The following is a 114383-nucleotide window of genomic DNA, read 5'->3' as shown; positions in this document are numbered from 1 at the left end:
CGTGTTCCGGGTCGACCAGCAGCAGGGCTACGCCGCCCATGGAGCCTCCGGAATGCCAGACAAGATGTTCATGTACGACACGGGTATAGTCCGCGAGCCCGGAACGGATAAGGCGGGCGTGCATGTTGCTGGCCGTCATCCAGCCGATACCGAAGCCTGCAGGGCTGCCAGCTTTAGTGAACTGTTCGGTGAACAGGAGGTCGAGTGTCTCTTTCTTGAGAAAGCCTGGCTCCGTATGGGCGAGACCAAAACGTACAATATCTGATGCGGTGGCGATAAACCCGCCGCCGGCCCATTTGTAGCTGTTATCGACAAAGGGGGCTATTACCGGCTTGTCGTCTTCATTGACATGAAATGCTGAGAGGGCAGGAAACTCGTGCGTGGCGTCTTCCGCCGCAGTGTCACGCATCTCAAGCGGTGTGAATACGCGCTCCTGCATCATGGGCAAAAATTCCTCGCCCGACGCACCTTCAAGTGCCGCGCTCAATAGGTTCCATGCGTGGCTTGAATAAGAAACCTTTGTGCCGGGCTCGAAGACGAGAGGATCGTGCACGAACATCTGAATGCCTTCATTCACGCTTTCAAAGTGATGCGTGTTGAGGAATTCGTCCCCCTTGTAGTGCCGAATGCCTGCCATATGGGCACCTATCTGTCGCAGGCTGACGGGCCATTCCTTGCCCTCAAAGTCAGGGACATAGTTGCTTACTTGTGCATCGAGGTCGAGCTTGCCATCTTCATACAGTTTGCCGAGAAGAGCCGCGGTAAACACCTTGGAAATGCTGCCAACGCGCATCTGGGTTTCGGGTGTAACCGCTGTCCCTGTCTCCGCGTTTGCGGTCCCAAAGCCAGCCGCGTAAGCGATCCGGTTGTCTGCGCCAACAGCAATCGTAATGCCAGTTACTTTGGGGGAGGCCAGCTCCTTCTCGATCGCTGCTGGTACAAGTGTGTCTAGTGTCGACCCCAAGTCAGCGCTTGCGCTAGTCCCAGAAAAACTGACGATTGCACACAGTGCGACGAATGACAGGCGCATATTCCCTCCCCGAAAAGGCGTTCTGTTGGTCGGCACTATATCTGCCAACGCTCTATTTTGCCATAGATCAACGCAATTTTGCGCTTCTGCTGTCATTCTTGTGGCTGTCCAAAAACATGCAGGGAAGGCGCGCCCACATCCTTCGTCATTGCACGGTAATGACGCAAAAGGCAGGGTTTCAGCTTAAGGTCAGCAATGTGTAGTTGGGCAGCATTCAGGGTTTGTAGGGGGCCATGCCTTGATTGGCGAGGGCATCCGCGCGTTCGTTGCCGGGGTCGCCTGCATGGCCCTTGACCCATATCCATTCCACATCATGCTTGCGGACAGCCGCTTCAAGCGCTTGCCAGAGGTCCGAGTTCTTGACCGGCTTCTTGTTCGCTGTGCGCCAGCCGTTTTTCTTCCAACCGTGCACCCATTTCATGATGCCGTCGCGCACGTATGTGCTGTCGGTGTGCAGTTTGACGGTGCATGGTCGGGTAAGCGCGCCGAGCGCTTCAATGGCTGCGGTCAGTTCCATGCGGTTGTTGGTGGTGTTCATTTCACCGCCGGTCAGCTCTTTTTCATGCTCACCATAGAGGAGCAGGGCGCCCCAGCCACCGGGACCCGGATTGCCGGAGCAAGCGCCATCCGTATATATTTCTACCACCCGCTTAGACGACATAGTCAGCCGCGTCCCGCACTTGCTGGTGGAACTTGAGCTTACGCACATATTCAAGGGGATTGTGCGGCTTCACCACGGCGTCCTCGACCGGATTTAGCCAATCATAGAGGCGCGTTAGCAGGAAGCGTAGTGCCGCGCCGCGGCACAGCATTGGCAAAGCAGCAACCTCCGCACCGGTCAACCGCCGGTGTGTATCATAAAGCTCGGTCAGCCTCTTTGCGCGCACCGCATCAAAACGTTGCTCCCCGTCAAAGCACCATGCATTGATGCAGATCGCGATGTCATAGGCGAAATAGTCGGTGCAACCAAAATAGAAGTCGATCACGCCGGTGATCTTGTCGCCTGAGAAAAGAACATTGTCCGGAAACAGGTCAGCGTGAATTGTGCCCCTCGGGAGGCCTGACGGCCACTTGGCGTCGAGATATGCCAACTCGTCAGCAATAAGTGCTGCAAGCCCTGGCATAACCTCGTCGGCGCGGTCTCGGGTTGCTTCGGCGAGCTTGTGCCAGCCGTCGATGGATAGGTTGTTTTCGCGAACCTCGCCAAAACCCTCTGCAGCCTTGTGCATGCGCGCGAGCATTGCGCCAAGTTCCGCACACTGGTCTGCGCTCGGATATTTGACGCTAACACCTGTCAGGAAACTGATAAGGCATGCCGGGCGTCCGGACAGTGTGCGCAGCGCGTCACCGTCATTTGCCCGAATGGGCAAAGGCGAGGGGATGCCGTTACCGGCCAGATGTTCCATCATGTTGAGGAAGTAGGGCAGGTCCTTCGGGTCGGCCCGCTTCTCATATAGCGTCAGAATGAAGCGCGCTTTAGTGGTCTCGAGCAGATAATTCGAGTTCTCCACCCCCTCCGCGATACCCTTGAAGCTAGTGGCGGTGCCTACATCATACCCGGATAGAAAGTCTGCGAGCGTGCGGTCATCGACGTGCGTATAAACCGCCATCAGGCAACGTCCTTGAGGATTGGTGGAACCTTGAAGGTCACATCCTCTTCTGCAGTGGTGACGAGTTCTACCTTCGCGTCATAATGTTCCTTGAGCGCGGTGATGACCTCCTCTACGAGGATTTCCGGAGCGCTTGCGCCAGCAGAAATACCGACAGCTGTGGCACCTTTAAGCCAGTCCCAGTCGAGATCAGCAGCGCGCAGCACAAGGCGCGCCGAACAGCCCGCCTTTTCAGCGACTTCCACAAGGCGGCGACTGTTGGAGGAATTGGGCGAGCCAATCACAATCACACGGTCTGCCTGTGCGGCCACCTCTTTCACGGCAACCTGCCGGTTGGTAGTGGCGTAACAGATGTCTTCTTTCTTGGGCTTCGTAAGGCCAGGGAAGCGGCGCTCGAGCGCCGCGACAATCTCAATAGTGTCATCCACGGAAAGCGTGGTCTGGGTCACGAACGACAGTTCGGCAGGGTCGGCGGGGTTTACCTTTTCCACGTCTTCCACGGTCTCGATAAGGGTCATGGAGCCTTCGGGCACTTGTCCCATGGTGCCAACGACTTCCGGGTGGCCTGCGTGGCCGATCATCAGGATATGGCGGCCATGGCTCTGGTGGCGCTCCACCTCGCGGTGCACCTTGCTCACCAAGGGGCAGGTCGCATCCACATAGATCATCTTGCGCTTTTCAGCTTCCGCCGGCACCGACTTGGGTACACCGTGGGCGGAGAAGACTACCGGCACATCGTCCGGTACCTCGTCAAGTTCGTCCACAAACACCGCGCCTTGGGCCTCAAGCCCCTCGACGACATAACGGTTGTGCACAATCTCGTGCCGCACATAAACCGGTGCGCCGAATTTCTTGATCGCGAGCTCGACGATCTTGATTGCGCGGTCAACGCCAGCGCAGAAGCCGCGCGGGTTGGCAAGCAGGATACGGAGTGGAGCTGATTTCGCCGATGCCATTTGCATCTTCTCCTTGGGGGAACATTTCCCTCATTAGCTAACCGCCAAGCATGGCTGGGTCAAGCGTGCGTATGGGTTTGCGAGCCCTATTTTCGCCACCCTTCCACCATAGCGTAACAGTCATGGGTAAACGTGGGCGCAGGGTCATATCAATCAAGATGAATATGGCGACCAGATGTCCGCTTGCGCTTGAGCTATCTTCTTTTTATGATCGCCGCCAAATTCGGCACGGTGATATAGCAGGAAAGCTTCAAGTCGCTGGCGCTCAAGTGATTTATTGAAAGGGTTTTTGATGTCGGTTCGTTTTGCGCTTTTGGCGGCACTCACCTTGATGCTGGCTGCCTGTAACAGGAGCCCGCTTGAAGTTGTTGTGTCGCGCTGTCCGGCAGTTGCAGTGGTGGGGGACATGAATACCCTTACACAGTTCAAGGGCGAGGGACGCACCACGGAAGACGTGATGTACACTGCCTCAATCATGGATGTGACAACCGACTGCACCGAGGGTGAAGCCGTTGATTCCAAGGTGACCTTCTTTGTTGGTGCGACAGCGGGTCCGGCATTCTCCGCTCGTGAAATCACGCTGCCTTACTTTGTGGCGGTCCTGAAAGACAACAGCCAGATCGTTTCCAAAGAAGTGTTCGATGTGAAACTGACGTTCGACAGCAAAGGTTTTGCGCGCTCGAAAGAGGTCATTTCCCAGCATATTCCGACGATTGCGCAGGCGCGTCGCTATAACTACGAGGTTCTGCTTGGCTTCCAGATGGATGCGCAGGACGTCGTGTTCAATATGGAACGCTAGGGTCAGTAAGCCCTGGCGGTTTCGGCGGGGCCAAAACGGCTCCGCTTGAAAGGCTGAGGGATGCGCGACTACAAATTCACTAATTATTGGTTCGAAGAGGGTGCCCGCGGCGTCTGGGATAAGCTGATCCCAAAGGTGATGCCGCGTACCATTCTTGAGGTCGGCTCTTTTGAGGGTGCAAGCGCCTGTTATCTCATTGACAAATTGACGGGCAGTCACGACCTGGAGCTGTTTTGTGTTGATACATGGGACGGCGGGATTGAACATCAGCTCGCAGATTTTGACATGGCCAGCGTGGAAGCGCGCTTCCGCCACAATGTGGGGGAGGCGGCGAAACATGCAGAACACAAAGTTAGAATCGATATCCGCAAGGGCCAGTCAGACATTCAGCTGGCTCGCCTGTTGAGTGAAGGAAAAGCCGGATACTTTGATTTTGTTTATATCGACGGCTCGCATCAGGCACCCGACGTTCTTTGTGATGCCGTGCTTGGGTTCAAGCTTCTGAAAAAAGGTGGTGTCATGGTGTTTGACGACTATACATGGTCGGAACATGCCCCTGCCGATACGGACATCCTTCGGTGCCCCAAAATTGCCGTTGATGCCTTCGTGAATATACATTTCAAGAAGCTGCAACTGCTGAAAGCGCCCTTGTTCCAGCTTTATGTCAAAAAGCTCGCTGACTAGCGTCTCCCGCTCCTTTCGCGATTGACTCACCCGCCCATCTCCGGCATATGATCGCGACACATCAGGTCACGCAACAGCCCTTCGTGGATTGCTGCATCGCCTGTGCGGGAGAGATCGGTGAGGGCATCAGCCCATATCCGGCGCCGAAGGAGCAACCGCCCCGGAAACTCTCAGGCAAAAGGACCGCACGGCAAAGTGACCCTCTGGAAAGCAGCAAAGCCTAACGGCATTGCTCACCGACGGGGTAAGCCAGGCCGCTTCCAAATGGCCGGGTCAAATCTCTCAGGTTCCGTGACAGAGGGGGCTTGACGCCAGTCTTTACTGGCAGATTGCGTATGCGGAGGCCGCCCTGATGACTGACGACACACTTCTCAAGACCCCCCTTTATGACCTGCATGTGGAACGCGGCGGCAAGATGGTGCCTTTCGCGGGTTATGCCATGCCGGTTCAGTATCCGCTCGGCATCATGAAAGAGCATGAACATTGCCGCTCCAAGGCCGGTCTTTTTGATGTGTCGCACATGGGCCAGTGTTTTATCCATTCCAAGGACGGCTCGGACGCCGCAGCGGCGCTTGAGAAGCTGATGCCGGGTGCGCTGCAGGTGCTGCAGCCGGGCAAGATGCGTTACACGCTGCTCCTCAATGACGACGGCGGGATCGAGGATGACCTGATGGTCACCCGCACCCACGATGCCGACGGCAAGCTCTATGTTGTCGTCAACGCTGCCTGCAAGGACAAGGATTATGGCATCCTTGAAGAAAAGCTTGGTCACCTGATCACCGTTGAACCGCTTGAAGACCGCGCGCTCATCGCGCTGCAGGGCCCGAAGGCGGTTGATGTGCTCGCGGAGCTTGCGCCTGAAGTGGCTGACCTCGGTTTCATGGAAGCAACCGCCGTCACGCTTGAAGGCGTGGTGTGCTGGGTTTCCCGCTCGGGCTACACCGGCGAGGACGGCTATGAGATTTCAATCCCGGAAGGTGAAGTGAAAGCCCTGGCCGAGCGCCTGCTGCGCTCTGACGATGTGGAGCTCATCGGCCTTGGCGCGCGGGACAGCCTGCGCCTTGAGGCGGGCCTCTGCCTCTCCGGCCATGATTTTGACGCGACCGTCAGCCCGGTTGAGGCAGCGGTGACCTTCGCGCTTGGCAAGAAACGCCGCGAGGACGGCGACTTTGCCGGTGCGGCGCGCATCCTGAAAGAACTCAGCGAAGGCCCTGCGAAAGTACGCGTGGGCCTAAAGCCTGCGGGCCGTGCCCCGGCGCGTGAAGGTACGCCGATTGCGGACGCCGACGGCAATGAAGTTGGTATCGTGACCTCTGGCGGTTTTGGCCCTACTGTGGGCGGCCCGGTTGCGATGGGTTTTGTGCCAGCGGCGATGGCCGCCGAAGGCACCGAGGTGCAGTTGATGATTCGCGGTAAGGCCCACCCTGCCGTGGTCGCAAAAACACCCTTTATCGAGCAGCGCTACGTGCGCAAGAAAGCATCTTAAGCCTGGATTTTGGAGGATAGGCCCATGATTAAGTTCACCGAAGAACATGAGTGGCTGGAAGTTGAAGGCGACATTGCCACGGTTGGTATCACCGACTATGCGCAAAAAGCCCTCGGCGATGTTGTGTTTGTGGAGTTGCCGGAAGTTGGCGCGACCTACGACAAGGGCGACGAGGTTGCCGTTGTTGAATCCGTGAAAGCCGCAAGCGAGGTTTATGCACCGCTCGCCGGCGAGATCGTTGAAGTCAACGAGGCGCTCGAAGGCGAGCCGGGCCTCGTGAACTCCGCAGCGCTTGATGCTGGTTGGTTCTTCAAGCTGAAACTCGCGAATGTTGATGACCTCGACGAGCTGATGGACGAGACAGCCTACAACGAATTCGTCGAAGGCCTCGACTAATATCTGGCGCTGGCCGGGACCATCCCGCGCCAGCGTTTTTTCTGTGCGGCCCAACCCACGCAACCGGGGCCGCGTGACTTTTAGGAGTTGTGCGCATGCGCTACCTGCCGCTGACGCCCGATGACCGGCAAGCGATGCTGGCGAAAATCGGCGTTCGTCATATCGACGATCTTTTCAAGGACGTGCCAAACGCCGTTCTCAATCCGGAAATTGACCTGCCGCGCCACAAGGCGGAAATGGAAGTCGAGCGCCACCTGTCGCGCATGGCTGCCAAAAACACCGCGGCTGGCAGCGTGCCGTTCTTCGTTGGTGCTGGCGCCTACAAGCACCATGTGCCCGCGACGGTTGATCACCTGATCCAGCGCGGCGAATTCCTGACGGCCTACACGCCGTACCAGCCGGAAATCGCGCAGGGTACACTCCAGTATATCTTCGAGTTCCAGACCCAGGTTGCCCAGCTGACCGGCATGGATGTGGCGAACGCCTCCATGTATGACGGCTCTACCGCATGTGCCGAGGCTGTGTTGATGGCCCGCCGCGTGACGCGCCGGAACAAAGCCATCCTCGCCGGTAGCCTGCACGCGCATTACCGCGCGGTGGTGGAAACCACGACACAATACACCGAAGACGTGATTGTGGCGCAGACGCCAAACCCCGCTGACCCGGAAGCCGAGCTCAAGGCCGTGATCGATGCGATCGACGACGAGACAAGCTGCGTTGTGGTGCAGAACCCGGGTGTGTTCGGCCATGTGCTGGACCTGCGCCCGGTTGCCGAAGCCGCGCACGCCAAAAAAGCGCTGCTGATCGTGGTCGTCACGGAAGTGATGAGCCTCGGCCTGATCCAGAGCCCTGGTGAAATGGGCGCCGACATCGTGGTTGGCGAAGGCCAATCCATCGGTAACGGCCTTAACTTCGGTGGCCCGTACGTTGGCCTCTTTGCCACCAACCAGAAATATGTACGCCAGATGCCGGGCCGTCTGTGCGGTGAAACGGTTGATGCAGACGGTAAGCGCGGCTTCGTGCTGACGCTCTCGACGCGCGAGCAGCATATCCGCCGCGAAAAAGCGACGTCGAACATCTGTACAAACGCGGGCCTCTGTGCGCTTGCTTTCACCATCCACATGACGCTTCTTGGCGAAAAAGGCCTGCGCGGTGTGGCACGTGTGAACCACAAAAACGCCATCGCGCTCAAGGCTGCCATGGGCAGCGTTGCGGGTGGTGAAGTGCTCACGAACGCCTTCTTTAACGAGATTGCGGTGAAGCTGCCTAAGGCGGCGGGTGCGGTTGTTGACCAACTGGCTGAGCGCGGTGTACTTGCCGGTGTGCCGGCATCGCGCCTCTATCCGGGTGCGGGGCTTGATGACGTGCTCATCATGGCCGCGACCGAAACGGTAACCGCAGACGATATTGACGTGCTCAAAGGCGCGCTTGAGGAGGTGCTCTAATGGCGATGAATTCTCAGGGCCGTCCGACGGCGGCAACCGGTGGCGGCGACGCTACGAAATTTGAAAGCTTCTCCGGCCACGTGGGCCTGCGCCTTGCCGAACCGCTCATTTTCGAGCTGGGCACCAGCGAGACCACCGGCGTGGACTTTGAAGACACCAGTGATCTCGAGCTCTCCTGCGGTGGGCTTGAGCGCACGAGCGAGATCGGTTGTCCCGGTCTTGCGGAACCGGACACGGCGCGTCACTACACGCGCCTGAGCCGCCGCAACTACGGCATCGACATGGGTGTGTTTCCGCTGGGGTCCTGCACCATGAAGCACAACCCTCGCCTCAATGAGAAAATGGCACGCCTGCCGGGCTTTGGTGACATTCACCCGCTTGCGCCGAAGTCGACCGTTCAGGGCGCGTACCAGCTTATGGACGAGCTGAGCCACTGGCTGATGACGCTTACCGGCATGCCCGCTGTTGCCCTCAGCCCCAAGGCTGGCGCGCACGGTGAGCTTTGCGGTGTGATGGCCATCCGCGCGGCACTTGAAGCGCGTGGTGACGCGCGTGAAGTGATCCTGTGCCCGGAATCGGCGCACGGTACCAACCCGGCAACCGCGGCTTTCTGTGGTTACAAGGTGAAGTCGATCCCGGCGAAGGACAACGGCCGTGTCGATATCGGAGCGCTCAAGGCGGCGCTTGATAACACTGTGGCGGCGGTGATGATCACCAACCCGAACACCTGTGGCCTGTTTGAGAACGAAGTGCGCGAAATCGCGGACGAAATCCACAAGGCCGGTGCCTTCTTCTACTGCGACGGCGCGAACTTCAACGCCATCGTCGGCAAGGCGCGCCCGGGTGACCTTGGCGTCGACGCCATGCACATCAACCTGCACAAAACCTTCTCCACCCCGCACGGCGGCGGTGGCCCGGGTTCCGGTCCGGTTGTTTTCTCCGACGCACTCAAGGACTTTGTACCGGTGCCTTATGTTGTCAAAACCGAAGGCGGTTATGACATCGTTGAGGACCAGGCGGGCAAATCCTTCGGTCGCCTCACCGCCTTCCAGGGCCAGATGGGCATGTATGTACGCGCGCTTTCCTACATGCTGAGCCACGGCTCGGACGGCCTCAAGCAGGCGTCGGAAGACGCAGTGCTGAACGCCAACTATGTGCTCGCGAGCCTGAAGGACGTGATGAGCCCGTCCTATGACGGCCCCTGCATGCACGAAGCGCTGTTTGATGATGAGTTCCTCAAGGGCACAGGCGTGACCACGCTCGATTTCGCGAAAGCAATGATCGACGAGGGCTACCACCCGATGACCATGTACTTCCCGCTCGTTGTACACGGGGCGATGCTCATCGAGCCGACGGAAAGCGAAAGCAAGACCAACATGGACCAGTTCATCCGTTCCATGCGCGGCCTCGCGGAAGCGGCCAAGGCAGGGCAGGTGGAGCGCTTCTCGGGCGCGCCATACCATGCACCCTGGAGCCGCCTTGACGAGACGCAGGCAGCCCGCAACCCGGTGCTACGGTTTGCTGCAGAATAAAACGATATCAAATCGTTAGCTAAAGTTCAGGAACCACTCGCATACATTGCGGGTGGTTTCTTTTCTTGGAACGTTAACCAATTTGATGATAGCTTAGCGCCGAAGTGAGGGAGGAGCATTGGTGAGCAAGCGTATTCTTGTCGTGGACGATTCCGCAACGATGCGGGACCTCTTGATCCGCTATATGCAGGTGGACGACAATCTGGTTGCTGGCGCCGACAGCGGCGCTCAGGCGCTCGACCTCATGAAAACCGAACGTTATGACGTGATTGTCACCGACATTGCTATGCCGGAAATGGATGGTTTTGGCCTTATTCGTGCGATCTCCGAGCTCGATTGGGACCCTTCTGTGATCCTGCTCACCGGCCACGATCCGCGCACGCTGCAGTCTGCCAAGGAACTTGCGCTGGCCTATAGCATCAACCTTCTGGGTGCGCTTACCAAGCCGGTGAACAAGGATATGCTGCTATCGATGCTGAGCGACGTGGCGGATACCCGCACTAAGGGCCGCACGGGCACTGAGACGGTTTTGTCCGAGAGCGAATTCATGCGCGGCCTGATGACAGACGGCCTATCGCCCGTTTTCCAGCCCAAGATAGACCTTAAAACCGGTGAACTGGCGGGTGCAGAAGTCTTCGCGCGCTGGCGTGCGCCGACGGGCGGCTACCTGGGTGCGGGCGCCGTGATAAAGGTGGCGCAGGAAAAGGGCCATATGGATGTGCTCACTTACCGCATGCTTGAACTCGCCTTGCAGCAGCAGGGCAAGTGGCGTCGGCAGGGGCTTGATGTAGCGCTGTCGATCAATGTGGCGGCGGACAATCTGCGCAAATCCGATTTTGCCGATGTGGTCACCGGACTTGCCGAGCAGTTTGGTGTCGAGCCGAAGATGGTGCGACTTGAAGTGACGGAAGCCGATTTGGACGTAGACGTACGCGTGCCGCTTGAAGTGCTGTCGCGCCTCGCCTTGCGCCGTTTTGGCCTCTCGCTCGACGATTTTGGTACCGGCTTCGCTTCCCTGATGCGACTACAGAAAATCCCCTTTGACGAGATCGTGGTCGACCGCATGTTTATCAGCCGGGCAGGGGAGGACGATACAGCGCGCATTATCCTCGAATCTGCCATTGATCTGGCCCACAAGCTCAAGCTGAAATGCACCTGTGAAGGTGTGGAGGACGAAGAGCAGCTCCGCATTGTGCGCAGCCTTGGCGCGGATATCGCGCAAGGCTACCTGCTCGGAAAGCCGATGACAGCAAACGAATTCCTGATCTGGTATGAGGATTTCCGTGACGGTGTAATTACCATCCCTGGGCTGAAAGACTAGGCGACCGCGCCAACCCCACCAAAGAAAAGCCGCACAGCGTCTTCTCTGAAGGCGCGCATCTGCTCGTCGCCGAAGGGGCTGTCGGTCAGAATATCGCTAAGCGGCGCAACCACAAAGGGGTAGACGATCATCCCCATCATGAGGACGGTGTGCCGCAGGTCATCCGCATCATTCCTCATGCGACCAGCAGCTTTTTCGCCCGCGAAAATGTTAAGCCACTTGGCCATGATGCGTGGTGCATAGTTGCCTGAGAAATAGTCGCGCAAAAAGCCGCCTTCCATCACGACTTCCCTGATCATCAAGTGAGGCATCCACCTATGCTTTATGAGGTGTTCATGGAAGGTGTGAACCCATTCCTCAAGCGTTGAAGGGTCGTCAAGACGGTCCAACAGGGGCGTGAACGCGCTATCAAACACCGCTTTAATAAGCCCGTCTTTGCCGCCAAAATAATAGTGCACCATTGCGGGTGTCACGCCTGCCGCTTTCGCAAGGTCAGGGATGCGGGTCGCCCCGTAGCCTTGCGCAGAAAAGATTGGTCCCGCTGCCTCGATCAGCCGTTCCCGGCGGTCTTCTGCATCATCTTTGGGGCGGCCTGCGCCGCGGCGTTTTGTTTTGTCATTTTCCATGTTTCTTAAATTAATTGACTAATTAATTAATTTCAAGCATATAATGCAACACCCGAGTCCCGCAGCGAGGAAATCGGCAAAAAGTCAGACGTGCCCTGAATGCACGCATCAAACATGAAGGTGCCGCCGGCTGTTGGAGCCCGTTGGCACCATGAATTCTACCTTGAAAGGCCGATGATGAAGTTCGTTCGTTTCCTAATTGTGCTTGTTGTTGCTGGCGTCGTTGGCGCGGCAGCTTGGTACATGAGCCAGATAAAAACCAGTGAGGCGATCTATCCCGGCTATGTCGAGGGTGAGTATATCGATTTTTCTGTACCCGCGGGCGGTACCCTTGAGACGCTTGATGTGTCGCGAGGCGACAGGGTGGCCGCCGGAACGCGGCTTTTTGCCCTGAATACAGAAGCTGCTGAAGCTGATGTCGCACAGGCGGAAGCTAATGTGCACCGGGCGGAAGCGGAACTCGCGGACCTGAGGCGTGGTGAGCGTGCTGAAGAGCTCGAGGTAAGGCTGGCTGAGATCAAGGAGGCCCAAGCCGCGCTTCTCAACGCGGAGCAGGAGCTTGCGCGGCAACAGGAACTGGTTGGCAGCACCGCTTTTGTTCAGGCGAAACTTGATGCCGCGCAAGCGGCAAGGGATCAGGCAAAGGCGCGGCTCACAGCGCTCAAGCAGGCGTTTGACGTGGCTAACCTGCCTGCACGCCAGGACCGGCTGGAAGCAGCTGCGCAAGCGGTGAAAGAGGGCGAAGCCGCTCTTGCAAAGGCGGCTCGTCGCCTCACGGAACTCAAGCCCACTGCGCCCGTTGAGGCAGTAGTGGAAGACACATTCTTCCTGCCCGGCGCCTGGGTGCCTGCCGGGCGGCCAGTGCTGTCGCTACTGCCTGACGATAAACGCAAGCTCCGCTTCTTTGTGCCTGAGGCCGATGTTGCCAAAATGCAAGTGGGGAAAAGTGTGCGCTTTATGTGCGATGGATGTGCGGCGAACCTCTCCGCGCGTATCACCTATGTTGCCCCAAAAGCGGAATACACGCCGCCTGTGATCTATTCCGCCGCCAGTCGCGAGAAACTGGTGTTCATGATTGAGGCGCTGCCTGAAGGCGGCACCATCCTCCCGGTTGGGCTGCCGATCGAGGTGGAGCGCGAGGAATGAGTGCGAATGGTGGCTTGGCTATCGATGTCTCTGGCCTCGTGAAAAGTTTCAACGGCCGCCGGGTGGTGGACGATTTCTCGCTCCGTATCCCGGAAGGCAAGATTTTTGGTTTTCTTGGCCCCAACGGTAGCGGCAAGACCACGACCCTGCGTATGCTATGTGGGCTTTTGACGCCAGACGAGGGGCAGGGCACCTGCCTTGGGCTTGACCTGCGTTCGGAAGCGCCGCTCATCAAGCGTCAAACCGGCTATATGACGCAGAAGTTCAGCCTTTATGAAGACCTGACGATCAAGGAAAACCTTGAGTTTGTCGCCCGGCTTTACGAAATGGATAACCGGAAGGCGCGGGTTGAAGATTCGCTCAAGGGTCTAGGGCTATATGAGCGCCGAGACCAGCAGACAGGCACACTTTCAGGTGGCTGGAAACAGCGCCTCGCGCTCGCGGCCTGTATCCTGCATGAGCCGCGTCTGTTGCTGCTGGATGAGCCGACTGCGGGCGTGGACCCCAAGGCGCGGCGGGAGTTCTGGGACGAGATCCATACCCTCGCCGGGCGCGGCATCACGGTACTTGTGTCCACCCACTATATGGACGAGGCAGAGCGCTGCCATGAGATCGTCTATATCGCTTACGGCAAGCTCTTGGCCTCCGGCACGGCGGATGAGATCATTGCGGACACAGAACTTTACACATGGCGTGCTTACGGGCACGAGGCTGACAGGTTGGCTTCCAAGTTGCGCGGAACGGAAGGCGTCGCGTCGGCGGTTGCCTTTGGCTCCAAGCTGCATGTCAGCGGTGTCGACGCAGATGCCCTCGCGCGCGCAATCGCACCCTACCGTGACGGGCATGACATCACATGGGAAGAAACCACGCCCACGCTTGAAGACGTGTTCATTCATCTCACCTCCGGCTCGAAGGACAATTTTGCATGAGACGGCTCCTTTCCTTCACCCGCCTTGGTGCGATGCTGATGAAAGAGTTCAACCATATGCGGCGGGACCGAACGACCCTTGGCATGATGATTGGTGTGCCGCTCATCCAGCTTATCCTTTTTGGTTTCGCCATCAACACTGACCCCAAAGCGCTACCGACAGCCATCTACGCGGCGGAGAACACTGTCTACACCCGCGACTTTACCGCCGCCCTTGTGAACACGGGTTATTTCAAAATTGTATCGAACGCGGACGGCAAGGATGTGGACCGCATGCTCACGCGTGGGCAGGTTCAGTTTGCGGTGACGATCCCGCCCAATTTCTCCCGCGACCTGCTGCTTGGCAAAACGCCGCAAATTCTGGTGGAGGCTGATGCGACTGACCCTGTCGCAACCGGCAGCGCCATCAGCGCGTTACAGCAAATCAGGTCGACTGCGCTTCAGCGCGACCTGAGAGGTATTAGCACAGGCCCGAGTGAACCCGAGCCAGGGTTCGAGGTGATTGTTCACCGGCGCTATAATCCGGAGAATATCACCCAGTACAACATCGTGCCTGGCCTGATGGGTGTGGTCCTGACCATGACGCTTGTGATGATCACCGGCCTTGCTGTCACGCGGGAGCGGGAGCGCGGCACAATGGAGAACCTGCTTTCCATGCCCGTGCGCCCGGCTGAGGTGATGCTGGGCAAAATCACGCCCTATGTGATTGTTGGTTATGTGCAGGCGCTCATCATCTTGATCGCTGCGGCGTTTCTCTTTGGTGTGCCGGTTGAAGGCAGTGTGCTGCTCCTCTCTGGGGCCGCAATCCTGTTCATGATTGCCAATCTGGCGGTGGGTTTCACCTTTTCCACCATTGCGCAGAACCAGTTGCAAGCCGTGCAGATGACATTCTTCTTTTTCCTGCCATCGCTGCTGCTTTCGGGGTTCATGTTCCCGTTCCGCGGCATGCCGGAGTGGGCGCAGTTTCTTGGCGAGGCCTTGCCGCTGACGCACTTCCTGCGCATCGCGCGTGGTATTCTGCTGAAAGGCAGTGGTTTCATGGACATTGCGGCGGACCTTCTGGGCATTCTGGCTTTTGTGATTGTCGCGTCCGCGGTGGCGCTAACACGGTATCGTCAGACGCTCGATTAGATATTGCATATGCAATATTATTCATGTAGGAATCGCAGCATAACAATGCCTTAGGGAGTGGTGTATGCAGCCCCATGATAATGTTCCTCTGCCGGATTATATTGAGTATGACGAGGGTGAGATGCGCGCTCGTGCCGCAGAATTCCTGGCTGATATTCGCCGCCGCCACACAGTGCGCGATTTTTCCGATCGTCCGGTGCCGCAGGAAATAATCGAGGATTGCATCAGGGCTGCAGCCACGGCACCGAGTGGGGCCAATCACCAACCGTGGCATTTTGCGCTGATCAAGGACCCGGATATCAAAGCCAAGGTCCGCCTGCGCGCGGAAGCAGAAGAACGCGGCTTTTATGACGAGCGCAAGGCGGGTGAGGAATGGCTTGATGCGCTCGCGCCCCTCGGTACCGACGCCAGCAAACCGTATCTTGAGAGCGCGCCCTGGCTCATCGCCATATTCGCGCAGCGCCGCGGCGGTGTGGAAGTGGGGATGGAGCGCAAAAATTATTATGTGGCAGAATCAGTGGGCATCGCCACCGGCTTCCTGATCGCAGCCCTTCACAACGCAGGGCTCGCCACACTTACACACACGCCAAAGCCGATGAACTTCCTCAATGAGATATGTGGCAGGCCGGAGCATGAGCGTGCGTTTATTCTGCTCGTGGCGGGTTACCCGACTGAGGGCGCAACTGTGCCCAAACACGCGCTGATCAAGAAACAGTTTGAGGATATCGTGACGATCCTTTGATCGTCACACCACTGATAGGTCTAGCGTGCGCCCTTTCGGTACCAGCGGATCAGTTCCTTCTGGTCAGCGGGCAATTCGACCCCACTCTCCATCTGATCGAGCGCATATTGCGCCATGAGCTGCTCGGCCTTGCTTTCGATCCGCGCAAGCATATCGCATAGTTGGGCCTTCTCATCACCGGTCAGCACTTCGTCCAAGAGCTGTGCGCGGCGGTCCATCACATCGATGATGTTGCGGTACACCGCTTCGCCTTTTTCCGTCAGCACGAGGTTCTTTGCGCGTTTGCTGGTAGGCACCGGTTCAAAATCGATAAGCCCCGCTTTTCGCAGCGCCTTGACTGCCCGGCTGACTGTGTAACTGTCCATCCGGCTCTGGTAAGCGATATCAGCGGATTTGATCGGCATATAGGAGCCGATGTTGATGAGCACGCGCATCTCGCGCACATCAAGGTCAATGTCCTGGCGCACGCTCAGGTCACGGTTAAGGGCAAGGAGGTTGCTTGCCGTCGCAATCCGGAAAGGTACATGTGCCATCAGGTCCAGCGGGTCGTTGATACGATCCGTCAGCTTGAAGTAGCGTTTGCGGGCGGGCGGCAAATCATATTTGTTCATGGCGCATTTGTATCAGTGCTTTGGGCTTTTGCAAACAAATGTTTATTCTTGCAAAGCGTCTATCTCCCTGAAACCATTGGTGTAATTCGCGTAAAAGTGGGGGAAATCCGCCATTCAATATCCATATTGTTCTTGTTTTGTTCTTGTGATAAAATCAGAGCATGGAAACAGGAAAACGACATATCGGCCTTGGCCAACCTTCTACCTCGCCGTGGCTTGTGCGCGGTCGTGGAGCTGTCTCGAATAACAGTGGCCGCTTTGAAAAGCTGACGCGTGAACGTGCCGATGATGGCTGGCTGTCCGATATTCCCGATGCGTCACTCAAGACCGAGGTGCAGGAAGAGCAGGCCAAGCATATCCTGACGCGCAACAAGTCACCCGATATCCCATTTGACCGTTCGATCAATCCTTACCGCGGCTGTGAGCATGGCTGTGTCTACTGTTTTGCACGCCCAACACATGCGTACATGGGGCTTTCGCCTGGTATCGATTTCGAGACCAAGCTTTTTGCCAAGCCCAATGCGGCGGAACTGCTGAAAGCGGAGCTGTCGAAGAAGGGCTACGAGCCCAAACCCATCGCTATGGGCACCAATACCGACCCGTATCAGCCGATCGAGAAGGATCGTCGTATCACGCGGGAAATCCTGAAGGTTCTCTATGAACACCGGCACCCAGTGACCATTCTCACAAAATCGCGCCTCGTGGTACGGGATATGGATATCCTTGTGCCAATGGCGGAGATGGGCCTCGTGCGTGTATCCCTCTCTGTCACCACGCTTGACCGGAAGCTTGCGCGGGCGCTTGAGCCGCGGGCGAGTACGCCGACGCGCAGGCTTGATGCCATCAAGCTGCTGGCGGACGCTGGTGTCCCCACAGGTATGATGTTCGCGCCGGTGATTCCTGCGCTCAATGACCATGAGATGGAGACCCTGCTCTCAGCAGGTGCCCATGCAGGCGCTAAATATGCCAACTATATCCTCCTGCGCCTGCCGCTTGAGCTTGGTGGCCTGTTTGAGGAATGGCTGGGTGAACATTACCCCGACCGCAAGGTGAGGGTGTTGCACAGGCTGATGGAAATGCGCGGTGGCCGGGTGAACGACCCACGTTTCAAACACCGCATGAAAGGCAAGGGGCTCGAGGCTGACCTGATGGACCAGCGCTTCCGCAATATCAGCCGCCGTCTTGGTCTCAATCTGTTCAAACAGGACCTTGATACCACCAAGTTCCGCCGTCCGGTGCTGGCGGGCGGCCAGTTCAACCTTTTCGATCACACTTCAGCCCACTGAAAAAGGCCGGTGCATGCAAGCATGCCCGGCCTTCTTTTTTGGTTCTGCTGGGTGCCGCGGCGTTAGCCGTTTTCATCCATGCTGAACAGTTCCGCGTTGCCGCCAACCGCTGCCGTATTGATGGTGAGCGTATGCTCAGCCGCAAAACGGAACAGATAGTTGGGGCCACCTGCTTTCGGACCGGTGCCCGACAGGCCTTCACCGCCGAACGGCTGCACGCCTACAACCGCACCAATCATGTTGCGGTTGATATAGGTGTTGCCTATGCGGGTTTTCTCAAACAGTTCCTGCCAGCGGCTTTCAAGGCGCGAATGCACGCCGAAGGTAAGGCCGTAGCCCGTGGCGCGGATTTCCTTAAGAACTTCATCGATCTTACCCGACTTGAAGCGGATGACGTGCAGGATGGGGCCGAATTGTTCGTCCTCAAGCTGGCCAAGGTTATCCAATTCAAAAATGCGTGGTGCGAGGAAAGTGCCGTCTTCGGTGCCTTCGCCCAGTTCGGCGGTGGCAACAAGTTTGGCTTCTTTTTCCATGCGCTCGCAGTGTGCGGCAAGTTTGTCGCGCGCTTCGGCATCGATAATCGGGCCGATATCGGTGGTCAGCAGTGACGGGTCACCGATGACACGTTCCTTCAGCGCCCCTTTGAGCATGTTGATGACCTTGTCGGCCACACTGTCCTGCACAAAAAGCACACGCAGCGCGCTACAGCGCTGGCCTGCTGAACCGAAGGCAGACATGATCACATCATCCGCCACCTGTTCCGGCAGCGCGGTGCTGTCTACGATCATGGCGTTCTGGCCGCCGGTTTCGGCGATCAGCGGTACAATTGCACCGTCGCGTGCTGCGAGCGTGCGGTTGATGATCTTGGCGGTGGCGGTGGAGCCAGTGAAAGCCACGCCTGCAATGCGCTCGTCTTCAACAAGGGGCGCTGCCACGCGGGAGCCTTCGCCAAGGATCAGGTGCAGTACGTCCACTGGCACGCCTGCTTCATGGAACAGCTTCACCGTGTGATAGGCCACGAGCGGCGTCTGTTCCGCCGGTTTGGCGATGACTGCGTTACCGGCCGCGAGCGCCGCAGCAACTTGGCCCGCAAAGATGGCGAGCGGGAAGTTCCACGGTGCAATGCACAGGAACGTGCCGCGACCACCAAGGAACAGGCGGTTGCGCTCCCCGGTCGGGCCAGGCAGCACGGTCGGGTTCTCGAAATGCTGTTCAGCGCGGGCGGCATAGTAGCGGCAGAAGTCTACAGCTTCGCGGATCTCCGCGATGATGTCGCTCATGGTTTTACCAGCTTCACGCACCAGAAGATCAACGAACAAGTCCCGATTGTCCTCGAGCTTGTCACCGATGGCGCGCAGGATTTCACCGCGCTTTGCACCGCCGATGCGGTTCCATTCACCTTGCGCTGCTTCGGCTTTGGTGATGGCCGCTTCAATGTCTTCCGTGCGAGCTTCCTTGACGGTGCCAACAACTTCCTTGGTGTTCGCCGGGTTGGTCACACTGCGTTCCGTGTCGCCAACATCCTTGCCACCAATGATGCACGCACCTTTATAAGTTATGCCTTTGTTGCGGGCGAGGGCGTCCATCAGTGGGCCGGACTGCGCACGGTCATAAAGGTTGCAGCCTTTGGAGTTTTTACGCTCGTCACCAAAAATGTCTTCCGGTTTTGCAATCAGCGTATGGCGAAGCGCCGGTGCCATCTTGATCGATGGGATTGGGTCACCCGCCACTTCTTCAACTGGAACATCCGCGTCCATGAAGCGGTTCACGAAGCTGGAGTTCGCACCGTTCTCCAGCAGGCGGCGCACAAGATACGGCAGCAGGTCTTCATGCAGCCCCACAGGCGCATAAGTACGCGTGCGGATAGGCTTGCCCTGAACGCGGCCAGCAGCCTTGTAGAGGAGCGAGCCCATGCCGTGCAGTTTCTGGAACTCAAAGCGCTTGCCGCCTGTCATATTGATGATGGCTGCGATGGTGTGCGCGTTGTGTGTGGCAAACTGCGGGTAGATGGCGTCCTGCGCTTCCAGCATGCGGGCAGCGGTGTAGAGATAGCTGATGTCCGTCGCCTGCTTGCGCGTGTAAACGGGGTAATCCTCGAGGCCCTGTTCTTGCGCCTTCTTGATTTCCGTGTCCCAGTAAGCGCCTTTGACGAGGCGAACGGCAAACTTGCGACCATTTTCGCGCGCGAGGTGAACGAGCCAGTCAATCACATATGGCGCACGTTTCTGGTACGCCTGAACGGCAAGACCGAGGCCTTCCCAATCAGCGAGGTCAGGGTCCTGTGCCAGCGCTTCAATGATGCGGAGGGAAATTTCAAGCCGGTCAGCTTCTTCAGCGTCGATGGTCATCTGGATATCGTAGGACTTGGCTTGCGCCGCGAGTTCTTTCACCCGCGGCAGCATCTCTTCCATCACGCGCTTCTCGTTGATCTCGTCATAGCGCGGGTGCAGGGCCGAAAGCTTGATCGATACGCTGGAACGGTCATGTGGGTCGTCGCCATCTTCTTTGGTAGCATTGCCCACAGCGTCGATCGCGTGTTTATAAAGCTCGAAATAGCGGTCGGCGGTTTCCATGGTGCGAGCACCTTCGCCGAGCATATCGAAGCTCATCATCTTGCTTTCCGCCGGCTGTTTGGACTGGCGGGTCAGACCTTCCTTGATAGTGCGGCCAAAGACAAACTGTTTGCCCATGATCTTCATGGCTTGCATGACCGCTTTGCGGATCACCGGCTCACCCGTGCGGGCGACAAGCGAACTCATCCATTTGCCGGGGTTTTTGGTGATTGCGCGGTCAAGGCGCACAACTTCACCTGTCAGCATCAGGGCCCAGGTGGAGGCGTTCACGAACAGGCTGTCAGAGTGTCCCTTGTGCGAAGCCCAGTCACCGGATTTGATCTTCTCGGCAATGAGCTTGTCTTGCGTCTCGGCGTCAGGGATGCGCAGCAGCGCTTCCGCGAGACACATGAGGGCAACACCTTCCTGATTTGAAAGGCCGAATTCCGCGAGGAAGGCATCAAGGCTGCCTTGCTCTTCTTTCATTGCGCGGGACTGCGCAACAATGGCTGCGGCACGCACCACGATCTCGTCGCGGTCTTCCGTATTCAGGGGGAAATTGTCAATAAGCGAACGGACTGTTGTCTCTTCGTCCGCCAGATAGGCATTTCGGATTGCAGCAAACGCCGTTGCACGGGTATGTGCCGGCGTCGGGCTGATGCGAAGCTTGGCCATATATAATTCCTTCTACCACACTTCGATTGTCATGATCGTCAATCCACGCTTGGATCTTTGTCCCCCTTAGCGACAAAAAAAAGCGCGGAGAAGAAGAATTTATATTGCGCTGCAACATGTGGCGAAAGCCGCGGTTTTCCTGCGCGCATCGCCCTTGCCCGCGGGTGTGGCCTCAGCGGACAAGAACTCGAGTCCTTGTACCATATAAAATGGGGCCGTTCGCTGACGGCCCCATGACGATTTAGTGTAGTCTGTGGAGATGTGTACACTCACGCCAGTTGCGTGAGCATCTCCTTCTTGTAGGGCAGGATGGCATCATGCTGTTCAGCGCGTACCTTTTTCACCCAGTCAGGGTTTGCAATCAGGGCACGGCCAACGGCTACGAGGTCAAATTCGTCATTTGCCATACGCTCCAGCAGCCCCTCAAGACTGGCAGGTTCTGCCTCAGCGAAGCCAGCGGTGCCTTCCTCAGTGAAGGCGGCATCGAGACCGACACTGCCAACCGTGATGGTGGGCTTACCGGTCAACTTCTTGGTCCAGCCCGCGAGGTTGAGAGTGCTGCCTTCAAATTCGCTTTCCCAGAAGCGGCGGGTTGAGCAGTGGAAAATGTCCACACCTGCGTCCGTCAGCGGCGCGAGGAAGGCTTCAAGTTCAGCCGGGTTGGCGGCGAGTTTGGCGTTATAGTCCTGCATCTTCCACTGCGACCAGCGCAGAATAACAGGGAAGTCGCTACCGACACGGGCACGGATCGCTTTCACAATCTCGGTCGCGAAGCGGGTACGCTCAACTGCGTTCCCGCCCCATTTGTCAGTGCGTTCATTGAGGTCACCCCAGAAGAACTGGTCGATCAGGTAGCCGTGAGCACCGTGGATTTCCACGCCGTCCATGCCGATACGCTTGGCGTCTTCCGCCGCTTGCGCAAAAGCGTCAATCACATCGGCCACATCCTGTTCGCTCATCTCGTGGCATTTTTTCTTGCCCTTGGCGACAAGGCCGGATGGGCCGTAGCCCGGCACTTCGGGGTCGGGTTCAATGCCTGGGCGACGCACTGCGCCCACATGCCAAAGCTGAGGCATGATCTTGCCGCCTTCACCGTGCACGGCATCGACCACTTTTTTCCAGCCCGCGAGGGCTTCTTCGCCATAGAAGAAGGGTACGTTTGCATAGCCGCTGGCGGCCGGATGCCCCACGCAGGTGCCTTCAGTGACAATAAGGCCTACTTCGCCTGCGGCGCGTTTGCGGTAATATTCGATATTCAGGTCGTTGGGAACATTGCCGGGGGAGAATGTGCGGGTCATGGGTGCCATAACCACACGGTTCTCTAAGTGCAGTCCCTTAAGGTCAAAGGGTTTGAAAAGCGGTGCAGCGTCTGCTGTCATCAGTACTTCCTTCGCTTTGCCGCGCGCGTGCGGCGGTGATGTCTGGCTGCGGATTTAGGTAGGGCCCAATCATCCGCTTTCAAGAATGACGCGTAGGAAGAACGAGTTCACACTTGTGTCATGCTCTTTTCACAGGCACGGCTAAGGCGTTATAACTTGGGCAAGAAACGATATTCCGGAGGAGAGTTGGGTATGCGGTTCAGATCACTTTTGCTGGCAGCGGCGGTTATGTTCGCGGGCACCAGCGTTCAGGCGGATGATGAAAAATCACTGCACGACTTCACTGTAACATCGATTGAGTTCAAGGACATGCCGCTTGCTGAATACAAGGGCAAGGCAGTTCTGATGGTCAACACGGCATCCTACTGTGGCTACACCCCGCAGTATGAAGGTTTGCAGGCGCTCTGGAACGAATACAAGGACAAGGGCCTCGTGGTCCTTGGAGTGCCCGCCAATGATTTTGGCGATCAGGAACCGGGGTCCGAGAAGAACATCAAGAACTTCTGCAAGGTGAACTTCCAGGTCGATTTCCCGATGACCAAGAAGATGGTTGTCAAGGGTGGGCCGGACAATGCGCCGGTTTATGAGTGGCTTGCCAGTGAGCTCGGTGAAGAGAGCCGCCCCAAGTGGAACTTCCACAAATACTTGATCGACCGTGAAGGCCACCCGGTTGCCTATTTCTCAAGCAAGGTAACCCCGCAGTCTGACGAGATGAAGGCCGCGGTTGAGAAAGTGCTGAACGCTTCCGGGCGGTAACAGATTTTAGATTATCAAGGGGTGGTTTCCTGTGGGCTGCCCCTTGTTAATGATATGTTCGCCTTCGCCGGCAAACATGAGTTGCTGAACATCTGTCATCGCAGCTTCCAGCTGTTCAATAAATGTTTCCGGTGCCCCAAAAATCACAAGGCCTGACCCCTGCATGCGTTCCCCGGCGACAGCGGCGGGTGCCATGAGCTTGCTTTCAAATGCCTTCGCGCCGCCGAGACTGAGAAGCGAGCGCACCATCTGCTTGTGGCGTTCATCCTTGAGAATGGGATACCAGATCATATAGATCGCCGATGACCAGTTGGACTGCGCTTTCATCACTGTCCGTGCCACGTCCCGGTACTCGGTCTTGATCTCGTAGGATGGATCAATGAGCACAAGGCCACGCAGGTGATGGGGGCGATTGAGATAGGCGATTGTCTCAAGCCCATCGCGGCGGCTGATATCGACACTTTGGTATTGGCCGAGGTTATCGAGCAGATGGCGATGTTCACCGGGATGCAGTTCGGTAAGGAACATGCGGTCACCGTGACGCATGAAGGTCTGCGCGATGGCGGGCGAGCCCGGGTAGCTTGTTTCGCCGTGCGTGGCCCGGAAATCATTGATGAGTTTCAGGTAACGCGCGGCAGCACTGTCTTTTTTGCTGGCAAGGTCAATCGCGGTGATACCGGTCTGGTGCTCTTTGGTTTTTTCAGCCTCTGTGCTCGCGAGATCGTAGATCCCGCGTCCGGCATGGCTGTCATAGAAGCTGAAGGACGATGTGCCTGCGCTCAAATGCTCAAGCGCGAGCATGAGGGCGAGGTGCTTGTGCACATCCGCGAAATTGCCCGCGTGGTAGATATGTTGGTAACTCAGCATTTGGCTTCCTTTATTCTGCCAGCAGTTCGGCAGCGATTTCCTTGAACGGGCGACTGTCGTCCGCAAGCATGGCAGCAGGCACTTTTATACGCGCTGCAATCAGTTTTTTAGCGTTCATGAATTCGGCGATACGGCCCACGCAGTCCGCCGCGATGATCGCACCGTCCTTCATATAGAAAAACGCGACCGAGCGGTCGAGTGGGTCACCACGCACTACCAGTGTATCATAGCCGGTGGATAGCCCCGCGATTTGGAGTTTCAGGCCGTATTGGTCTGACCAGAACCATGGCAGGCTGTCGTAATGCGCATCCTCGCCCATCATATGTTCGACTGCGACTTTGGCTTGGTCGACAGCATTTTGCACGGATTCGAGGCGCATCTCGCGGCCATAAAACGTATGTTTGAACCAGCTGACATCGCCCACGGCATAGATATCAGGGGCTGTCGTCTGGCAGTGCTCGTTCACAGATATGCCCGCTTCTGTTGCACCCAGTCCCGCTGCGATGGCAAGCTCGGCGTTTGGTATAAGGCCAATGCCAGCAACAATCATATCGGCTTCGAAACGTTTACCGCTGGCGGTGATGACAGCGCTTGCGCGGTCAGTGCCTTCGATTTCAGCGACCATTTCGCCGGTGAGAATATTGACACCTTCTTCGCTGTGCAGATGGGTGTAAAACTCGGACACTTCAGGTGCGACCACACGGGCAAGAATACGGTCAGCCGCCTCAATTACGGTCACATGTTTACCTGCCTTGCGCGCAACGGCCGCGACCTCAAGGCCGATGTAACCACCGCCCACAATCAGCACATGACGCGCAGATGTGAATTCACCGCGCATGGCGTCTGTATCGGTCATGGTGCGCACATAATGGATGCCGGCGAGGTTCGCGCCTTTGCAGTCAAGCCGTCGGGCGCGGCCACCAAGGGCTAGAATGAGCTTGTCATAGCCGATGACCTCACCGTCGGCCAGGGTGACGGTCTTGCCGTCACGATCGATTGCCGTGGCGCGCACGCCAAGCTTCAGGTTGATACCGGCAGCTTCATACGCTTGCTCGCGCAGGATCGGCAGCCGTTCGGCGGTAATCTCGCCGGACAGATACATCTTCGAGAGCGGCGGGCGCTGGTAGGGTACGACCGGCTCATCACTGATGAGCGTCACCTCACCCTCGAATTTCTTCATCCTGAGTGAAGTGGCGATTTGTGCGGCAGCGTGGCCGCCGCCAATAATGACAAGCCGGGTCATACGTTTTTACCTATGTGTTCAAAAACCTTTGAGTGGCAGGTGTTCCGGCCGCCTCAACCAGTTATCTGCCGGATAATGGGCCGCGCCGTCAATCACATGCAGCGTGTAGGCATGCCGGGACTTGTCCGACCGGTTGGCGGAAGACATGTGCGGGAACAGCCCGCCGAACACCAGAACGGTACCCTTGGGCGCCGGTAGTGGCACCTTTTTGTCTTCATCAAACGGGGTGTCATCAAGCGTTTCGGTGTAGGTGCTATCACCGCCCGGCGTACGGCGGAAGGCCGCGCGCACGCCGCCCGTCTTGTGGCCGCCGGGAATGCCGTACAGGCAGCCGTTCTCCGTTGTCGCATCCTCAAGGGCAACCCAGATACCTAGGCAGGTTTCAGGTTCGGTACGCAGGTAGGTTGCGTCCTGGTGGCAGACCACCTCGCCACCAATATGCGGTTGCTTAAAGATATACATGGACTGAAGTGGCAGCGGCTGCTTGTGACCAAGCCCTTCACAAATGGTGCGGAAAGCCTCCTGTCGCGCGAAGGCAGAGAAGGTCTCGTCGGTGTCATGCATGGCATGACCAACCTTGTTGAGCGCAAGTTCCTTGGGTTTGGTGATATTGCCGTCAGCGTCAAAAGCTTCTTCCTCAAGGAAGAAACGTGTCTCATGGCCGGACTGAAGGAAATACTGGTCCTGTGCGTGGGCCTCAGAGGTGCTTGAGAAAACGGACCTGTGGGCGCTGACATCAAAGTCCGTGACCATGTCTGCCATGTGCTTCCTGAGGCTGTCGCATGCGGCTTCGCTTACGAGGCCGTCGAGGACCAATACACCGTCTCTCTCAAAGGCTTCCCGCATCTCGGGGGTAATGCCTTTAAAGCTGCTCGCATCAAAACGAGGGATCATCTCCTGCTCCTGGATGGTTCCCAGCCCGCCGATTGGACACGTCGTCCCACGGAGGTTGATTTAGGCCGGGTTCCTGATTGCGATAAAATGCACAGGTCTTGCGCACCGTCAAGCCTTGCAGGGTGCGTGTGTGTGGGCTAGGTGAGAGAGGAGAGTTCTTTCCCTGGGGGATGTCCATGACCATCTTTGAAATCGCTATGTTGGCGGGTGTTGCACTGCTTGTTTTGCTTGTGCTCTTTCTGTTCACGCGCCTGTCGGCACTGAAAAACGAGCTTTCAAGCGGCGAGATGGATGGGCAGTTGATCCGAATCGATGGCCGCCTTGGCGATATGGCCGCCAGCGCTGAGCGGCGTGAGCAGGCGTCGCGGACCGAACTGATGGGTCAGCTCCGTGAAAACCGGGAAGAGATGGGAAAGGCGATTGCTGCGCTTTCTGAGACCGTGCGCAAACTGGGCGCGGATCAGGGCGCACAGCAGCAGCAGTTCCGCGACAAGCTTGACGAAAAGATGAAAGAGCTGCGCGTCGAGAATAGCCAGAAGCTTGATGAGATGCGCCGCACCGTGGACGAGAAGCTGCAAACGACGCTCGAAAAGCGCCTGAGCGAGAGCTTCAAGACAGTGTCCGAACGGCTGGAGCAGGTGCACAAGGGGCTTGGTGAGATGCAGACCCTTGCATCCGGAGTAGGTGACCTCAAACGCGTGCTCACCAACGTGAAGTCGCGTGGAACATTTGGCGAAGTCCAGCTAGGTCTGCTGATTGAAGATATTCTGACCCCCAACCAGTTTGTTGCAAACTATGACTGCGGGAAGAACAGTGGCCATGTGGAGTTTGGCATCCGTATGCCCGGCACATCAGAAGAAATATACTTGCCGGTGGACGCCAAGTTCCCAACCGAAGACTACGAGCGTCTGCTGACCGCTGTAGAGGCAGGTGACAGCGACGGCATTGCGTCTGCGCAGAAACTGCTGGTTAGCAGGGTTAGGGGCTTCGCAAAGGATGTGGCGACGAAATACATCAATCCACCCCACACAACGCCGTCAGCAATACTGTTTTTGCCGACAGAAGGCCTATATGCCGAAATGCTACGGGTGCCAGGCTTTGTTGAGAGCATCCAGCGTGAACTCGCGGTGACCATTACGGGGCCAACCAATTTTCAGGTACTTCTGACTACGTTCCGCATGGGCTTCCAGCAGATGGCCATGCAAGAGCATGCCGCCGAAGTTTGGCGAGTACTCGGTGCGGTCAAGCGCGAGTTTGAGAAATACGGTGAGCAAATCAGTGCAATGGGCAAGAATGTCAATGCCATGGAAAAGCATATCGAGAAGCTTGAAACCCGTAAGAATGTGATGCTGCGTGCGCTTAAGAACGTGCAGGCGGTGGAAGACGGAACAGCCGCAGAGCTGCTGGAAGATGACAGCGGTTACGAACAGAAATAGCGCTCGCCTTACATAGTTGACCAAGGTCAAAGCGGTATCGCCTGTACCTGTGCATGTTGCTTACATAAGAAACTGCGAAAGGAACGGGCGATGAGCCATACCCCCCATGAACTCAAGGAAGACTTCCCCGAGTTTGCTGAAGCCATCCACAATCTCAAGGAAAGTGACGCACACTTTCGCCGCTTGTTCGACGAATATCACAGCGTGAACCGAGCTGTGCATCGGCTCGAGATTGGTGAAGATCATGCGTCTCAGTTTGATGAGGAAGCACTCCGCAAGGAACGCATCAAGCTCAAGGATGAAATTTATGCGCTGCTGAAAGCGGCCTGAGGGGGCTAGTTCAGGCGCGCGGGAAAGGGCGGTGCGGGTGGCGCCGCCCTTTCTTTTTATGATTTTTTCTCAAGAAGTTAGTGCACCTGAATTCTAAAATTTTAAGTAATGGGGCCCTGATGGTCGGTCATGACTTGATGCCATTGACCATTGTCAAGATATCGGCTGCCTCACCTCTGTAGATTGCCTGCCGTTGGGTAGTCGAGAGGTAGTAAAATGCGTTACATTCCGTTCAAGATCCTGGAAGAAATTCCAGGTAAAGAACCAAGGTTCTGGTCCCTTATCTGTTCCGACCAGCATTTCTACAGGGTCACACGGGCCTATAACACACTGAACCAGCTTATTTGCAGCATCGAGGCAGAAGGTGGCCGGGATGGCACCTTTGACCTGAATGGGCTCAGGAAAGAGCGGGTACGGCTCAAGGACGAAATATTCTACATGCTCACCCACTGAAGCCGCGTATCGCACCGCGCTCCGGCATTGTGGCACAACCGTGTCACAAATTGCGGTGAACGGTGCGATAAATGAGGTGAGGCCCATTGAAAAGAAAAAGCCTAAACACTAAATTAAGCATGTAGCCGGGAGCAAAGACTCCACTCAATAAGACGGCGACAAACGACAGTAACAACAAAGTGCCGCGCAGCAAAAACAAGCGGTACGCATAGCTGAAGCAGAAAACTGCATTTACAGCGAGGAGATAGACATGTTTACCGAATTCATGCGCGATGCGGGCTCCCGTTCCGTCGCCACCCATATCCCAGCCTCAAGTCCGCGGGCAGATACCCGCACCTGGCGTCGCAAGCGGCGTTCAGTAAGGCTGGCACGCGTTCCGTTCGCAGCCTAAGCGGAAGAGCTTTGAACCCGCTGTTGTATTTAGCTTAAGTCTCTGTGCATCGACGCGTTAGAGCAGCAGCAGGTTCCGGTCGGGCAGGGGTGCGGACGATACCCCCTGACCCTAGCCCCAAGCGCCCATCCCGGCCCGGCCAACCTTATCTGTTTTGAGTACCCACACGTTTTGAGTTGAGAGCGTGCGCGAGCCGCTCTGCTATTCTTTCCTAAACCTACCCAAGCACTGATAGGCGTTCCTCTGTTCCCTGGGGAGCGCCTTCTTTTTTTATTTTATGGTTAACGGAAATTAATGATTTGCCTGCCAGTCATCGATGGCGAGGATGATGATGCGGGAAATATCGCCGCGCACGCCTTCAAAGGGATAGAGGTGACCGTCAAAGCGATACAGCCTGCCATTCTCAAGCTCATATTCATCCGAGGTGCGATTGACGATGCGGTCGTCCGTAGCTTGGTTGAAGTTGTGGACATAGGCCTCGTATTTGCCGCCGGTATCCAGTTCATCAAGGCACAAGCCCGTGATGTCGCGGCCATAAGCCGCAACGACTGACGTACCAGCAAGACGGTAGCGGAACCGCCGCGGATGGTTTTCCACCTGCACCAGCGACATATAGGGTAATGCTTCGTCTGGAACGTCATTGATATTGAAGTCGAGGAAGCGCGGCACTTCACGATCGCCCTTCAGGCGACGCCAATACCGGTCAAAAGCTTTGGCAATCGGGTGCATATCCAATATGGTCCGCATTGTTGGGGCTTGGGTGACAGAATGCCTAATGGGCGCATGAATGGTCAAGGCTGACATCCTCGTAATCCGTACCCCCAGACAACTCATACGTACGGTGCAGCGACATGGATTTATTTGAACATAATGGCATCGATATGACCAGCGGCCCGGACTGGCGGTTTGAGGCTGCACTCGCGCGTGAAGGCTTCGATGTTGTGTGCGGGGTGGATGAAGTGGGGCGCGGCCCGCTTGCAGGACCTGTAGTCGCTGCGGCCGTCATTCTTGACCAGGCGCGCGTACCTGAAGGGCTCAATGACAGCAAGAAGCTGAGCGAGAAGAAGCGCGAAGGCCTTTATGATGCGATCCATGAAATGGCCGTCGCGGTATCAATTGCTGAAGCCAGTGTCGCGGAAATTGACGAGATCAACATCCTGGAAGCTTCCATGCTGGCGATGCGTCGCGCGGTGAGTGGGCTTGCCCATGTGCCGCAGGCGGCATTGGTGGACGGCAACCGTGCGCCCGGCCTCAAGATGCCGACGCGGACGATCATCAAGGGGGACGGGCGGTCACTTTCCATCGCAGCGGCGAGTATTGTCGCGAAAGTTTTTCGCGACCGCATGATGAAAAAACTCGGCGAAGATCACCCTGAATACGGCTGGGCATCAAACGCAGGATATGGTGTTGCGAAACATTTGGCTGCACTACGGCTTGTGGGTGTGACGCCTCATCACCGAAAATCTTTTGCGCCGATTCGGCAGATTCTGAATGAAGAATAGCTTATAACTAACTGATTCATATTAAAGAATCGCTTGACGCCGAATCGAGTCGGAATCATAATCTCCTCAACAACTCGCCGGAATTTGAGCAAAAATGCCGCCCATAGGGCAATTCCGGTCGGTGGCTCCAGGGACGGGGCCCGCAGCTTGGGACGGAGAAAATAGATGGCTGAAGCAAAGAGCGCGACCCGCACGGGTGGCGGGCTTAAAACGCTGCCTTTGAACAAGATTGTTCAGGGCGATTGTATCGATGTAATGAATGCGCTGCCCGAAAAGTCGGTCGACGTTATTTTTGCAGACCCACCCTATAACATGCAGCTCAAGGAAACGCTGTCGCGCCCCGATAACTCGAAGGTCGACGGTGTGCATGACGCTTGGGACAAGTTCGCAAGCTTCAATGCCTATGACGAATTTACCTACCGCTGGCTGGCGGCCGCGCGCCGTATCCTCAAGGACAACGGCACCATTTGGGTCATTGGCTCCTACCACAACATTTTCCGCGTTGGCACCGCGCTTCAGAACCTTGAGTACTGGGTGCTCAATGATGTGATCTGGCGCAAGTCGAACCCGATGCCGAATTTCCGCGGTACGCGTTTCACAAACGCGCATGAGACGCTCATCTGGGCTGCGAAGTCTGCGGACAAGGGCGGCTACACGTTCAACTATGACGCCATGAAAGCCATGAACGACGACACGCAGATGCGGTCCGACTGGACCCTGCCGATCTGTTCTGGCGGCGAGCGCCTCAAAAACGGTGACAAAAAAGCTCACGCGACGCAGAAGCCGGAATCGCTTCTTTACCGTGTGCTGATGTCCTCCACCAAACCGGGTGACGTGGTGCTTGATCCATTCTTTGGTACAGGCACTACCGGCGCTGTCGCCAAAATGCTGGGCCGCAACTATATCGGTATCGAGCGTGAGACCGACTATATCAAGGTTGCGCGTGACCGTATTGCAGGCGTTGAGCAACTGGACGATGAAGCGCTTGGCTATACTGAGAGCAAACGCAGCCAGCCGCGTATTCCATTTGGTTCCATTGTTGAGCGGGGTCTCATCAAGCCGGGCACCACGCTTTTTGACAGCAACCGCCGCTATGCCGCGCGTGTACGCACCGACGGCACCTTGATTGCCGATGCCGAGAAGGGCTCCATCCACAAGGTGGGTGCAAGCGTTCAGGGCGCGCCGGCGTGCAATGGCTGGACCTTCTGGCACGTTGAGAAAAAAGGCGAGCTGATGCCGATTGATGTGTTCCGCCAGCAGGTTCGTGCAGAACTTAATTAGAAAACGGATTGGTGCCGGGCGCAGCACCTGCTTTGGCGGGTGCCAAGCGGGCGGGGTTTGAAGCATGAAAATTTACCTTCATATCGGGACCCACAAAACCGGCACCACCTCTATTCAGCACTTTGCCGAGGACAATATTGATCTGCTCGCTGAGCACGGCATCTACTGGCCCAGAACCCGTGAGTTGAAGAATACGAGCCGCCAGCATTCACTGCTGTGGCGGATGCTGCAGGCAGGCGAGGAAGCGAAGGTCGCAGACTTCGTGGCACGTGCCATCGCTCGCGCACAGAAAGAGGGTGCGCATAGCATCCTCTTCTCTGGTGAAGGCTTTTGCCACGCCTCTGAGGCAGAATCGGCTTCATTTATGAAGTTGCTGGATGGCCATGACGTGGAGGTTATTGTCTACTTCCGCAACGTATTCGACTACGCCCGCAGTGCTTTCACTCAGAACCTCAAATATGCAAGCCGCAGGCCGCGACCTGAAATTCTCCATCGGGCCATCCAACGAAGCCTTGACTACACGGCAATCATTGAACTTTGGCAAAAGGTGGTGCCGGGCGGCGCCGTTGAGGTCCGCAGCTATGATGAGGAAAAGAAGGAGCTGGTGCCTGCCTTTTTTGATCGTCTCGGGGTGCCTGCAGCACTTGTCGCCTCAAAATTAAAACCGTCCGCGAACCAGAGCATTGATCCGACCATCCATATGCTGCTTGCAAGTGTCGGTTCCGACGATACGGGCGGCGACTTTGGCCGGAGCCGGGACGCTTATTTCCAAAGTTTCAAGGGGCCGGGCATTCAATCCCCCATGGTGTGGGACATTGTCGCTAGCCTCTGTGTGGGGGCTGATGCCAAGATGGCACATCCTCTATTGGCCCCGTTTCGTGAATGGTTGCTCAAGGCACCAGACAAGCCAAATCGTCCAAGCACTGCAGAGCAGGCCGCCTATTTCGCGTCCCTTGCAAAATTTTCCCGGCGTATGGTACGGCGTAAACGCTTTGAGGCCAGCGCCCTTTTTCCGCTTTGGCTCCGCCTGAAGGGTAAGCGGCGGCCTACATGATGTTACCTCCGGCCGTGTGGATGCCCGTCCGCGCGGCTGATCCAGGCGCTCTCCCTGCCCGGGGAGGGCGCCTTTTCTTTGCGCCCAAGGCTTTCGTCCTATAAGGAGGATGAAATTTAAAAGGATTGGCTCGCGATATTGGGGCAAAAATGAAAATCTACCTTCACATCGGTACACATAAAACCGGTACGACCGCTATTCAGTCGTTAATTTTCCGCAATAGCGATTTCCTTGCGGAACACGGTATTTTTGTTCCCAAAGTTGACCGGGAGGCCTACAGGCGTGGTCTTGCAGATGTTGCAGTTTTGCTCAGACAGGGCCAGTTTGAGGAAGTGCGGGATTTCATTCACGCGTGTGTTCGAGAAGCAGAAGCGTCTGGTGCGCGCGTATTGTTAATCTCCAGTGAGGAATTTTCTACCGCGGCACCGCAACACATTGAGGCCCTCGCACAAATCCTGAAACCCTTTGATGTCGAGGTTATTCTCTATCTCAGGAATGTTTATGAGTATGCACTTAGCCTATGCGGGGAGCAGATCAAAAGACCAGGCTCAGTCCGGCGGTATGAAGCCCTCGCGTATGAGGTGACGAGCCGCCTGAACTACACTGAGCTTCTCTCCAGATGGGAAGCCAGTTTCGGGACGGAAAAGCTTGATGTCCGGTGTTATGACGACGTACGGACATCGCTGCTTGAAACTTTTTACGGCCACCTTGGTGTGCCCGCGGATGCTCTTGATGCACTTATCGAGCGTCGGTCCTTCGAGAAGAACAAAAGTATCGATATGGCAACGCAGTTGATGTTGTCTGTCGTAAACATCAACTCTGACATGGGCAAGCTCGTTCGTTCAAACGAGGTCTATGACGCGGCGTTTTCAGATTTTCACTATGTGCCGCCTATGCTCGCCAATATCGCCCGAATGTTTTGCCGGGCAGAGTTCATGGATTTCAGTCATCCTCGGCTCGCGCCCTTCGTTGATACCCTGACCAGGCCAATCCCTGAGATGGAAGAGACCGAGGAAGAGAAAATCGAGTATCTGGAACGTCTAGGATTGTTCGCACTCAAGCTCGCGGCAGAGCGGCGAGGGCAGCGCAGGTGGCGCCAAAAAATTCGTGATTTCATTCGAGTGGGTAAAGCTGCCTCTCAAGACACGCCTGTCCGCGGCAGAAAGAAGAAGCCGAAGAAGCAAAGATAGTGCGGTGTCGTTGAAGCGAAAGGCCTGGGGTCTCGTCCGTGACGAGGGGAGCCTGACTGGCAACAGGCCTACAATTTTGCATTCACAATCTTTTCTAATCCATATTGATTTTGCGCCCGATATCCCGACATGATTTCCATCACCGGATATTTGTGTGGCCCTTCGGTCGCCCCGGTCTGGCGGCGGCCTCAAGGCCATACGCCTATTGTTTGTTCGGAGACAAGAATGAGCAAAGAACGCAGTGCGAAAAAAGAAGTGAAGAAAAAACCGCTTCTCGACAAGAAAGCAAAAAAGGCAGCAAAGGCCGGCAAAAAATCGCCGAGCTATCTGGAAGCCTGATCGCTCTTCTGTGACGCAAGAAAATGGGCCGCCAACGCGGCCCATTTTTCTTTCCAGCCCCATAATCATTGCCAATACACGTAAAAGGCGTATCTTTTAACCTAAAGGCTGGGCTTTTGGGGGGAATATGCTCGACTTTCTCAATATGTACGACAACGCCTTTTTACGCAGGAGGGATGGGCATCTGCTGTTTCTCCGTTCGTGGCGGCGGGGCTATCAGGTGAGTGAGGCGGAGCGACAGAAACTCACAAAGTGTCTGGGTCCACTTACCGCCTTTGCATTCTTTGGTGTCGTCGCACATATGCCACTTTGTGTGGCATTTGGTGACCGGTTGCATCTGCCAGATCTGTTGGTACCTTTTGTCATTATCATCCCTTGGCTCTGTCTTGTCTCAGGGGTGTCAATTTTAGTGCTGCGCTCTGTTCTGCGCGGCAGGCCGGTCGTGGCAACGGGCATGACATTTCAGGAATACTGGAACCGGGCGTGGCAGCTAATGTCGCTTGGGCCGTTCCTCCTGATGCTTGTGGGTGGCATGCTGGTGCAGATGCTGGTGCTTGGCGTGCTGGAGGGCAGCACGGTCGCGAGTTTCATCTCCCTTGCCGCCTTCCTTGGTGTGTTGATCCCGGAGCATCTGCGCTGCAGCGCACGCATGCGCAATTGGCCACAGGTCGACTGACCGCTACAACTTCGGCACAATCATCAGCATTTTGCGGAATACCGTTGGCAGGCCAACCTCATCAAGGGCGTCAATCGGATGCCAGAAGCCATTTTCGACATTGTGGCGCGCGCTGGCTTTCGCGGCCACCAGTCGCGTTTCCAGGTGGAAGTGGGTGAAGGTATGTTTCGCCACCCCTTCAACCGGCTTCCAATAGTCATTGGTAGGTACGTGCGTTAACCACTCGTCTTTACCGGGGAATTTGGTGCGTTCTGTCCACGGTGTGGAGAATAGGCCGGGCATACCACCCAATAAGCCTTTTGGCTCACGCCGTTCCAGAAGCACATGGCCGTCGTGCACTAACCAGAAGGAGACCGCCCGCCGGGTCGGCTTTACTTTCTTGGGTGCTTTGACGGGGTATGTCTCCATATCCCCTTCGGCTTTTGCAGCACAGTCGCGGTTCAAAGGGCACAGCAGGCATTTGGGCTTCTTCGGTGTGCATACGCCGGAGCCAAGGTCCATCATGGCTTGGGCGAAATCACCCGCGCGCTCCGTCGGGGTGATGTCTGCAGTGTGGGCCTTGATGGCTTTTTTCGCGCCGGGCAGCGGTTCCGCAATGCGGAAAAGTCGGCTGACCACCCGCTCCACATTGCCGTCAACAACAGCCGCGCTTTCACCAAACGCAATCGCCGCGATGGCTGCCGCCGTATAGTCGCCGATGCCGGGAAGTTTGCGCAGTTCTACCTCCGTTTCCGGGAACCGGCCACCGTGCGTCTGCGCAACAACTGTCGCACATTTGTGCAAATTGCGCGCACGGGCGTAGTAGCCAAGGCCCGCCCATTCCACAAGCACATCCTCAAGTGGGCTCGCCGCTAGCGTCTCCACCGTGGGCCAGCGTTCGAGGAATTTGGCGAAATAGCCTTTAACGGTCGTAACAGTGGTTTGCTGCAGCATGATCTCAGACAGCCAGACGTGATAGGGCTCGGCCCGCTCGCCAGGCGCAGCGCGCCATGGCAGTGTGCGTCGGTTTGCGTCATACCAGTCGAGAAGTTTGTCGGCGATACTCATGATCACAAGGCGCTGAAGTCCACGGTTTCTCCTTGCCCGCTAACCGGGCATCAGGTAGCACAGGACCATAGCGCCGCGCTTGCAGCTTGCAAGTAAAATGGCAGCAGGTTTGAGGGGAATGTAATCGTGGCAGCCGCGAAAGCGAAAGGCAGTAAGAAGGACGACGGGCAGAAAGCGTCCGACCGTCTTCGGCGCACGTCTTCCGCATCAAGTGTTGCACGCTCTTTCCTCTCTGGTGCTATTCGCAAAAAAGGTTTCGCCCAGGTTGAGGTGATCACGCGCTGGCCACATATCGTGGGTCCTGATCTTGCCGACAGCACCGTGCCAATTGACCTTCGTTTTCCGCGGGGGGAGCGTATGGGGGCCACGCTTGTTGTGCGCTGTGAGGGCGCGTTTGCACCGCTTCTTACCCACAAGGCAACGCGGGTGATCGAGATGGTCAACAGCTTCTTCGGATATGCGGCTGTGGCCAAGCTTGAGGTGAGGCAGGGGCCATTGCCGCGCAAGCGCGACCGTCGGCCGATCGCCAAAGCGCCGCTGAGTGCAGATGCCAAACGCAATTTGACCACACTTGTGGGTGATGGGGAGTTGAGCCCGCTTCGCGAAGCGGTTAAAAGCCTAGGGGAATATGTCCTCTCGGGCGCGAAAAAAGACAAATAACGATTGGGAAGATTCGTGACATATAAAGCAGTGATCACCGCCGTCCTTCTGGCCTTTGCGCCTGCCGTCTTTGCGCAGGATCATGATCATGACCACAAGCCGGGGGAGACCCACGAAGCTGTCGAGGATGATGGCATCGGCGTCCGCGGTGAGCTCGTTTATGGCGAGAAAACTGCAAAAGTTGAAGTGATGGAATACGGGTCATTTACCTGCCCGCACTGTGCTCGCTTCACCTCCGAAATTTTCCCCAAGCTCAAAGCTGACTTTATCGACACCGGCAAAGTGCGCTTCATTTTCCGGAACTTCGTGCGCGACCGCTATGACATGGCGGTTGCTGCCATCAGCCGCTGCACGGCAGGGCCGGCTGAGACCAAAGAGCTGACGGAAGTTTTCTTCCAGCGCCAGAATGATTGGGTTCGTGCGAATAACCCTTATGAGGTTATGGCAGAAATCGCGGTCGAACACGGCCTGAGCAAGGACAAGCTTGGCGACTGTATTTCCTCGCGCAGCTTGCAGGAGCATTTGGTCGAGATGCGCAATTTCGGCATTGAAAGCTACCAGATTGATGAGGTGCCGACGCTTTTTGTGAACGGCGCCAAGATCAAAGGCTACTCCTATGAGGCCCTGAAGGAAGCGATTGAAGCTGCTAAGTAAAGTGGCCTTTGGTAGCCATCGGCTGGCGGCCAAAAAAGACTCGTCATCACAAGATTTGCAATGTAAACACAATATATAGTGGGTGGAGATATTATGAGCTACAACAGAAGCGCATTTGTTCGCTATGCTTTCGGTGCCTCGATGGCGCTTATGCTGGCTGCATGCGGGGACAGCAGCGAAACCGGTACGACGGGCGGCGCCAAATTTGACATGCCGGCGACCGAGCTTACCGCTGAGCAGGCCGCGGCCGAAGGCACATGGGGCGACATTGTATACGGTGACCCGAACGCGCCGGTTACCGTGGTAGAATATGCGTCGCTCACCTGTCCGCACTGTGCGACTTTTTCGAAAGAGCATTTCCCGGAATTCAAGAAGAAATACATTGATACCGGCAAAGTGAAGCTCCTCTACCGGAACTTCATCATGAACCGGGTTGACCTTATGGCGTCTGCTGTTGCGCGCTGCGGCGACATGGAAGTGACGCAGAAGCTGATGAGCGTATTCTTCGCACGCCAGTATGACTGGGCGCGGTCCGAGAACCCAGTTGATGAACTGGCATCGCTTGCGCGCCGGGTTGGTATCAGCCGTACCGAGTTTGACAAGTGCGTGAACAACAAGGAAATGCACAAGCATCTAATGGCGCTCACCAAAACTGCGGTGGACGACTATCAGGTGAATTCCACGCCGAGCTTCTTCGTGAACGGCGAACGTATGGACTTCACCAACTTTGACGATCTTGATGAAAAGCTGACAAAAGCCATCGGCGCGAACTAAGGCGCGTCGCAGACGTAGCGGGAGGGGTGCCCGCTACGGCTTTTGTGTTTAGGGGGAGCATCAGCCGCCATGCGGTTTTCGCGTCTGCGACTTTCGGGCTTTAAGTCCTTCGTTGACCCGACCGAGCTTCATATCGAGCCCGGGCTGACAGGCGTTGTCGGCCCGAACGGCTGCGGTAAATCCAACCTTCTTGAAGCCATCCGCTGGGTGATGGGTGAAAACCGTGCCAAGTCGCTACGCGGCTCCGGCATGGATGATGTGATTTTCGCGGGCACTGACAAACGTGCGCCCCGTAACATGGCCGAAGTCACCCTCGTGATCGATAACCATGACCGCACCGCCCCTCCTGAATATAACGAAGAAGACACCATTGAGGTCACACGCCGGATCGAGCGGGAGAGCGGCTCCGCTTACCGCATCAACGGTAAGGATGTGCGGCAAAAGGATGTGCAGCTTCTATTCGCTGACGCCGCCACAGGCGCACATTCGCCTGCGCTTGTAAGCCAGGGCCGCATTGGTGCGCTGATTAACGCGAAGCCGCAGGACCGCCGTGCGATCCTTGAGGAAGCCGCCGGCATTTCCGGCCTTCATACCCGCCGCAAGGAGGCAGAGAGCCGCCTGCGGGGTGCCGAGGGCAATCTCACGCGACTTCAGGATGTTATTCAGGGCATGGAAAGCCAGGTACAGAACCTGAAGCGCCAAGCCAAACAGGCTGTACGCTATCGCAGTATTTCTGGCGATATCCGGCAAGCTGAAGCCAGCCTCCTGTACATCAAATGGAAGGTCGCGTCCGAGGACGTTATCAATCTTGAACGTACCCTGCGTGAGGCGGAACGCGCGGCAGGTGAAGTGACGGAGATTGTTGCGCGCCTTTCCAAGGAGCAGGCGGAATTTGCAGCTGCGCTGCCGCCACTGCGTGAAGCAGACGCAGAGGCGGCCGCAAAACTCCAGCGCCTGACAATCGAACGCGAGAACCTCGAGAAAGAAGCCGAGCGCCGCAAGGAAGCCGCGAGCAACCTGCGTGCAAGCCTTGAGCAAATCGCCGCGGACCGAGCGCGGGAGCAGGATATCTCCGGCGACGCAACAGCGGCTGTCGAGCGACTGCGGGCCGAGCGGGAGCGGCTGGAGAAAGCCCGCGACAGCGAAAAGGCCAATGAGGTCAAGGCGCGGGAAGCGCTCGATTCGGCGGCAAAAGCCGCGAATGCGGGCGAATCGGAATTTGACACCTTGTCAGAGCAGGCAGCCCAGGCGCGCGCGCGCCGCTCGAGCCTTGAAAGCGATAAGCTCGCCATTGCCCGCCGGACCGATCAACTGATTGCAGAACAGGAACGCCTGAAGGGCGAAATGGCAGCGATCACGGCGGAAGACGAAGTGCTTTCCGCACTCAAATCCGCGGAGGAAGCCGTTGCCAAAGGTGAAGAACGGCTGACGCACGCCACAGACGCGCTTGCGAGTGCAGAGGCTGCGACCCAGCAGGCCCGCGCGAGCCGCAGCGATGCCGACGCCGTGAAGTCGGAGCATGAGGGCAGGGTGAAAACCCTTACGGGCGAGGTATCCAGCCTGCGCCGCATGTTTGAAAATGACGGCGAGGGCGACGAAAGTCCTGTGTCAATGGACGTTCGGGCGGAACCGGGGTTCGAGATTGCCGTTGGCGCGGCGCTTGGTGATGACGCTGAGGCCGGCATAGCGGTCGGTGCGTCGCGCTTTTGGACAGCACGGAACGCCTTGGAGGCACCCGCATGGCCTGACGGCGTTACATCGCTTGCGCCGCATGTGCAGGAGGCGCCGGAGGTGCTCGCGCGGCGCATTGCTTACACCGGTTTACTGCAAGACGGTGCGGATGGTGACCGCGCCGCCGCAGGCCTCAAACCCGGCCAGACCTTGGTGTCGAAAGATGGCGCACTGTGGCGCTGGGATGGTTTTTGCCAGCGCGCAGGCGCGCCCAGCGAAGCCGCTATCCGGCTGGAACGTCGCAACCGCCTGACAGCGCTTGAGGCGCAATTGGCCGACGCGGAGAAGAAGGCCGAGACAGCTGCGGTTGCGGCAATTGCAGCATCGGACGCACATCAAAAGGCACGCGATGCGGAAGCTGCGCAGCGGCAAGTGCGCAGCGATGCTGAAAAAGCACTTGGCGACGCGCGGCGTGCCCATGTGGCGGCGGAGCAGGAGGCCAGCAGGCGTGCAAGCAAGGTTTCCATGCTCAAGGACACATTGGCGCGTCTCGCGGAAGAAGAGAAAGAAAGTCTCGCCCGGCAGGCCGCCATTGATGCCAAAGTGGCGGAACTGCCGCAAAACGCCAAGCTTGAGGAAGAACTGCAGGCCATGCGCGCCCGCGTGGAAGCGCTGCGTTCCGACCTCAGTCACGCGCGCGCAGCCTACGACAGCCTGCGGCGCGAAGCGGATGTTAGGAACGACCGTCTGAGCGCGATCAGGACCGAATCGGGCGCGTGGGAGCTCAGGGTCAAAAGCGCGGCCAAGCAGATTGCAGCACTTGATGAACGGCAGGCTGAGACTGAAAAGCAGCTCGCCGCCGCTGAAGCCAGCCCGGAAGATATTGAGAACCGTAGGCAGGCGCTTTTGAGTGCGCTTGAGATTGCGGACAATGAACGCAAGGACACAAGTGATAAGCTGCGTGCCGCTGAGGCTGCCTTGGCGGAGCGCGATAAGGCGTTGAAGGAAACCAGCGAAGGGCAGGCAAGCGCGCGTGAACGGCAAATCCGCGCCGAAGCCGCTGTTGAAAACGCAGTCAACCGCCGCAAGGATATCGCGAGCCAGATCGGCGAACGCTTTGAGTGCGCGCCCACCCATCTCCTTGAAAAGGTAGGGCTTGAGGCAAGCGACAGCCTACCGGACGCCAGCGTGCTTGAGCATAACCTTGAGAAGCTGAAGCGTGAACGCGACCGCCTTGGTGCAGTTAATTTGCGCGCCGATGAAGAACTGACGGAAATTGACGAACAGCTGACGCACCTTACAGGGGAGCGCGCGGATCTTGAAAATGCCATCGCACGGTTGCGCACTGCCATTGGCAACCTTAACCGCGAGGGACGCACGCGGCTGCTAGCGGCTTTCGATGTGGTGAACAATCACTTCGGTGAACTGTTCAAAAGCCTGTTCGGCGGCGGCGAAGCGCACCTTGAGTTGACCGAATCCGATGACCCGCTTGAGGCCGGCCTTGAGATTTTTGCGAGCCCACCGGGCAAGCGGCTGCAGGCTCTGTCGCTCCTGTCAGGTGGGGAGCAGGCGCTGACAGCACTTTCCCTTATTTTTGCGGTGTTTATCACTAACCCGGCCCCCATCTGCGTGCTTGATGAGGTGGACGCACCGCTGGATGATGCGAACGTGGAGCGCTTCTGCAATCTCCTTGACGAGATGACCGACCGCACCGCAACCCGCTTCCTGATCGTGACGCACAACGCAGTGTCGATGGCGCGCATGAAACGGCTGTTTGGTGTGACAATGGCGGAGAGGGGTATTTCCACCCTCGTATCTGTCGACCTAGAGCGTGCTTCGGAAATGCGCGAAGCAGGTTAAGTCGATATTTTTACAAAAATGCAATAAATTCAATGGCTTAACTTATTTCTATTGGTTCTTGACACAGGGTAGGGCGTTCACTATGTTGCAGGCGCCTTTTATGGCACTTCCCCCAAGGGGGAGGTGACCCGGCAGAAACGTAGGTCAAACGCGGTTTCAACAAGGGTTCAGACGCAATGGGGACTGACAATAAAGACCCGGAGCAAAGTTCCTTTGAAGCGCGCTTGAGCCGCGCTCGTCAGAAGGCTCAGGGCTGGGACAGGGACGTAGAACCTTCCCCGCTTGGTAGAGCGCTCACGATGGGTGTTCACATGGTTGTCGGCGTAGTCGTAGGACTGATCCTCGGCGTCAACCTTGATGAATGGCTCGGCACGTCGCCGTTTCTCCTGATTTTGTTTCTGCTTCTGGGATTTGGGGCAGGGCTGCGGAATGTGATCCGCGATGCCATGCGCCTCCAGCGGGAAGCCAACCCTGAGATGGGTGCGGAAGCGCCGAAGAAGGCAGACGAGGCTGATAAAGCCGATAAAGATTGACCAGCGATCCGCATAACGTGGGTTGCCCCAAATAAAGAGATGGTAGCCGTGGCAGGACCTCTTGAGCAGTTTAAAATCACCCCGATCGCCGAAATGGAAGTTGCCGGGGTTGATGCTTCCTTCACCAATAGCTCCCTTTGGATGGTAATTGTGGTGACCGCGCTCACCGTATTCCTCCTTGGTGGCATGCGCCGCAATGCGCTGGTTCCGGGACGCTGGCAGGCCATGGTTGAGATGGCGTACGAATTTGTCGCCAACATGGTGAAAGAGAACGTGGGCCGCGAAGGCAAACAGTTCTTCCCTTTCATCTTCACGCTTTTCATGTTTGTGCTCGGTGGCAACCTTGCTGGTATGCTGCCCTATAGCTTCACCTTCACCAGCCATATCATCGTGACCCTGGCGCTTGCGCTTGTTGTGTTCGTTGGTGTGACGCTTCTCGGTATCGCGAAGCACGGTGTAGGCTTCCTGAAGCTTTTTGTGCCGTCGGGTGTTCCCGCGCCGCTTTACCTGCTGATTGTACCGGTTGAAGTACTTTCCTACTTCACCCGCCCGATCAGCCTGTCGGTGCGTCTGTTCGCCAACATGATGGCAGGCCACATCATGCTGAAAGTGTTCGCCGGTTTTGTCGTCAGCCTTGGTGCTGCCGGTATCCTCGGCGCTGGTGCGGCTGTACTGCCGTTCGCTTTCAACATCTTCCTTGTAGGTCTCGAACTTCTTGTTGCGTTCCTGCAAGCATATGTATTCGCCATCCTTTCCTGTATCTACCTGCATGATGCGCTGCATCCGGCACACTAAGAGACACAGGAAATTCAGAGTTAAACCAGAGATAATCCAAATCTTCTCATAAACGAAGGAAACGAGAAAAATGGACGTTGAAGCTGCAAAAATGATTGGTGCTGGTATCGCAACCCTCGCGCTTGCCGGTGTTGGTATTGGTCTTGGTAACATCTTCGGTAGCTTCCTGTCGGGCGCTCTTCGCAACCCGTCTGCAGCTCCGAAAGTGTTCGGCAACCTGCTGCTCGGCTTCGCACTGACCGAAGCACTCGGCATTTTCGCCCTGCTGATCGCTATCCTGCTTCTCTTCGTCGTTTAATCACGACGTTCTGAGATACAGCCCCGGAAGACTGTTTCCGGGGCAACAGTGAAATGACCACGGGACCCTCAGGGGGTATTCTCGTGGTCCTTCTTAAGCGATAGAGACAAAGCATGGCAGAAACGCACACCGAAGTGGCAGATCACGGGCAAGGTGGCCTTCCACAGTTCGACGCCACGACATTTGAGAGCCAGATCGTCTGGCTGTTCCTGACCTTTATCGTTCTTTTCATCGTTGTGTCGCGCATGGCCCTGCCGCGTGTGACCAAGGTTCTGGAAGAGCGTGAAGAACGCATCGCAACCGACCTCGACACTGCCGAACGCCTCCGCAAGGAAGCTGAGGAAGTCAAGGAAGCTTACGAAGTGTCTGTTGCCGAAGCGCGCAAGAAGGCTCAGGAAACCATCGCTGCTGCGAAGGAAACCATTCAGGCCGATATCGCCAAAGCACAAGCAGAGCTTGACGCGACGCTTGGTGCCAAGGCTGATGAAGCTGAGGCCCGCATCGAGAAAGCACGCGCTGAAGCGCTGGCCGGTATCGGTGAAGTGGCAGGTGAAGTTGCGGCACAGATGGTTGAGAAACTTGGCGGTGTCGATGTCGACGTGGCTGACGCAACCAAGGCTGCCAAAGCAGCCCTCGGCACTGTGAAGGGAGCTTAATCATGGCATCTGGCGTACCCTTTTACATGGACCCGACCTTCTGGGTAGCAGGTTCATTCGCCGTGTTTGTTGGTGGTGTTGTCTGGAAGAAGGCGCACAAGAATATCGCTGCGATGCTCGACGAGCGTTCGGCTGCGATCCGTGCCCAGCTTGACGAAGCGCAAGTGCTGCGTGAGGAGTCCGAGAAGCTCCTGCACGAGTATCAGCGCAAACGCCGCGACGCAGAAAAAGAAGCCGCCGACATGGTGGCTCAAGCGAAAGAAGACGCAAAGATCATGGCGAAAGAAGCGAAAGCTGACATCGAAGCCATGGTTGCCCGTCGCACTCGCGCGGCTGAAGCGAAAATCGCTCAGGCTGAGGCCCATGCGGTAAAAGAAGTTAAAGCAGTTGCGGTCAACGCGGCTGTTGAGGCGGCATCTGCCATCCTTGCTGACAAGCTTAAAGGCAAGGAAGGCGGCGCACTTGTTGACCGCTCGATCACCGAGATGGACAGCAAGCTGCACTAGTTGCTGCTGACGGATTTCAAAGTTCCGAGTATTTAAAGTTCAGAGTTCCAAAACGCTCCGCCTCGTGCGGGGCGTTTTTTTATTGGCCGCGTGCGCTCAGATCGGCTACCCATCAGGCAGATAAGAAGGCGCAAGGCAATGAACAGAGAAGAAGCAGGTAAGTTGATGACATGGGGCACACGCGCATCGGTCGCGGTTGCCTTCACCCTTGTCTGTACCAAGGCTGTGGCCTGGTGGCTCTCAGGCTCTGTTGCCATGCTGGGCTCCATGGCGGATAGTACGCTCGACTTCATGGCGTCGCTGGTGACCCTGTTTGCTGTGCGCCTTGCACTTGTGCCGCCAGATGACGATCACCGTTTCGGTCACGGTAAGGCGGAAGCGCTCGCCGGGCTGTTTCAGGCAGCGATCATGACAGGCTCGGCTGTGTTCCTGACGCTCGAGTCCGTCACAAGGCTATGGGAGCCTGAACTGCCGACAAGCGGCGGGCTGGTGATTGCGGTATCCGCACTTGCTATTGTGCTGTCACTCGTGCTTGTCGCATTCCAGTCCTACGTAATACGGCGCACACGGTCGATTGCGGTGTCGGGTGACCAGCTTCACTACAAGGGTGACCTGCTGCTGAACGCATCGGTCATCGCGTCGGCGATTATCTCCGGCACCGGCTTCCTTTACGCAGATGGCATCTTCGGTCTTCTGATCGCGGGTTATATTTTTGTCGGGGCCCTGGGCATTGTACGGCCTGCGATTGATATGCTCATGGACCGTGAGTTTGATGAGGATGAGCGGGAGCAGATTTTCAATCTGGTGATGGAAAACCGTGACGTGCTCGGCATGCATGGCCTCAAGACCCGCACATCGGGCCGTGACCGCTTCATCCAGATGCATATCGAGGTGCCGGGCAGCATGAGCATTGATGCCGCCCATATGATTGCGGATGAAGTTGAAGCCACACTTGGCGAGCATTTCCCCGACACTGAAATCATTATCCATATGGACCCGCCCAGCCCGCAGTCAGACGCGCTCACTGTGCGGGAACTCATGAGAGAGGAAGACGCATGATCACCATCTTCGGCATAAAGAACTGCGATACGGTCAAGAAAGCCCGTAAGTGGCTGGAAGGTGAAGGTATCGAGCACAAATTCCACGACTTCCGTGCTGACGGTATCGATAGCGGCCTTCTCGCTCCCATGATGGATGTGCTTGGCTATGAGGCGCTTCTGAACACGCGTGGCACCACCTGGCGCAAGCTGGATGATGCTGAGAAAGCGAGCGTGGATGCTGCCAACGCGACTGACCTTATGATCAACTATGAAGCGCTGATCAAGCGTCCGGTTTGGGAGAAGGACGGTGACTACCGCCTTGGCTTCGCCGCCAAGGATATGGACGCGCTTGAAAGCTGGCTGAAAGGCTAGTCACCTGTGGCGGAGATCCCCTTGTATCAGGTTGATGCCTTCACAGACCGCGCCTTCGCCGGCAACCCGGCTGCGGTGTGCGTGTTTGATACCTTCCCGTCAGACGAGGTGCTGCAAGCTATCGCGGCAGAAAATAATTTGGCGGAGACAGCCTTTATCCTCGCGACTGCGCCGGGGCAATATGACCTGCGCTGGTTCACGCCAACGGTTGAGGTGGAGATTTGCGGCCATGCCACGCTCGCGAGCGCGCATGTGGTGTTCACTCATCTTGAGCCTGAGGTTGGCCGTGTCGCTTTCGAGACGCGTTCTGGCACCATGACTGTAACGCGCGTGGAAGGCGGCATGCTATGCCTCGATTTCCCGAACTATGCGCCTGCACCTTTTCCCTGTCCGGAGGGGCTCGGTCGTGCCATGGGCGCGGAACCACAGGCCGTGCTGAAAAGCGAGAAGGGCGACCGTGACCTGTTGCTGGTTTACGCCTCAGCTTCTGAAGTCGCCGCGCTTGCGCCTGACCAACTGGCACTTAAGGCTTTTGCGCCGTGGGGTTTCATCGCGACAGCGCCGGGTGAGGGCGAGGTAGATTTTGTCTCGCGCTGCTTTTTCCCCAATCACGGCATCCCGGAAGACCCGGTGACAGGCTCGGCCCACTGCGTCTCCGCCCCCTATTGGGCGGCACGGCTTGGCAAGAACACATTGCGCGCGCGGCAGATATCCGCCCGTGGTGGTGACCTGTGGCTTGAGGTGTCGCCCGAGCGGGTGAAAATATCCGGTCAGACGGTTGAAGTCATTCGCGGCACGATGACGGTGCCTGCACTTTAGCTTGGCGCTTGCCATCTGCCCGCCTTGCGCTACCATCACATGCGGTGAGGAAACAGGGAGCATTCACATGACCACAGTTCACGACTTCAGTTGCGCACGCCTGAACGGCAAGGAAGAAGACCTAAGCGCCTACAAGGGCAAGGTCCTCCTGATTGTGAATACGGCATCCAAATGTGGCTTCACTCCCCAGTTCGAAGGGCTGGAGACGCTCTACAAGGGCCTCAAGGACAAAGGCCTTGTGATCCTTGGCTTCCCCTGCAACCAGTTCGGCAGCCAGGACCCGGGCTCAAACGACGAGATCGGCGAGTTTTGCCAGATCAACTACGGTGTCAGCTTCCCGATGTTTGCGAAAATCGATGTGAACGGTGAGGGCGCAGCCCCCCTCTATAAGCACCTGAAGGCGCAGAAAAAGGGTGTGCTGGGTACCGAAGGCATCAAATGGAACTTCACCAAATTCCTCGTGAACAAGGACGGCGAAGTCGTGAAACGTTTTGCACCGACCGATAAGCCTGAAGCCATCCGCAAGCATATCGAAGCACTCCTGTAAGCTCTCGTATTAATGTGATCACATTTTCTTCTTTTGCGATTTCCGCAAAAGCGATATGCTCCCAATTTCGGCGCTAGAGGTAGAGCCGTTCACATTGGGGGATGAGGTATATTATGTCCAAACTCAAGGGCATCAGCAGGCGTGATTTTCTGAACGGCGTGGCGCTCACGGGCGTCGCGGTTGGCCTCAGTCCCATGGCGGCGATGGCTGAGGGGCTGGTGAAGTCTGATGGCGCATGGACCTACCCGCCCGCCAAAACAGGCCTGCGTGGCAGCCATGTGGGCAGTTTCGAGGTGGCGCACGCAATTTCATGGGAACATAAAACCTATGAGCGGCCGGAGAAGGCTGTTGATGGATTTTATGATCTGGTGATTGTGGGGGGCGGTATCTCGGGCCTCGCCAGTGCTGTGCTCGCGCAGGAAAAACTGGGGCCGGATGCCCGTATCCTGATCCTAGATAACCACGACGATTTTGGCGGCCACGCCAAGCGCAATGAGTTCAATGTGGACGGTAAAACCCTGATTGGTTACGGCGGCAGCCAGACCATCGAGGGGCCGGGCCACTATAGCGCGGGCGCGAAAGCCTTCCTTGAGAAGCTGGGCATCGATACCGAGAAGTTCTACCGCTATTTCGACCAGAGCTTTTATGAGCGCGCGGGCCTTGGCGCAGCTGTGCACCCGAATCCTGAGCGTTTCCCCGGCAGCAAGCTGTTGCCGTTGGGGCAGGGTGGCGGTGATATCTGGGCAGCCTATGACGAGGACGGCAAAAAGCGCCTCGCCGCCATGATCGGTGAGCTTCCGCTGGGTGACGCTGACCGCAAGGCCATGCACCACTGGCTGGTGGACCAGCCGGACTGGCTCGCACACCTGGGGCGGGACGAGAAAATCGCCTACCTGCGCAGCCATTCTTATGAGAGTTGCATGCAGGAATTTGGTGGCCTCAGCGAAGATGCCTGCGAGATGATGCGCAATGAGATGACCGGCCTTTGGGGGCTTGGATGGGATGCGATTTCGGGCCTTGAGGCACTGCGCCTTGGCCAAGGCGGAACGCTTGGCCTCGGCCTTGACCCGCAGGAGGTGCCTAAACCCTATCACTGGGACGAGCCCTATATCTTCCACTTCCCCGACGGCAACGCCGGTGTCGCGCGTCTCGCGGTCGCGAAGCTGGTGCCGGAGGCCATGCCGGCGCAGTCGATGGAAGACGAAGTGCTGGCCCGCGCGCATTATGACCGCCTTGACCTGCCCACAAACAAGGTGCGGATCCGCCTGTCGTCCACGGCTGTGCAGGCAGTGAATACAGAGAAGGGCGTTGAGGTTACCTACGTGCGCGATGGTAATGTGGAACGTGTTGAAGCACGCGCGGGCATCATGGCCTGCTATAACCACATCCTGCCCTATATCATGCCGGAGCTGAGTGCAGAGCAGAAAGAACTGCTCGACTGGCCTGAGAAAGTGCCGCTTGCATACATCAACGTGGCACTCAGGAATTGGAAGGCGTTCAAGAAGGCCGGGGTGAATTATGTGTTCACGCCGGGGGCGCTTTTCTCCAACTATTCGCTCGATTTCCCGGTGTCCATGGGTGGTTATGCCTTTGCGGCCAAGCCTGAGGACCCGATCATGGTGCATATGACCTATGTGCCAACGTCGCCCGGCCTCACCTCGCGCGAGCAGCACAAGGCTGGCCGCTATGAGATGTATGCGCTTACCTTCGAGGATTTTGAAACCGCGATCGTGGACGAGCTTACCCAGGCCTTCGGCCCTTACGGGTTTGATGCGGAACGCGACATCGCGGGCATCACCGTCAACCGCTGGCCGCATGGTTATGCCTACGAATATAACGAGCTATTCGACGGCGACTGGAGCCCGACCAAGGGCCCGCATATCGAGGCGCGCAAGCCCGTCGGTAAATTAGCCATCGCCAATTCCGACAGTTCCGCCTACGCTTATGTAAACGGCGCAGTTGACGCCGCAATCCGTGCCGTGGAAACGCTGTACGGATAAAATATAAATGTAGGGGGAGAGGGCATGGCAGCGAAGGGGGCTTACCCGTCGTTCTCGTCACGGCTGGCATTCATTATTGCGGCGGCAGGGTCTGCCGTTGGTCTCGGTAACGTCTGGGGTTTCACCTATGTCGCGGGCGCCAATGGCGGCGGCGGCTTCGTGCTCATTTACCTCGTGGCGCTAGCCTTTGTGGCAGGGCCCGCTTTCATGGCGGAAATGCTGATCGGCCGCATGGGCAAGGCAAGCCCGCCCACAGCGCTTGGCAAACTGCAAAGCCGCGCGGGCTCTAAACTCAACTGGCCCACAGTTGGCTGGATTGGCCTGATTGGCACGCTCATGGTGCTCAGCTTCTATGCCGTCATCGCCGGGCAGGCGATGTACTATGGCCTTGTCGCTCTTGAAGGCGGTTTCGCCGGGTGGGGCGAGGAGGCGGTCACCGCACTTGATGCCGATTTCAAGGCCGACCCTGTGTCCATGGCCATATGGTCCGCTGTGTTCATGGCGTTTACCGCCAGTATTGTCTCATTTGACATCAGCAAGGGCATTGAACGTGCGGGCAAAGTGATGATGCCGCTGCTGTTCCTGATGCTCATTGGTCTTGTCGTTTATGCAGGGCAAATTGGTGACTGGGGCCGGGCCGCCAGCTTCCTCTTTGGTTTTCATGAAATCAATTTCTCCTCCCGCCTGTTTCTTGAAGCGGTCGGGCAGGCGTTTTTCACCCTTGGCGTGGGGGTCGGTGGGCTGATGACCTACGGCTCCTACATGGGGGATGATGTCAGGCTGCCGCGCGCCACCTTCTGGATTGTCGCGATGGACCTCTTTGTGGCGCTCGCGGCCGGTATGGCGATCTTCCCGCTGGTGTTCGCAAGCGGGGTGGAGCCGACGGCGGGGCCGGGCCTTGTGTTCCTCACGCTCCCGAACATCTTCTCTGCCATTCCGGGCGGTGCCTTTGTTGCCTTCGTCTTTTTCTTGCTGCTGACCTTTGCGGCGGTCACCTCTTCCATCTCGCTTCTCGCGCCCACAGTGCAGCGGCTGGCGGAAGCAAATATACGTCGGCCTGTGGCCGCTTGCCTGATGGCAGGTGTTGCGGTGCTCCTTAGCCTGCTGACAGTCTATTCCTTTGCGGGCGGGCGTGAGGTTTACCCGTTGGCTTCCTTCGGGCTCGACGGCATGACTGCCTTTGACCTTATCCGTGAAGGGGTGAGCAACTTCATCCTCCCGCTTTCAGGCTTCGCTTATTGCCTTATCATCGGCTGGTCACTTTCACGGGAAGACGTGCGCACGGCCTTGCCGATGGCGGAGGGCAGGCTATTTACCCTTTGGTACATGGTGGTGCGCGTCATTGCGCCACTGGCCATTGCTGCGCTGTTCATTGGCGCGGTGATCGGCTGACGACCAAAGGGAGGGGAGTTTATGACAGATTGGCCGGTGCCAGAAATGGTGCCCACGAACGGCGTCACGCTGGGTGTTTACCGCATGGGCCCCGCGCCTGAGGCGACTGACAAGCCCGCCGTTTTCTTCCTGCACGGCTTCCCGGAAATCGCCTATAGCTGGCGCGCGCAAATGACCGCCTTCGCCGCGGCTGGCTATAGTGTGTTTGCCCCTGACCAGCGGGGCTATGGTGTCTCGGACGCGCCTGAGGGTGCGGCTGAATACACCATGCAGAAACTGACGGATGACCTGCGCGGGCTCCTTGACCACTACGGCATCGAGAAAGCCGTGTTTGTGGGCCACGACTGGGGCGCTATCATCCTCTGGCAATTGCCCTTCTACATGCCCGAGCGTGTGCTGGGCTGTGCCGGGCTCAATGTGCCGCTGTTGCCGCATTACCCGATGGACCCTATCGAGATGTTCCGCGCGCGTTTTGGTGACGACATGTATATCGTGCGCTTCCAGAAGGAAGGTGCGTGTGAGCCCATTCTAGAGCGCGACCTGATGCAAACCTTCAAGTTTTTCCTGCGCAAGCCCAACAAGGGCAAGGTACAGAAATCGGACGTACCGTTTGAGGAAAAGAGCCTCGACCTGCTTGGCTTGCTTGAGAAAGGCGAGGATGCATGGGGTGGGGAGCAGTTGCTGTCCGATGACGAGACGGCCATCTATGCTCGCGCATATGAGAAAAACGGTTTCACCGGCCCCATTCACTGGTACCGCAATTTCACATACAACTGGCAGGACCAGAAACGTTTCCTTGTGGACGGCAAGCTGCCGGTCGTGGAACTGCCGTGCCTCATGATCACCGCTGACCTCGACCGCGCGTGCCCACCGGTCATTGCGGACCCCATGGTGCATCTGTGCCGACCCTATGAGCGGGTCGACCTCAAGGGCTGCGGGCACTGGAGCCAGCAGGAGCGCGCGGACGATGTAAATGCAGCGATCCTTGACTGGATGGGACGCCACTTTGCGTGACGACTGACGTTCGCTAATCACTTTTTGCGCCGGGGGTTGCAATAAGGCCCCCGGCGCATCAAGTTTGCGGCAGAGGGAAATCCAAAAAGGAACAGCGTATGCAACTCGTGGGCATCAGCCTTTCGCCGTATTTTGAACGCGCCGTCATCACGCTTGACGCCAAGGGCGCCCTTGATGAGGTGGAGCTTAAACTGCCGACCGCAAACTTCGGCACGCCAGAAGCAAAGGCCGTGAACCCGACGGGCAAGATCCCCTACCTCCTTCTGGACGATGGCTCGTTCCTGCCGGAGGGGCAAGTGATCGCCGAGTATTTCAACGACGTGATTGATGGCCCAAGCCTGATGCCACAAGACCCGGTACAGGCAGCCAAAGCCAAACTGCTGTGCCGCACGATTGACCTGTATGTCGGACCCTATACCACGCCGCTCGCACGTACCATCACCCGCGGTGTGCGTGACGAGGCGGCCATTGCCCATGCGCTATCGGACGGGCTGCCCTTCGGCATTGACCTGCTTGAGAGCCATATCACCGGCGATAGCTTTGCTGTGGGCGAAAGTTTCAGCCTCGGCGACGCAGCGCTTATCCCGCACATGTTCCATTTCCGCACTTTCCTCAAGGAATTCAATATTTCGGTCTTTGAAGGACGCCCGAAACTCACTGCGTGGTGGGAGCGCCACAAGGAATCTGATATTGTGAAGAAAAGCCACGCACGGATGATGGCGTCGCTGCAGTTTCTCATTGAGCGTGCCCGCGCGCAGAAGGAGCAGGCTGCAGCCAGGTAACCGGGGGAGGACTTGATGAAACTCGTTGGTGAGAGTGTATCGCCGTATTTCGAGCGTATCTACATCGCGCTTGATATCAAGGGCATGACCGACAAGCTCGAATTTGGCATGCCGGAGGGTGGCTTCAAATCGGAAGCGCACTGGAAGGCCCATCCGCTTGGCAAAATTCCCTATCTGGTGAAGGATGACGGCTCAACACTGACGGAAAGCCAGGTCATTCTTGAGTATCTCGACCGCGTGCTTGGTGGCACCATGCTGACACCAGAGGATTTTGACGTGGCCACAGATGCCCGCGCCCTTTGCCGCATTATGGACCTTTATTACGCTGCAGCGGTGGGCCCGATGGGCCGCGTGGCCTTTGGCGGCACGGCAAGCAATGAAGAGCTTGCAAAAGCGCGCGAGGAAGACATCCCAAGGGCGCTCGCTTATGCTAGTAAATATTTGGGTGACGGCAAATATGCGATCGGTGACAGCTGGTCTATCGCGGACTGTGCGCTCATCTCCCACCTCTATTGGTATGGCGCGCTGATGCCGCGCTTCGGGCTTGAGGGCTTTGGCGAGAATAAAAAGCTCGCGGCCTATTGGGACCGCATCAAGGATGATCCGGTGGTGACGCGCAGTTTTGAGCGCACCAAACGTGCCTATGACAAATTTTTTGGCGGCAAGAACTGAAGGGCAGGGCGGTCATGAGTGACGAGGTTAAATTCACAGGCCGGTGCCTTTGCGGTGCAGTGAAGGCAGAGATCGTTGGCGCGCCTAAATGGTCGAGCCACTGCCACTGTCCGAGTTGCCAGAAGGCGACCAGCGCGGCGTTCGCAACCTATGTGGGGTTTGAACGCACCGCAGTGCGCTTCCCCGCGGATGAGCCGAAGATGTACCGCTCCAGCCCCGGTGTGAAGCGGCGCTTTTGTGGTGCCTGCGGCAGCCCGGTGTCGTTCGAGGGTGAAGCCTGGCCGGGCGAGATCCATTTCCACGCCCTGTTCCTTGATCAGGCGCGCGAGTTCGAGCCCGAAGCGCATATCTATGTAAAGTCCCGCATGCCATGGGTGGAACTGAGCGACCACCTGCCGACTTTCCGCAAATTTGACGAGGAAGGCGAAGGGTAAAAACCCTGAATGCCGCTTGTTCTCAAGGTCAATCTGCGCTAATTGAGGCGCAAAGTTTTCACGCGAAATTCAAGGACCGATTTCATGGCTTCCTATCAGTATGTTTATCAGATGCACAAGCTTACCAAGGCCTATCCGGGCGGCAAGCAGGTGCTCAACAATATCTCGCTCAACTTCATGCCGGACGCGAAAATCGCGATCATCGGCCAGAACGGCGCGGGTAAATCGACGCTCATGAAAATCATGGCCGGCTACGACAAGGAGTTCGGCGGTGAAGCATGGGCAGCTGAAGGTATTCGCGTGGGCTACCTGCCGCAGGAACCACAGCTGAACCCTGAGAAAGACGTGCTCGGCAACGTGATGGAAGGCCTCGCCAAAACCCAAGCGCTGGTGGACGAGTTCAACCAGGTCGCTGGCGATTACGGCATGGACCCCGATAACATGGACCTCCTCAACCGTATGGGTGAGTTGCAGGAGCAGATCGACGCCGCAGACGCGTGGGACCTGCAGTCCCAAGCCGAAGTTGCAATGGACGCGCTTTGCTGCCCGCCGAACGACTGGTCCGTAGACAAGCTTTCGGGCGGTGAGAAGCGCCGGGTCGCGCTCTGCAAACTCCTTCTTGAAAAGCCGGAAATCCTGCTGCTTGACGAACCGACCAACCACCTTGACGCCGAAACCGTTGCGTGGCTCGAGAAGCACCTGCAGCAGTACAAGGGCTGTGTGATCCTCGTCACTCACGACCGCTACTTCCTTGATAACGTTGTGGGCTGGGTGCTTGAACTCGACCGTGGCCAAGGCATTCCGTTTGAAGGCAACTACAGCGCATGGCTCGAAATGAAGACCAAGCGGATGGCGCAGGAAGAACGTTCCGACAAAGCGCGCCAGAAAGCCATGGAATCCGAGCTTGAGTGGATCAGGCAGTCGCCCAAGGCGCGGCAGGCCAAATCGAAAGCCCGTATCAAGGCTTATGATGAAATGCTTGAACAGCAGCAGGAACGTGTTGCCGGCCCGGCCCAGATCAAGATCCAGCCGCCGAAACGCCTTGGCGGCAAGGTTATCGAGGCACACAACCTCACCAAAGCCTTTGGCGACAAGCTCCTGTTCGACGGTCTGAGCTTCAGCCTGCCGCCAGGGGGCATTGTTGGTGTGATCGGTCCGAACGGTGCGGGTAAAACCACGCTCTTCAAGCTGATCACGGGTCAGGAAAAGCCGGACTCTGGTGAAATCATCGTCGGTGACACCGTTGAGCTTGGTTATGTTGACCAGTCGCGCGACGCGCTTGACGCAAATAAAAACGTCTGGGAGGAAATCTCCGGTGGGCACGACATGTTCTACTTCGGCAAGCATGAAGTCAGCACGCGTGCCTATGTGGGCGCGTTCAACTTCAAGGGCGGTGACCAGCAGAAGAAAGTTGGCCTTCTCTCGGGTGGTGAGCGTAACCGCGTACACCTCGCGAAGATGTTGAAAGAAGGTGGCAACGTTCTGCTGCTCGATGAGCCGACCAACGACCTTGATACCGAAACGCTTGCAGCGCTCGAAGAAGCGCTCGAGAACTTCGCGGGTTGTGCTGTGGTCATCAGCCACGACCGCTTCTTCCTCGACCGTATCGCGACGCACATCCTTGCGTTTGAAGGCGACAGCCACGTTGAATGGTTCGAAGGTAACTTCGAAGCCTATGAAGAAGACAAGAAGCGCCGCCTGGGCGCGGACGCCGTGCAGCCGCACCGCATCAAATACCGCCGCTTCACCCGTTAAGGGAAAGCGATCAGTCAAAAGAAAAGGCCCCGATTTTCGGGGCCTTTTTTGTTATTGCTTGTTTTCGGGTTGCGCTTCCTCAGCGTCTATTGCGGCTTGTTCTTCCTCCAGCATATCGAAAATGTCTTCTTCGGGCTCTGGTGGGTTGCCGTCATAAATCTCAAAGCGCCGCCGCTGCCAATAAACCGAACGCGCGACCACATAGGGGTCATCTTCCTTATATAGCTCGTCCAGCGTTGTGTGCAGGCGCACACGAGCATCGAAGGCCTCAATCGCTGTCCGCGTCATGCTGAGGTCGAAGAATTTCTTGCTATCGTCAATTTCCTCGAGGGTAAGGCTGACGGGATCGGCATAAACATTTGCCGCGAATCCGAAAGCGTCGCGACCATTCGACGGCCCGAGGAGGGGGAGTACGAGGTATGGACCGTCACCAATGCCCCAAGTGGCAAGGGTCTGGCCGAAGTCTTCGCTGTGGTACGGAATACCAACTTCGTCGGAGACTTTGAACAGGCCCGCCACACCAACCGTTGAGTTGATGATGAAGCGGCCAAGGGTCGCGCCAGCGCGGTCCAGTTTGAACTGCAGCAGGTCGTTGATGAATACCCAAGGTTCGCGCAGGTTACGCATCACATTCGATACACCCTGACGCGGGGCTTCGGGCACAACGGTTATATAAACGCTGCTGAGCGGCTTCAGGATTACGCGGTCTGTCACGCGGTTGAATTCAAATACGGCACGGTTCATGGGCTCAAGGGGATCATGGGCCTCGGTCGCTGTGCCGGGGTGGGTAGACGCACAGCCTGCGGCAAGCAATAAGCTTGCACCGGCCAGGGCATTCTTACCTGGGAGGGGAAATCTCATACTGTCCTCAGTCGCGAGCGGGGTTCGCGTAATTGTTGTTATAAAATCAATTATTGCAGCAATGTGGCAACAATTGGCGTTCTCTACAAGAGGGGGTGGCCAATTTCACCTCAACCTTTGTTCACTTTTTGCGGCATGCCCGTTAGAAAAACTTGCTGTTTACCTACAGAAATTCATCACTTTACATATATAAAGATTTCTTTATATTGATCTGCAACGAATGTCAGGAACCGCCCTATGGAACATCTTTTGGCAGCACTGCGCGCCGCCGGCGAAGCAACCCGCCTTCGCATCCTTGCTCTTCTCGGCAAGGGTGAGCTGACGGTGGGTGAGCTTGTGCAAATTCTCGCACAAAGCCAGCCGCGAGTCTCGCGCCATTTGAAGCTTATGGGGGAGGCGGGCCTGCTGGACCGTTTTCAGGAAGGCACCCAGGTTTTCTACCGTTTGGCGGATACGGGCCTTGGTGCGTCGGTTGCGAGTGCCTTGATGGAGTTGATGCCGCAAGCGGATGCTGAACTTGAGGCAGACTATAAAACCCTGGCAGCGATCCGCGGTGAACGGTTCGAGCGCGCGCAGGCATACTTCCGTGCGCACGCTGAAGAGTGGGACCAGATCCGCTCCCTCTATGTGGCGGAAGCGGAAGTTGAATCGGCACTCCTTGATATTCAGGGTGGCCGCAAGATGGGCCGCCTTCTTGATGTCGGTACCGGCACTGGCCGCATGCTTGAGGTGTTTGCAGGACGGGCGGAGCAGCTTCTCGGTATTGATGTTTCGCGTGAGATGCTGTCGGTCGCGCGCGGAAATCTTGCGATGAAAGAGCTGGATCAGGCGCAGGTGCGGCAGGGGGACATGTATGACCTCGTGCTCGCTGACGGCAGCCAGGACATGGTGCTTTTCCACCAGGTGCTGCATTTCGCGGAAGATCCGCTACGCGCGATCCGTGAGGCAGCACGGGTGCTGGCGCCGGGCGGTATGCTGCTGGTAGCGGATTTTGCGCCGCACAGGGAAGAATTTTTGCGCGATGAGCAGGCGCACCGCCGGCTCGGTTTCGCGGACGATGAAGTGAGCCACTGGGCGCTGAGCGCAGGGCTTGAGACAAAAGACGTACGCCACCTTGATGGCGGGCGGCTACGTGTAACGATCTGGCGGTGTGATAAACCCGCCTGAGGTAAGGAGTAGGGGCATGGCCCAGGGTTACGGTATTGGTTTTGGTGGACGCTCCCTCTTCGAGGATGTGGTGTCGGATGTGAATGTCTCGTTCGAGTTTTTCCCGCCAAAGACCCCCAAGATGGAAGAAACGCTGTGGGCGTCGATCAAGACGCTTGAAGCGCTCGACCCCAAATTTGTCTCCGTAACCTATGGTGCTGGCGGTTCCACACGTGAGCGTACTCACAAAACGGTGAAACGCATTCTGGACGAAACCTCGCTGACGCCTGCAGCGCACCTGACCTGCGTGGGTGCAACCAAGGACGAGGTCAATGAGGTCGTGCGCGACTATTGGGATGCAGGCGTGCGCTCCATCGTGGCATTGCGCGGTGATCCGGCGGAAGGTGCCAGCCGTTACGAGCCGCACCCGGGCGGGTACGAGAATGCTGCCGCCCTCGTGGAGGGGCTGCGCAAGATCGGCGATTTTGATATCTCCGTCGCGGCGTACCCGGAACGTCACCCCGATAGTCCGAACCTTGCCGCTGACCTTGAAAACCTCAAGCGCAAGGTGGATGCCGGTGCGAACCGCGCCATCACCCAATTCTTCTTTGAGCCGGACAGCTATTTCCGTTTCCTTGACCACTGCGAAAGCTACGGCATTGATGTGCCGGTGGTGCCGGGTATCCTGCCGGTCACGAACTTTGCGACGCTCAAGAATTTTGCCGCAACTTGTGGGGCGAGTGTGCCAAAATGGCTGGGCAACCTGTTTGAAGGACTTGATGAACGCCCGCAGACCCGCAGCCTTGTGGCCGCGACGGTGGCGGGCGAGATGGTACGCCGCTTGTATGCGGGCGGTGTGCGCGATTTCCACTTCTACACCCTGAACCGTGCAGAACTGACGTATGCCATCTGTCATATGCTTGGTATTCGCGGTTTGGCTGAGGAGGTTTGACCATGGCGAACAACACAGAACTGCTGAACAAACTCGCGGCTGAACGCATTCTGGTCATGGACGGTGCCATGGGCACCATGATCCAGAAGAAGAAGCTGACGGAGGCCGATTTCCGCGGTGAGCGCTTTGCTGACTGGCCGTCGGACCTCAAGGGAAACAACGACCTTCTGGTCCTGACAAAGCCTGAAGTGATTGCCGATATCCACGCGGCTTTCCTTGAAGCGGGCGCGGATATCATCGAGACCAATACCTTCAACGGCACCACCATCTCGCTCGCGGACTATGACATGCAGGCGCTGGCGCATGAGATCAATGTGGAAGGTGCGCGGCTTGCGCGCCGCGTGGCGGATGAGTTTACCGCGAAGAACCCGGACAAACCGCGTTTTGTCGCGGGCTCGATCGGCCCGACCAACAAAACGCTGTCCGTCTCGCCGGACGTGAACAACCCCGGTTTTCGTGAGGTGAATTTCGATGATGTCGTCACCGCCTACAAGGAACAGGTGGATGGCCTGATGGAAGGCGGGGTGGATATCATCCTCATTGAAACCGTGTTCGATACCCTGAACGCCAAGGCCGCGATTTTTGCGACCGAAGAAGTGTTCGAGGAACGTGGTGTCAAACTGCCGATCATGTTGTCCTGCACGGTGACCGATATGTCCGGCCGTAATCTTTCGGGCCAGACGGTCGAGGCCTTCTGGTATTCGGTCCGTCACGCCAAGCCGTTCACCATTGGGCTTAACTGTGCCTTCGGGGCGGAGCATCTGCGCCCGCACGCGGTAACGCTGTCGGCCATCGCAGATGCGCGCATCGCCATATACCCGAACGCGGGCCTGCCCAATGAGATGGGCGAGTATGACGAAACGCCGGAAGTGACCGGCGGTCATCTCAAGGCATGGGCCGAGGAAGGGCTGTTGAACATTGTGGGTGGCTGCTGTGGCACGACGCCGGAGCATATCGGTGCGATTGCAAAAGCCGTTGCAGGCATCAAGCCGCGCAAGGTTCCGAAGCACAAGCCTGCCATGCGCCTTTCCGGCATCGACCCAATCACCATTATCAATGCGGCTGAGTAATAAGGTATCCTGTCATGAGTAAACCAACCGCCCAGTTCATCAACGTTGGCGAACGCACAAACGTTGCCGGTTCCGCAAAGTTCAAGAAACTGATCTTTGAAGAGAACTATGAGGAAGCCATCTCCGTCGCCCGCCATCAGGTGGAAGGCGGCGCGCAGATCATCGACATCAACTTTGATGACGCGATGCTGGACGCCGAGGATGCGATGGAGAAATTCCTCAAGCTCATTGCGGCGGAGCCTGATATCGCGCGTGTGCCGGTGATGATCGACAGTTCCAAATGGTCGGTGATCGAGGCGGGCCTCAAATGCGTGCAGGGCAAGGCGGTGGTCAATTCCATCAGCCTGAAGGAAGGCAAGGAAGAGTTTGTCGCCCACGCCAAACGTATCCTGCGCTACGGTGCCGCTGTGGTCGTTATGGCGTTTGACGAAAAGGGCCAGGCCGATACGCTCAAGCGCAAGATCGATATTTGTACGCGGTCCTACGACATTCTGGTGAATGAGGTCGGCTTCCCGGCGGAAGACATCATCTTCGACCCCAATATTTTCGCGGTCGCGACGGGGATCGAGGAGCATGATAACTATGGTGTTGACTTCATTGAGGCCACACGGCTGATCAAGAAAAACCTGCCACACGCCAAAGTGTCGGGTGGCGTATCGAACATTTCCTTCTCTTTCCGGGGTAATAACCCGGTGCGGGAAGCCATGCACAGCGTGTTCCTCTATCACGCCATCCGCGCGGGCATGGATATGGGCATCGTGAATGCGGGCCAGTTGGCCGTGTATTCCGACATTCCCGAAAAGCTGCGGGAGCGGGTGGAGGATGTGATCCTCAATCGCCGCCCGGACGCGACCGAGAGACTGCTCGAGGTGGCTGAGGAATACAAGGGCCAGGGTGGCACCGCGCGGGTCGAGGACCTGTCGTGGCGGGAGCAGCCGGTTGAGAAAAGGCTTGAGCATGCGCTCGTCAAAGGCATAGCCGATTATATCGTTGAGGATACCGAAGAAGCGCGGCAGATGTTCGCGCGCCCCATCGAGGTGATCGAAGGCCCGCTGATGGACGGCATGAATGTGGTGGGTGACCTCTTTGGCGCGGGTGAGATGTTCCTGCCGCAGGTGGTCAAGTCCGCGCGGGTGATGAAACAGTCGGTCAATTACCTGCAGCCGTTTATCGAGGCGGAGAAGGCCGAAGGTGCCAAAGCCAAGGGCAAGATTGTCATGGCGACCGTGAAGGGCGACGTGCACGACATCGGCAAGAATATCGTTGGTGTCGTGCTGCAGTGTAACAACTTCGAGGTGATCGACCTGGGTGTGATGGTGCCATGGTCGGACATTCTCAAAGCCGCCAACGACCACGGCGCGGACATGATTGGCCTTTCTGGCCTTATCACCCCGTCGCTTGACGAGATGGTCACGGTTGCGCACGAGATGGAACGCTCGGGCTTCAAAACGCCGCTTCTGATCGGTGGTGCCACCACAAGCCGCGTGCACACGGCGGTCAAGATCGCGCCGGAATATTCAGGCGCCGTGACCCATGTGCTGGACGCATCTCGCGCGGTGGGTGTGGCGTCAACCTTGGTGTCCGAAGGACTGCGTGATGACTTTGTCGCCAAGGTGAAGGCCGAATATGACGATATCCGCGAAAAACGCCTCGCGAAGCCAAAGTCTGACCGGCTGGTGAGCCTTGAAGACGCCCGCGCCAACAAGGCGACGCCGGATTTTGAGGGCTTTACACCGGTGCGCCCGGCCTTCACTGGCACGCGGGTATTCGAGGATTATCCGCTTGCGGAACTGGTGGACTATATCGACTGGACACCTTTCTTCCGCACGTGGGAACTGGCGGGTAACTACCCGGGGATCCTTGAAGACAAGGTAGTGGGCGAGAGCGCACGCAGCCTGTTTTCCGATGCACAGGCCATGCTCAAGCAGATCGTGGACGAGAAATGGCTCACGGCCAAGGCCGTTGTCGGTTTCTGGCCCGCGAATGCGGACGGTGACGATGTGGTGCTTTACACAGGCGACAACCGAAACGAGGAACTCTCGCGCCTGCATTTCCTCAGGCAGCAAGTACAAAAGCGTGAAGGCCGCGCCAACGACTGCCTAGCTGATTTTGTGGCGCCTGTGGGCTCGAAGCCAGACTGGGTGGGCGGTTTTGCCGTCACCACCGGACACGGCATCGAGAAACATCTCGCCCGCTTCAAGGCGGCGCATGATGACTATAACGACATCCTGCTGAAAGCCCTTGCCGACCGCCTCGCGGAAGCCTTTGCCGAGCGTATGCACGAACGTGTTCGCAAGGAATTCTGGGGCTATGCGGCTGATGAGAGCCTGACGAACGAAGAACTGATCAAGGAACGCTATAGCGGTATCCGCCCGGCACCCGGCTACCCGGCGTGCCCGGACCACTCGGAAAAGCCCGAGCTGTTCCGCCTTCTGGACGCCGAGGCTGAAGCAGGTATCCAGCTTACGGAAAGTTTCGCCATGATCCCGACGGCGGCGGTCTCCGGCTTCTACTTCGCGCACCCCGAAGTGCATTATTTCGGCGTTGGCAAAGTGGGTGAAGACCAGGTGGCGGACTATGCCACCCGTCGCGGTGTGGACACCGACCAGATCAAACGCTGGATCAGGCCGAACCTCGCCGACTAGGGCTCAAATACTTCAAGGTCCTTGGCAGATATAACCGCGCCGTCATACCCGGCGGCGTGGATTTCCTTCACGAGGTCCTCGTCTGACGTACCCCAATATAGCTGGTGATAAAGCACCAGCAGCTTGGGTTTGGCCTCGTTCGCGATCGCGGCCAGTTCGCTGGCGGAGGTGTGGAAGCTGGCGTGATACTTCTGCCAAACCGGCTCCCGCCTTTTGAAACCAGCGTCGGAATAGACTTCATGCACGAGGATATCCGCGCCTTTGGCGGCCTTGATAAGGGCAGGGCTTGGCCGTGCATCGCCTGAGATGACGATAGTCTTGCCGCCTGATGTGAATTTGAAGCCATATGCTTCTTTCCAGCTGCCGTGCAACACAGGTACGGCTTCAACGATCACGTCGTGCTCATCAAGCACGACACCTGCGCGGATTTCCTGAACGTTTACCTTGTGCCCTTCAGGCGTTGCGGGCTCCAGCCCGTTCAGGCGCAGGTCGATATCGGCTTTATAGGCCTCCTGCAGGTGCTGGGCCATCGCAGCGGTGCCGGTGGGGCCAAAGAGGCGTAGCGGCACCGCGCGCTCAAGCACCCATGATGTGAACATCACATCTGGCAGGCCGACAGTATGATCGGAATGCAAGTGTGTGAGGAAAACAGTGTCCAGCTTGTCTGGGGCGAGCGCGGGAATGCCACCCGACGCCGCGGATGCCGCACGGCGCACAATGCCGGGCCCCGTGTCTACAATGTAGGATTTGCCGCCCACGACCACAGCCAGCGCAGGGCCAGACCGTTCCGGGTCCGCATTCGGTGTGCCGGTGCCAAGGGCGACCAGTTTCATGTCGGCCGATGCGCTGGCGGAAATAGCCATAGCCAAAATAATTGTGTTGAAAAAATATCTTAGCATGCGGTCCTCCCCTAAAGGGTGACTATTGCATGCTTGCCCCTGTGCGGGAAGGGTGCTTACTCGCCGCGCTCCATCGGTTGGTACACAAGGCCATAGAGAACCATGTCCACCGTTTTGCCGTCGCGGGCGAGCGGCAGGGCCAGTACGCTATAATGCTGGAAGTCCTTTGGCGCCCAATGTGCCCGCTGGTTGGTGGCATAGTAGGGCTCAGCGGTTTCAACGAGTTGGCGGCTGCGTGCGATGATGCGGTCCGTGCCTTCAAAGCTGGACCATGACTTGCCTGTGAGTTCCACACCGGCGCCTTCAGTGATCATGGTACCGCACACCCGAAAGCAGAAATCAGCGCCGCCATCAATCACATCGGCGATGGCGATGTGGGGCAGCAGTTTCTTGATCTCGGAGGGGGAGATATCCTTGCGGGAGGGTAGTGCGCCCAGCGCTGATTTTTTGCCCGACCAGAAGCGGTAAAGCGCCTCAAGTACCGGGTGTTCAACACTTGCGCTTTGCAGCGGTGCGTCGTCCTGCGGCGGTTCGCCCACACCCGAATGGGGTGGGTTTTTGCGCGGACGAAGCGCATCTTTCATACTTTTAAAGGCGGGACCCAAAACAACTACTCACACACTCGGAACAATGAACGCGATAGGCGAGGGAATACACTGTTCAGCGTTAAGGTTAAAGGGCCTTAACCAAAAAAATAGCCAAAAACCGCGCCTTTGCCACAAAATGTGGGGAACATATCACGCACGCACAACAATCTTGTCCGCCGGTGTCACTGCACGCAATAAACGAAGGGGTCCTTTAGGTCTAAAGTTTAGCGGGTGTTGTGAGGTTGTGAAGTAACTGTGCGAAATCTGTGCGCGAACTGTGCATAAAGAAGCCACCGCACGGACGGGTGCGGTGGCTTGATACTCGGAACTCATGTTGATCAACATCTCGCAGCCTGAAAGTTACGGCTAACGATTGTTTAGCTGCCCGAATTCAGGTCGCCCCGATCTTCGGCGAGGGTCATGACCGTGTTGGCCATAATCTCATTCTGTTCGAAAAAGTCCTTGTCGAGACGGCCTGATACATAGACCAGATCACCGACTTCCACCTGTTGACGCCCGTTGTCGTCAAGTGGGTTATAGGCCATCGAAAGGGTATCCACCTGAATTTCATGGTTCAGGGTCTGGATATCAAACTCTCGCCCATCCATATCGGTTACCGTGCCGGCGACTGTAATCCATGTGCCGTCCGGAACTGCTGCAGGATAATCGGGATATCCGGCAAATGAACGGAGGTTGAGGATTTCTTCCTCATCGGCATCGTTCGCATAATAGGTCGTGGCGATCGAGTGCACAAACACGCTACTTGCTTCAATGCTCCTCGTTTCATAGAGGCCATCATCAATTTCGCCGCGAACGGTTACCCTATCACCCGTCAGGATGTTCTGGCTTTCATCGTACCAGTCCCAGTCATCCATTTCGACCGTGATGACACCGTCACCATAATCGAGCATGAAGTTATCGCCATTGGTGCCTGAGACAGTACCGGTCAAGCTGATATAGCTCTGATCCTCAAATTTGTCGGCGTAAGGGTTCTTGTCATCCGCAATCGCTGCACCGCTTGCGCCCGCGATCGCAGTGATCATGGCCAGAGTTACAATATTGCGTTTCATGACTGTCCTCCTTTCTTTAGCCACATCAAACACACCCTCCACGTTGGTTTGGGGGCATAAATTTTCAGTGATGCTGTGAAGCCAGCAAATAAAGAGGACGTAAATGGATTTAAATGGCTGCAGTCACAGGGGCAGGGCGTGCAAAATGGTAACCCTGCAGATAGTCCGCGCCTGCATCGCGCAGGAAATCAGCTTCCTGAGCAGTCTCGATCCCTTCCGCGATTGTGAGAATGCCACTACTATGTGCAATGCTAATGAGGTTACGGACAATCACCTGCTTGAAGGCATCGCTGTCCACGTTGCGCACCAGTTCCATGTCGAGTTTGACATAATCGGGCCGCATCTCATGAAGCATGTTGAGGCCTGACCAGCCGGAGCCGATATCGTCCAGTGCGACACCAAAGCCGGAGTTGCGGTAAAATGCGAGGATGCCCTTGAGGTGTGCCTTGTCCCGCGCCATGTGCGTTTCGGTTAGTTCGAATACGACATCTTCTGGCCTCAGCCCAGCGTCCGCGATGGCGCTTGCGGTGGTGCGCAAGCAATAAGCGGGGTCATAAACGCTGGACGGGTTGAAATTGATGAACAGCTTGCCCTTGAGCTTGGCGGCTGCAGCCGTTTCTACCGCTTTTCGCCTTGCTGCAAGATCGAGGGAAAACAAGAGGTCGGATTTGCCAGCGATCGCAAACACATGACCGGGAGGGATGATATTTCCATCGTTGTCGCGCATGCGGAACAGCGCTTCATGCGCGAAAGGTTTGCTGATGTCGGGATCACCCGCATGGACGATCGGCTGCATCCAGCTCTCGAACTGTTCCGCGGCCATTGCCTCAATAATCCATTGGCTGTGAAACCTGTTGATGAACACGTCTGCGGTAATGACCCGTCCAAGGTCCTCCGGTTCCAGTTTGTCACACGCAGTCGTCACCACATTGGTATTGGCGAGTTCAAGCCCATTAAGGCTGCCAAAAAGGGTTGTCAGGAAATCCGAAACGTCAGCGCGCGGTAGCTTGATGCGGATACCGAGGGAGCCAACAGGAGTGTGATCATAGGCACGGTCCTGTATCATCCGGCTTGCTTTTGCATGGCCTTCGCCTGTGGGCAGGTAAATCCAGAAATAAGTCTCGTCGAAAAGGTGATTTTTGACGGTTTCGCAGTCAAGGCAGCGCATGGGAACTCCTCTTGGGTCGGGCTGCCTTCTTCTACGGAGGAATAGCGACCGGAGATCATTGAAACCGCCTGCATTTTGCAGTGATGAGGCCGATGCCTCAACGTCGCCGCGCCTTCAACGCCCAAAGAGCCACGATGACGGGCGCTGCAAGGCCGAGCCAGGAGAGAAAGTCGCGCACACCGTCACCCATCAGTGCACTGACCAGCCCGACGAGGCTGAGAAGCGCGAGCAAGGCGGGAATGGCGAAAATCTGTGCAGCCGTTTGCCGGCGTGCTGGGGCTTTGGTTTCCGTCATTCTGCGGCCTGCCTGATGTCACCATCCAGCCGGCCGCCACTCTCGATCTCTCTCACGCGGGTCTGGATACCCTTGCGGCCCTTCGCGAGCCACAGGTAAAGCCCACTCGCGAGCACGATAATGGTGAATATATCGAGTATCGCCCACAGGATTTTCATTGGAAAGCCGCCGTAGTCACCAAAATGCAGCGGCTGGGACAGGAGGAGCGCCTGCATATACCAGGGCATGGTGCGCATGTCGGTGAAGCTGCCATCCTCCGCGTCGATGAGCGCGGGTGTCAGTAGCTTTTTGGTCAGCGGCGTATTGCCCTGCATAAAGACCGCATAGTGATGCTCGGTCGAGAAAGAGCCGCCGGGGAAGGCGACAAACTGCACCTGCATGCCGGGGGCTTTTGCCTTGGCAGCATCAATTGCCCCTTGGATGGACGCGAGTTGATCAGGCGCATGCGCACCGTCATAGGCTGCGGTCATCTCCGCCAGCTGGTCATATTGCCAGTAGCTTGTGAGCGGGTCCGACAGTGTGTTGATCACGCCGGTGAGGCCCACCACACTGGCCCACATCACGGTCACGATGCCGAGCAGGTTATGGTAGTCGAGCCATTTGACCCGTGCGCTGCGTGACGCGCGCACCGTGCCAAAATCGATCTTTGTCATGAAGGGCGCGTACAGCACCACGCCTGAAACAATGGCGATGAAGAACAGCAAGCCCATAAATCCGAGGAACAGAAGGCCCTTGAGGCCAAGGAACATGTCGGTGTGGAGCTGGAGGAGAAAGCCCATCACATCACCTTCATCTGGCGCGGGCACAAACTCGCCCGTGCGCCAGTCAAGCGACATGAGGGTCATCTGCTCGCCCGGCGCGTCAGGCGTGGGGCCGGAGGTGACATTCACCACGGGCCGGTCTTCATCGAAGCTCATGAAGAGGCCAACTTCACCGGGGCGGGACGCGAGGGCATTTGCAAGCACAGTATCAAGGCTAACCCGCGTGTCCTCATCTGTGACCGGCGGCATGACATAGGCATCGCCCGTCAGGTCCTCGATCTCATGCTCGAAAATAAGCGGCAAGCCGGTGATACACAGCATCAAGAGGAATGCCGTGGAGATCAGGCTGCTCAACTTATGGACAAGATACCAGATGCGAATGGTGCCGCGCTGCATGGGGGAGAGCCGTTCAGTATAAATAAGAATGATTATCAAACTTATTAATCGGCTACGGCTTCATTGACAAGCCCCATGCAGCCTGGTGGCAGCAGAAGAAGTGCAATAAGCATCCCGTGCAGGCAAACCTTGTGGCTTGCCTGCTGTTGCGGGAGGCGAAAGACGTGTCGCTCTATCCGCCTGAACTACTGAACCAGTTGGCCACCAGAAATACGCAGCTGGGTTGCTTCATCGGCGTAGATGAAGTTCTCCTGGCCTTTGATGGCAACATAACAGTCCGAGCAGATGTCACTTAATGTGGCATGGGGCTCAATACTGACCTCCCATGTCTTTTCATCGGCATCTTCAAGGATAAGGGTATAGGCGGTGTCATCGTCATTCACGATGGTAAGCCCGCCTGCGGCCAATGCCGCTACACTCAGAACCGCTGCAGCTGTGACGCTCAGCCAAGCACGGATAGTCATGGTGTATTCTCCAGGATTGTACCACCTGAATGAGGCCACTTTTTCCGTGCGCTGGCAAACGAATAAATCCGATCAGTTCGGCTACAGGCCAAGTTCGCTCAGGCCTGGGTGATCATCGGGGCGTGGGCCGGATGTGTCCCAGTGGAACAGGCGGTCTTCTTCGCGTATGGCAACATCATTGATGCTGGCATGGCGCTCTTCCATCAGGCCGCTCTCGTCAAACTGCCAGTTCTCATTACCATAGGAGCGGAACCAGTTGCCATCCGTGTCATGCCATTCGTAGGCATAACGCACAGCAATACGGTTGCCTTCAAAGGCCCAAAGCTCCTTGATCAGGCGGTATTCCTGCTCGCGCTGCCATTTGTCACTCAGGAAGTCCACGATGGCATCGCGGCCAGTGACAAAGCTGTCCCGGTTGCGCCAGCGGCTGTCGGGCGTGTAAGCGAGGGAGACTTTCTCGGCATTCCGGCTGTTCCAGCCGTTTTCAGCAAGGCGGATTTTCTCGGTCGCGCTTTCACGCGTGAAGGGGGGAAGGGGTGGCCGCTGTGTGGTGGTTGTCATATCATCTCTCCGGATGGTTTCAGGGCTGCAAGCTCGGCCTTCAGGGACCGGTTCTCCGTTTGCAGCTGTGCAAATTGTTCGTTAATGGACGCCATGGCGTCCGCCACCTCATCTGAGGTGAAACGGGGGGTGATGTGTTGGGGGCAATTCCAGTCAAAGCTTTTGAGGTTTAGCACCATCGCGCGTTCCGGTATGCCGCGGTAACCCGGCAGGGCGAGTATCTCGGCAAGCGCAGGGTCGCCTTCCAGATCGCGGGCCTCCAAGGTGGCCAGTATCTTGAGCCGTGCCCGGTTCGCGTAATCCATCAGGATAAGCGCAACCCGGTTGTCCACGCGGGAGTTACCGAGCGTGATATACTGCCGGTTACCCCGAAAGTCAGGGAAAGCGAGGGTACGGTCATCCAGCACTTTGAGGAAACCCTTGGGGCCACCCCGGTGCTGAACATAAGGCCAGCCGGTCTCGGCGGTGCTCGCGATATAAAAGCTGTCACGGGCCTCGATGAAGGTGGCTTCGCTTTCGCGGAATCGGTCGAAGGTGCGGTCGCTCCGGCTGTTCTCATAAATATGGCGCGAGCCATGCTCCATCTGGGCCTTCACAACTTCAGACCCGGTCAGCGCATCAAGAAATCCGTATGGCATGGCAACCTCTCCAGCTTCGAAGGGACATAAACAAATCGCAGTGGGGCCGCTCCCTGGGGGCTTAGGGGGATGATGGGAGTGGAAGCGACCCCACCGGCGCGGCATCAGGCCGCGTAGGTGCTGCGCACAACCGGGAAATCAATCTCGGTTTCGGCAACGTTGTTCAGGATGTTGGTGAAGAAATTGTCGGCAACAAGTGCCACGATCTCCACGATCTGGCCGTCGGTGTAGCCAGCGTTCTTGATGTTGATGACATCTGCGTCTTCAACGCGGCCACGGGTGCTGGCAACTTTTGCGGCAAAGGCAACCGCTGCGTTTGCACGGGTGTTTGAGGACTGGCCGTTCCTTGCAAGGCTGACTTCCTCAGCGTCGAGGCCAGCCATGTTGGTGGCGAGGTAGGTGTGGGCCGAGAGGCAGTAGTCACAGCCGTTCACCTCAGCAACCGCAAGCGCAATGCGTTCGCGTGTCTTGACATCGAGCGTCTTGGCGACGGCGCCATTGAAGCCGAGGAAGCCTTCAAGCACCTTGGGGCTATTGCCAATCAGGCGGAAAACGTTGGGCACTACGCCCAGTTGGTCTTTAACAGCGCCAAGCAGCGGGCGGGAAGCTTGTGGTGCGGTGTCGTGACTCGGGACCGAAATCCGGTTCATTGTTTTTCTCCTTCAGGTTACCCGGTCTTGGTTCTTGTCGCCGGGATGTCCTGAAGATAATGCGTTGCTTTGGGTAAGATAATGATGCAAATTTGCATAATATTATTGCAGAATTTGGGATAATAGATGGACCGCCTCGACCGTATGCGCACCTTTGTTGCTGTTGCCCACCATGGCAGCTTTGCGGAAGCCGCACGGCATTTGCGCCTGTCTTCCTCAGCTGCGTCGCGCGCGGTGGCGGAACTGGAGGCGGATCTGGGCATTGTCCTGTTCGCGCGCACCACGCGCTCTGTCACCCTGACCGAACGTGGGCGGCTATACCTTGAAAGCTGCCGCCGTATCCTCGCGGATGTTGAGGCTGCCGAAAGCCTTGCGCGCGGGGAGGGGGCGAAACCGCAGGGACGGCTTACGGTCGCGGCGCCGCTTCTGTTCGGGCGGCTACATGTGTTACCGCTTGTCTCGCGGCTTTTGAAGGCCGAGCCTGACCTTGATGTTCGGCTCATTCTCTCGGACCGTAACGCGCATATGGTGGAAGAGGGTATCGATGTTGCGGTGCGCATCGGTGATCTCGCCGACAGCAGCCTGAGCGCCCGCAAGATCGGTCAGGTATGTGCAGCCCTTGTTGCCAGCCCTGACTATCTGGCAGAGCGGGGCGCGCCGAAGCTGCCGGAAGACCTGGCGGGCCATGACATCATCTCGTTTGAGGCCATGGATACCACGAACGAGTGGCGGTTTGGTCCCGGCGTAAAGCCTCTGCGTGTGTCGCCGCGCCTGATGGTGAATAGCGCGGCGGCGGCGGTGACCGCGGCGGAAGAGGGTGGTGGTATCACCCGCGTGATTTCCTATCAGGTGGAAGCCGGCGTCATGGCGGGGCGCCTTGTGCCGGTCCTGCCGGAATTGCCGGCGCCCATCATACCCGTACATATGGTTTACCCGCCGCGCCGGGTGGCGTCGCCAAACCTTGATGCCTTCCTCGCGCACGCAAAGCAGTACTTCCGCGAAAATCCCATAAGGCCTATTTGTGATTGGTCACTGTCCGACAAATCGCCTTCTTAAGCGGGGCTTGGCATGCCGAGGCTTTGACCTTAAAGTTCGCGCAAACGGAAGGACGGGTCATGGCAGCAATCAGTTTTGAAGCAGAGCTTGAGGAAATCGAGGGTTGGACCCTTGTCCGGCTGCCTAAGGACGCGAGCGGACAGCTACCATCGCGTGGCCTTGTTATGGTCGAAGGCGGGCTTAACGGCCACGCTATTCGCATAGCCCTTGAGCCGGATGGCAAGGGTAGCCATTGGTTTGCGCTGCCAGACGACCTTCAAAAAAATATCAAGGCTGGCGCGGGGGACACCGTCGCAGTCGAGCTGAACAGTATTGATGAATGGGTGGAGCCCGAACTGCCGGATGATATCCGCACGGCTTTTGAGGCCGTGCCTGATGTGATGGCTGCATGGGCTGATATCACCCCACTCGCACGCTGGGACTGGTTGCGCTGGATGCGCTCCACCAAAGTGGCTGCAACGCGCGAGAAACGCATCAATACCGCGATTGACATGCTCTCACACGGCAAACGGCGGCCCTGCTGCTTCGACCGCAGCCAGTGCACGGTGCCCGAAGTCTCCAAAAGTGGAAAGCTGCTGTCGCCGCTTGGCTAAATCCCAAGCTTATACGCTCGCCATCAATGCTTGAAACGCAGCCTTCACCTCAGGTTCCGACAGCACCGGTGCGTGGCCCACTCGGGGAACTTCCACGGTCCTGACTGTATCGCTGGTGGCCGCCATTGCCTTGAGAGTATCTGCCGCCAGGATATCTGAAATCTCACCCCTCAGCGCAAGCACCGGGCGACCCTTCGCCAGATGGCGGAAACGCCGCCACAGGACCCATTCCATGATCGGCAGCGCCCACGCGGGTGCCGGGCGGAAAATGGCAGGGTCATAATCGATTTTCGGCTTGCCGTCTGGCCCTTCGCGGAAAGTCCAGCGCGCAAGGCGCTGCCAGTCTTCATCCGTGAAGTCAGGGAAGGCAATGCCGTTGATGTGTTTGCAATGCGTAGCCGCTGATTGCCAGTCGCTCACCGGGGCGGCGGTGCCCGCGTAGGTCGCAATACGCGCAATGCCCGCGCGGTCCACATTGGGGCCAATGTCATTGAGGGCGGCACCCGCCACACGGTCACTTGCCATGCGTGCCACTTCCATGGTCACAAGACCGCCGAGGGAGGTGCCAATAAATACAGCACGGTCAATGCCCGCCGCATCCATAAGGCTGATCATATCGCGCGCATAGGTCGCCGGGCGGTAGCGTTTTGGCTTGGGGTCGCGGTCAGATTTGCCGCGCCCGCGCAGGGACGCCGCGAGCACACGGTGGCCAAGGCTGGCGGCCCACGGCGCAAAGTCGCTGAAGTCGCGGCAGTTTCGGGTCAGGCCCGGAATGCAGATAATGGCAACGTCTGATGTGGCGCTGTCCGGCTGGTAATCGGCCGCGTGAAGGGTGAGCCCATCGTGCGAGCGCCAGAAAAAGTCCTGCATTATATTGGTTGTCCCCCGGCTGAGAATGCCGCCCGGAGTAAATGCGGGCGGCATCCAGTAGTTTCTAGTAACGATATTCGATGGAGGCGAAGACGGTACGCGGCGCACCGTAGAAGCCGATGACCGAATCCCCGAACGCGAGGCCCGGGAAATAATAGGCACCGGTGCGGTAGCGTTCGTTCGTGAGGTTGCGGCCATGCACGCCCACGCGCCACTTGTCGCTGTCCGATGTCCAGACAATGCTGGCGTCCAAGAGCTCGTAGGCGGGCTGGTCGATCGCGGGCACGGGTGTCTCGAACATATTGACCGCGCTGCGGAATGACAGGGCCCCGCGCAGCGCGATGGAACCGCGGCTATCGAGGTCGATCATATAGTTCGCGGCAACGTTACCATTCCATTTAGGTGTGTTCTGGAACTGGCGCTGGTCAGCAACGTCAACCTGCACATAACCGCCGCCCGGCGCCGCCGCATAGGCGAGATACTGGTCAAATTCGGCGTCCACATAACCCACAGCAAAGTCGATGCTGAAGTCTTTCGTGAGCCACGCCGTGGCTTCAATCTCTGCACCGTCGATCGTCGATGACCCCACGTTATCCACAAAGCTCACCACACCGGTGCCGGCCTGGTTCACTTGCTGGCTTGTGACCTGTTGGCCGTCATAGGAGGTATGGAAAATTGCGGCTGCGAACGACAGCCTGCCATCAATCACATTGCCCTTGAGGCCAAGCTCGTATGAATCGACCGTCTCCGGCTCGTAGCCTTCAACGGTTGCGGGGGTAGCCGTCGCGTCACCACGCATGTCAAAGCCGCCGGATTTGAAACCACGGCTATAGGACGCGTAGACATTCAGGTCGTCCGCCAGTGAATAGCTCAGGCTCACCCGCGGGGTGAACTCCTCAAACGTCAGTTCGCGGGTATAGTCGGTCAGGGTCTGGATCAGGATCGCGCTATCGTTGCCCGAAATCGGTGAGCCAAGGCCAAGATAGTTGGCTTTGAAAACGGTGCCTTCCTTCTTGTCGCGTGTCCAGCGACCTCCGAGCGAGAGGTTCCAGCGTTCGCCCAGTTCCACATCAAAGTCACCGAAGATGGCGATGGATTTCGTGTCCACATCGCCGCTAGTGCCCTGTGTCAGGTGCGGCATGGGTACACCCGGAATGGCGGCCGCACCAATGCCGAGGATGGTGTCATATTGCCCGGTTGCGGTGGCGTCGAGGTAATAGACGCCAAAAATCCCGCTCCAGCGGTCATTCTGGATCACAACCTGCAGTTCCTCCGAGAACTGGTCGTCGTCGTAGACCGAACCGCTTGAGGCGATATCAAGGATGGGGGCTGGTGTGCCGTCAAAGTCGATCCCGGCGGTCCGCGTGATACCCTCGCGGTAAGCCGTGATGGATTTGAGCGTGACAGTGTCGTTGACGGTCCATTCCGCAAGGAGGGAGATACCCTGCGTGATCACCTCATTCGCGTCACCAAGGCCTGCCCAGGTGTCATACTTGTTCTCTTGCACCGGGAATGCGCCAGCGGGCACCGGCTCAGCCGATGGGCTATAGCCCGGCAGCGCGATGGGCAGCACGGCCCAGTCCGCGGGGACCGGGGTTTCGCGGTGGCCGTGGTTGGCGTTTGAATCGTCATCCGTGCGGTCCGCGCTCAGCCGGAAAAACAGGTCCGGGCTCGGTGTGGCCTCAAGGGTCACCCGCGCGGCGAATGACTGTTTGTTGTTGGTCTCGGCGTCCGTGTACTGGTTGGTGCCGTAGCCGTCCCGGTTATACCAGCCGAAGGCCGCGCCAATGGCCAGCTTGTCGCTAAGCGGGGTGGAGCCGGAGGCCACCACATCATGCTGGCCATAAGTGCCAACATTGGCGCGGACCTTGAACTCGGTCTCTGCGCCCAAGCGGCGGGTGATATATTTGATCGCGCCACCAATGGTGTTGCGGCCATAAAGCGTGCCTTGCGGCCCACGCAGCACTTCAAGTCGCTCGATATCGAAAATATCAAGGATCGCGCCTTGCGGGCGGGCGATATAAACATCGTCCACATAAAGGCCAACGCCGGGTTCAAAGCCCCAGAGCGGGTCCTGCTGGCCGATGCCGCGAATGAAAGCGGTGAGGGTGGAGTTGGTGCCGCGCGAAACCTGCAAGGTCAGGTTCGGGGTGTTGCGCTGCAGCGCCGTGATATCCAGCGCGCCGCGCATATCAAGCTTGTTGGCGTCAAATGTGGTGAGTGCGATTGGCACATCAACGATGGATTCGTCGCGCCGCCGCGCGGTCACAACAATGGTATCGATACCAAAAGCCTCGTCATCGTCCGCGCTATCCTGCGCCACGACCGGTATGCTGGTGGCAAGCGCCGCAGCCGAGACACCGGCGAGCAATAGTCGCGCCGGCAGAGTGCGTTGAACACTGGTCATCTCAAATCCTCCCTTTTTTGCCCGCACCGCATGACCGGTGGGCCAGCGCCTTCCCTGCGCCATGCTAGAGGCTTGCGTCAATATCGACTTTTGTCAATTTATTTATTCAACGATCAATAAATAAATTGTTTTGGTGCTTGCAACAGCGCTTAGGCCGCGCCAAAGTAGCCGCAATCAAAAGGGATAAAGACAAGAGTGGTCATGAGTGCAAAGAAACAACCGGCACGCCGCAAGCAGGCGGACAGGCGCGAAGAATCGCGTGAACGTATCCTCGATGCGGCGGAAGAACTGCTCGCCGGGCGCGGGTATGACGGTGTCACCATGCGTGAAATCGGCAAGGCCGCTGGCGCGGATACCTCGCTCGTGCACTATTATTTCGATAATAAGGCCGGGCTTTTCAACGCGGTGATCGCGCGCCGCGCGGGCGTTGTCAATGACGCGCGCGAAGCCGCGCTTGACGCATATGCAGCGGCCCATAAGGGGAATATGACCGCGCAGGGTGTACTGCGCGCCTACCTTGAGCCGACCTTCAGTTTCATGATGTCGGGCGAGCCGGGCTACCTCAACTATGGCGCGCTGATCGCAAAGCTCAACAGTACCGCCATGGGTGGCGATGTGGACACCACGCACACACCTTTCGACCCCGTGGTCGAACGGCTGGTGAACCTCCTCAATGAAGTGCGGCCAGAAGTCAGCCGGGCAGACCTATACTGGTATTACCACTTTGTCTCGGGCGCGATCTCACTCTCGCTCGCCCAAACTGGCCGTATCGACGTGCTCTCCGGCGGCCTCTGCCGGTCAGACGACTTCGCCACCATCCTCGATCGCATGGTGCGCGTACTCGGCCAAGGCTTCGAGGCGCTGGCGACATAAGTCTGCCTGCACAGTAGGGCAGGCGAAACGGCAGAAATTTAGGAGAAAGTGGTGCCGGCACCAGGAATCGAACCCGGGACCTGATGATTACAAATCAACTGCTCTACCAGCTGAGCTATACCGGCACATTCACCGTGACGCGGAAACGCGGGCGCGTTTGCGTGGCGCATCTTCTAGCATAAAAAAAAATCATATCAAGCGTCAAATGAGCGGAATTTCACGGTGGGTGCGTGGGGGTGGATGTACGGAAGGCAGAAGCTTAGCGCGCGCGGCGGAAGGTGAGGTTGTAGCGCACAGGGCCAAAGCGCGGGTCTGTGGCTGCCGCAATGGGTTTGACACCATGGTAAAAGAGCCGTGCCTCGCCGCCCAGCACCATCACGTCACCATCTGTGAGCGCGATGTTCTGTGCCTTGCCGCCACGGGTGGGGCCATAAAGCTGGAACACCGCCGGAATGCCGATGGAGACAGACACAATCGGCCAGCTTTTGTCCGCCTCGTCTTGATCGATATGCGGGGTGAGTTTGGTGCCAACTTCATAGCGGTTGATCAGGCATACGTCCGGCTCGAAACCATCATACCCCGCTTTTTTGCTTGCTTGTTTCGCCAGCGATATGAAGTCAAGCGGCATGGCGGGCCATGGTTCGCCGCTCATCGGGTCCGCGGCATCGTAACGGTAGCCGCGGGCGTCTGAGACCCAGCCGTATTGGCCGGTATTGCTCATCGCCACATTCATCTGCCGCCCGCCGGGTGTCATCATACGGCGGAGCGGTGCGGCGTCTAGGAGTGCAGGGATGTGCGCGAGCAGGGCATCGGTATCGGCGAAGCCGGGCAAGAGGTAAGCCCCTTGCCCGAGCGGTTCCACTTCCGGCCTGATGCTGGCGAAAAGATCCATCACTCTGCGGCCCTAAAGTGCATCATGGTAGATGACGCCAAGGGTATAGCGTTCGCCTTTGGTGATATCGGCCACGCCGTGGCGCAGGCTGACCTTGTGGTAGCCGTTTTTGCCCATTTGTGGCCGTTCGTTCACCGCAAAAACCACAGCGTCACCGCGCCGGAGCGGGACCACGCGCGGGCGGGACTGCATGCGTGGTCGGTTCTCGACGAGCACAAACTCGCCGCCCTCAAAGTCTTCGCCGGGGTCGCTGAGGAGCAGTGCCATCTGGAACGGGAAATACACTTCGCCGTACAGGTCCTGGTGCAGGCGGTTATAGCCGCCCCTGCCGTAGCGGAGGATGAGCGGCGTGGGCCTGACTTGGCCGATGTCGTGGCACTTCGCCTTGAAATCCTCATGACTTTCCGGGAACTTTGCGTCACGGCCCAGACGTTTGGCCCATTCATTAGCCGCGCGGGCGAGGGGCGGGAAGCTCTCCCGCCTCAGGGTTTCAAGCGTGTCCGGCAACGGGTAGCGGAAATAGCGGTAGTCCCCGTCACCGTAGCCGTGCCGCGCCATGATCACCTGTTTGCGATAGCGGTCCTCGTCGTCATACCCGGCGCGGAACGCGGCACATTCATCCGCGCTCAGCAGGCCACGGATGATGCTGTAGCCCTCATCCATCAGGCCGGTTTGAACCGCTTGCCAGTCCACAGCCTGCACTTTTGCGGCCACGCTCATTCACCAGCCTCCCGCTTCAGAAGCTTGGCCTTACGCTCCACCCCCCAGCGGTAGCCGCTCAGGGAGCCATCACCGCGTATAACACGGTGGCACGGGATGGCGATGGCGATGCGGTTGTTGGCGCAGGCGTTGGCGACGGCGCGCACGGCCTTCGGTTTCCCAATAGCTTCCGCCACCTGGCTGTAGGTTTTAGTCTCACCTTCCGGGATGGCGCGCAGGGCTTGCCACACCTGTTCCTGAAACGCGGTGCCGCGGATATCAAGCGGCAGGGTGTCGAGTGTCTGTTTACCCTTGTCGACAAGGGTGAGCGCGCCTTTGAGCCAGCCGTTCATGTCATCCGTCGCTTCCTCAAGCGTGGCGCGCGGGAACTCGGCCTTCAGCGCATCCATCAGCGCTTCGCGGTTATCGCCAAGCTGGATGGTGCAGATGCCGCGCTCGGTCGCGCCCATCAGCATGAAACCGAGCGAGCAGGGCGAAATGCTGTAGCGCACCACAAGGCCGCTGCCGCCCGCGCGGTACTGCTTTGGTGTCATGCCGAGGAAGCCTTGCGCCTTCTCGTAAAAACGGCTGTTGGCATTATAGCCTGCGTCATAGATTGCTTCCGTCACCGTGCGGCTTTCCTTCAGGCTGCCCCTCACGTTTTTTGTGCGGTGGCTGCTGGCGTAGGCCTTGGGTGTCACCCCTGTGATTTCCTTGAAAATGCGGTGGAAGTGATAGGCGCTTAGCCCCACATGGGCGGCGATGTCCGCAAGCACAGGCGTGCTTTCCGCGTCTTCGATAAAGCGGCAGGCGCGGGCGATAAGGGCTTGCCGCTCCGCCCAAGCCGGGCTTTCAAGCGGGCGGCAGCGTTTGCAGGGGCGGAAGCCCGCTTTCTCCGCCGCTTCCGGGCAAGTGTGGAAATCCACATTTTCGCGTTTCGGTGTGCGGGCACCGCAGGAGGGGCGGCAGTACACGCCGGTCGTGAGCACGGAGAAATAGAAGCTGCCGTCGGCGCGGGCGTCACGGCTGAGCACGGCCCGCCATTTTGCCTCATTGTCGTCGTATGCTGTGTCCTCAGTCACCGGTTTATTCGCCGCTTGCAAAGTGAATGTTGCTGCATGTGTCATGGTTCACTCCTCGTGTCTTATGTCAAGCATTGCGGCAAAGATAGGGGAGGGAGGCATTACCCGCTCTCCGATGCTTGCTGCTGAATTCAGAATTTGGTGAGGAGGGTTGAGCTTAGCACCGTCCCGCGCCATATAGGGGTGATGCAAGACATTGTTTTCAGTCCATAAAAGGAAAACCAATGTGGAATAAAGTGACCGAGCTTCTAGGCCTCGGGACCGATAAAAAAGACAGCAAGGCCAATGAGCTTCAGATCGCAACCGCTGCCCTGATGGTAAGCGTTGCATCCTCGGACGGTGAGTTTTGTGATGATGAGCGCGAACGCCTGACCGATTGCCTGACCGAGCATTTCTGGCTGACAAGCGAAGAAGCAGAAGAAATTATCGACCGCGCGCACGAGGAAGAGCAGGACGCACCAAGCCTTTACCGCTTTACTCGCGCGATTGCCAAGGAACTGGATCAGGAAGGCCGGCAGGAGATTGTCAGGCTTTTATGGCAGGTGGCGTTTGCCGATAACCGCATTGATAATTTTGAGGCCAATGTGCTGGCGAAGATTGCGGGGCTTCTGGGGGTGACGGAAGAAGACCGTATCCGTATCAAACATGAGGTGGAGGCGGCGACGGCCTGATGCCGCCGCCAGCGTCCCGCGTTTCCTTAAATCAGGAACATATAGACGACAAACCCGGTTACAGCCGCAAGGTTGAGGATCGTCGTTACTTTGGAAGTGCCGCCTGATGGGTCGGACCTTCCCGGTGCATTCAGCGTGTTCATTGTTGGTCTCCTGTCGTGGTCTCGGTGTTTTTGTGTGTTGTTATGAACACTAGATAGGCATCGGGCAGATAATTTCTACTATAAAAAATTCGAACACCCTGTTGCATGAGTGCGAACAGACAGGGTGGTATGGTTCCACCGTGCGATGAACCGACCTTGAAAAGATACCGACCGGTATGTATATAAGGTAGGTAATGGAATTCAGCCCATACTGTCGGGAAGGTATAAAGAGGTTGAAGATGACAAGGTCAAAAAACACACGCGAGAAGTTGCTTGATACCGCGATCGACCTGATCTGGAAAAGCAACTACACCCGCGTCGGTGTGAACGAAATTTGTAAATGTGCCGGTGTCACGAAGGGTGGTTTTTACCACTATTTCGAGACCAAGGCCGACCTCTTTTATGAGGCGTCGCTCTATCACTGGGCGCAGAAGCAGGATGAGCTCGACGAGATTTTCTCGCCGCGCTACACGCCGCTTGAGCAGCTGGAAAACCTGGTAAATCATATACTTGACCACCAGGCTTCGGATGAAGGTGACGATAACCCGGTGCTCGGGTGTCCCTTCTTCACGTCTGGCGCGCAGGTTGGTACGGGTGAAGACAAGGTGCGCGAAGCCAGCCGCATCATGTGCCAGAACGCTATCCAGTATGACCTGGCGCTTGCGCGCGGTCTCAAGGCTGGTGGCTACCTGAATGGCGACCCGGACTGTGACCAGCTTGCCCGCATGATGATGCAATATATTCAGGGGCTTTTGCTCTATGGCCGCACCTTTGCGGACATTGAAATTGTGCGCAATGACATCCGTGCAGGGCTCTACCGCCTGCTGGACCTCAAGGCCGAATACCGCGTGGCGGCAACGCCCGCAACTGCCGCCGCCTGATTCGGGCGCGAAATGGCGGTCTAGCGCCATATTTGCCCAATCCTCCTAAACTTTTGCCCATTAAGCTGCCCGTCTCAGGACGGGGAGCTTTGCGTTTTTTGCATGGGTGGCGGATTGTGCGGGTTTTTTGGCGGTTTTCTGCGGCTATCACGATGATGAATAATATCTATCAGAACTATAAATCTTAGCTGGGGTTGAAAACAGACCGACCGGTATGCATCTTGGTAACAAGCGAAACAGACCGACTGGTATGTAACTGGTCAACACGACAGAGCCGAGGACAAGAAAATGAGCAGCAAAAAAGCATATCTCAAGCGCCACACTGCCATCGCAGCCCTGCTGGTAGCAGCAGCTGTTGGCGGCATCGGTGCCTACCATCTTGATGACGCCCATGCTGGTGACGCACCGGCAACTGCGGCCGCACCGGCCGCACCTGAGGTTGTTGTCAGCACCCTTAAAACCGAAGCCATCCGTGAATGGAGTGAATTTTCCGGCCGCCTGACCGCGGTAGACTATGTGGAAATTCGCCCACGGGTAAGCGGCACCATTCATGAAGTGGCATTTGCGGACGGTGATTTCGTCAGCAAAGGCGACCTCTTGTTTGTGATTGACCCGCGTCCGTTTGAAGCCGCGCTTGCCCGCGCTGAAGCACAGCTTGCTTCCGCCAAGTCGCAAGTGGTGCTGACAGAAGCGGAACTGAAGCGCGCCGCCGAACTGGTGGAAAGCAGCTTCGTATCCAAAAGCGCGTACGACAAACGCAAGAACGACTATGATGTGGCACTTGCCGCAGTGAAGTCGGCTGAAGCCGAGCTCACGACAGCGAAACTCAACCTTGATTACGCCCATGTGACGGCGCCGGTTTCCGGTATCGTCAGCCGGCCCGAGATCACTGAGGGCAACCTCATTGAAGCGGGTCTGTCGGCACCGGTGCTGACCACGATTGTCTCGAACGACAAGCTTTATGCTGAGTTCAACGTGGACGAACGCACCTATGTTGCTGCCAAGCGCCAGGGCGCGGAAGGCGGCACCATGCCGGTTGTGCTGACCCTCGCGGGTGACAAGAGCGTATCTTATGAAGGCAAACTCTATTCCTTCGATAACAAGCTTGACCTGCGGTCGGGCACCATCCGCGCACGTGCGGTGTTTGAGAACAAGGACGGCGCACTGACGCCGGGCATGTTCGCCGACATCCGCCTTGGCTCCCCCTCCAAGGAAGACGTGCTGGTGGTAAGCGACCGCGCCGTTGGTACCAACCAGGACAAAAAGTTCGTCTATACGGTGAACTCTGATAATGTGGTTGAATACCGCGAAGTGAAGCTTGGGCGTACTGTTCAAGGTGGCCGCGTTGTTCTGGCGGGCCTTGAAGCCGGTGACCGTGTGATCGTCAATGGTGTGCAACGCGTTCGTCCGAACGTGACGGTGGCCGCCAAAAGCGAAGACGCGATCCAGACGGTCAGCAGCGCAATTCAAAGCCGCTAATTCCGGACCCCCAGTTCCAGGCACTATGAAGCGGTAAACTCCAGGCATTCCGGGCTAACCCCCGGAATGCCGGGTGCTGCCACGCTTTGTCATCTGTTGCCTGTATTCAGTATCCGAGTTTTTGCCACGCTCCGTGGCGGATGATCCGAATTTAACGCCATGCGCCCATGCGCGCGAGGCCATATGGCGGAGACACTAGATGAATATCTCCAAGTTTTTTGTGGACCGGCCCATTTTTGCGGGCGTGCTGTCTGTTATCGTTTTCATGGCAGGCCTGATTGCCATGTTCCGCCTGCCCATTTCTGAATATCCGGAAGTGGTGCCCCCCTCCATCGTGGTGAACGCCCAGTTCCCCGGCGCGAACCCCAAGGTGATCGCCGAAACCGTGGCGACACCCCTGGAGGAGCAGATCAACGGCGTTGAGAACATGCTTTATATGTTCTCGCAAGCCACGTCGGACGGCATGATGACGCTTACCATCACCTTCCGGATCGGTACCGACCCCGACCTCGCGCAGCAGCAGGTACAGAACCGGGTGGCACAGGCCACACCGCGTCTGCCTGAGGTGACGCGGCGCCTCGGTGTCACCACCGTCAAAAGCTCGCCTGACCTCACGATGGTGGTGCACCTGCGCTCGCCAAGTGAGCAGTACGACCCGCTTTACTTGCGCAACTACGCCATCCTCAACATCAAGGACCAACTGGCCCGTATTGAAGGTGTGGGGCAGGTGCGTGTGTTTGGCGCGGGTGACTATGCCATGCGCCTGTGGCTCAACCCTGAGAAAATCGCCGAACGGGGCCTGACCGCGAATGAAGTGGTTGCTGCGGTGCGCGAACAGAACATTCAGGTCGCGGCTGGCACGCTTGGCGGCGCGCCCTATGATGACGGTATCGAGATCCAGTTCCCGATCAACGCCAAAGGGCGGCTTGAAAGCGTGGATGAGTTTGAAAATATCATCATCCGCGCCGGTGATGAGGGCCAGATCACGCGGCTGAAGGACGTTGCACGGGTGGAACTGGGTGCGCAGCAATATGCGCTCCGCTCCATGCTTGATAGCAAGCCTGCCGTCGGTATCCCGATCTTCCAGGCACCGGGTGCCAACGCCATCCAGATCTCGGATGACGTGCGCGCGACCATGGAAGAACTGAAAAAGAATTTCCCCGAAGGTGTGGACTACGCCATCGAATATGACCCCACTGTATTCGTGCGTGGGTCTATCGAGGCCGTGGTGAAAACCCTTCTTGAAGCTGTTGCGCTTGTTGTTCTTGTCGTGATTGTCTTCCTCCAGACATGGCGGGCATCGATTATCCCTCTGCTCGCTGTTCCAGTGTCGATCGTCGGTACCTTCGCGTTGATGCTCGTGTTCGGGTTCTCAATCAATGCTCTCTCTCTGTTTGGCTTGGTACTGGCGATCGGCATCGTGGTGGATGATGCCATCGTGGTCGTGGAGAACGTCGAACGCTACATCGAGAAAGGCATGCAGCCGAAGGAAGCGACCTATCAGGCCATGCGCGAAGTCTCGGGCCCCATTATCGCCATCTCGCTCACGCTTGTAGCGGTGTTTGTGCCGATTGCCTTCATCAGCGGCCTTACGGGCCAATTCTACAAGCAATTCGCGCTGACGATCGCCATCTCGACCGTGATTTCGGCCTTCAACTCACTGACGCTCAGCCCGGCGCTGGCAGCCCTTCTTCTCAAGGGGCACGATGCACCGAAGGATGCGCTTACCCGCGGCATGGATAAAGTGCTGGGTGGTTTCTTCCGCGGTTTCAACAAAGTGTTCAAGAAAAGCTCCGACGCCTATTCGGGCGGTGTGAAACGCAGCCTTGGCCGCAAGTCCATCGCGGTTGGTCTGTATGTTGTGCTGCTCGGCCTCACCTATCAGGGCTTCCAGGAAGTGCCACAGGGCTTCGTGCCGGCGCAGGACAAGCAGTATCTTGTCGGCTTCGCGCAACTGCCGGATGGTGCTACACTTGAACGCACGGAAGCGGTGATCCGCGAGATGGGTGAGATTGCCCTCGCTGAACCGGGTGTGAAAAGCGCCATTCAGTTCCCGGGGCTTTCGATCAACGGTTTCACCAACAGCTCGAGCGCCGGTATTGTGTTCGTCAGCCTTGAAGACTTCGAGAAACGCAAAGGCGACGCTATGTCCGGCGGGGCTATCGCTGGCCGCCTGAACGCCAAGTTCGCGGGCATCAAGGAAGCCTTCATTGCCATCTTCCCGCCACCACCGGTGCAGGGTCTTGGCACCATCGGCGGCTTCAAGCTGCAGATCGAGGACCGCACGGACCTTGGCTATGAAGCCCTGAATAACGCGCTTCAGCAGGTGCTGCAAAAAGCATGGGCCACGCCTGAGCTGGCGGGTGTCTTCTCAAGCTACCAGATCAACGTACCGCAGCTTTATGCGGACCTTGACCGGGAGCGTGCGAAGCAGCTCGGCCTAAACATTGATGAAGTGTTCCAGACCATGCAGATTTATCTGGGTTCGCTTTATGTGAACGACTTCAACAACTTTGGTCGCACCTATCAGGTGATTGCGCAGGCGGACAAACAGTTCCGCTCCACCCCGCAGGATGCCATGCAGATCAAGGTGCGGAACACGGCTGGTGACATGATCCCGCTTGCGTCGATCATGACACTTGATGAAAGCTATGGCCCTGAAAGTGCCCAGCGCTACAACGCCTTCCGCGCGGCTGACCTGAACGGCAACGCCGCACCGGGTTACTCAAGCGGGCAGGCGCAGGATGCGATCGCCAAGATCCTTGATGAGACTTTGCCCAAGGGCATGGAGTATGAGTGGACGGACCTCACGTACCAGCAAATCCTCGCTGGCAACACGGCAGTGTTTGTCTTCCCGCTCTGTGTGATGCTCGTGTTCCTCGTGCTGGCGGCACAGTATGAAAGCCTCACGCTTCCGCTTGCGGTGATCCTGATCGTGCCGATGGCTGTGATGTCCGCTATTGCGGGTGTGTGGCTCACGGGGGGTGACAACAACATCTTCACCCAGATCAGCCTCTTTGTGCTCGCGGGGCTCGCGTGTAAAAACGCCATCCTGATTGTGGAGTTTGCCCGTGAACTCGAGACCCAGGGCCGCAGCATCACCGAAGCGGCGATTGAGGCAGCCCGCCTGCGTCTTCGCCCGATCCTGATGACGTCGTTTGCCTTTATCATGGGCGTGGTGCCGATGGTGATCTCGACCGGAGCGGGTGCCGAGATGCGCAACGTGATGGGTATTGCCGTCTTCTCCGGCATGCTCGGTGTGACCTTCTTCGGTCTCTTCTTCACGCCGGTCTTCTATGTGCTCTTGCGCAAACTGGAGACACGCAAAAAAGCTGCTGCATAGGCTTTGCGGCAGCATACCAGACACCAAAGCCCCGGGGTCATGCCCCGGGGCTTTTTTCTTGGGCCCACCCAGCGCCTTCTTGCAAGGCTTGCAAAAAAAATCCCCCTTCCAAACCATGATAAAATCAAGCTAAACTGCCACACATACGGGGCAGGGCATGCGCTTCTGCAAAAAAGTGCAAGATTGGGTAAGAATGGACGACGGCAACAAAAAGAATTTGAAACGGCTTGAGGATCTGGCCGCGATCGCAGGGGTGTCGATCTCCACCGTGTCTCGCGCGCTCAATGATAGTCCGCTCGTCTCGGACCGTACCAAAAAGCGCATCATGGCGCTGGCGCAGAACAACAATTATTCCGGGCGGCTGAAGGACAAGGTCTATACCGACGATACGGACAAGACCATCTCCATCGTGATCCCGCCGCCGCAAGGCCGCGACACAAGGCTTTCGGACCCGTTCACCCTTGATCTCATCGGCGGTATCGGTGATGCGCTCAAGGAACAGAACTGCGACATGCTGATCTCGCACCTTACCATGACCGACTATCACGCTGCCGCCAATCTGGTCGCCAGCGGGCGCTGTGACGGGCTTGTGGTCATTGGCCAAAGTACGATGCACGACCAGCTCAATCAGCTCGCGCAAATGAAGGTGCCTTTTGTGGCATGGGGTGCGCAGTTGCCGGGACAGCAATATTGCTCGGTCGGTAGTGACAACCACCAAGGTGGTCGGCGCGCGACCAACCATCTTATCCGCATGGGCCGCAAGCGTATCGCCTTCCTTGGTGACAATGAGGGGCCTGAAGTGCAGCTCCGTTTCTCAGGCTACAAGGAAGCACTTGAGCAGAATGAGATGATGGTGCAGCCGGAACTGGTCCGCCCCGCGCATTTCTACCCGGAATCCGCCATGGAAGCCATCGATGTGCTGCTCGAGGAAGGCATTCCGTTCGACGGCGTTGTGGCCGCAAGTGATATGATCGCCATCGGTGCCATGCGTGCGCTTGTCCGCGCGGGCAAACAGGTGCCGGAAGATGTGTCCGTGATCGGTTACGATGATGTGCTGGTGGCGGCATACGCCAGCCCCGCGCTCAGCACCATCAAGCAGGATGTGACAAAGGCGGGCCGCCTGATCGTCAGCAAGCTTCTGCGCATGCTGGAGGGGCAGGCGGTACAGCCGTCCTACCTGCCGACAGACCTGATTGTGCGGGAAAGCTGCGGCTCGTAACCGCAAGCATTTGGGCTGAAAAGAAAAGGGACCGTTTGGTCCCTTTTTTCATCTCTAAAGTTTTGCGATGAAACCGCCGCACACGGGTATGTCGCCCGCGCCGGTGCCGGTGACGCCGCCAACGCTCAGCACCATGTCGCCCGTGCCGTCAAGCCCGGCCCATGGTGCCGGTTGTTCGCCAAGGTTGAACACACAGAGGAGCTTCTCCCCCTCCGCCTCGCGCGTGAAGGCAAGGATGGGTTCAGCCGCATCAAGGAAAGTGATGTTGCCGCGTACCAGCGCCGGGTGTTCCTTGCGGAGTGCGAGGAGCTTGCGGGTGTGGGCAAGGGTGGACGAGGCGTCTTTTTCCTGCACGTCCACGGCGATGGGCAGGTGGTTCACGTCCATCGGCAGCCATGTATCTGCGGGCCAGCCGCCGTTTGCGTCGCTCGCTACCCACGGCATCGGTGTGCGGCAGCCGTCACGGCCTGCGGTTTCCGGCCAGTTGCGGATGGCTTCGGGGTCCACCAGGCGTTCAAACGGTACGTCAGATTGCGGCAGGCCAAGTTCTTCACCCTGATAGAGGAAAATCGTGCCCTTGAGCGACAGCAGAAGCGCATTCATCGCCTTTGCAAATGCCTGCGGGTCACGCCCCTTGCGCCAGCGTGTCACCACACGCCGCCGGTCATGGTTGGAGAAGGTCCAGGAAGGCCAGCTGTCAGCGGCTTCTTCCCAGTCCTCAATCGCACCGCGGATGCCGGGCACAGACAGTTCTTCTTCCTCAAGGAAGATGAAGCTGTAGGCGGTGTTCAGCAGTTTGTCGCCCTTTGTATAGGCGGCCATTTCCTCGAGCGAGCGGTTGCCGCCCACTTCCGCCACCGTGAAGGTGGTGCCGTAGCTGTCCATCAGCGTGCGCAGCTTGGCGAGGAATTTTTCAATGTCCGGGTGGGACTGGTTATAAAGCTGGTCCTGCATGTCAAACGGGCGCACGGCGTTGCCGTTGGCGCGCGCCGGGTTATCCCTCAGTTCCGGGTCATGCATATAGAAGTTGGTCGCGTCGAGGCGGAAACCGTCCACCCCGCGGTCCAGCCAGAAACGCGCGACCGACAGCAGTTCCTCCTGCACCGCGNGGCAGTGCAGGTTGAGGTCCGGCTGTTCGGAAAGGAAGTTATGCAGGTAATACTGCTTGCGCGCGGCATTCCATGTCCAGCTTGGGCCGGTGAAGACCGACTGCCAGTTGTTTGGCGGGCTGCCGTCTGCCTTGGCGTCAGCCCAGACAAACCAATCCGCCTTGTCGTTCGTGCGGCTGGATTTGCTTTCCTTGAACCACTCATTCTCAATCGAGGAATGCGAATACACCTGATCGATGATGACCTTGAGGCCCAGTTCATGCGCGCGCTTAAGCAAGCGGTCAAAGTCCTCAAGGGTGCCAAACACAGGGTCCACATCGCGGAAGTCCGCCACGTCATAGCCGAAGTCATGCATCGGCGACTTGAAGAAGGGCGAAATCCAGATGCCGTCAACACCGAGGCTTGCCACATAGTCCAATTTTGCTGTGATGCCGTTCAGGTCACCCACGCCGTCGCCGCTGCTGTCGCAGAAGCTGCGGGGGTAGATCTGGTAAATTACAGCGCCTTGCCACCAATCTTTCACGCTCAAAACTCCAATCATTACTACTGTGTGCAGCCGCTCAGGCTGTAAGCCGTCCAGCTCAAGGGTGGCAGGACAGCGCTGACGCGGCCCCCACTCAGCTCTGCGCCTGCTTCCGTGCCCGCAACATGGCACAGGCTTGCCCCCTCGGCACTGATGCCGAAGTCAGCCAGTGCGTCGGTGTTTGCCGTGTTGAAAACAAGCAGAATGCGTTCATCCGTGTCCTTGCCGAGACGCTCAAAAGCAAAGATGCCTGCGTCCTCGCTTGCGAACAGGATATTCTGTGCGCCACCCTGCAGCGCCGTGTGCGAGCGGCGGAAGTTCGCCAGCTCGACCAGATAGTCATACATCGGGTGGTTCTGGTCGAAATTATCGTCCGCCGGGTTCTTGTCGGTGCCGATATTATCATTGTCGTTATAGCTGGCGACCTGGCTTTCAAACATGTCCTCACGGGCATCCTGGTCGTTACCGTCACCGGTGAAGCCCTGTTCGTCGCCATAGTAGATGACTGGAATACCGCGGGTGGCATACATCAGCGCGTGCGCCAGCTTCATGCGGGCCAGCGCTTCGTCGTCGCCCATGTCATCCCGCGCGGTGGCGATAAAGCGGCCAATGCGGCCCATGTCATGGTTGCCAAGGAATGTGGGCAGGATCGACGCGCTTGAATGCTCACCGTCATAAAGCCCGTCCTGCGCGTAGAGGTCAGAGAGCAGCATTGGTGATTTGCCGCGTGCAATCACATCCGTTGCCACGCCTTGGAAGCCAAAATCCAGCACCGCAGGCAATTTGGCCACGCGGGTGAAGTGGCTCAGTTTCTCCGGGTCGCCGTCATAGACTTCGCCGAAGATATAGAACTGCGGGATACCGATGGATTTTGCATGCTCAAGGATCGCGGGCGCGAAAGCCTGCCAGAAGCTGTCGTTCACATGGCGCACGGTATCAATGCGGAAACCGTCGATGCCGAATTCGCTGATCCAGAATTTATAGATATCAATAAAACCGGCTTTTACGAGCGGATGTTCAGTGAACAGGTCATCAAGGCCTGCAAAATCACCGTAGAGTGAGCTTTCACCCTTCCACTCGCTGTCACCACGGTTGTGGTAATAGCGAACGTCATTCAGCCACGCCGGGACTTTGATGTCCTTCTCCGCCTCAGGCACATAGGGCGTGTAGGCGTAGGACTGATCTTTCAACTTGGCGAAGTTGGAAGCTGTCTGATGCTCCGGCTCGTCACCAAGGAAACCCTCGTTGATCGGCTCGCCATAGCGGCCACCTTTGGTGGTGTAGGGGAAACGCTCCTTGGAGCGGTATTCACAAAGCGGGATCAGCGCGTCTTTACTGAGCTCCGCCTGTGGCAGGCATTCCTCATATTTGATCACGTCAGCTGTGTGGTTGGTGATGATGTCAAAAATCACCTTCATGTTGCGTTCGTGCGCGGCAGCAACAAAGGCCTTGAGGTCATCGTTGCTGCCAAGGTGCGGGTCGATCTGCGTGAAATCGGTAATCCAGTAACCATGATAGCCTGAAGACGCACCCTCAGGGTTGCCCTGTACCGCCTTGTTCTTGAAAATGGGGGTCAGCCAGATGGCGCTCACGCCCATGTCGGCGAGATAATCGAGCTTCGCAGTCAGGCCCTCAATGTCGCCACCATGGTAGAAGCCCTTGTGGGTCGGGTCGAAGCCATGGTCAAGCACGCCGCCGTCAATACCGCCACGGTCGTTCGTCGGGTCGCCGTTAAAGAAACGGTCCGGCATGACAAAATACATCACGTCTTCGGTGATCGGGCGTTCGCTATAGGCGCGCAGGCTTTCGGGGCGTATGGCAAGTTCGTCTGTCTCGAGGTCCGCACCGCAGGCGGTGGTCAACATGGTGGCCGTCAGAAGCGCACTGGCGATTTTTGTAAACTTACGCATTTTGCGTTTCTCCCTTGTCGACAAGCAGGGTCGTGAAACCGGCAATGATCATGGAGATTCCACCAATCATCATGGCAAAGATCGGCTCGCCATCAAAGAAGACGCGCACCAGAAGGCCAAGGACGGAAGCTGCCAGAAGTTGCGGGATCACGATGAAGAAATTGAAGATGCCCATATAGACACCCATTTTGGCGAACGGTACCGCGCTCGAAAGCAGCGAATAAGGCACCGACAGGATGGAGGCCCAGGCGATGCCCACACCCACCATGGAGAGGATCAGCATCTGGGGGTCGCTAATCAGGTAAAAGGATACAAGGCCGATGCCGCCAAGGCACAGGTTCAGAAGGTGGGTCTGGCGGCGGCCAATTTTCTCAGCCAGCTTCGGGATCGCAAAAGCGGCGAGGGCAGCGAACACATTATAGGCGGCAAACAGAATACCGACCCAGTCAGCCCCTTCGTTATAGGCTTTGCTCATCACATCCGACGAGCCGTAGTGGAAGCTGGTGACCGCAGGGGTCGCGCTGGTCCACATGGCAAAAAGCGCAAACCAGGAGAAGAACTGAACCACAGCCAGTTGTTTCATTACCTTGGGCATCAGGAAAATATCGTCGATCACCTCGATGAAGGCATTCTCGGTCCGGTTCGCGCCCTTGAGCGCCCCTGCCGCAAGCTGCAGCACACCAAAGGCGGTGATGCCGCCTGAGAGGATAAACAGTTGTTTGTCGAGGCCGCGCGCATAAACAAAATAGCTGAAGGCTGCGCCAACGATGAACCAGATGATGCCAGCGGTGCGGTAGCTTGCCGCCGGGCGGTCATTGCTGCTGCGCATAAGCGCGGCGGCCGGCAAGGCGGCGGCTTCCGCTTTTGCAAATTCTTCAAGCTCTTTGGGGCTATATTCCTTGCTACGGAACACTGTCCAGAGTACCGCGAGCAAGAGTACTGCGCCGCCAAAATAGAAGGAAAGCTTCACGGACGGCGGGATCATGCCTTCAGGCGCGGTGTTCTCAACACCAAACCAGTTGCTCATCATATAAGGCAGCGCCGATGCGACGACCGAGCCCACGCCAATGAAGAAGCTTTGCATGGCGAAGCCGGTGGTACGCTGGTTCTCGGCGAGGTTATCGCCCACAAACGCGCGGAACGGCTCCATCGTCACATTGATGGACGCATCCATGATCCAGAGCATGCCCGCTGCCACCCAAAGGGCAGGGGAGTTTGGCATGATAAACAGGGACAGCGTGGCGAGGATCGCGCCCCACAGGAAGTAGGGGCGGCGGCGGCCAAGGCGTGTCCATGTGCGGTCGCTCATATAGCCGATGATGGGCTGCACAATCAGGCCTGTGAGTGGTGCGGCCACCCACAGCATGGGGATGTCGTCAAAGCTGGCGCCAAGGGTCTGGAAGATACGGCTGACGTTCGCATTCTGTAGTGCAAAGCCGAACTGAATGCCCATAAACCCGAAACACATGTTCCAGATTTGCCAAAACCCGAGCTGTGGTTTTGTGGTCATGAAAACCCCTCTTCCCTAGATACTGCGACCTTAACTTTTGGTGTGCCATTCCCCGTGGCAAGTTTCGTCATATCAGTTTTTGCAAAAAATGCAAAAAGTAAATGAAATATTTTTCACTACCTCTGGTGCATGACCTGCAAAAAGCGCTGAGAACCCCACAAACGTTTAGCAAATTATTAAAAATATTGCGGTAAAGTGGGGTTGTTGCAGGAATGATACGCCCTTTCACGCTTTTGCAATAAATGGCAAAAATATGAAAAAAGCGCTTGATTTTTGCAAAAAAATGGACGCAATTTGTAAACAGGGAACACCAAAGCACCCCAGAGGAAGGGGGTGCCATCAGTGCTGACTGGTACTTTAGTGTAGGGAAGTGCCGGTCGTAGGCGAGTTTATATCGGAAGGGGAGGATTGCATGCGCACCTCAAAACTAAGGTCACAACTGTTATCATTTGCGTCCCTGTCGGCAATTGCCTTTGCGGCAAACCCGGCGCTGGCACAGGAAGATGCTACCCAGGATTCAGAAGTCTCTGAACTCGAAGAAATTACCGTTACTGGTATTCGTGCCAGTATCATGAGCTCGGTTGCGCGCAAGCGCGAGAGCAGCTCCATCGTTGAAGCGATCTCCGCTGAAGATATCGGCAAGCTGCCGGACGCTTCCATCGCGGAATCGATCGCACGCCTGCCGGGCCTCGCAGCCCAGCGCCTTGACGGCCGTGCAAACGTAATCTCCATCCGTGGCCTCGCGCCTGACTTCACCACCACGACGCTGAATGGCCGTGAGCAGGTGTCGGCAAACAATGGCCGCGCGGTCGAGTATGACCAGTATCCGTCTGAGCTGATCAACGGCGTTGTGATCTACAAAACGCCGGACGCCAGCCTCACAAGCCAGGCCGTGGGCGGTACGGTTGACCTCCAGACCATCAAGCCGCTGCGCTACGGTGACCGCGCGATCGTTGTGAACGTTCGTGGTGAGTATGCTGACCTCGGCGCGCTCAACTCCGGCACGTCGGCGACGGGCTACCGCGCAAGCGTTTCTTACGTTGATCAGTTCGCTGACGACACCATCGGTATCGCCATCGGCTATGCCCGCATGGTTTCGCCGACACAGGAAGAGCGCTGGAACACCTGGGGCTTCCCGACCGACAACCCGAATGCTGACGGCAACCTCGTGATTGGTGGTGCCAAGCCTTACGTGAAGTCGAACGAGCTGACCCGTGACGGTTTCCTCGGTGTGCTTGAATATGCGCCGCATGACAGCGCGTTCCGCACCACGATTGACGCTTACTATTCCAAGTTTGATGACGAGCAGACCCTGCGCGGTATCGAAATCCCGCTTTCCTGGTCTGGCGCACAGCTTCAGGACGGTTGGACCGCGTCTGACGGCCTGATCACCGACGGTCAGTTCAACGGCGTTGAGGTTGTGGTGCGTAACGACTTCGTCAAGCGCGAAGCCGACACCATCGCCCTCGGCTGGAACACCGAATACGACCTGAACGACAACTGGCGCTTTGAAGCTGACCTCAGCTACTCAAGCGTTGAGCGTGTTGAAAGCAACATGGAAACCTATTCGGGCACGGGCCGTGGTAGTGGCGTTGGCGCGACCGATGATCTTGGTTTCAGCATTGGTGCAAACGGTGTGATGACCTTCACGCCGGGTCTCAACTATGCTGACCCGACCCTTATTCAGCTTGGCGGTCCGCTCAGCTGGGGTGGTGGTCTTGAGGCTGCGGGTGCATACCCGGACTCGAACGCGCAGGACGGCTTCATCAACGCGCCTGAGACGGATGACGAGCTTTACGCCATCCGCCTGAGCGCCGAGCAGTCGGTCAACAATGACTTCCTGTCGACGATCGAATACGGCGTGCGCTATTCCCGCCGTGAAAAGAGCCTCTTGGACAAGGGTTATTACCTGACCCTCAAGCAGTACCCGGCGGATCTTCCGGTCCCGACCGAGTTCCTCTTGGACCCGACCTCGCTTGACTTCATCGGCATGGGCGACATGCTCTCCTATGACGCGCTGGCGCTCTTTGAAAGCGGCGCTTATGTGCTGACCGATGCGGCAGAAAGCGAACTGAGCCGTACCACAAACAGCTGGACCGTGCAGGAGAAGGTGTTCAACGCCTATATCCAAGCCAACATCGAGACCGACCTCATCACCGGTAACGTGGGCGTACAGGCGGTTCACACGAACCAGAGCTCGCAAGGTTTTGCGGTACAAGTCAACTCAACGCCGAACGGCAACGTTGTTGCCTTCACGGCTGTTGACGAAGGCACCAAATACTGGGACTTCCTGCCAAGCATGAACCTCAGCTTCAATGTTGATGACAGCAACAAGATCCGCTTCAGCGTGGCGCAGGTTCTGGCCCGTGCACCGATGGCAGATATGAACGCAGGCTTCAGCCTTGGCGTGGACAACACGGCTGAAATCTTCACCGGCAGCGGCGGCAACCCGCAACTGAAGCCGTTCAAGACCTGGCAGTTCGACCTTGCCTATGAAACCTACTTTGGTGACGGCGGTTACGCGTCCATCGGCGGTTTCTACAAGGAAATCCAGAGCTATCCGTTCAGCTCTTCGGAAGCTTACGATTTTGCTGATATCCTTGGCCCGCTCTCGCAGATCGTGGACAATATCCCCGATAACGGCATCCCGAACTCGACCGTTGGTCGTCGCGACTTCAAGGAAAACCTTGATGGCGGCAAGATCTACGGCGTCGAATTCTCGACCGCTATCCCGTTCAGCATGATCGCGGAAGAATTGTCCGGCTTCGGTATGCTCGGTTCGGCATCCTTCACCAAGAGTGAAATCATCGACCCGAACTCCGGTAGTGAAATCACCCTGCCGGGTCTGTCGAAGACCGTTATCAACGGCACGCTCTACTATGAAGACCATGGCTTCCAGGCGCGTGCCAGCGTACGTCACCGCTCCAAATTCCTTGGTGAAGTGGCAACGCTCAGCCTCGCCCGGACCCTCGTGGACGTAGAAGCAGAGACCATCATTGACGCGCAGCTCGGGTATGACCTTTCGGAAGTGGGGATTGACGGCCTGTCGATCCTGTTCCAGGTCAATAACCTGACGAACGAGCCGTTCATCACCTACTATAACGGTGACCCGCGCCAGACGCGTGACTACCAGAACTATGGTCGTACCTTCCTGTTCGGCCTGAACTACAAAATGTAATTGCGGGGTAAGCCCCAAGCGATTGCTTGAACGAAATGTCCCCGCCGGTATAGTTATCGGCGGGGATTTCTTTTATCTGGCAAGTGGTTGACGGTTATGAATACTCCGGTCCGGAAAGTGGTGATTGTGGGCGGTGGCACCGCCGGCTGGATGAGCGCGGCGCTGCTTGTCAAAATGCTTGGTCACCGGCTTGATATCACGCTTGTGGAATCTGATGACATCGGCACCGTAGGTGTCGGTGAAGCCACCATCCCGCCCATTCAGGTGTTCAACAAAGCCCTTGGCATTGATGAAGATGCATTCCTCAAAGCCACCGGGGGCACCATCAAACTGGGTATCGAGTTTGAAAATTGGGGTGCCGAGGGCGACCGTTATATGCACGCGTTCGGCCCCATTGGCCGTCAGGTGGGCATGAGCGCTTTTCACCATGTATGGCTGCAGGCGAGGGGGGAGGGCGACACGTCCGACCTGTGGGATTATTCCTTCAACCACCATGCCGCCAAGGCTGACCGTTTCACGCGCCTGCCGCAAATCCCGAGTACCCCGCTTGAGGGGCTGGTCTACGCCTTCCATTTTGATGCCGGGCTTTATGCGCGTTTCCTGCGCGCGGGCGCCGAGGGCGCGGGTGTGAAACGTGTTGAAGGCATCATCACCCACGCGAATGTGGATGGCGCGAGCGGCAACATCACCTCCGTCAGCCTGAAGAGTGGCGAGAGCGTTGAGGGTGACCTGTTTATCGACTGTTCGGGTTTCCGCGCGCTGCTGATCGGCGAAACGCTTGGTATCGGTTATGAGGACTGGACCCACTGGCTGCCGTGTGACCGCGCGGTCGCCGTGCCTGCGGAAAATGGCGCGCGCATGCGGCCCTACACACAAAGTATCGCCCACAAGGCAGGCTGGCAGTGGCGCATTCCGCTGCAGCACCGCGCGGGCAATGGCCATGTCTTCTGCTCGGATTATATCAGCGACGATGAAGCCACCGGCGTGCTGATGGCCAACCTCGAAGGCAAAGCGCTTGCCGACCCGCGCGTGATCAAATTCAAGACCGGGCGGCGCAACAGCTTCTGGGAGAAGAACTGTGTGGCGATCGGCCTCTCATCCGGCTTTATGGAGCCGCTTGAGAGTACCAGCATCCACCTGATCCAGACCGGCATTGTGCGCCTTGTGCAGATGTTCCCGACTATGGGCGAGGAGCCCAGCTTGCGGGCGGAATATAACCGCCAACTGGCGTTCGAGTATGAACGCATCCGCGACTTCATCATCCTGCACTATCATGCGAACACCCGCACAGACAGTGACTTCTGGCGTGCCTGCGCGAATATGAATGTGCCGGAAAGCCTCAAGGCTCGCATACAGCTGTTTGAAGAAAGCGCGCTTATTTTCCGTGACGGGAATGAGCTGTTCGCTGAGGTCGCATGGCTTCAGGTCATGTGGGGGCAGGGCATTAGGCCTCGCGCGCACTCGCCGCTGGCGTCCAACCTCACCGGCGACCGGCTAAAGGGGTACTTGCGTGACCTGCGCACCATCATGGAAAGCCACGCCAGCAAACTGCCCGCGCACACCGACTTCATCCGCACTCACTGTGCTGCCGGGCAGTAGTGCTTGACGAAGTCTTTGTGGCTGGGCATCGCACCCGCAGCCTCGCTCATCACACGTCGGAGGCCAGATAGCATCTTGGCGCCGTCCACCCCGCGCATGTCGGCCATCGGGTCGTAGCGCTCGGGCATGATGAACTGGCCGATATAGACGGCGAGCCAGCTTGGGTTCCTGAACAGCTCCAACTCATGCGCCACAATGCGGCCCGCGCGGCGGAATTGCTCCATCTTATATGTCAGGCTATCGGGAATTTCCATGTTGGCGCAGTAGGCCCACAGCGGCGTGTCCTGCCGTTTTGTGGCGTGGTAATGGAGGATGAGGAAGTCCCGCGTGCGTTCGTATTCGCCCGCGGTGATGCGGTTATATTCTTCTTCCGCCATGGGGTCGAAATCCCGTGTCGGGAACAGCGCCAGCAGGCGGGTGATGCCGGTTTGCACCAGATGCAGACTCGTGCTCTCCAAAGGTTCCATGAAGCCCGCGGCAAGGCCGATGGCGACACAGTTTTTGTTCCAGAATTTCTTGCGCCGCCCGGTGGTGAACCTCAGCGGCCGCACGTCGGCAAGCGGCTCTCCATCAAGGCCCGCGAGCAGCGTTGAGGCCGCTTCATCATCGCTCAGGTACTGGCTGGAATATACATAGCCATTGCCGGTGCGGTGCTGCAGCGGAATGCGCCACTGCCAGCCCGCGTCCAGGGCGGTGGAGCGTGTGTAGGGTGTGAACTCACCCGCGCTTTTGCACGGCACCGCAACCGCGCGGTCGCATGGCAGCCAGTGTGTCCAGTCCATATACCCGGTTTTCAGCGCGCCTTCGATCAGCAGGCCACGGAAGCCGGTGCAGTCAACAAACAGGTCGCCGCTGATCTGTTCCCCGCTCTCGAGCGTGAGGTGGTCGATAAAACCGTCATCGCCACGCAAGGCCACATCCGCCACCTTGCCTTCAACCCGCTTCACGCCGCGTACTTCGCTGTAGGCGCGCAGGAAACGGCCATAGAGGATGGCGTCAAAATGGTAGGCATAATCGAATGTGGATTGCACCATGCGGCGGTCGGTGGCTGGATGGCTGAACTTGCCAGCCTTTGCCATTGCCCACGCCATGGAATAGTCATCAAGCGGGGTCTGGTCCCCCGCCGCGCGTTCCTTCAGCCAGTAATGGTAAAGCTGCACCGCATCGAAGTTGGCGCCAAAGTCACCGAACGGATGGAAGTAGCGGTGGCCGCTTGCTCCCCAGTTCACAAACTCGATGCCGAGCTTGAAGCTGCCTTGGGTCGCTTTCATGAACTCGGCCTCATCAAGACCCAGTGTCTGGTTGAAAATCTTGATCGGCGGGATGGTGGCTTCGCCCACGCCCACCACGCCAATCTCCTCGGATTCCACAAGGGTGAGTTCGGCCCCGCCCCGAAGCGCGTTCGACAGGGCGGCGGCGGTCATCCAACCCGCCGAGCCGCCACCCACAATGACAATCTTCCTGATATGGTCCATGAAGCCTATGCCCGGCCTTTATTGCTGTACTGCCACGTAAACCTTATAACCCCACGCGGGCAAGGTCACGCTTGATGACGCATCAAAACGCACAGCCTCGCCGGTGAAATAGTCGGTATAAGCGCCATAGTGTGGGCCTTCACTGAAGCTGATTGTCTGCTCGTCGCCTGAGAAGTTCATCAGTGCGAACACGCCGTCCTGCTCATTCTCGCGCACAAAGCTCAGGACCTGTTTCGGCGCGCTGTTCACGACAGAGATCATGCGCGCACCCGCAGCCCCGTTCCAGAGCGCGGTGTTCTCATGCTTAAGGGCAAAGAGCTTCTTGAACAGGTCACCCACCCAGTGTTCCCGCCATTTGATCGGGTCTTTCTCGAAAAACTCCAGCCGTTTTTCGTTGCCAGCCTCTTGCCCATTGTAGATAAGCGGCATGCCTTCCCCGACGACCGACAGCACGATGGCGTTTTCAAGTGCGGGCCCGAAGTGCTCGAACTGCGTGCCTTCCCAGGCGTTCTGGTCGTGGTTGGATGTATAGGTCATGCGGTAGGCGTCACGCGGGTAGGCGCTTTCGTTCCAGCTATAATAAACAAACAGCGCGCCGGTATCAGCGTGGCCTTTGGCGATGTCGTGCACCGCCTTGTTCCATGACCAGGCGTAGGTGGCGTCAAAGGCCTTGCGGTAGAGGTCGCGGTCTTCCCATTCGCCCAGCATGAACACGGGTTTGATGGCGTCCAGCTCCGCGCGCACGTTTTCCCAGAAGTCAGTGGGTACAAAACCCGCAGTATCGATGCGGTAACCGTCAATGCCGACGTCCTTGACCCAGTAAACCAGTGCCTTGGTCATATATTCCCGCACGTCGCGTTTGGAATAGTCGAGGTCAATGATGTCAGACCAGTCCCACCACGGCGTGGGGCGGAAGTCGCCTTTCCAGTCGCGCTCGTACCAGTCGGGGTGTTCGGTCGCCAACGCATTGTCCCACGCGGTGTGGTTCGCCACCCAGTCGATGATCACATGCATGCCTTGGGCGTGGGCGGCGGCAAGGAAGGACTTGAAGTCTTCCAAAGTGCCGAACTCGGGGTTCACGCTATAATAGTCTTTCACCGCATAGGGGCTGCCAAGCGTGCCCTTGCGGTTCTTCTCACCAATTTCGTGGATCGGCATCAGCCACAGGATATCCGCGCCCAGTGCTTTGAGGCGCGGCAATTCTGCCTCCGCTGTCTTGAAGGTACCCTCGGGGGTAAACTGCCGGGTGTTGATCTGGTAGATGGTCGCCGACCGGGTCCACTCAGGGTGTTCGACCTCCATCACCGACTTGGGTTCATAAGGGTCATGTGCTATACTATCATCTTGTGCTTCAAAGCATCCTGTTAGCGACAGGAGCGCGAGTGTGATGGCGGCGATGCGCGTGATCCGCATGGTCGAATTTCCCTTCCCAAAAACCGCACAAACGCCGCACAGATCCCGCACAAAACCGCGCATTTTTTGCACAGTTTCCGCGCATATCCCGCACACATTTCGCACAGGTTTTGCACACATAGGGTGCATCATCTGCAGCATTTGCCCTTCCCGACCCCGAGAATATTATCTTTTGCAGAAATGTGCAAAAAATTCGTGAATTTTTCAAAAACTCCCATTTATTTTTTGCATGTCTATGATTTTCAAAGTGTTGTGGTGGACAATTTTTGCATAAAAGCCAGAAGTATACGGAGTATTTGACAGCGGCCCCCGCCGGTGCCAAACCTGAGCGAGGTAAAACCATATAAAAAGGTTATGGCTGATGCGCCTGCGCCATATCGAAGTGTTTCATGCGGTGTTCTCCACCGGTTCCGTCAGCCGGGCGGCGCGGCTCCTCAATGTCTCGCAGCCGTCAGTCAGTAAGGTGTTGCGCCACGCGGAAGACAGCCTTGGTTATGCGCTTTTTGAGCGGGTAAAGGGCAGGGTGGTGCCAACGGCTGAAGCGCATGCGCTTTATGAAGAAGTCAAAGGCATTCAGGAGCAGCTGCAGTCGCTCGAGCGGCGCGCGAGCAACCTCAAATCCGGCCGTACCGGCCATGTGCGGCTTATGGTCATGCCTGCGCTCGGGCTCGACCTTCTACCCATGGCGGTGGCGCAGTTCCGCGCTGAAAACCCGGATGTCAGCTTTGATATCGGCACCGCGCACTTCGCCGATATCGTCACTGCGATAAGGGAGCATAAGTGCGACCTGGCGGTGGCCTTCAACCCGCCACAGCTCGCGGGCCTCACGCGTCATACTATTGGTGGCGGGCGTATGCTCTGTGCCCACAGCCCCGGCGCTTTTGGGGATGCGAGAAGCGTCACGCTTGCGGACCTGAACGGCCACGCCATGGTTGGCATCAAGGATAGCGGCCCGTTGTCCCAGCTCGTGGCGGCGGAGGCACAGCGGGCAGGGGTCACGTTGGATGCGGCGGTCACGGTGCAAACCTATTATATCGCGCGCAATCTGGTGCGGTACGGGGCTGGTGTAGCGGTGGTGGACCACCTCACCGCGCTTGCGCACCGGGGTGACGGTGTCGAATATACGCCCATCAGCCCGCAGCTCAGGTATGAGGTCGTCGGCCTGTCGGACGAGGCAAAACCGCTCTCGACCGTCGCGGCGAAATTCCTGCAGTATTTCCGCCATCTGTATGTTGAAAGGGCTAATATATAACTTTTGGTTATGAGGTGCGGTTGTCTTGGAATTATGCAAGCCGCCTCTCAGACCCTATGGTGCCATCCGAAACCCTCAGAAAGCCCGGGAGGCACCCATGATCGAAGGCCCCTATCTCCTGTTCCTCGGTGAAGCGACAGACCCCATTGCGGTTAAAACCGCGCGGGGTGTTGCGCAGTGGCGGCCAGAAAATTGCCTTGGCGAACATGCGCTTAGCGGCTGCACTATCTCCCTCGGCCTCCCTGCCATGACGCCTGCGGAAGCGGCGGCGAAGGGTGCCAAAAGTTACGTGCTCGGCCTCGCCAACGCGGGCGGCACCATCTCCGACAGCTGGGTCGAAGCCATCCTCGACGCGCTCGACGCCGGCCTTGATATTGTCAGCGGCCTTCACCGCCGCCTCTCCTCTGTTCCCACCATCCGCGAACGCGCGGAAATGCTGGGCCGGCGGCTGATTGACATCCGCCATTCGGACGTGCCACTGCCCACCGGCAAGGGCAAGATACGCACCGGAAAACGCCTGCTGACCGTGGGTACTGACTGTTCTGTCGGCAAGATGTATACGACCCTCGCACTTGAGGCGGAGATGAAAAAACGCGGAATTTCCGCCGATTTTCGCGCTACCGGACAGACCGGTATCCTCATCGCGGGCTCCGGCCTTCCCATTGATGCCGTCATCTCCGACTTCATCTCTGGTGCGGTGGAACTCTTGACACCAGATGCAGCGGCGGACCACTGGGACCTGATTGAAGGGCAGGGTTCACTTTTCCACCCGTCCTACGCCGGGGTCAGCCTTGGCCTGCTGCACGGCGCGGCGGCGGACGCCCTTGTGGTGTGCCATGAACCCGGGCGCCCGCACATGCGCAGCCTGCCACATTACCCGCTGCCTGACCTCAAAGAGACTATTGAGGCAAACCTCAAGTTCGCGCGCCGGACCAATAAAAATGCCACATTTGTGGGCATTTCTCTCAATACCTCTGGTCTCTCGCTTGAGGATGCGACTAAACTTTGCGCAGACACGGAGCAGAACTTTGGTGTACCGTGTGTCGACCCGCTCCGCATGGGCGTGGAAAAGATTGTAACCGAGTTGGAAAGCCTGACCCGCCCATGAGTAGAAAAGCTGTCTTCCATGCAGAAACATGGCACCTCAAGGAGCCGTTTCACATTTCGCGTGGCGTTAAAACCGCCGTGGACGTGACGGTAGCCGAAATCACTGATGGCCGGTTCAAGGGCTGCGGTGAATCCGTGCCTTATGCCCACTATGGTGAGAGCACTGATAGCGTGCTTGAGGAACTGAAAGCTGTCGCCGGCCACGTTGAGGCGGGCTGTAGCCGTGAGGAACTTCTGTCCATCATGCCAGCGGGAGCAGCGCGGAACGCAATCGACTGCGCGCTTTGGGAGCTGGAGGCCAAGCAGTCGGGCAAAAGCGTTTATGAACTGGCGGGCGCCAAGCGCGCCGAGCGCCCGGTAACCGCCATTACTATTGGCATCGGTTGCCTTGAAGAAATGGCCATGCGCGCTGAACGGCTTAAGGATTGTGGGCTGATCAAGGTCAAACTGAACCGTGATGATGTGGTCGCCAAAGTGCGCGCCATTCGTGCGGCGGCACCCAACCCGCGCCTGATTGTCGATCCCAACGAAAGCTGGGATATTGAGCTTCTGGCCGCAGTTCACAAAGACCTCGCGGCGCTGAATGTGGATATGCTTGAGCAACCTTTGCCAGCTGGCAGTGATGCTGTGCTGGCGGGCTTTACATCCGCCGTGCCCTTGTGCGCCGATGAAAGCTGCCATACTCGGCGGGATATTGCAGGCCTCAAGGGTCGTTACGACATTATCAACATCAAGCTGGATAAAACCGGTGGCCTGACGGAAGCGCTGGCGCTCAAGCAGGATGCGCTCAATGCCGGTTTCCGGATCATGGTAGGCTGCATGATCGGCACCTCGCTTGCCATGGCGCCAGCGCTTGTGCTGGCGGATGGCGCTGAGTTTATCGACCTTGATGGCCCGGTCTGGATGGCCAAGGACCGTGACGGCGGCCTGATGATCGACCGCGGTTGGATCAGTGAAAGCGACGTGCCGCTTTGGGGCTGATGCGTTGCATCACGCAAGGATAGGGGCAATGCCTCGTACGCCGAAATGTACTGAATTCTCAGGCATTTCGATCAGATAGTCCTTGTCGAAGTCATAATATTTGGCAGTGGTTTCGCCGTCGCCTGCAAAACGTTTGATGGCATCCATACTTTCCCAGAATGTGAGCATGACAATCTCGGTCTTGCCGCCTAGGTCGCGGTGCAGGCACCAGGCGCCCAGATTGCCGGGTGTACCTTTATAGTCAGGCAGCGCCACCGTTTCCATGAGCTCAATATAGGCTTGCGCCTTTTCCGGTTTCACATAGCCGGTCCATGTGCGTGCGATCATTGTGCTGTTCCTCCCTGTCGTCTGTATTTTCTTTGTGTTTGCTGTTGTAGCGCAGGCTGGAAGCCGCCGCGCATCACAATAAGGCGAGGCAGGCTTCGGGCGTTCTTTATGCGATTTTTATGGGCGGTCATGGCCCTTCCTATCGAAAACTCATGCCGACTTCGCGATCTTGGCTGTGAACGAAGGAGATTGGTCATGAGTTCAATTAGCACGCGTTACGGCAAAAGTTCGGAGTTCGATAGCTTCGCGGTCAGCCTGCACCAGTGCCTCAAACGTCACGAGCAGGCACTTGAAGACGAAGGCCTTGGCAAGGAGGTGCGGGAGCTTTCACGCTGGATCGAACGTGCCTATGGCGGCTCGCTCACCGCGCTTGAAGCGCTTGAGCAGCATGGCCCGCGTGACCTTATTGAGCTTAAAGACCGGGTAATCCTCGCGCTTGAGGAGCAACAGCGCATCGCCGAGGAAAGCCCTGCGGTCAACCGCCGCAAAGATAAAGAACAACAGAAGTACGCGGACGCCCTCCACGACGTTTCGGAGGCGCTCGATCAACTGATCAAGGTGGTGACACCTGCCAATATTGAAGCCAAGAAAGGAGATCAAGGCATGAAACTTGTAACCCCCGTGAAAGACGGCCAACCGACAGACGGTAGCATCGGTGAAGAAAGCCGTGCGAAAGTCGCGGAGGCGCTTAGTGGCATGCTTGCGTCCACCTATTCGCTGTACGTGAAATCGCTCTTCTATCACTGGAACGTGACGGGTCCGCATTTCCATGGCCTGCACCAATTGTTCGAGGAGCATTATCAGGATCTGCACGAAGCAGGTGATGATATTGCGGAACGCATCCGCGCCATCGGCCACTTTACCCCAGGCACGCTTAAGGCGTTCGGGAAACTTTCCAAGGTGGAAGATGATGACGAACTTCCGAATTCTGCGGAAGACATGCTGCGTAACCTCAAGACGGCGCATGGTGTATGCGCATCAGAGGCGCGCAAGGTGCTGAATGTTGCCGAAGAGGTCGGTGACGAAGTGACCGCTGACCTGATGGTCGAACGTATGCGGTTCCACGATGAAGCATCCTGGATGCTCGGCGCATCACTTTAATCGGCAAACTGATTTAATCGCTCAGGAACTTATTGGAGGACACTATGAGCAATAACTTGAAAATTCTTCTGGCGGTTGTCGTTGCGGCAGTAGTTGTTGTGATGGTTGTTGACCGCGACGATGACGTTGGCGACCAGATCGAAGAAGCGGCAAACGATGCAGGTCGGGAGCTTGAAGACGCCACCGAAGAACTGAAAGACCAGTAAATTCTTGTGTTAAAAGGGAAGCTAAAAACGGGCCACGGCCCGTTTTTTTATGTGTGGGTGGTCTTCCTAATGGAATATTTATATGGTGGTTTCTAGCCTTTAGACGGGGAAAACAGGTTCGAGGTTTGCATGTCGCTCGATGTTCTAGTGTGTATTAACGGTCACCCGCGCAGCCATATGGTGCTTGACGCGGCGCTCCGGAAGTTGCCTGAGACCGGCGCGAAATGGCGTGTGCTTTACGTACAAGCGCCAGACGAGACCGTAGGCAACGCACGCCGACATGAGCGCACGATGCGCCTGTTGCAGCGTGCGGAAGAGTCCGGCGCCGAGATTGTGCACCTTGAAGTGGCGGACAGTGGTGCCGCCAAGATTGACTATATTCAGGCCTGCATTGATGCAGGCGAGGACATCTCTCACATATTTGTTGGTCAGGTCCAGGAAAATGGCCTGAAGATGCTGTTCAAGCGCTCAACCGCCGACCGCCTTGCGCGGCGCTTCGGTCATCATGCACATGTGACGATTGTGCCGCTTGAAGGTGCTGTCGCCAAACCAGGCTTCTGGTCGCGGGTGAACCTTGGTGTGTTCACATGGGAACATGTCCTGGCACCAGTGGTGGCGGTTGCGGCTGCTTTCCTTGTTGCAGAGTGTGTGCGTGCGATGCTGCCGATGATCATGCATCGCATCAACATGCACAATATTGCGCTTATCTTCCTGCTCGCCTGTGTGATTGTCTCACTGCGATATGGCCTTCTGTCGGCGCTTGTCGCATCGGCGCTGAGTTTCGGGGTGATCAACTATTTTTATGTGGTGCCCATCGGCCAGTTCAACCTGAGCACGCTGACGGACATGATCAATATCTCCATCTATCTAGGTGCCGCGCTGATCGTATCCTTCATGGGCGGCCATGTACGCGCCAGTGTGGAAAATGCGCGACTGAAAGAACGGCGATCCCGTGCGCTTTATGATATTCACCAATTGACGACGGGCGCGGATAACAAACACCAGGTGCTTGAGATCCTCGACCGTGAGGTACACAAGCTTTTTGGTATGGATGTCGCGTTTTTCATGCCGAATTCCGATGCACAGAACGGTTCTGTCACGTTTACGCGCTACCCGCTCAATACAGAACTTGACCAGAAAGATCTGCTCGCGCTCCAGAAGTGTTGGCAACAGGGTCAGACAGCTGGTTTTGGCGCACTTCTGGGCATCGGCTCCAGCTGGCGCTTTGAGATCATGGAAACGGGCCAAGGCAAATACGGTGTGTTCGGGGTGCATATCCCGATGAGGGCGCGGCTTGATCCGGGCTTTGGCCAGTTGATGACTTCGATGGCGGACCATGTGGCGGCAACCATCGAACGTGTTGAATTGATGAACGAAATGACAGACAGCCGTTTCCGCGAAGAGCGAGAGAAGCTGCGCTCTATGCTGCTCTCCAGCGTGTCGCATGACCTGAAAACACCGCTGGCTTCCATTATCGGCAGTATCAGTGTGTTGCGCAGCCTTAGAAAGGCGGGCCGCATCACGGAAGAGCAGGAAGATACACTCACGGAAACCGCGCTTGATGAGGCGCAGCGGCTGGACAGCTTTATCACCAATATCCTGTCTATGACCCGTATCGAAAGTGGCGAAATCGAGTTTTCCACCAGCGAACATGACCCGATGGACTCTGTGCGTACAGTGCTGAAAGCCTTGCGTCCGCGCCTGAAGGACCGCCCGGTCAAAGTAATGGGTGACACGGCGGGCGTGCGCGTTATGATGGACAGCATGATGACAACGCAGGTTTTGCAAAACATCATTGATAATGCAGCGAAATATTCCCCAGAGGGCGCTGCAATTGACGTCACGCTGGAAGTATCAGAGGGGTACTTCCGCTATCATGTGCGTGATCATGGTCCGGGTATTCCAGATGACATGCTGGACCGTGTCTTCGATAAATATGAACGGCTCAACAAGACCGATAGCCAGGTGGCAGGAACAGGCCTTGGACTTGCAATCGCAAAATCAGTTATGCGGGCGCAGGACGGCGATGTCACCGTGGCAAATCATCCGGAGGGAGGGGCGATTTTCACCCTGCATTTTCCCTATGATGGCAGCGAAAGGATGGAGGCAGCCCAGTGAGTGTAATCGAGAATGCCAAAATTCTCGTAATTGATGACACACCGTCGATCCGGACGTTCCTGCGGATCTCGATGATGGATTATGGTGCGACCTTTCACGAGGCGTCTACAGCCGGTGAGGGTCATAAGCTTTGCGAGACAGAAGAACCGGATCTTGTGATCCTGGATCTCGGCTTGCCCGACAAGGATGGGCTCGACCTGTTGCCTGACATTGTTGGCGCCAACGGCAGTGCACCCAAGGTGGTGGTGCTCAGCGTGCGCAATGACAGGCGAACCCGCGAGATTGCCTATGAGCGCGGTGCCAGTGGTTATGTGACCAAGCCGTTCATCATGGAAGACCTGATCGAGACGATCGAACACGTGTTGCGCTAGGCCTTCAGGCCTTGGCGTGCGCTTGCTCGCGCGCTGGAACACCTTGTTTTCACGCATAAAATCATATTCTCTCACGCTTTTTATTATCTCTTTATACTTCCCGCCCAGCCTTCACATTGTTCCCTAAGTTACGAATTGCCATTCTCTAGTCATCGACGCAGCGCACCAACATGTTGCAAGCGCGTTGCGGGGCAATTTGTAAATTAATAGGAGAATTATGATGGCAACCGCCCAGCAAGAAATTAAGACCCTGAAAAAGGATCTGAACGAGATCAAGGAGTTGCTTGCGGCCCAGGCGAAGGACATTGCTCCTAACGGTGCCGACACGTCCCGTATCGACGTTGAAGCCATCAAGGAGCGTGCCCGCGAAGCCGGTGTAAAAGCACGCGACTATCTGCGCAGCAAGCAGGATCAGGCAATCGTTGCCCGCGACAAAGCTGAGGACACGATCAAGGCTCGTCCGTTTGTGTCGACTGCAGCGGCTTTCGCCAGTGGTGCGATTGTAGCAGCCCTCCTGACCCGCCGCTAAGGTGGCGCGCGGAGAGAGCGCATGCTGGACACAGTCCTTAAAATATTCACAGAGCAGGTCTTGACCTCAAGGCCTGCTCTTGAGCGCCCAATCACGCAGGCCAAGTATGGTCTGCTGGGTGCTTTCGCAGCTGGCCTTAGTGCCTTCGCCGCGATTGCAACCCTTGGCGCCGCCTGCTGCTTCTGGCTGTTGTCACTTGGGCTTGGCATGGCGCCGAGCCTTGCGATTGTAGGCCTTCTGCTCGCGCTCGCGTCCGCGCTTGTGTGGCAGATATGCCAGAACCGAATGCAGCGGGAGCTGATGCGCCAACGCATTGAGGCCGAAATCGAGGCACAACAGCGTGCGCCCGCAGCTGGCGCGGACCTGATTTTCATGCTGTCGGGCCTGTTGCAGGACACGGCCAAAGCATTTGCCGAGGGGCTGAGCGCTTCGCCGCCTGCAAGGAGCGAAGACCCGACACCGCGTGACCATATGGACACGCACTAAAGAAACCGGAGTTGGCGGATTGCTGCCCGCCGCTTCGGCAACGCCCCAGGGGCCGTTTTCAACGGGTTTCCTCGCTTCCCCTGGGGCGTTTTCTTTTGCCCACTTACCCCACCTTTATGCTTTCTTGATATCCTGACGGTTGCATCATATCGAATTTTTGCACGTACCCGGATTATCTTGACTGTGGGCTATGGATATCCACAGCCCACTCTGGAAGCGGCTCGGGCTTAGTCATACCTCCCCCAGGCTACGCTCGCCCGATCCCTTCCAGCCCCATTCTGCAAACCCACTGCCCAGCCTATTGGCTGGGCATTTTTTTATCCGGTAGGCCTCCGCTCTGGGCGGGGTGTTTACCAATAGGGCAGGGCTGCCACATTTTTTTTATCTCCGATTGATGGAAGGCCATAGGCCCGCCAATCGAACCCTGACGCGCAAGTCCGTACGGTTATGGCATCGGACATGTAACTGGACGGAGGCATAAGATGTCTAAATTTACTGCGATGTTTGTACTCATTCTTTCCCTGTTTGCCGTGACGGCATGCAACACAATTGAAGGTGTTGGCCGCGACGTTGAATCGGTCGGTGATACGGTCGCTGACGAAGCAGAAAATTAATAGTTTTACGCGGGCGACCTTCGGGTCGCCTGTCGCTTATGGAGGACAGGATGAAAAAAACGAATTTGCTGATGGCGACAACCCTGTGTGTTCCGCTTGCGTTTGCGCCAGCGATAGCACCAACTGCAGCCGCCGATGACGCAGCACATGTGCACCTGACAGACTACGACAAGGATGCGCGTGATATTTTTGCAGCGCTGTCGGAGGCGCACCTGAACCTGCAAAAGGGCAAACGTCAGGAAGCGGAAGAAGAAATCAACGAGGCGTTCGAGGAACTTGAAGAATCGTTCGAGAACAGCCCGGCCGTGAAACTGGCTCAAGAGTCCCTGCCGATCACCAAGATTGTGGAGCTCAAGTTCGGCAACGCGCTAATGCCGGATGTGGTTTACATTCCGGTAGGCGATGACGCACTTGCGGTGGATGATTTTGAGGACGAGCTCGACCTCACCGGCATTGAACGCGGTGATGTGGAAGACGCACAGGTGAAATATGTGCGGCTGAAAATCAGCCGTGATGAACTGGTGCATGACCTCAATGAAGCCCGCGAAGAGCTGACCGCGAACGACATTGATGGCGCGCAGGCGCAGTTGCATGACGCACAGAGCGGCATGATTGATGAGTTTGAAGGCGGCCCCTCGGAACAAATCATCGCCAAGGACCATGTGGCCCTGACGCGTTACATGCTAAAGGCGGCTGAATATGAAGGCGCGCGTGAGGCGCTTCAAGTGGCGGAGTCCGCCATGGTCGGCCTGCAGGCCGAGAAAGACGGTGCCGGCCGCAACGCGCCTGAGGTTGAGCGTATCCGTGCCGAGATGGAAGAACTGCAGGACCTGATTTCCCGTCGTGATCCGTCACTTGCTGACCAGATCGACCGCAAGCTTGAGACCTGGTGGAATGATCTGGGCTAAGAGCCACACAATAGCAAAACGAGAAAAGGAGCCGGTTGGCTCCTTTTTTACTGCTTATTTCTTATCTGTACCCTCATCCGCGTCCGGGTGGATCAGTTCATCGCTGTTGTGGGCTGGTGGCCGGTCGTAAATGAAGGTGTCCGGTACATCGGCGCCGCCTGAGATGATGAAGGACATGGCTTCGTCCAGCTTCCAGTTGGTGGGGATGATATTCTCGATGGGCACGATCTCAAGGTAGCCAGAAGTTGGGTTCGGCGTAGTGGGCACATACACGGCCGCCAGTTCGCGCCCCGTGCGGCTGTCCTTGAAGGTGCGCGTCACAAGCCCCACGGTTTTCATGTCCTTGGACGGAAACTCAATCAGCACCACACGCTCAATCTCGTCCGAGTTGGTTTGCATTGCATCAGCAAGCCGCTTGATGGTGTTATAGATAGTGCGGGCAACAGGAATGCGCTGGATCAGGTCATCGAGGAGCTTGAGGAACCGCTGGCCAAACCAGCGCGATGCCAGCCAGCCAACGAGGTACAAGAGGCTCAGCATGATCACCACCGCCAAGGTGGTCTGGAACCACGGGTGTTTCACCACATAGAATGCGGTACCGCCCGGGTCAGCCCAGCCAGTCAACAGGTCGATAATTGGTGATGCCATCTGGTGAATGAAGTCAAGGATGACCGCCAAAAGGATCAGCGTCAGCCAAATGGGTATCAGGGTAAAAAGCCCGATCAGCATGTTGTGCCGGGCTTTTGCTAGGAAGGAACTCTTGTCCCCCGGGGTCATAAAATCTCTCCGCACCAGAAGCGTGTTGGTTGTGCTGCTATTGTGTTGCGCCAGTATGGCAATGGTGTGTGCCCCCGCAAGGGTTTTCGTTGGCGCCTAGACAAAATGGCCGCGGCGGCGCTCAGGCGTACGGGGGTCCGATATCTTTTTCGAGAGAAAACGGCCGAGAACCAGCAGTACTACAAGCGCAAGTGCGATCAGGCTCATTTCCGTGCTGGCGATATCCTCGATGGACTTCATCTGGGCCAGTTCGCCGCCTGCGACAACATAGAAGGCAATCCACGGCACAACACCAATGAGCGAGGCGAAGAAGAAGGTTGCCGCGCTCACGTTCGTCACACCCATCAAAAGGTTTGTGAGGCCTACCGGCAGGCCCGGCACAAGACGCAGCAGAAAGACGTAAAACCAGCCTTTTTCCTCGATCGCTTTATCAACTGAGATCACCTGACCCGGGAATTTGCCGCGTACAGCGTCATGAAGAATATAACGAGCGACGAGGAATGCCGCGACAGAACCGACAGCTGCGGCCACGCTCGCCACAGCGGTCCCGACAAGCGGACCAAAAAGCGCGCCGGCCAGAAGGTTCAGAATGAAGGGGCCGGGTACGTAAAGGGCGACAAAAAGGGCGTACCCAACCATGAAAAGGGCGAGGAACATAACAGGCGAGGCCTGATAGCTGTCCTTCATAACCGCCAGATTATCCTGCACGGTTTCGAGCGTAAGGTAGCCTTCGTTGACAAGAATGACGCTACAAACGCCGACGAATAGTACGAGCGCGATGCTCAGTTTCGTTTTCAGGGACATGTTGATCCTCGCAAATAGTGATGCTTCACTATGATCACGAGCGACATAAGGGTGAAATCGGAGGGTGGGGCGAACGCATCAAAAAGTTATAAGTCCGGCCCGGAATCCTAATGTTTTGCTACCTTGACCATTAATCTTTATGGAATTTTTATGGCGGCGTCAGTCAGGCAGAATGCCAATTTTACCAAGGGCTTCCTATATTGAGAGCGTAAGTCAATGCAAGGAAACGGCCGTGAAACGAGTATCGAACAAATTCCAACCTGCGCTGCGTACGGACGATGGATCCGCGCGCACGGTTGGCTTTGAAATCGAATACGCCGGTGTCCCCCTCTGGCGTACGGCTGAAATTGTGCGTGACCTTTTTGGCGGCGAAGCTGAAGAATGTTCCAAGGCTGAGTGGCAGGTCACCGACACCCAATTCGGCACCTTCAGGCTGGAAATCGATGCAGAGCCCGTGAAAAATCTTGTGTCGGGCATGGAGTATGAAACGCTCGATCCCACCGACGCGTTTGAGCGTTTCCTGAAAAAGACGGCCGATGCGGCCAGCGATGTGGTGACCACCATCAGCGAAAAGATTGCACCGCTTGAGATCGTCGCGCCCCCAGTGTTGATTGAAGAAATTGAGGAGCTGGACCGCCTACGTGAAGCGCTTTTTTATGAGAATGCCAAAGACACGCAGGCATCCTTCCATCATGCGTTCGGTTTGCATATCAACCCACGGGCGGTGTCGCTTTCGGCGAAAAGTCTGCTTACCCACATTCAGGCATTTGCGCTTCTCTATCCGCTCCTGAAGGAGCTGCATAACGTTGATATGTCGCGCCGCATTACCCCGTTTATCGAGCCCTATAGTGAGGAATACCTCGACCATATCCTTGCCGATGGCTACGCGCCTGACCTCCCGACCTTGATCCGGGACTATCACCGGTTCAACACCAGCCGGAACAAGGCGCTCGACATGCTGCCGCTGTTTGCGGAGCTTGATAGTAAGCTCGTACGCGATCTCTATGGTTCAGAAGAGAAGATCAATGCGCGGCCAACCTACCATTACCGGTTGCCGAACTGCGAGCTGTCACGCAGCGATTGGTCCTTGATGACCGAATGGCAACGCTGGTTGCTGGTTGAGGAACTAGCACAGAATGAGGACCGTCTTGAGCGCCTGCGCGCCGAGCGGCAAGCATCACCCGTGTCGTTTATCACGCATATGCGTGAAGCGGCGCATGATGGCGCCCGCGAAGAGGTCGCGCTACCGGAGGGGGCGTGATGACAGTTGTGCAGGAAAAACATGGCAGGCCGTTGATTGGCATCACGACAGGCGCGCGTGCGAATGTGCTGGCATACACAGCCATTAGCTACGGTGTGTGGCTTGCCGGTGGTCGCCCGATGCGCATCAGCCCCAAACATAATTTGCTGAAGACACCGAAGCTGCAGGGCCTCGTTATCTCAGGCGGGGCGGACATTGACCCGACCCTCTACGGTCAGGACAATATGGCCAGCACGGGCCTTGACCCCTACCGTGACCGGCTGGAGCAGGAATGTGTGGAAATGGCGTACGCGTCCAAGCTGCCCCTGCTGGGTATTTGCCGCGGTGCGCAAATGATCAACGTGGCGCGTGGTGGCTCGCTGCATCAGGATGTGCCCTCCGTGTTTGAAGGGTTCCTGCCCACTGAAAGTACGTTCGGTAAAATCTTTGTTCGCCGCAAGGTATGCCTTGATCGTGGCGGTATGCTCGCTGGCCTGATGGACAATGAGGAGAGTGTGTGGGTGAACAGCCTACACCACCAAGCAGTGCATGAGCTTGGTGCAGGCCTCCGGGCGACTGCGCACGATGAAGAGTTTGGCATGATCCAGGCGATCGAAGGTCGTGACCCGGCGCATTTTGTGGTGGGCGTGCAGTGGCACCCTGAATTTATGCTCTATGCAAGCGCACAGCGCCGCATTTTTGCCGCTCTTGTAGCGGCAAGCTCAAACGGTGGTGCGCTCGCGCCCAGTGGCGAGCTGGATTATTCTCCCGGCATGAAACGCGCTGCGGTGCCAGACTGGCGTGCATAAAACTAGGACTATGCTGTTTTTTGCAGCATAGTTGCGGACAAACTGAAATATTATTTAACGGGCCATCTGGCTATTTGTATTAGGGGGCAAACGCTGATGAAGCAGAAGAAAAGCACCATTCTGGTGGTGGATGACGAGCCGCAGATCCGGAAACTGCTGAAAATCTCGCTCGAGGCCAATGATCTGAAATGTGAGGATGCTGAAAAAGGCGGTGAGGCTGTGCGTTTGACAGCATCACTGAAGCCAGACCTTATCCTTCTTGACCTTGGCCTGCCGGATATGGACGGCAAGGACGTGATTGCACAGATCCGCGAATGGTCGCAGGTGCCGATCATTGTGTGTTCGGTGCGTGACGGCGACAAAGAGATGATTGAGGCTTTTGGTCTTGGCGCGGATGATTATGTCACCAAGCCGTTTAACCCTGATGTGCTGTTGGCCCGTATCACCGCGAACCTGCGCAAGGCCGCGACGCAAGAAGCGGGCGAGCCTATCCTGGTGAACGGCCGCATCAAGATGGACCTCGTACGCCACGAAGTGCTGATTGATGACGCGCGGGTGGACTTCACGCCGAAGGAATATGACCTGCTGCGCTACTTCCTTGTGCACCGGGGCAAGATGCTGACTCACAGGCAAATCCTCCACGAAGTGTGGGGGCCGGCACACGGTGACGACATGCAGTACCTGCGTGTATACGTAAGTCAGGTGCGGGAGAAGGTGGAGCCTGATCCTTCAAGCCCAGACTACATCGTGACAGAGTCCGGTATCGGCTACCGTATGGAACTCATCGAGCCATGACTTGGGAAAGGTGCCCGTATGCCGGGCCCGTTTCGAAAATTTATCACGGCTTTATGAAACCCAGGCCCCACACATATCGAGATTTCACCTGCGCCTGACTAAGCTTCAAACTGTTAGAGATTTTCTGCCTTTTCAGGAGGTTCAAATGAAGAAGCTTATTTTAACCCTGCCACTGGCATGCGCGCTGACGGCCTGTGCGTCTTCTGGCCCGCGCTATATGGCTGCCGATGAGCCGGGTGACTTTGGTTACTATGAGAGTGTGCTCGAGAAAAACCGTTACCGCATTGCCTACAAAACAGAAGGCGATGATGCGGGCCTCGCGCGGGATTATGCATTGCTACGTGCCGCCGAGCTAACCCTTGAGAAAGGGTATGACTGGTTTGAAGTGGTTGAGCGCGACACGGACATTGAGCGTGAAGACGGCCATGCCCATGCGGTTACCCACATGCGTGTGCATGCGACCACATACCGTGAATGCGGCATTCTGACCTGCCGCACGGTCACACGTCCGGCATATATTGAGCCGGTGACGACAGAGACACGCTATCGCGGTCGTGAAACGACGGTTACCTTCGTGGAAATTGTCATGGGTGAAGGCGAGAAGCCGGATGGTGGTGCTTTCTATGAAGCCCACGGCCTTGTGGAGACCATGCGCGAACGCCTCTAAACCCCAAAATATGAGTTTGAAGCCACGGCTCTCGGGTCGTGGCTTTTTATTGCACGATTTCCAGAAAACCGCTTGAGACGAGGCGCGAGGTAAGCGCGACACGGATGTCGTCACCTACGTCGCCCGGAATGTCGGCAACGCGGAACTCAGGTGTGTCTTTGATAAAGCGCATCTGCTGTTCAACGCTGCGGTGGATAACAATCTGGTCGCCGGGTTGGCGGAAGTCGAGGTTTTCTGCAGTCACATTAAGTCGCGCCATCGCCAGTGGATGGTGACGCACTTTGCTGCTTACCGTGATCGGTGCCGTGCCCATCTCGGGGCGGGGCAGGGGGGGCAGGTCATGCAGCATGCGTGAATGGCGGTGCGCCAGCATATCCCGGATGAAAATGTCGGATTGGCAGTGCTGATGCAGCTTGGCAACACCTGACCTGATCTGGTCGAGGATTGTGCGGGCGTCCATGTTGCGCGTGTAACTGTCTGCTTGTTTGCCAAGGTTCATGCGGAGTGTCCGGTCAAGGTCTGACAGATAGTCGATCGCTGCCGTGATCGCCTCGCGGGTCGTTACCGGTAAAAAGCCGATCGCGAGGTGGAGGGATTCTCCGGTTGAGCGCACAGTGTGCGGTGTGCCGCGCGGCACATACAGGAGGTCACCGGGGCCGACGTCATAGATGCTGTGCTGGCCAAGCGGTGGCTCGGCCTCGCCAAGGCTTTTCCATGTGTTCGCAAGCATTGGTTCCGCATCCGAAATGAACCATTTTTTGGTCCCCAGAAGCTGGATCACGATCACATCGATTTCGTCATAATGTACTGGCGCTTCAGCGTCCGTCGCGCTCCAGAACGCGACGACGCCCACCGGGTTGCCGACCAGAAACTCAAGCGCGCGGGTAAAGCGGTCCAGCTCGGGCGACAAGTCCGTCATCTCGGGGATGCGTACAGTATAGCCGCGCGAATGGTATTGCCTGATCAGTTCATGGAATTCTGCCGCGCTTTCGACGGGACGTGGTTTCGGCGGTGGTGCAACAGGTGTGCGGATATGGCAGGTAAGTTCGGTCGCGTATTTCGCGAAGCCCGCCAGAATGGAGGCCCTTGGGTCATCACCGATGATCAGGCTGCGATTGCCGGTATTGTCCCCAAGCAGTGCCAGAGGTTTTTTGCTCATATGGTCGCTGAAGAAG

General features: G+C 57.3%; 107 protein-coding genes, 1 tRNA gene, 1 pseudogene and 2 riboswitches (2 of these 111 cut by a window edge). Of the genes and pseudogenes, 69 read left to right on the top strand and 40 right to left on the bottom strand.

What is annotated here, in order from left to right; genetic code table 11:
- From B150_RS0114870 to ispH, 4 genes are all read right to left on the bottom strand, one after another.
- Window positions 1–964: the 5' portion of a serine hydrolase domain-containing protein gene (locus B150_RS0114870; protein WP_020400734.1), read on the bottom strand. Its footprint begins 98 nt before the window's first position; only the first 964 of its 1062 coding nucleotides appear in the window; it begins with the start codon at window positions 962–964; the stop codon falls past the left edge of the window.
- A gap of 280 nt (window positions 965–1244) precedes the next feature.
- Window positions 1245–1691 carry a ribonuclease HI gene (gene rnhA / locus B150_RS0114860; protein ID WP_020400733.1) on the bottom strand — a complete coding sequence of 149 codons (447 nt, stop codon included), beginning with the start codon at window positions 1689–1691 and terminating at the stop codon, window positions 1245–1247.
- Entirely contained in the window at window positions 1681–2640 is a 960-nt protein-coding gene (gene thrB, locus B150_RS0114855; RefSeq protein WP_020400732.1) for a homoserine kinase, read from the bottom strand. The genes rnhA and thrB overlap by 11 nt, the downstream gene beginning before the upstream one ends.
- Window positions 2640–3596 carry a 4-hydroxy-3-methylbut-2-enyl diphosphate reductase gene (gene ispH, locus B150_RS0114850; protein WP_020400731.1) on the bottom strand — a complete coding sequence of 319 codons (957 nt, stop codon included), beginning with the start codon at window positions 3594–3596 and terminating at the stop codon, window positions 2640–2642. Before ispH ends, thrB begins: the two co-directional genes overlap by 1 nt.
- Before the next feature lie 292 nt (window positions 3597–3888).
- On the opposite strand from ispH, the gene B150_RS0114845 reads away from it, so the two are divergent.
- The 7 genes from B150_RS0114845 to B150_RS0114815 all read left to right on the top strand — a co-directional run bounded on the left by B150_RS0114845 (window position 3889) and on the right by B150_RS0114815 (window position 11259).
- Window positions 3889–4395: a hypothetical protein gene (locus B150_RS0114845; RefSeq protein WP_020400730.1), complete on the top strand. Its 507-nt coding sequence runs from the start codon at window positions 3889–3891 to the stop codon at window positions 4393–4395.
- A gap of 60 nt (window positions 4396–4455) precedes the next feature.
- Window positions 4456–5079 (top strand): class I SAM-dependent methyltransferase, encoded by a 624-nt coding sequence (locus B150_RS0114840; RefSeq protein WP_020400729.1) that lies wholly within the window; start codon window positions 4456–4458, stop codon window positions 5077–5079.
- Window positions 5080–5174: 95 nt separating this feature from the next.
- A riboswitch (glycine riboswitch) is annotated at window positions 5175–5275 on the top strand.
- Window positions 5276–5387, top strand: a riboswitch (glycine riboswitch).
- A 44-nt stretch (window positions 5388–5431) separates the two neighbouring features.
- Entirely contained in the window at window positions 5432–6565 is a 1134-nt protein-coding gene (gcvT, locus tag B150_RS0114835) for a glycine cleavage system aminomethyltransferase GcvT (RefSeq protein WP_020400728.1), read from the top strand.
- Window positions 6566–6589: 24 nt separating this feature from the next.
- Window positions 6590–6961: a glycine cleavage system protein GcvH gene (gene gcvH, locus B150_RS0114830; RefSeq protein WP_020400727.1), complete on the top strand. Its 372-nt coding sequence runs from the start codon at window positions 6590–6592 to the stop codon at window positions 6959–6961.
- Between the two features lie 95 nt (window positions 6962–7056).
- Entirely contained in the window at window positions 7057–8406 is a 1350-nt protein-coding gene (gene gcvPA, locus B150_RS0114825; protein ID WP_020400726.1) for an aminomethyl-transferring glycine dehydrogenase subunit GcvPA, read from the top strand.
- Window positions 8406–9938: an aminomethyl-transferring glycine dehydrogenase subunit GcvPB gene (gene gcvPB, locus B150_RS0114820; RefSeq protein ID WP_020400725.1), complete on the top strand. Its 1533-nt coding sequence runs from the start codon at window positions 8406–8408 to the stop codon at window positions 9936–9938. Before gcvPA ends, gcvPB begins: the two co-directional genes overlap by 1 nt.
- A 121-nt stretch (window positions 9939–10059) precedes the next feature.
- Complete coding sequence (locus B150_RS0114815; RefSeq protein ID WP_020400724.1) at window positions 10060–11259, top strand: EAL domain-containing response regulator; 1200 nt, start codon at window positions 10060–10062, stop codon at window positions 11257–11259.
- On the opposite strand, the gene B150_RS22575 is transcribed toward B150_RS0114815, so the two are convergent.
- Window positions 11256–11885, bottom strand: a complete 630-nt coding sequence (locus B150_RS22575; protein WP_020400723.1) for a TetR/AcrR family transcriptional regulator — start codon at window positions 11883–11885, stop codon at window positions 11256–11258. The genes B150_RS0114815 and B150_RS22575 overlap by 4 nt on opposite strands.
- A gap of 174 nt (window positions 11886–12059) precedes the next feature.
- Between B150_RS22575 and B150_RS0114805 the strand changes: the two genes are divergently transcribed.
- The 4 genes from B150_RS0114805 to B150_RS0114790 all read left to right on the top strand — a co-directional run bounded on the left by B150_RS0114805 (window position 12060) and on the right by B150_RS0114790 (window position 15832).
- On the top strand, window positions 12060–13031 hold the full coding sequence (locus B150_RS0114805; RefSeq protein ID WP_025895868.1) for an HlyD family secretion protein: 972 nt from the start codon (window positions 12060–12062) through the stop codon (window positions 13029–13031).
- Window positions 13028–13960 carry an ABC transporter ATP-binding protein gene (locus tag B150_RS0114800; protein WP_020400721.1) on the top strand — a complete coding sequence of 311 codons (933 nt, stop codon included), beginning with the start codon at window positions 13028–13030 and terminating at the stop codon, window positions 13958–13960. Before B150_RS0114805 ends, B150_RS0114800 begins: the two co-directional genes overlap by 4 nt.
- On the top strand, window positions 13957–15090 hold the full coding sequence (locus B150_RS0114795; protein ID WP_020400720.1) for an ABC transporter permease: 1134 nt from the start codon (window positions 13957–13959) through the stop codon (window positions 15088–15090). The genes B150_RS0114800 and B150_RS0114795 overlap by 4 nt, the downstream gene beginning before the upstream one ends.
- A 64-nt stretch (window positions 15091–15154) precedes the next feature.
- Complete coding sequence (locus B150_RS0114790) at window positions 15155–15832, top strand: nitroreductase family protein (protein ID WP_020400719.1); 678 nt, start codon at window positions 15155–15157, stop codon at window positions 15830–15832.
- 20 nt (window positions 15833–15852) lie between these two features.
- Here B150_RS0114790 and B150_RS0114785 read toward each other — a convergent pair whose 3' ends face one another.
- Window positions 15853–16443, bottom strand: a complete 591-nt coding sequence (locus B150_RS0114785; RefSeq protein ID WP_020400718.1) for a MarR family winged helix-turn-helix transcriptional regulator — start codon at window positions 16441–16443, stop codon at window positions 15853–15855.
- Between the two features lie 161 nt (window positions 16444–16604).
- Between B150_RS0114785 and B150_RS0114780 the strand changes: the two genes are divergently transcribed.
- Window positions 16605–17729, top strand: a complete 1125-nt coding sequence (locus B150_RS0114780) for a PA0069 family radical SAM protein (protein ID WP_020400717.1) — start codon at window positions 16605–16607, stop codon at window positions 17727–17729.
- A 62-nt stretch (window positions 17730–17791) separates the two neighbouring features.
- On the opposite strand, the gene putA is transcribed toward B150_RS0114780, so the two are convergent.
- A complete protein-coding gene (gene putA, locus B150_RS0114775) occupies window positions 17792–20956 on the bottom strand; it encodes a bifunctional proline dehydrogenase/L-glutamate gamma-semialdehyde dehydrogenase PutA (RefSeq protein ID WP_020400716.1) in 3165 nt (1054 codons plus the stop codon).
- A 269-nt stretch (window positions 20957–21225) separates the two neighbouring features.
- On the bottom strand, window positions 21226–22335 hold the full coding sequence (locus tag B150_RS0114765) for an NADH:flavin oxidoreductase (RefSeq protein ID WP_020400714.1): 1110 nt from the start codon (window positions 22333–22335) through the stop codon (window positions 21226–21228).
- Between the two features lie 192 nt (window positions 22336–22527).
- Here B150_RS0114765 and B150_RS0114760 point away from each other — a divergent pair, with 192 nt between their 5' ends.
- Window positions 22528–23091: a glutathione peroxidase gene (locus B150_RS0114760; protein ID WP_020400713.1), complete on the top strand. Its 564-nt coding sequence runs from the start codon at window positions 22528–22530 to the stop codon at window positions 23089–23091.
- A gap of 6 nt (window positions 23092–23097) precedes the next feature.
- Here the strand turns inward: B150_RS0114760 and B150_RS21340 are convergent, their stop codons facing one another.
- The 3 genes from B150_RS21340 to B150_RS0114745 are packed head-to-tail and all read right to left on the bottom strand — an operon-like array spanning window position 23098 to window position 26095.
- A complete protein-coding gene (locus tag B150_RS21340) occupies window positions 23098–23958 on the bottom strand; it encodes a 23S rRNA (adenine(2030)-N(6))-methyltransferase RlmJ (protein WP_020400712.1) in 861 nt (286 codons plus the stop codon).
- A gap of 10 nt (window positions 23959–23968) precedes the next feature.
- Window positions 23969–25201 (bottom strand): NAD(P)/FAD-dependent oxidoreductase, encoded by a 1233-nt coding sequence (locus B150_RS0114750; RefSeq protein ID WP_020400711.1) that lies wholly within the window; start codon window positions 25199–25201, stop codon window positions 23969–23971.
- 18 nt (window positions 25202–25219) lie between these two features.
- Complete coding sequence (locus B150_RS0114745) at window positions 25220–26095, bottom strand: phytanoyl-CoA dioxygenase family protein (protein WP_020400710.1); 876 nt, start codon at window positions 26093–26095, stop codon at window positions 25220–25222.
- A gap of 176 nt (window positions 26096–26271) precedes the next feature.
- Between B150_RS0114745 and B150_RS0114740 the strand changes: the two genes are divergently transcribed.
- The 3 genes from B150_RS0114740 (at window position 26272) to B150_RS0114730 (ending at window position 28314) form a co-directional block, all read left to right on the top strand.
- Window positions 26272–27531: a DNA recombination protein RmuC gene (locus B150_RS0114740; protein ID WP_162139710.1), complete on the top strand. Its 1260-nt coding sequence runs from the start codon at window positions 26272–26274 to the stop codon at window positions 27529–27531.
- Window positions 27532–27621: 90 nt separating this feature from the next.
- Window positions 27622–27861 (top strand): HP1242/YdcH family protein, encoded by a 240-nt coding sequence (locus B150_RS0114735; RefSeq protein ID WP_020400708.1) that lies wholly within the window; start codon window positions 27622–27624, stop codon window positions 27859–27861.
- A 216-nt stretch (window positions 27862–28077) separates the two neighbouring features.
- Window positions 28078–28314: an HP1242/YdcH family protein gene (locus tag B150_RS0114730; RefSeq protein WP_020400707.1), complete on the top strand. Its 237-nt coding sequence runs from the start codon at window positions 28078–28080 to the stop codon at window positions 28312–28314.
- A 43-nt stretch (window positions 28315–28357) separates the two neighbouring features.
- On the opposite strand, the gene B150_RS0114725 is transcribed toward B150_RS0114730, so the two are convergent.
- Both B150_RS0114725 and B150_RS0114720 read right to left on the bottom strand, forming a co-directional pair.
- Entirely contained in the window at window positions 28358–28615 is a 258-nt protein-coding gene (locus tag B150_RS0114725) for a hypothetical protein (protein ID WP_020400706.1), read from the bottom strand.
- 381 nt (window positions 28616–28996) lie between these two features.
- On the bottom strand, window positions 28997–29452 hold the full coding sequence (locus B150_RS0114720) for a PAS domain-containing protein (RefSeq protein ID WP_162139709.1): 456 nt from the start codon (window positions 29450–29452) through the stop codon (window positions 28997–28999).
- Between the two features lie 104 nt (window positions 29453–29556).
- Between B150_RS0114720 and B150_RS0114715 the strand changes: the two genes are divergently transcribed.
- From B150_RS0114715 to B150_RS0114690, 5 genes are all read left to right on the top strand, one after another.
- On the top strand, window positions 29557–30207 hold the full coding sequence (locus B150_RS0114715) for a ribonuclease HII (RefSeq protein ID WP_020400704.1): 651 nt from the start codon (window positions 29557–29559) through the stop codon (window positions 30205–30207).
- 165 nt (window positions 30208–30372) lie between these two features.
- Entirely contained in the window at window positions 30373–31488 is a 1116-nt protein-coding gene (locus B150_RS0114710) for a site-specific DNA-methyltransferase (protein ID WP_020400703.1), read from the top strand.
- Between the two features lie 64 nt (window positions 31489–31552).
- Complete coding sequence (locus B150_RS0114705; protein WP_020400702.1) at window positions 31553–32542, top strand: hypothetical protein; 990 nt, start codon at window positions 31553–31555, stop codon at window positions 32540–32542.
- Window positions 32543–32667: 125 nt separating this feature from the next.
- Window positions 32668–33732 (top strand): hypothetical protein, encoded by a 1065-nt coding sequence (locus B150_RS0114700; protein WP_020400701.1) that lies wholly within the window; start codon window positions 32668–32670, stop codon window positions 33730–33732.
- A gap of 748 nt (window positions 33733–34480) precedes the next feature.
- Window positions 34481–34747: a hypothetical protein gene (locus B150_RS0114690; RefSeq protein ID WP_025895877.1), complete on the top strand. Its 267-nt coding sequence runs from the start codon at window positions 34481–34483 to the stop codon at window positions 34745–34747.
- A 3-nt stretch (window positions 34748–34750) separates the two neighbouring features.
- Here the strand turns inward: B150_RS0114690 and mutY are convergent, their stop codons facing one another.
- Window positions 34751–35794: an A/G-specific adenine glycosylase gene (gene mutY, locus B150_RS0114685; protein ID WP_020400698.1), complete on the bottom strand. Its 1044-nt coding sequence runs from the start codon at window positions 35792–35794 to the stop codon at window positions 34751–34753.
- A 126-nt stretch (window positions 35795–35920) separates the two neighbouring features.
- On the opposite strand from mutY, the gene B150_RS22570 reads away from it, so the two are divergent.
- The 20 genes from B150_RS22570 (at window position 35921) to ettA (ending at window position 55028) form a co-directional block, all read left to right on the top strand.
- A complete protein-coding gene (locus B150_RS22570) occupies window positions 35921–36454 on the top strand; it encodes a DUF721 domain-containing protein (RefSeq protein WP_020400697.1) in 534 nt (177 codons plus the stop codon).
- A 15-nt stretch (window positions 36455–36469) separates the two neighbouring features.
- Window positions 36470–37108 carry a DsbA family protein gene (locus tag B150_RS0114675; protein ID WP_020400696.1) on the top strand — a complete coding sequence of 213 codons (639 nt, stop codon included), beginning with the start codon at window positions 36470–36472 and terminating at the stop codon, window positions 37106–37108.
- A gap of 93 nt (window positions 37109–37201) precedes the next feature.
- Entirely contained in the window at window positions 37202–37882 is a 681-nt protein-coding gene (locus tag B150_RS21330; RefSeq protein WP_020400695.1) for a DsbA family protein, read from the top strand.
- Window positions 37883–37951: 69 nt separating this feature from the next.
- Window positions 37952–41413 (top strand): chromosome segregation protein SMC, encoded by a 3462-nt coding sequence (gene smc, locus B150_RS0114665; protein ID WP_020400694.1) that lies wholly within the window; start codon window positions 37952–37954, stop codon window positions 41411–41413.
- 176 nt (window positions 41414–41589) lie between these two features.
- A complete protein-coding gene (locus tag B150_RS21325; protein ID WP_025895879.1) occupies window positions 41590–41946 on the top strand; it encodes an AtpZ/AtpI family protein in 357 nt (118 codons plus the stop codon).
- 39 nt (window positions 41947–41985) lie between these two features.
- Window positions 41986–42741 (top strand): F0F1 ATP synthase subunit A, encoded by a 756-nt coding sequence (locus B150_RS0114655; RefSeq protein WP_020400692.1) that lies wholly within the window; start codon window positions 41986–41988, stop codon window positions 42739–42741.
- 70 nt (window positions 42742–42811) lie between these two features.
- A complete protein-coding gene (locus B150_RS0114650; protein ID WP_020400691.1) occupies window positions 42812–43039 on the top strand; it encodes a F0F1 ATP synthase subunit C in 228 nt (75 codons plus the stop codon).
- 113 nt (window positions 43040–43152) lie between these two features.
- A complete protein-coding gene (locus B150_RS0114645; RefSeq protein ID WP_020400690.1) occupies window positions 43153–43695 on the top strand; it encodes a F0F1 ATP synthase subunit B family protein in 543 nt (180 codons plus the stop codon).
- Between the two features lie 2 nt (window positions 43696–43697).
- A complete protein-coding gene (locus B150_RS0114640) occupies window positions 43698–44201 on the top strand; it encodes a F0F1 ATP synthase subunit B family protein (RefSeq protein WP_020400689.1) in 504 nt (167 codons plus the stop codon).
- Between the two features lie 138 nt (window positions 44202–44339).
- Entirely contained in the window at window positions 44340–45260 is a 921-nt protein-coding gene (locus B150_RS0114635) for a cation diffusion facilitator family transporter (protein ID WP_020400688.1), read from the top strand.
- Window positions 45257–45613 (top strand): ArsC family reductase, encoded by a 357-nt coding sequence (locus tag B150_RS0114630; protein ID WP_020400687.1) that lies wholly within the window; start codon window positions 45257–45259, stop codon window positions 45611–45613. Before B150_RS0114635 ends, B150_RS0114630 begins: the two co-directional genes overlap by 4 nt.
- 21 nt (window positions 45614–45634) lie before the next feature.
- Window positions 45635–46432, top strand: a complete 798-nt coding sequence (locus tag B150_RS0114625; protein WP_020400686.1) for a PhzF family phenazine biosynthesis protein — start codon at window positions 45635–45637, stop codon at window positions 46430–46432.
- Between the two features lie 67 nt (window positions 46433–46499).
- Complete coding sequence (locus tag B150_RS0114620; protein ID WP_020400685.1) at window positions 46500–46979, top strand: glutathione peroxidase; 480 nt, start codon at window positions 46500–46502, stop codon at window positions 46977–46979.
- Between the two features lie 113 nt (window positions 46980–47092).
- On the top strand, window positions 47093–48979 hold the full coding sequence (locus tag B150_RS0114615; protein WP_020400684.1) for an NAD(P)-binding protein: 1887 nt from the start codon (window positions 47093–47095) through the stop codon (window positions 48977–48979).
- Window positions 48980–49003: 24 nt separating this feature from the next.
- Window positions 49004–50371 (top strand): sodium-dependent transporter, encoded by a 1368-nt coding sequence (locus B150_RS0114610; protein WP_020400683.1) that lies wholly within the window; start codon window positions 49004–49006, stop codon window positions 50369–50371.
- A 21-nt stretch (window positions 50372–50392) separates the two neighbouring features.
- Window positions 50393–51385 (top strand): alpha/beta fold hydrolase, encoded by a 993-nt coding sequence (locus B150_RS0114605; RefSeq protein WP_020400682.1) that lies wholly within the window; start codon window positions 50393–50395, stop codon window positions 51383–51385.
- A gap of 98 nt (window positions 51386–51483) precedes the next feature.
- The gene (locus B150_RS22565) at window positions 51484–52167 is read left to right on the top strand and encodes a glutathione S-transferase family protein (protein ID WP_020400681.1); all 684 of its coding nucleotides are present in this window, start codon (window positions 51484–51486) and stop codon (window positions 52165–52167) included.
- A 15-nt stretch (window positions 52168–52182) separates the two neighbouring features.
- Window positions 52183–52839: a glutathione S-transferase family protein gene (locus B150_RS22560; protein WP_020400680.1), complete on the top strand. Its 657-nt coding sequence runs from the start codon at window positions 52183–52185 to the stop codon at window positions 52837–52839.
- Window positions 52840–52853: 14 nt separating this feature from the next.
- On the top strand, window positions 52854–53273 hold the full coding sequence (locus B150_RS0114590; protein WP_020400679.1) for a GFA family protein: 420 nt from the start codon (window positions 52854–52856) through the stop codon (window positions 53271–53273).
- An 84-nt stretch (window positions 53274–53357) separates the two neighbouring features.
- Window positions 53358–55028 carry an energy-dependent translational throttle protein EttA gene (gene ettA / locus B150_RS0114585; protein ID WP_020400678.1) on the top strand — a complete coding sequence of 557 codons (1671 nt, stop codon included), beginning with the start codon at window positions 53358–53360 and terminating at the stop codon, window positions 55026–55028.
- A gap of 51 nt (window positions 55029–55079) precedes the next feature.
- Here the strand turns inward: ettA and B150_RS21310 are convergent, their stop codons facing one another.
- On the bottom strand, window positions 55080–55889 hold the full coding sequence (locus B150_RS21310; protein WP_081611473.1) for an MlaA family lipoprotein: 810 nt from the start codon (window positions 55887–55889) through the stop codon (window positions 55080–55082).
- A gap of 237 nt (window positions 55890–56126) precedes the next feature.
- Between B150_RS21310 and B150_RS0114575 the strand changes: the two genes are divergently transcribed.
- From B150_RS0114575 to metH, 3 genes and pseudogenes are all read left to right on the top strand, one after another.
- Window positions 56127–57056: an ArsR/SmtB family transcription factor gene (locus B150_RS0114575; protein WP_020400676.1), complete on the top strand. Its 930-nt coding sequence runs from the start codon at window positions 56127–56129 to the stop codon at window positions 57054–57056.
- 16 nt (window positions 57057–57072) lie between these two features.
- On the top strand, window positions 57073–57987 hold the full coding sequence (gene metF, locus B150_RS0114570; RefSeq protein WP_020400675.1) for a methylenetetrahydrofolate reductase: 915 nt from the start codon (window positions 57073–57075) through the stop codon (window positions 57985–57987).
- Between the two features lie 2 nt (window positions 57988–57989).
- Window positions 57990–61702, top strand: a pseudogene (gene metH, locus B150_RS0114560) (methionine synthase).
- Here metH and B150_RS0114555 read toward each other — a convergent pair.
- The 10 genes from B150_RS0114555 to B150_RS0114510 all read right to left on the bottom strand — a co-directional run bounded on the left by B150_RS0114555 (window position 61699) and on the right by B150_RS0114510 (window position 69191).
- Window positions 61699–62601 carry an MBL fold metallo-hydrolase gene (locus B150_RS0114555; RefSeq protein ID WP_020400672.1) on the bottom strand — a complete coding sequence of 301 codons (903 nt, stop codon included), beginning with the start codon at window positions 62599–62601 and terminating at the stop codon, window positions 61699–61701. The pseudogene metH and the gene B150_RS0114555 sit on opposite strands and share 4 nt — an antisense overlap.
- A 56-nt stretch (window positions 62602–62657) precedes the next feature.
- Entirely contained in the window at window positions 62658–63185 is a 528-nt protein-coding gene (locus B150_RS0114550; protein WP_020400671.1) for a PAS domain-containing protein, read from the bottom strand.
- Between the two features lie 380 nt (window positions 63186–63565).
- Window positions 63566–64258: a NirD/YgiW/YdeI family stress tolerance protein gene (locus B150_RS0114545; protein ID WP_020400670.1), complete on the bottom strand. Its 693-nt coding sequence runs from the start codon at window positions 64256–64258 to the stop codon at window positions 63566–63568.
- Between the two features lie 109 nt (window positions 64259–64367).
- Window positions 64368–65426 (bottom strand): EAL domain-containing protein, encoded by a 1059-nt coding sequence (locus B150_RS0114540; RefSeq protein WP_020400669.1) that lies wholly within the window; start codon window positions 65424–65426, stop codon window positions 64368–64370.
- A 97-nt stretch (window positions 65427–65523) separates the two neighbouring features.
- Window positions 65524–65721 (bottom strand): hypothetical protein, encoded by a 198-nt coding sequence (locus B150_RS21305; protein WP_020400668.1) that lies wholly within the window; start codon window positions 65719–65721, stop codon window positions 65524–65526.
- Entirely contained in the window at window positions 65718–66878 is a 1161-nt protein-coding gene (locus tag B150_RS21300; protein ID WP_020400667.1) for a PepSY-associated TM helix domain-containing protein, read from the bottom strand. The genes B150_RS21305 and B150_RS21300 overlap by 4 nt, the downstream gene beginning before the upstream one ends.
- Window positions 66879–67063: 185 nt before the next feature.
- Window positions 67064–67342 (bottom strand): hypothetical protein, encoded by a 279-nt coding sequence (locus tag B150_RS0114525; protein ID WP_020400666.1) that lies wholly within the window; start codon window positions 67340–67342, stop codon window positions 67064–67066.
- A gap of 81 nt (window positions 67343–67423) precedes the next feature.
- On the bottom strand, window positions 67424–67903 hold the full coding sequence (locus B150_RS0114520) for a nuclear transport factor 2 family protein (RefSeq protein ID WP_020400665.1): 480 nt from the start codon (window positions 67901–67903) through the stop codon (window positions 67424–67426).
- Complete coding sequence (locus B150_RS0114515; protein ID WP_020400664.1) at window positions 67900–68541, bottom strand: pyridoxamine 5'-phosphate oxidase family protein; 642 nt, start codon at window positions 68539–68541, stop codon at window positions 67900–67902. The genes B150_RS0114520 and B150_RS0114515 overlap by 4 nt, the downstream gene beginning before the upstream one ends.
- Before the next feature lie 104 nt (window positions 68542–68645).
- The gene (locus B150_RS0114510) at window positions 68646–69191 is read right to left on the bottom strand and encodes a carboxymuconolactone decarboxylase family protein (RefSeq protein WP_020400663.1); all 546 of its coding nucleotides are present in this window, start codon (window positions 69189–69191) and stop codon (window positions 68646–68648) included.
- A 126-nt stretch (window positions 69192–69317) separates the two neighbouring features.
- Between B150_RS0114510 and B150_RS0114505 the strand changes: the two genes are divergently transcribed.
- Window positions 69318–70247, top strand: a complete 930-nt coding sequence (locus B150_RS0114505) for a LysR family transcriptional regulator (RefSeq protein ID WP_020400662.1) — start codon at window positions 69318–69320, stop codon at window positions 70245–70247.
- Between the two features lie 59 nt (window positions 70248–70306).
- Window positions 70307–70840: a YdeI/OmpD-associated family protein gene (locus B150_RS0114500; RefSeq protein WP_020400661.1), complete on the top strand. Its 534-nt coding sequence runs from the start codon at window positions 70307–70309 to the stop codon at window positions 70838–70840.
- Between the two features lie 9 nt (window positions 70841–70849).
- Here B150_RS0114500 and B150_RS0114495 read toward each other — a convergent pair whose 3' ends face one another.
- Window positions 70850–71710, bottom strand: coding sequence for an alpha/beta fold hydrolase (locus B150_RS0114495; RefSeq protein ID WP_020400660.1), 861 nt, complete (start codon window positions 71708–71710; stop codon window positions 70850–70852).
- 64 nt (window positions 71711–71774) lie between these two features.
- Complete coding sequence (locus B150_RS0114490) at window positions 71775–74117, bottom strand: TonB-dependent receptor (RefSeq protein WP_020400659.1); 2343 nt, start codon at window positions 74115–74117, stop codon at window positions 71775–71777.
- A 201-nt stretch (window positions 74118–74318) separates the two neighbouring features.
- Here B150_RS0114490 and B150_RS0114485 point away from each other — a divergent pair, with 201 nt between their 5' ends.
- Complete coding sequence (locus tag B150_RS0114485; RefSeq protein ID WP_020400658.1) at window positions 74319–74990, top strand: TetR/AcrR family transcriptional regulator; 672 nt, start codon at window positions 74319–74321, stop codon at window positions 74988–74990.
- A gap of 49 nt (window positions 74991–75039) precedes the next feature.
- Here B150_RS0114485 and B150_RS0114480 read toward each other — a convergent pair.
- The 4 genes from B150_RS0114480 to ada all read right to left on the bottom strand — a co-directional run bounded on the left by B150_RS0114480 (window position 75040) and on the right by ada (window position 77708).
- Window positions 75040–75115 (bottom strand) — tRNA-Thr (locus B150_RS0114480).
- 134 nt (window positions 75116–75249) lie between these two features.
- Window positions 75250–75882, bottom strand: a complete 633-nt coding sequence (gene alkB / locus B150_RS0114475; RefSeq protein WP_020400657.1) for a DNA oxidative demethylase AlkB — start codon at window positions 75880–75882, stop codon at window positions 75250–75252.
- Between the two features lie 12 nt (window positions 75883–75894).
- Window positions 75895–76602, bottom strand: coding sequence for a 2OG-Fe(II) oxygenase (locus tag B150_RS0114470; protein ID WP_020400656.1), 708 nt, complete (start codon window positions 76600–76602; stop codon window positions 75895–75897).
- Window positions 76599–77708 (bottom strand): bifunctional DNA-binding transcriptional regulator/O6-methylguanine-DNA methyltransferase Ada, encoded by a 1110-nt coding sequence (gene ada / locus B150_RS0114465; protein ID WP_020400655.1) that lies wholly within the window; start codon window positions 77706–77708, stop codon window positions 76599–76601. Before ada ends, B150_RS0114470 begins: the two co-directional genes overlap by 4 nt.
- Window positions 77709–77887: 179 nt before the next feature.
- Here ada and B150_RS21295 point away from each other — a divergent pair, with 179 nt between their 5' ends.
- The 5 genes from B150_RS21295 (at window position 77888) to B150_RS0114435 (ending at window position 85399) form a co-directional block, all read left to right on the top strand.
- Window positions 77888–78334, top strand: a complete 447-nt coding sequence (locus tag B150_RS21295) for a tellurite resistance TerB family protein (protein WP_020400654.1) — start codon at window positions 77888–77890, stop codon at window positions 78332–78334.
- 382 nt (window positions 78335–78716) lie between these two features.
- Entirely contained in the window at window positions 78717–79358 is a 642-nt protein-coding gene (locus B150_RS0114450; protein WP_020400652.1) for a TetR/AcrR family transcriptional regulator, read from the top strand.
- A 288-nt stretch (window positions 79359–79646) separates the two neighbouring features.
- Window positions 79647–80837 (top strand): efflux RND transporter periplasmic adaptor subunit, encoded by a 1191-nt coding sequence (locus B150_RS0114445; protein ID WP_020400651.1) that lies wholly within the window; start codon window positions 79647–79649, stop codon window positions 80835–80837.
- Between the two features lie 199 nt (window positions 80838–81036).
- Entirely contained in the window at window positions 81037–84180 is a 3144-nt protein-coding gene (locus tag B150_RS0114440; protein ID WP_020400650.1) for an efflux RND transporter permease subunit, read from the top strand.
- Window positions 84181–84373: 193 nt separating this feature from the next.
- Entirely contained in the window at window positions 84374–85399 is a 1026-nt protein-coding gene (locus B150_RS0114435; RefSeq protein ID WP_026168399.1) for a LacI family DNA-binding transcriptional regulator, read from the top strand.
- A 54-nt stretch (window positions 85400–85453) separates the two neighbouring features.
- Here the strand turns inward: B150_RS0114435 and B150_RS0114430 are convergent, their stop codons facing one another.
- Genes B150_RS0114430 through B150_RS21285 form a run of 3 tightly spaced genes read right to left on the bottom strand, consistent with a single transcriptional unit; the run spans window position 85454 to window position 90451 of the window.
- On the bottom strand, window positions 85454–87049 hold the full coding sequence (locus tag B150_RS0114430; RefSeq protein WP_026168398.1) for an alpha-glucosidase family protein: 1596 nt from the start codon (window positions 87047–87049) through the stop codon (window positions 85454–85456).
- Between the two features lie 2 nt (window positions 87050–87051).
- Window positions 87052–88941: an alpha-amylase family glycosyl hydrolase gene (locus tag B150_RS21290; protein WP_020400647.1), complete on the bottom strand. Its 1890-nt coding sequence runs from the start codon at window positions 88939–88941 to the stop codon at window positions 87052–87054.
- Window positions 88934–90451 (bottom strand): MFS transporter, encoded by a 1518-nt coding sequence (locus B150_RS21285; protein WP_020400646.1) that lies wholly within the window; start codon window positions 90449–90451, stop codon window positions 88934–88936. Before B150_RS21285 ends, B150_RS21290 begins: the two co-directional genes overlap by 8 nt.
- Before the next feature lie 412 nt (window positions 90452–90863).
- On the opposite strand from B150_RS21285, the gene B150_RS0114415 reads away from it, so the two are divergent.
- Both B150_RS0114415 and B150_RS0114410 read left to right on the top strand, forming a co-directional pair.
- Complete coding sequence (locus B150_RS0114415; RefSeq protein ID WP_020400645.1) at window positions 90864–93629, top strand: TonB-dependent receptor; 2766 nt, start codon at window positions 90864–90866, stop codon at window positions 93627–93629.
- 96 nt (window positions 93630–93725) lie between these two features.
- Window positions 93726–95228, top strand: a complete 1503-nt coding sequence (locus B150_RS0114410) for a tryptophan halogenase family protein (protein WP_025895900.1) — start codon at window positions 93726–93728, stop codon at window positions 95226–95228.
- Here B150_RS0114410 and B150_RS0114405 read toward each other — a convergent pair.
- Both B150_RS0114405 and B150_RS0114400 read right to left on the bottom strand, forming a co-directional pair.
- Complete coding sequence (locus B150_RS0114405) at window positions 95207–96703, bottom strand: tryptophan halogenase family protein (protein ID WP_020400643.1); 1497 nt, start codon at window positions 96701–96703, stop codon at window positions 95207–95209. The genes B150_RS0114410 and B150_RS0114405 overlap by 22 nt on opposite strands.
- 18 nt (window positions 96704–96721) lie before the next feature.
- Window positions 96722–98116, bottom strand: a complete 1395-nt coding sequence (locus B150_RS0114400) for an alpha-amylase family glycosyl hydrolase (protein ID WP_020400642.1) — start codon at window positions 98114–98116, stop codon at window positions 96722–96724.
- A gap of 361 nt (window positions 98117–98477) precedes the next feature.
- On the opposite strand from B150_RS0114400, the gene B150_RS0114395 reads away from it, so the two are divergent.
- The 3 genes from B150_RS0114395 to dgcA all read left to right on the top strand — a co-directional run bounded on the left by B150_RS0114395 (window position 98478) and on the right by dgcA (window position 101456).
- The gene (locus B150_RS0114395; RefSeq protein WP_020400641.1) at window positions 98478–99368 is read left to right on the top strand and encodes a LysR family transcriptional regulator; all 891 of its coding nucleotides are present in this window, start codon (window positions 98478–98480) and stop codon (window positions 99366–99368) included.
- A gap of 97 nt (window positions 99369–99465) precedes the next feature.
- Entirely contained in the window at window positions 99466–100476 is a 1011-nt protein-coding gene (dgcN, locus tag B150_RS0114390; RefSeq protein ID WP_020400640.1) for an N-acetyltransferase DgcN, read from the top strand.
- A complete protein-coding gene (dgcA, locus tag B150_RS0114385) occupies window positions 100473–101456 on the top strand; it encodes an N-acetyl-D-Glu racemase DgcA (protein WP_020400639.1) in 984 nt (327 codons plus the stop codon). Before dgcN ends, dgcA begins: the two co-directional genes overlap by 4 nt.
- A gap of 9 nt (window positions 101457–101465) precedes the next feature.
- On the opposite strand, the gene B150_RS0114380 is transcribed toward dgcA, so the two are convergent.
- Window positions 101466–101783: an antibiotic biosynthesis monooxygenase family protein gene (locus B150_RS0114380; protein ID WP_020400638.1), complete on the bottom strand. Its 318-nt coding sequence runs from the start codon at window positions 101781–101783 to the stop codon at window positions 101466–101468.
- A 195-nt stretch (window positions 101784–101978) separates the two neighbouring features.
- Between B150_RS0114380 and B150_RS23395 the strand changes: the two genes are divergently transcribed.
- The 8 genes from B150_RS23395 (at window position 101979) to B150_RS0114340 (ending at window position 108116) form a co-directional block, all read left to right on the top strand.
- Window positions 101979–102884 carry a Dps family protein gene (locus tag B150_RS23395; protein WP_020400637.1) on the top strand — a complete coding sequence of 302 codons (906 nt, stop codon included), beginning with the start codon at window positions 101979–101981 and terminating at the stop codon, window positions 102882–102884.
- Window positions 102885–102928: 44 nt separating this feature from the next.
- Window positions 102929–103090, top strand: coding sequence for a hypothetical protein (locus B150_RS23280; RefSeq protein WP_020400636.1), 162 nt, complete (start codon window positions 102929–102931; stop codon window positions 103088–103090).
- Window positions 103091–103219: 129 nt separating this feature from the next.
- Window positions 103220–105208 (top strand): ATP-binding protein, encoded by a 1989-nt coding sequence (locus B150_RS0114365; RefSeq protein ID WP_020400635.1) that lies wholly within the window; start codon window positions 103220–103222, stop codon window positions 105206–105208.
- Window positions 105205–105579, top strand: coding sequence for a response regulator (locus B150_RS21280; RefSeq protein WP_020400634.1), 375 nt, complete (start codon window positions 105205–105207; stop codon window positions 105577–105579). Before B150_RS0114365 ends, B150_RS21280 begins: the two co-directional genes overlap by 4 nt.
- Before the next feature lie 217 nt (window positions 105580–105796).
- Window positions 105797–106108 carry a hypothetical protein gene (locus B150_RS21275; RefSeq protein WP_025895910.1) on the top strand — a complete coding sequence of 104 codons (312 nt, stop codon included), beginning with the start codon at window positions 105797–105799 and terminating at the stop codon, window positions 106106–106108.
- Between the two features lie 21 nt (window positions 106109–106129).
- A complete protein-coding gene (locus tag B150_RS0114350) occupies window positions 106130–106594 on the top strand; it encodes a hypothetical protein (RefSeq protein ID WP_020400632.1) in 465 nt (154 codons plus the stop codon).
- Between the two features lie 482 nt (window positions 106595–107076).
- A complete protein-coding gene (locus B150_RS0114345) occupies window positions 107077–107208 on the top strand; it encodes an entericidin A/B family lipoprotein (RefSeq protein WP_025895913.1) in 132 nt (43 codons plus the stop codon).
- 50 nt (window positions 107209–107258) lie between these two features.
- Window positions 107259–108116 (top strand): hypothetical protein, encoded by an 858-nt coding sequence (locus B150_RS0114340; protein ID WP_020400630.1) that lies wholly within the window; start codon window positions 107259–107261, stop codon window positions 108114–108116.
- Between the two features lie 54 nt (window positions 108117–108170).
- Here B150_RS0114340 and B150_RS21270 read toward each other — a convergent pair whose 3' ends face one another.
- Together B150_RS21270 and B150_RS0114330 are read right to left on the bottom strand one after the other, a co-directional pair.
- On the bottom strand, window positions 108171–108893 hold the full coding sequence (locus B150_RS21270) for a DUF502 domain-containing protein (protein WP_020400629.1): 723 nt from the start codon (window positions 108891–108893) through the stop codon (window positions 108171–108173).
- A 96-nt stretch (window positions 108894–108989) separates the two neighbouring features.
- Window positions 108990–109697 (bottom strand): TVP38/TMEM64 family protein, encoded by a 708-nt coding sequence (locus tag B150_RS0114330; protein WP_020400628.1) that lies wholly within the window; start codon window positions 109695–109697, stop codon window positions 108990–108992.
- Between the two features lie 232 nt (window positions 109698–109929).
- Between B150_RS0114330 and B150_RS21265 the strand changes: the two genes are divergently transcribed.
- The 4 genes from B150_RS21265 (at window position 109930) to B150_RS21255 (ending at window position 113208) form a co-directional block, all read left to right on the top strand.
- Window positions 109930–110958: an amidoligase family protein gene (locus B150_RS21265; protein ID WP_020400627.1), complete on the top strand. Its 1029-nt coding sequence runs from the start codon at window positions 109930–109932 to the stop codon at window positions 110956–110958.
- The gene (locus B150_RS21260; protein WP_020400626.1) at window positions 110958–111746 is read left to right on the top strand and encodes a gamma-glutamyl-gamma-aminobutyrate hydrolase family protein; all 789 of its coding nucleotides are present in this window, start codon (window positions 110958–110960) and stop codon (window positions 111744–111746) included. The genes B150_RS21265 and B150_RS21260 overlap by 1 nt, the downstream gene beginning before the upstream one ends.
- Before the next feature lie 96 nt (window positions 111747–111842).
- Window positions 111843–112541 (top strand): response regulator, encoded by a 699-nt coding sequence (locus B150_RS0114315; protein WP_020400625.1) that lies wholly within the window; start codon window positions 111843–111845, stop codon window positions 112539–112541.
- A 145-nt stretch (window positions 112542–112686) separates the two neighbouring features.
- Window positions 112687–113208, top strand: coding sequence for a CC0125/CC1285 family lipoprotein (locus B150_RS21255; protein ID WP_020400624.1), 522 nt, complete (start codon window positions 112687–112689; stop codon window positions 113206–113208).
- Between the two features lie 46 nt (window positions 113209–113254).
- On the opposite strand, the gene B150_RS0114305 is transcribed toward B150_RS21255, so the two are convergent.
- Window positions 113255–114383 carry the 3' portion of a JmjC domain-containing protein gene (locus B150_RS0114305; protein ID WP_020400623.1) on the bottom strand. Its footprint extends 62 nt past the window's final position, so the window shows 1129 of its 1191 coding nt (coding positions 63–1191); its start codon lies off the right edge, out of view — the gene reads right to left on this strand; its stop codon occupies window positions 113255–113257.

This window comes from Kordiimonas gwangyangensis DSM 19435 = JCM 12864 (assembly GCF_000375545.1).
GTDB lineage: Bacteria > Pseudomonadota > Alphaproteobacteria > Sphingomonadales > Kordiimonadaceae > Kordiimonas > Kordiimonas gwangyangensis.
This window is presented reverse-complemented; position numbering and strand designations above follow the sequence as displayed.

Excerpts from the sequence above, each read along its gene's own strand:
- rnhA (WP_020400733.1), bottom strand. The coding sequence starts at position 1,691 with ATGTCGTCTAAGCGGGTGGTAGAAATATATACGGATGGCGCTTGCTCC.
- thrB (WP_020400732.1), bottom strand. The coding sequence starts at position 2,640 with ATGGCGGTTTATACGCACGTCGATGACCGCACGCTCGCAGACTTTCTA.
- ispH (WP_020400731.1), bottom strand. The coding sequence starts at position 3,596 with ATGGCATCGGCGAAATCAGCTCCACTCCGTATCCTGCTTGCCAACCCG.
- B150_RS0114845 (WP_020400730.1), top strand. The coding sequence starts at position 3,889 with ATGTCGGTTCGTTTTGCGCTTTTGGCGGCACTCACCTTGATGCTGGCT.
- B150_RS0114840 (WP_020400729.1), top strand. The coding sequence starts at position 4,456 with ATGCGCGACTACAAATTCACTAATTATTGGTTCGAAGAGGGTGCCCGC.
- gcvT (WP_020400728.1), top strand. The coding sequence starts at position 5,432 with ATGACTGACGACACACTTCTCAAGACCCCCCTTTATGACCTGCATGTG.
- gcvH (WP_020400727.1), top strand. The coding sequence starts at position 6,590 with ATGATTAAGTTCACCGAAGAACATGAGTGGCTGGAAGTTGAAGGCGAC.
- gcvPA (WP_020400726.1), top strand. The coding sequence starts at position 7,057 with ATGCGCTACCTGCCGCTGACGCCCGATGACCGGCAAGCGATGCTGGCG.
- gcvPB (WP_020400725.1), top strand. The coding sequence starts at position 8,406 with ATGGCGATGAATTCTCAGGGCCGTCCGACGGCGGCAACCGGTGGCGGC.
- B150_RS22575 (WP_020400723.1), bottom strand. The coding sequence starts at position 11,885 with ATGGAAAATGACAAAACAAAACGCCGCGGCGCAGGCCGCCCCAAAGAT.
- B150_RS0114805 (WP_025895868.1), top strand. The coding sequence starts at position 12,060 with ATGATGAAGTTCGTTCGTTTCCTAATTGTGCTTGTTGTTGCTGGCGTC.
- B150_RS0114800 (WP_020400721.1), top strand. The coding sequence starts at position 13,028 with ATGAGTGCGAATGGTGGCTTGGCTATCGATGTCTCTGGCCTCGTGAAA.
- B150_RS0114795 (WP_020400720.1), top strand. The coding sequence starts at position 13,957 with ATGAGACGGCTCCTTTCCTTCACCCGCCTTGGTGCGATGCTGATGAAA.
- B150_RS0114790 (WP_020400719.1), top strand. The coding sequence starts at position 15,155 with ATGCAGCCCCATGATAATGTTCCTCTGCCGGATTATATTGAGTATGAC.
- B150_RS0114785 (WP_020400718.1), bottom strand. The coding sequence starts at position 16,443 with ATGAACAAATATGATTTGCCGCCCGCCCGCAAACGCTACTTCAAGCTG.
- B150_RS0114780 (WP_020400717.1), top strand. The coding sequence starts at position 16,605 with ATGGAAACAGGAAAACGACATATCGGCCTTGGCCAACCTTCTACCTCG.
- putA (WP_020400716.1), bottom strand. The coding sequence starts at position 20,956 with ATGGCCAAGCTTCGCATCAGCCCGACGCCGGCACATACCCGTGCAACG.
- B150_RS0114765 (WP_020400714.1), bottom strand. The coding sequence starts at position 22,335 with ATGACAGCAGACGCTGCACCGCTTTTCAAACCCTTTGACCTTAAGGGA.
- B150_RS0114760 (WP_020400713.1), top strand. The coding sequence starts at position 22,528 with ATGCGGTTCAGATCACTTTTGCTGGCAGCGGCGGTTATGTTCGCGGGC.
- B150_RS21340 (WP_020400712.1), bottom strand. The coding sequence starts at position 23,958 with ATGCTGAGTTACCAACATATCTACCACGCGGGCAATTTCGCGGATGTG.
- B150_RS0114750 (WP_020400711.1), bottom strand. The coding sequence starts at position 25,201 with ATGACCCGGCTTGTCATTATTGGCGGCGGCCACGCTGCCGCACAAATC.
- B150_RS0114745 (WP_020400710.1), bottom strand. The coding sequence starts at position 26,095 with ATGATCCCTCGTTTTGATGCGAGCAGCTTTAAAGGCATTACCCCCGAG.
- B150_RS0114740 (WP_162139710.1), top strand. The coding sequence starts at position 26,272 with ATGACCATCTTTGAAATCGCTATGTTGGCGGGTGTTGCACTGCTTGTT.
- B150_RS0114735 (WP_020400708.1), top strand. The coding sequence starts at position 27,622 with ATGAGCCATACCCCCCATGAACTCAAGGAAGACTTCCCCGAGTTTGCT.
- B150_RS0114730 (WP_020400707.1), top strand. The coding sequence starts at position 28,078 with ATGCGTTACATTCCGTTCAAGATCCTGGAAGAAATTCCAGGTAAAGAA.
- B150_RS0114725 (WP_020400706.1), bottom strand. The coding sequence starts at position 28,615 with ATGGGTGGCGACGGAACGGGAGCCCGCATCGCGCATGAATTCGGTAAA.
- B150_RS0114720 (WP_162139709.1), bottom strand. The coding sequence starts at position 29,452 with ATGCGGACCATATTGGATATGCACCCGATTGCCAAAGCTTTTGACCGG.
- B150_RS0114715 (WP_020400704.1), top strand. The coding sequence starts at position 29,557 with ATGGATTTATTTGAACATAATGGCATCGATATGACCAGCGGCCCGGAC.
- B150_RS0114710 (WP_020400703.1), top strand. The coding sequence starts at position 30,373 with ATGGCTGAAGCAAAGAGCGCGACCCGCACGGGTGGCGGGCTTAAAACG.
- B150_RS0114705 (WP_020400702.1), top strand. The coding sequence starts at position 31,553 with ATGAAAATTTACCTTCATATCGGGACCCACAAAACCGGCACCACCTCT.
- mutY (WP_020400698.1), bottom strand. The coding sequence starts at position 35,794 with ATGAGTATCGCCGACAAACTTCTCGACTGGTATGACGCAAACCGACGC.
- B150_RS21330 (WP_020400695.1), top strand. The coding sequence starts at position 37,202 with ATGAGCTACAACAGAAGCGCATTTGTTCGCTATGCTTTCGGTGCCTCG.
- smc (WP_020400694.1), top strand. The coding sequence starts at position 37,952 with ATGCGGTTTTCGCGTCTGCGACTTTCGGGCTTTAAGTCCTTCGTTGAC.
- B150_RS21325 (WP_025895879.1), top strand. The coding sequence starts at position 41,590 with ATGGGGACTGACAATAAAGACCCGGAGCAAAGTTCCTTTGAAGCGCGC.
- B150_RS0114655 (WP_020400692.1), top strand. The coding sequence starts at position 41,986 with ATGGTAGCCGTGGCAGGACCTCTTGAGCAGTTTAAAATCACCCCGATC.
- B150_RS0114650 (WP_020400691.1), top strand. The coding sequence starts at position 42,812 with ATGGACGTTGAAGCTGCAAAAATGATTGGTGCTGGTATCGCAACCCTC.
- B150_RS0114645 (WP_020400690.1), top strand. The coding sequence starts at position 43,153 with ATGGCAGAAACGCACACCGAAGTGGCAGATCACGGGCAAGGTGGCCTT.
- B150_RS0114640 (WP_020400689.1), top strand. The coding sequence starts at position 43,698 with ATGGCATCTGGCGTACCCTTTTACATGGACCCGACCTTCTGGGTAGCA.
- B150_RS0114635 (WP_020400688.1), top strand. The coding sequence starts at position 44,340 with ATGAACAGAGAAGAAGCAGGTAAGTTGATGACATGGGGCACACGCGCA.
- B150_RS0114630 (WP_020400687.1), top strand. The coding sequence starts at position 45,257 with ATGATCACCATCTTCGGCATAAAGAACTGCGATACGGTCAAGAAAGCC.
- B150_RS0114620 (WP_020400685.1), top strand. The coding sequence starts at position 46,500 with ATGACCACAGTTCACGACTTCAGTTGCGCACGCCTGAACGGCAAGGAA.
- B150_RS0114615 (WP_020400684.1), top strand. The coding sequence starts at position 47,093 with ATGTCCAAACTCAAGGGCATCAGCAGGCGTGATTTTCTGAACGGCGTG.
- B150_RS0114610 (WP_020400683.1), top strand. The coding sequence starts at position 49,004 with ATGGCAGCGAAGGGGGCTTACCCGTCGTTCTCGTCACGGCTGGCATTC.
- B150_RS0114605 (WP_020400682.1), top strand. The coding sequence starts at position 50,393 with ATGACAGATTGGCCGGTGCCAGAAATGGTGCCCACGAACGGCGTCACG.
- B150_RS22565 (WP_020400681.1), top strand. The coding sequence starts at position 51,484 with ATGCAACTCGTGGGCATCAGCCTTTCGCCGTATTTTGAACGCGCCGTC.
- B150_RS22560 (WP_020400680.1), top strand. The coding sequence starts at position 52,183 with ATGAAACTCGTTGGTGAGAGTGTATCGCCGTATTTCGAGCGTATCTAC.
- B150_RS0114590 (WP_020400679.1), top strand. The coding sequence starts at position 52,854 with ATGAGTGACGAGGTTAAATTCACAGGCCGGTGCCTTTGCGGTGCAGTG.
- ettA (WP_020400678.1), top strand. The coding sequence starts at position 53,358 with ATGGCTTCCTATCAGTATGTTTATCAGATGCACAAGCTTACCAAGGCC.
- B150_RS21310 (WP_081611473.1), bottom strand. The coding sequence starts at position 55,889 with ATGAGATTTCCCCTCCCAGGTAAGAATGCCCTGGCCGGTGCAAGCTTA.
- B150_RS0114575 (WP_020400676.1), top strand. The coding sequence starts at position 56,127 with ATGGAACATCTTTTGGCAGCACTGCGCGCCGCCGGCGAAGCAACCCGC.
- metF (WP_020400675.1), top strand. The coding sequence starts at position 57,073 with ATGGCCCAGGGTTACGGTATTGGTTTTGGTGGACGCTCCCTCTTCGAG.
- B150_RS0114555 (WP_020400672.1), bottom strand. The coding sequence starts at position 62,601 with ATGCTAAGATATTTTTTCAACACAATTATTTTGGCTATGGCTATTTCC.
- B150_RS0114550 (WP_020400671.1), bottom strand. The coding sequence starts at position 63,185 with ATGAAAGATGCGCTTCGTCCGCGCAAAAACCCACCCCATTCGGGTGTG.
- B150_RS0114545 (WP_020400670.1), bottom strand. The coding sequence starts at position 64,258 with ATGAAACGCAATATTGTAACTCTGGCCATGATCACTGCGATCGCGGGC.
- B150_RS0114540 (WP_020400669.1), bottom strand. The coding sequence starts at position 65,426 with ATGCGCTGCCTTGACTGCGAAACCGTCAAAAATCACCTTTTCGACGAG.
- B150_RS21305 (WP_020400668.1), bottom strand. The coding sequence starts at position 65,721 with ATGACGGAAACCAAAGCCCCAGCACGCCGGCAAACGGCTGCACAGATT.
- B150_RS21300 (WP_020400667.1), bottom strand. The coding sequence starts at position 66,878 with ATGCAGCGCGGCACCATTCGCATCTGGTATCTTGTCCATAAGTTGAGC.
- B150_RS0114525 (WP_020400666.1), bottom strand. The coding sequence starts at position 67,342 with ATGACTATCCGTGCTTGGCTGAGCGTCACAGCTGCAGCGGTTCTGAGT.
- B150_RS0114520 (WP_020400665.1), bottom strand. The coding sequence starts at position 67,903 with ATGACAACCACCACACAGCGGCCACCCCTTCCCCCCTTCACGCGTGAA.
- B150_RS0114515 (WP_020400664.1), bottom strand. The coding sequence starts at position 68,541 with ATGCCATACGGATTTCTTGATGCGCTGACCGGGTCTGAAGTTGTGAAG.
- B150_RS0114510 (WP_020400663.1), bottom strand. The coding sequence starts at position 69,191 with ATGAACCGGATTTCGGTCCCGAGTCACGACACCGCACCACAAGCTTCC.
- B150_RS0114505 (WP_020400662.1), top strand. The coding sequence starts at position 69,318 with ATGGACCGCCTCGACCGTATGCGCACCTTTGTTGCTGTTGCCCACCAT.
- B150_RS0114500 (WP_020400661.1), top strand. The coding sequence starts at position 70,307 with ATGGCAGCAATCAGTTTTGAAGCAGAGCTTGAGGAAATCGAGGGTTGG.
- B150_RS0114495 (WP_020400660.1), bottom strand. The coding sequence starts at position 71,710 with ATGCAGGACTTTTTCTGGCGCTCGCACGATGGGCTCACCCTTCACGCG.
- B150_RS0114490 (WP_020400659.1), bottom strand. The coding sequence starts at position 74,117 with ATGACCAGTGTTCAACGCACTCTGCCGGCGCGACTATTGCTCGCCGGT.
- B150_RS0114485 (WP_020400658.1), top strand. The coding sequence starts at position 74,319 with ATGAGTGCAAAGAAACAACCGGCACGCCGCAAGCAGGCGGACAGGCGC.
- alkB (WP_020400657.1), bottom strand. The coding sequence starts at position 75,882 with ATGGATCTTTTCGCCAGCATCAGGCCGGAAGTGGAACCGCTCGGGCAA.
- B150_RS0114470 (WP_020400656.1), bottom strand. The coding sequence starts at position 76,602 with ATGAGCGTGGCCGCAAAAGTGCAGGCTGTGGACTGGCAAGCGGTTCAA.
- ada (WP_020400655.1), bottom strand. The coding sequence starts at position 77,708 with ATGACACATGCAGCAACATTCACTTTGCAAGCGGCGAATAAACCGGTG.
- B150_RS21295 (WP_020400654.1), top strand. The coding sequence starts at position 77,888 with ATGTGGAATAAAGTGACCGAGCTTCTAGGCCTCGGGACCGATAAAAAA.
- B150_RS0114450 (WP_020400652.1), top strand. The coding sequence starts at position 78,717 with ATGACAAGGTCAAAAAACACACGCGAGAAGTTGCTTGATACCGCGATC.
- B150_RS0114445 (WP_020400651.1), top strand. The coding sequence starts at position 79,647 with ATGAGCAGCAAAAAAGCATATCTCAAGCGCCACACTGCCATCGCAGCC.
- B150_RS0114440 (WP_020400650.1), top strand. The coding sequence starts at position 81,037 with ATGAATATCTCCAAGTTTTTTGTGGACCGGCCCATTTTTGCGGGCGTG.
- B150_RS0114435 (WP_026168399.1), top strand. The coding sequence starts at position 84,374 with ATGGACGACGGCAACAAAAAGAATTTGAAACGGCTTGAGGATCTGGCC.
- B150_RS21290 (WP_020400647.1), bottom strand. The coding sequence starts at position 88,941 with ATGCGTAAGTTTACAAAAATCGCCAGTGCGCTTCTGACGGCCACCATG.
- B150_RS21285 (WP_020400646.1), bottom strand. The coding sequence starts at position 90,451 with ATGACCACAAAACCACAGCTCGGGTTTTGGCAAATCTGGAACATGTGT.
- B150_RS0114415 (WP_020400645.1), top strand. The coding sequence starts at position 90,864 with ATGCGCACCTCAAAACTAAGGTCACAACTGTTATCATTTGCGTCCCTG.
- B150_RS0114410 (WP_025895900.1), top strand. The coding sequence starts at position 93,726 with ATGAATACTCCGGTCCGGAAAGTGGTGATTGTGGGCGGTGGCACCGCC.
- B150_RS0114405 (WP_020400643.1), bottom strand. The coding sequence starts at position 96,703 with ATGGACCATATCAGGAAGATTGTCATTGTGGGTGGCGGCTCGGCGGGT.
- B150_RS0114400 (WP_020400642.1), bottom strand. The coding sequence starts at position 98,116 with ATGCGGATCACGCGCATCGCCGCCATCACACTCGCGCTCCTGTCGCTA.
- B150_RS0114395 (WP_020400641.1), top strand. The coding sequence starts at position 98,478 with ATGCGCCTGCGCCATATCGAAGTGTTTCATGCGGTGTTCTCCACCGGT.
- dgcN (WP_020400640.1), top strand. The coding sequence starts at position 99,466 with ATGATCGAAGGCCCCTATCTCCTGTTCCTCGGTGAAGCGACAGACCCC.
- dgcA (WP_020400639.1), top strand. The coding sequence starts at position 100,473 with ATGAGTAGAAAAGCTGTCTTCCATGCAGAAACATGGCACCTCAAGGAG.
- B150_RS0114380 (WP_020400638.1), bottom strand. The coding sequence starts at position 101,783 with ATGATCGCACGCACATGGACCGGCTATGTGAAACCGGAAAAGGCGCAA.
- B150_RS23395 (WP_020400637.1), top strand. The coding sequence starts at position 101,979 with ATGAGTTCAATTAGCACGCGTTACGGCAAAAGTTCGGAGTTCGATAGC.
- B150_RS23280 (WP_020400636.1), top strand. The coding sequence starts at position 102,929 with ATGAGCAATAACTTGAAAATTCTTCTGGCGGTTGTCGTTGCGGCAGTA.
- B150_RS0114365 (WP_020400635.1), top strand. The coding sequence starts at position 103,220 with ATGTCGCTCGATGTTCTAGTGTGTATTAACGGTCACCCGCGCAGCCAT.
- B150_RS21275 (WP_025895910.1), top strand. The coding sequence starts at position 105,797 with ATGATGGCAACCGCCCAGCAAGAAATTAAGACCCTGAAAAAGGATCTG.
- B150_RS0114350 (WP_020400632.1), top strand. The coding sequence starts at position 106,130 with ATGCTGGACACAGTCCTTAAAATATTCACAGAGCAGGTCTTGACCTCA.
- B150_RS0114345 (WP_025895913.1), top strand. The coding sequence starts at position 107,077 with ATGTCTAAATTTACTGCGATGTTTGTACTCATTCTTTCCCTGTTTGCC.
- B150_RS0114340 (WP_020400630.1), top strand. The coding sequence starts at position 107,259 with ATGAAAAAAACGAATTTGCTGATGGCGACAACCCTGTGTGTTCCGCTT.
- B150_RS21270 (WP_020400629.1), bottom strand. The coding sequence starts at position 108,893 with ATGACCCCGGGGGACAAGAGTTCCTTCCTAGCAAAAGCCCGGCACAAC.
- B150_RS0114330 (WP_020400628.1), bottom strand. The coding sequence starts at position 109,697 with ATGTCCCTGAAAACGAAACTGAGCATCGCGCTCGTACTATTCGTCGGC.
- B150_RS21260 (WP_020400626.1), top strand. The coding sequence starts at position 110,958 with ATGACAGTTGTGCAGGAAAAACATGGCAGGCCGTTGATTGGCATCACG.
- B150_RS0114315 (WP_020400625.1), top strand. The coding sequence starts at position 111,843 with ATGAAGCAGAAGAAAAGCACCATTCTGGTGGTGGATGACGAGCCGCAG.
- B150_RS21255 (WP_020400624.1), top strand. The coding sequence starts at position 112,687 with ATGAAGAAGCTTATTTTAACCCTGCCACTGGCATGCGCGCTGACGGCC.